Annotated in this window: 113 protein-coding genes, 1 tRNA gene, 1 pseudogene, 2 riboswitches and 2 other annotated features; of the genes and pseudogenes, 18 read left to right on the top strand and 97 right to left on the bottom strand. The window is 42.8% G+C overall.

From position 1 onward, the window contains the following. Positions 1 to 32: 32 nt before the first annotated feature. The 22 genes from hemA to QWY16_RS07620 form a co-directional block, all read right to left on the bottom strand. On the bottom strand, positions 33 to 1,403 hold the full coding sequence (gene hemA, locus QWY16_RS07720) for a glutamyl-tRNA reductase (protein ID WP_300992411.1): 1,371 nt from the start codon (positions 1,401 to 1,403) through the stop codon (positions 33 to 35). A gap of 479 nt (positions 1,404 to 1,882) precedes the next feature. After that, a complete protein-coding gene (gene yihA, locus QWY16_RS07715) occupies positions 1,883 to 2,467 on the bottom strand; it encodes a ribosome biogenesis GTP-binding protein YihA/YsxC (protein WP_300992409.1) in 585 nt (194 codons plus the stop codon). Next, positions 2,464 to 4,791: an endopeptidase La gene (gene lon / locus QWY16_RS07710; RefSeq protein WP_300992407.1), complete on the bottom strand. Its 2,328-nt coding sequence runs from the start codon at positions 4,789 to 4,791 to the stop codon at positions 2,464 to 2,466. The genes yihA and lon overlap by 4 nt, the downstream gene beginning before the upstream one ends. A gap of 205 nt (positions 4,792 to 4,996) precedes the next feature. Then, on the bottom strand, positions 4,997 to 6,268 hold the full coding sequence (gene clpX / locus QWY16_RS07705; RefSeq protein WP_300992405.1) for an ATP-dependent protease ATP-binding subunit ClpX: 1,272 nt from the start codon (positions 6,266 to 6,268) through the stop codon (positions 4,997 to 4,999). A 173-nt stretch (positions 6,269 to 6,441) separates the two neighbouring features. Next, entirely contained in the window at positions 6,442 to 7,761 is a 1,320-nt protein-coding gene (gene tig / locus QWY16_RS07700; RefSeq protein ID WP_300992404.1) for a trigger factor, read from the bottom strand. 101 nt (positions 7,762 to 7,862) lie between these two features. Further along, the gene (locus QWY16_RS07695) at positions 7,863 to 8,843 is read right to left on the bottom strand and encodes a tetratricopeptide repeat protein (RefSeq protein ID WP_300992402.1); all 981 of its coding nucleotides are present in this window, start codon (positions 8,841 to 8,843) and stop codon (positions 7,863 to 7,865) included. A gap of 195 nt (positions 8,844 to 9,038) precedes the next feature. After that, complete coding sequence (gene spx / locus QWY16_RS07690) at positions 9,039 to 9,431, bottom strand: transcriptional regulator Spx (RefSeq protein WP_300992400.1); 393 nt, start codon at positions 9,429 to 9,431, stop codon at positions 9,039 to 9,041. A gap of 4 nt (positions 9,432 to 9,435) precedes the next feature. After that, a complete protein-coding gene (locus tag QWY16_RS07685; protein ID WP_300992398.1) occupies positions 9,436 to 10,089 on the bottom strand; it encodes a TetR/AcrR family transcriptional regulator in 654 nt (217 codons plus the stop codon). Between the two features lie 150 nt (positions 10,090 to 10,239). Beyond that, positions 10,240 to 10,548: a TIGR04104 family putative zinc finger protein gene (locus QWY16_RS19370; RefSeq protein WP_367281336.1), complete on the bottom strand. Its 309-nt coding sequence runs from the start codon at positions 10,546 to 10,548 to the stop codon at positions 10,240 to 10,242. 543 nt (positions 10,549 to 11,091) lie between these two features. After that, positions 11,092 to 12,444: an MFS transporter gene (locus QWY16_RS07680; RefSeq protein WP_300992396.1), complete on the bottom strand. Its 1,353-nt coding sequence runs from the start codon at positions 12,442 to 12,444 to the stop codon at positions 11,092 to 11,094. Between the two features lie 58 nt (positions 12,445 to 12,502). Beyond that, the gene (locus tag QWY16_RS07675; protein ID WP_300992394.1) at positions 12,503 to 13,525 is read right to left on the bottom strand and encodes an amidohydrolase family protein; all 1,023 of its coding nucleotides are present in this window, start codon (positions 13,523 to 13,525) and stop codon (positions 12,503 to 12,505) included. A gap of 95 nt (positions 13,526 to 13,620) precedes the next feature. Further along, complete coding sequence (locus tag QWY16_RS07670; RefSeq protein WP_300992391.1) at positions 13,621 to 14,694, bottom strand: VOC family protein; 1,074 nt, start codon at positions 14,692 to 14,694, stop codon at positions 13,621 to 13,623. Between the two features lie 107 nt (positions 14,695 to 14,801). Then, positions 14,802 to 14,987, bottom strand: coding sequence for a 4-oxalocrotonate tautomerase (locus QWY16_RS07665; protein ID WP_300992388.1), 186 nt, complete (start codon positions 14,985 to 14,987; stop codon positions 14,802 to 14,804). Between the two features lie 27 nt (positions 14,988 to 15,014). Then, complete coding sequence (locus QWY16_RS07660; RefSeq protein ID WP_300992386.1) at positions 15,015 to 15,803, bottom strand: 2-keto-4-pentenoate hydratase; 789 nt, start codon at positions 15,801 to 15,803, stop codon at positions 15,015 to 15,017. A 13-nt stretch (positions 15,804 to 15,816) separates the two neighbouring features. Further along, positions 15,817 to 16,842, bottom strand: coding sequence for a 4-hydroxy-2-oxovalerate aldolase (gene dmpG, locus QWY16_RS07655; protein WP_300992384.1), 1,026 nt, complete (start codon positions 16,840 to 16,842; stop codon positions 15,817 to 15,819). 19 nt (positions 16,843 to 16,861) lie between these two features. Next, on the bottom strand, positions 16,862 to 17,746 hold the full coding sequence (locus QWY16_RS07650) for an acetaldehyde dehydrogenase (acetylating) (protein ID WP_300992382.1): 885 nt from the start codon (positions 17,744 to 17,746) through the stop codon (positions 16,862 to 16,864). Between the two features lie 21 nt (positions 17,747 to 17,767). Continuing rightward, a complete protein-coding gene (locus QWY16_RS07645) occupies positions 17,768 to 18,556 on the bottom strand; it encodes a 2-keto-4-pentenoate hydratase (protein ID WP_300992380.1) in 789 nt (262 codons plus the stop codon). A gap of 16 nt (positions 18,557 to 18,572) precedes the next feature. Then, positions 18,573 to 20,036 carry an aldehyde dehydrogenase gene (locus QWY16_RS07640; RefSeq protein ID WP_300992377.1) on the bottom strand — a complete coding sequence of 488 codons (1,464 nt, stop codon included), beginning with the start codon at positions 20,034 to 20,036 and terminating at the stop codon, positions 18,573 to 18,575. 71 nt (positions 20,037 to 20,107) lie between these two features. Then, positions 20,108 to 20,356: a ferredoxin gene (locus QWY16_RS07635; protein WP_300992374.1), complete on the bottom strand. Its 249-nt coding sequence runs from the start codon at positions 20,354 to 20,356 to the stop codon at positions 20,108 to 20,110. Between the two features lie 61 nt (positions 20,357 to 20,417). Further along, positions 20,418 to 21,464 (bottom strand): NAD(P)/FAD-dependent oxidoreductase, encoded by a 1,047-nt coding sequence (locus tag QWY16_RS07630; RefSeq protein ID WP_300992372.1) that lies wholly within the window; start codon positions 21,462 to 21,464, stop codon positions 20,418 to 20,420. 178 nt (positions 21,465 to 21,642) lie between these two features. Next, complete coding sequence (locus QWY16_RS07625) at positions 21,643 to 22,122, bottom strand: aromatic-ring-hydroxylating dioxygenase subunit beta (protein WP_300992369.1); 480 nt, start codon at positions 22,120 to 22,122, stop codon at positions 21,643 to 21,645. Next, a complete protein-coding gene (locus tag QWY16_RS07620; protein WP_300992366.1) occupies positions 22,119 to 23,390 on the bottom strand; it encodes an aromatic ring-hydroxylating oxygenase subunit alpha in 1,272 nt (423 codons plus the stop codon). The genes QWY16_RS07625 and QWY16_RS07620 overlap by 4 nt, the downstream gene beginning before the upstream one ends. A 925-nt stretch (positions 23,391 to 24,315) precedes the next feature. On the opposite strand from QWY16_RS07620, the gene QWY16_RS07615 reads away from it, so the two are divergent. After that, positions 24,316 to 25,272, top strand: coding sequence for a LysR family transcriptional regulator (locus tag QWY16_RS07615; RefSeq protein ID WP_300992364.1), 957 nt, complete (start codon positions 24,316 to 24,318; stop codon positions 25,270 to 25,272). 304 nt (positions 25,273 to 25,576) lie between these two features. On the opposite strand, the gene QWY16_RS07610 is transcribed toward QWY16_RS07615, so the two are convergent. Next, entirely contained in the window at positions 25,577 to 26,539 is a 963-nt protein-coding gene (locus QWY16_RS07610) for a 3-hydroxyacyl-CoA dehydrogenase family protein (protein ID WP_300992362.1), read from the bottom strand. A gap of 341 nt (positions 26,540 to 26,880) precedes the next feature. On the opposite strand from QWY16_RS07610, the gene QWY16_RS07605 reads away from it, so the two are divergent. The 3 genes from QWY16_RS07605 to QWY16_RS07595 all read left to right on the top strand — a co-directional run bounded on the left by QWY16_RS07605 (position 26,881) and on the right by QWY16_RS07595 (position 28,482). Next, on the top strand, positions 26,881 to 27,480 hold the full coding sequence (locus QWY16_RS07605; protein WP_300992360.1) for a hypothetical protein: 600 nt from the start codon (positions 26,881 to 26,883) through the stop codon (positions 27,478 to 27,480). Between the two features lie 85 nt (positions 27,481 to 27,565). Next, positions 27,566 to 27,823 (top strand): hypothetical protein, encoded by a 258-nt coding sequence (locus QWY16_RS07600; protein ID WP_300992359.1) that lies wholly within the window; start codon positions 27,566 to 27,568, stop codon positions 27,821 to 27,823. Between the two features lie 152 nt (positions 27,824 to 27,975). Next, the gene (locus tag QWY16_RS07595; RefSeq protein WP_300992358.1) at positions 27,976 to 28,482 is read left to right on the top strand and encodes a DUF6241 domain-containing protein; all 507 of its coding nucleotides are present in this window, start codon (positions 27,976 to 27,978) and stop codon (positions 28,480 to 28,482) included. Positions 28,483 to 28,509: 27 nt separating this feature from the next. On the opposite strand, the gene QWY16_RS07590 is transcribed toward QWY16_RS07595, so the two are convergent. Further along, the gene (locus QWY16_RS07590) at positions 28,510 to 29,262 is read right to left on the bottom strand and encodes a hypothetical protein (protein ID WP_300992357.1); all 753 of its coding nucleotides are present in this window, start codon (positions 29,260 to 29,262) and stop codon (positions 28,510 to 28,512) included. A 152-nt stretch (positions 29,263 to 29,414) separates the two neighbouring features. On the opposite strand from QWY16_RS07590, the gene QWY16_RS07585 reads away from it, so the two are divergent. The 6 genes from QWY16_RS07585 (at position 29,415) to QWY16_RS07560 (ending at position 32,325) form a co-directional block, all read left to right on the top strand. Next, complete coding sequence (locus tag QWY16_RS07585; RefSeq protein WP_300992356.1) at positions 29,415 to 29,699, top strand: hypothetical protein; 285 nt, start codon at positions 29,415 to 29,417, stop codon at positions 29,697 to 29,699. Further along, on the top strand, positions 29,686 to 30,105 hold the full coding sequence (locus QWY16_RS07580; protein WP_300992355.1) for a hypothetical protein: 420 nt from the start codon (positions 29,686 to 29,688) through the stop codon (positions 30,103 to 30,105). The genes QWY16_RS07585 and QWY16_RS07580 overlap by 14 nt, the downstream gene beginning before the upstream one ends. Beyond that, on the top strand, positions 30,102 to 30,839 hold the full coding sequence (locus tag QWY16_RS07575; RefSeq protein ID WP_300992354.1) for a BA5345 family protein: 738 nt from the start codon (positions 30,102 to 30,104) through the stop codon (positions 30,837 to 30,839). The genes QWY16_RS07580 and QWY16_RS07575 overlap by 4 nt, the downstream gene beginning before the upstream one ends. Before the next feature lie 159 nt (positions 30,840 to 30,998). After that, positions 30,999 to 31,526, top strand: a complete 528-nt coding sequence (locus tag QWY16_RS07570) for a hypothetical protein (RefSeq protein ID WP_300992353.1) — start codon at positions 30,999 to 31,001, stop codon at positions 31,524 to 31,526. After that, on the top strand, positions 31,523 to 31,843 hold the full coding sequence (locus QWY16_RS07565; protein ID WP_300992352.1) for a hypothetical protein: 321 nt from the start codon (positions 31,523 to 31,525) through the stop codon (positions 31,841 to 31,843). The genes QWY16_RS07570 and QWY16_RS07565 overlap by 4 nt, the downstream gene beginning before the upstream one ends. Further along, complete coding sequence (locus QWY16_RS07560) at positions 31,840 to 32,325, top strand: hypothetical protein (protein ID WP_300992351.1); 486 nt, start codon at positions 31,840 to 31,842, stop codon at positions 32,323 to 32,325. Before QWY16_RS07565 ends, QWY16_RS07560 begins: the two co-directional genes overlap by 4 nt. Positions 32,326 to 32,497: 172 nt before the next feature. On the opposite strand, the gene QWY16_RS07555 is transcribed toward QWY16_RS07560, so the two are convergent. From QWY16_RS07555 to zapA, 28 genes are all read right to left on the bottom strand, one after another. Beyond that, positions 32,498 to 33,100: a recombinase family protein gene (locus QWY16_RS07555; protein WP_300993338.1), complete on the bottom strand. Its 603-nt coding sequence runs from the start codon at positions 33,098 to 33,100 to the stop codon at positions 32,498 to 32,500. 172 nt (positions 33,101 to 33,272) lie between these two features. Further along, a complete protein-coding gene (locus QWY16_RS07550; RefSeq protein WP_300992350.1) occupies positions 33,273 to 33,953 on the bottom strand; it encodes a hypothetical protein in 681 nt (226 codons plus the stop codon). Next, the gene (locus tag QWY16_RS07545; RefSeq protein ID WP_300992349.1) at positions 33,954 to 34,853 is read right to left on the bottom strand and encodes a hypothetical protein; all 900 of its coding nucleotides are present in this window, start codon (positions 34,851 to 34,853) and stop codon (positions 33,954 to 33,956) included. It abuts the gene before it with no gap. 150 nt (positions 34,854 to 35,003) lie between these two features. Further along, positions 35,004 to 35,540, bottom strand: coding sequence for a tyrosine-type recombinase/integrase (locus tag QWY16_RS19365; protein WP_367281340.1), 537 nt, complete (start codon positions 35,538 to 35,540; stop codon positions 35,004 to 35,006). Between the two features lie 568 nt (positions 35,541 to 36,108). Continuing rightward, a tRNA-Arg gene (locus tag QWY16_RS07535) sits at positions 36,109 to 36,182 on the bottom strand. Positions 36,183 to 36,278: 96 nt separating this feature from the next. After that, positions 36,279 to 36,875: an XTP/dITP diphosphatase gene (locus QWY16_RS07530; protein WP_300992348.1), complete on the bottom strand. Its 597-nt coding sequence runs from the start codon at positions 36,873 to 36,875 to the stop codon at positions 36,279 to 36,281. Next, positions 36,872 to 37,621, bottom strand: a complete 750-nt coding sequence (gene rph, locus QWY16_RS07525) for a ribonuclease PH (RefSeq protein WP_300992347.1) — start codon at positions 37,619 to 37,621, stop codon at positions 36,872 to 36,874. The genes QWY16_RS07530 and rph overlap by 4 nt, the downstream gene beginning before the upstream one ends. 80 nt (positions 37,622 to 37,701) lie before the next feature. Then, positions 37,702 to 38,505, bottom strand: coding sequence for a glutamate racemase (racE, locus tag QWY16_RS07520; protein WP_300992346.1), 804 nt, complete (start codon positions 38,503 to 38,505; stop codon positions 37,702 to 37,704). A 16-nt stretch (positions 38,506 to 38,521) separates the two neighbouring features. Next, on the bottom strand, positions 38,522 to 38,974 hold the full coding sequence (locus QWY16_RS07515) for a MarR family winged helix-turn-helix transcriptional regulator (RefSeq protein ID WP_300992345.1): 453 nt from the start codon (positions 38,972 to 38,974) through the stop codon (positions 38,522 to 38,524). A 75-nt stretch (positions 38,975 to 39,049) separates the two neighbouring features. Continuing rightward, positions 39,050 to 39,517 carry an acyl-CoA thioesterase gene (locus QWY16_RS07510; RefSeq protein WP_300992344.1) on the bottom strand — a complete coding sequence of 156 codons (468 nt, stop codon included), beginning with the start codon at positions 39,515 to 39,517 and terminating at the stop codon, positions 39,050 to 39,052. A gap of 135 nt (positions 39,518 to 39,652) precedes the next feature. Then, entirely contained in the window at positions 39,653 to 39,796 is a 144-nt protein-coding gene (locus QWY16_RS07505) for a hypothetical protein (protein WP_300992343.1), read from the bottom strand. Positions 39,797 to 39,798: 2 nt separating this feature from the next. After that, positions 39,799 to 40,569, bottom strand: coding sequence for a succinate dehydrogenase iron-sulfur subunit (sdhB, locus tag QWY16_RS07500; protein WP_300992342.1), 771 nt, complete (start codon positions 40,567 to 40,569; stop codon positions 39,799 to 39,801). A gap of 18 nt (positions 40,570 to 40,587) precedes the next feature. After that, on the bottom strand, positions 40,588 to 42,336 hold the full coding sequence (sdhA, locus tag QWY16_RS07495) for a succinate dehydrogenase flavoprotein subunit (RefSeq protein ID WP_300992341.1): 1,749 nt from the start codon (positions 42,334 to 42,336) through the stop codon (positions 40,588 to 40,590). 45 nt (positions 42,337 to 42,381) lie between these two features. Then, a complete protein-coding gene (locus QWY16_RS07490; RefSeq protein WP_300993336.1) occupies positions 42,382 to 42,996 on the bottom strand; it encodes a succinate dehydrogenase cytochrome b558 subunit in 615 nt (204 codons plus the stop codon). A 786-nt stretch (positions 42,997 to 43,782) separates the two neighbouring features. Next, positions 43,783 to 44,994, bottom strand: coding sequence for an aspartate kinase (locus QWY16_RS07485; protein ID WP_300992340.1), 1,212 nt, complete (start codon positions 44,992 to 44,994; stop codon positions 43,783 to 43,785). 132 nt (positions 44,995 to 45,126) lie between these two features. After that, positions 45,127 to 45,302, bottom strand: a riboswitch (Lysine riboswitch). Positions 45,303 to 45,339: 37 nt separating this feature from the next. Continuing rightward, complete coding sequence (gene uvrC, locus QWY16_RS07480; RefSeq protein WP_300992339.1) at positions 45,340 to 47,136, bottom strand: excinuclease ABC subunit UvrC; 1,797 nt, start codon at positions 47,134 to 47,136, stop codon at positions 45,340 to 45,342. A gap of 50 nt (positions 47,137 to 47,186) precedes the next feature. Beyond that, on the bottom strand, positions 47,187 to 47,501 hold the full coding sequence (gene trxA / locus QWY16_RS07475; protein ID WP_036806063.1) for a thioredoxin: 315 nt from the start codon (positions 47,499 to 47,501) through the stop codon (positions 47,187 to 47,189). A 149-nt stretch (positions 47,502 to 47,650) separates the two neighbouring features. Next, complete coding sequence (locus QWY16_RS07470) at positions 47,651 to 48,616, bottom strand: electron transfer flavoprotein subunit alpha/FixB family protein (protein ID WP_300992338.1); 966 nt, start codon at positions 48,614 to 48,616, stop codon at positions 47,651 to 47,653. Positions 48,617 to 48,961: 345 nt separating this feature from the next. Further along, positions 48,962 to 49,735 carry an electron transfer flavoprotein subunit beta/FixA family protein gene (locus QWY16_RS07465; RefSeq protein WP_300992337.1) on the bottom strand — a complete coding sequence of 258 codons (774 nt, stop codon included), beginning with the start codon at positions 49,733 to 49,735 and terminating at the stop codon, positions 48,962 to 48,964. Between the two features lie 20 nt (positions 49,736 to 49,755). Further along, positions 49,756 to 50,529 carry an enoyl-CoA hydratase gene (locus QWY16_RS07460; protein WP_300992336.1) on the bottom strand — a complete coding sequence of 258 codons (774 nt, stop codon included), beginning with the start codon at positions 50,527 to 50,529 and terminating at the stop codon, positions 49,756 to 49,758. Between the two features lie 16 nt (positions 50,530 to 50,545). Then, positions 50,546 to 51,175, bottom strand: coding sequence for a fatty acid metabolism transcriptional regulator FadR (gene fadR, locus QWY16_RS07455; protein WP_300992335.1), 630 nt, complete (start codon positions 51,173 to 51,175; stop codon positions 50,546 to 50,548). Between the two features lie 118 nt (positions 51,176 to 51,293). Continuing rightward, on the bottom strand, positions 51,294 to 52,985 hold the full coding sequence (locus QWY16_RS07450) for an AMP-binding protein (RefSeq protein ID WP_300992334.1): 1,692 nt from the start codon (positions 52,983 to 52,985) through the stop codon (positions 51,294 to 51,296). Continuing rightward, positions 52,978 to 53,253 carry a hypothetical protein gene (locus tag QWY16_RS07445; protein WP_300992333.1) on the bottom strand — a complete coding sequence of 92 codons (276 nt, stop codon included), beginning with the start codon at positions 53,251 to 53,253 and terminating at the stop codon, positions 52,978 to 52,980. The genes QWY16_RS07450 and QWY16_RS07445 overlap by 8 nt, the downstream gene beginning before the upstream one ends. An 8-nt stretch (positions 53,254 to 53,261) precedes the next feature. After that, positions 53,262 to 53,672 carry a DUF350 domain-containing protein gene (locus tag QWY16_RS07440; protein ID WP_300992331.1) on the bottom strand — a complete coding sequence of 137 codons (411 nt, stop codon included), beginning with the start codon at positions 53,670 to 53,672 and terminating at the stop codon, positions 53,262 to 53,264. Positions 53,673 to 53,694: 22 nt separating this feature from the next. Then, the gene (locus QWY16_RS07435; protein ID WP_300992329.1) at positions 53,695 to 56,055 is read right to left on the bottom strand and encodes an endonuclease MutS2; all 2,361 of its coding nucleotides are present in this window, start codon (positions 56,053 to 56,055) and stop codon (positions 53,695 to 53,697) included. A gap of 12 nt (positions 56,056 to 56,067) precedes the next feature. Then, on the bottom strand, positions 56,068 to 57,771 hold the full coding sequence (polX, locus tag QWY16_RS07430) for a DNA polymerase/3'-5' exonuclease PolX (protein ID WP_300992328.1): 1,704 nt from the start codon (positions 57,769 to 57,771) through the stop codon (positions 56,068 to 56,070). A 60-nt stretch (positions 57,772 to 57,831) separates the two neighbouring features. Continuing rightward, complete coding sequence (locus tag QWY16_RS07425; RefSeq protein WP_300992327.1) at positions 57,832 to 58,368, bottom strand: CvpA family protein; 537 nt, start codon at positions 58,366 to 58,368, stop codon at positions 57,832 to 57,834. Positions 58,369 to 58,373: 5 nt separating this feature from the next. Further along, on the bottom strand, positions 58,374 to 58,634 hold the full coding sequence (gene zapA, locus QWY16_RS07420) for a cell division protein ZapA (protein ID WP_300992326.1): 261 nt from the start codon (positions 58,632 to 58,634) through the stop codon (positions 58,374 to 58,376). An 84-nt stretch (positions 58,635 to 58,718) separates the two neighbouring features. On the opposite strand from zapA, the gene rnhC reads away from it, so the two are divergent. Continuing rightward, a complete protein-coding gene (rnhC, locus tag QWY16_RS07415) occupies positions 58,719 to 59,654 on the top strand; it encodes a ribonuclease HIII (RefSeq protein ID WP_300992325.1) in 936 nt (311 codons plus the stop codon). Between the two features lie 185 nt (positions 59,655 to 59,839). On the opposite strand, the gene QWY16_RS07410 is transcribed toward rnhC, so the two are convergent. From QWY16_RS07410 to QWY16_RS07365, 10 genes are all read right to left on the bottom strand, one after another. Then, positions 59,840 to 60,964: a hypothetical protein gene (locus QWY16_RS07410; protein WP_300992324.1), complete on the bottom strand. Its 1,125-nt coding sequence runs from the start codon at positions 60,962 to 60,964 to the stop codon at positions 59,840 to 59,842. A 10-nt stretch (positions 60,965 to 60,974) separates the two neighbouring features. Beyond that, positions 60,975 to 61,436, bottom strand: coding sequence for a prepilin-type N-terminal cleavage/methylation domain-containing protein (locus QWY16_RS07405; RefSeq protein WP_300992323.1), 462 nt, complete (start codon positions 61,434 to 61,436; stop codon positions 60,975 to 60,977). A 4-nt stretch (positions 61,437 to 61,440) separates the two neighbouring features. Beyond that, positions 61,441 to 61,872: a prepilin-type N-terminal cleavage/methylation domain-containing protein gene (locus tag QWY16_RS07400; RefSeq protein WP_300992321.1), complete on the bottom strand. Its 432-nt coding sequence runs from the start codon at positions 61,870 to 61,872 to the stop codon at positions 61,441 to 61,443. A gap of 201 nt (positions 61,873 to 62,073) precedes the next feature. After that, entirely contained in the window at positions 62,074 to 64,473 is a 2,400-nt protein-coding gene (gene pheT, locus QWY16_RS07395) for a phenylalanine--tRNA ligase subunit beta (RefSeq protein ID WP_300992320.1), read from the bottom strand. Between the two features lie 14 nt (positions 64,474 to 64,487). Next, entirely contained in the window at positions 64,488 to 65,525 is a 1,038-nt protein-coding gene (gene pheS, locus QWY16_RS07390) for a phenylalanine--tRNA ligase subunit alpha (protein ID WP_300992319.1), read from the bottom strand. 39 nt (positions 65,526 to 65,564) lie between these two features. After that, positions 65,565 to 65,793, bottom strand: a binding site (T-box leader). Positions 65,794 to 65,837: 44 nt separating this feature from the next. Then, entirely contained in the window at positions 65,838 to 66,605 is a 768-nt protein-coding gene (locus tag QWY16_RS07385) for a TrmH family RNA methyltransferase (protein ID WP_300992318.1), read from the bottom strand. A gap of 135 nt (positions 66,606 to 66,740) precedes the next feature. Next, the gene (locus tag QWY16_RS07380) at positions 66,741 to 67,067 is read right to left on the bottom strand and encodes a hypothetical protein (protein ID WP_436837182.1); all 327 of its coding nucleotides are present in this window, start codon (positions 67,065 to 67,067) and stop codon (positions 66,741 to 66,743) included. A 141-nt stretch (positions 67,068 to 67,208) separates the two neighbouring features. After that, a complete protein-coding gene (locus QWY16_RS07375; protein ID WP_300992316.1) occupies positions 67,209 to 68,144 on the bottom strand; it encodes a nuclease-related domain-containing protein in 936 nt (311 codons plus the stop codon). Between the two features lie 233 nt (positions 68,145 to 68,377). Next, positions 68,378 to 69,466, bottom strand: a complete 1,089-nt coding sequence (locus QWY16_RS07370; RefSeq protein WP_300992314.1) for a M42 family metallopeptidase — start codon at positions 69,464 to 69,466, stop codon at positions 68,378 to 68,380. 67 nt (positions 69,467 to 69,533) lie between these two features. Continuing rightward, entirely contained in the window at positions 69,534 to 70,019 is a 486-nt protein-coding gene (locus QWY16_RS07365) for a dUTP diphosphatase (RefSeq protein WP_300992313.1), read from the bottom strand. A gap of 94 nt (positions 70,020 to 70,113) precedes the next feature. Between QWY16_RS07365 and QWY16_RS07360 the strand changes: the two genes are divergently transcribed. After that, positions 70,114 to 70,500, top strand: a complete 387-nt coding sequence (locus tag QWY16_RS07360) for a sigma-w pathway protein ysdB (RefSeq protein ID WP_300992312.1) — start codon at positions 70,114 to 70,116, stop codon at positions 70,498 to 70,500. Between the two features lie 10 nt (positions 70,501 to 70,510). Here QWY16_RS07360 and QWY16_RS07355 read toward each other — a convergent pair whose 3' ends face one another. From QWY16_RS07355 to QWY16_RS07220, 28 genes are all read right to left on the bottom strand, one after another. Next, entirely contained in the window at positions 70,511 to 70,783 is a 273-nt protein-coding gene (locus QWY16_RS07355) for a DUF1294 domain-containing protein (RefSeq protein ID WP_300992310.1), read from the bottom strand. Positions 70,784 to 70,842: 59 nt separating this feature from the next. Then, a complete protein-coding gene (gene rplT, locus QWY16_RS07350; protein WP_036804741.1) occupies positions 70,843 to 71,202 on the bottom strand; it encodes a 50S ribosomal protein L20 in 360 nt (119 codons plus the stop codon). A 166-nt stretch (positions 71,203 to 71,368) separates the two neighbouring features. After that, positions 71,369 to 71,569, bottom strand: a complete 201-nt coding sequence (gene rpmI / locus QWY16_RS07345) for a 50S ribosomal protein L35 (protein ID WP_033541514.1) — start codon at positions 71,567 to 71,569, stop codon at positions 71,369 to 71,371. A 28-nt stretch (positions 71,570 to 71,597) separates the two neighbouring features. Then, on the bottom strand, positions 71,598 to 72,116 hold the full coding sequence (infC, locus tag QWY16_RS07340) for a translation initiation factor IF-3 (RefSeq protein ID WP_300993334.1): 519 nt from the start codon (positions 72,114 to 72,116) through the stop codon (positions 71,598 to 71,600). 270 nt (positions 72,117 to 72,386) lie between these two features. Next, a complete protein-coding gene (gene thrS, locus QWY16_RS07335) occupies positions 72,387 to 74,315 on the bottom strand; it encodes a threonine--tRNA ligase (protein ID WP_300992309.1) in 1,929 nt (642 codons plus the stop codon). A gap of 126 nt (positions 74,316 to 74,441) precedes the next feature. After that, positions 74,442 to 74,677: a binding site (T-box leader), on the bottom strand. A gap of 103 nt (positions 74,678 to 74,780) precedes the next feature. Beyond that, on the bottom strand, positions 74,781 to 75,716 hold the full coding sequence (gene dnaI, locus QWY16_RS07330; protein ID WP_300992308.1) for a primosomal protein DnaI: 936 nt from the start codon (positions 75,714 to 75,716) through the stop codon (positions 74,781 to 74,783). Beyond that, positions 75,717 to 77,081: a replication initiation and membrane attachment family protein gene (locus QWY16_RS07325; RefSeq protein ID WP_300992307.1), complete on the bottom strand. Its 1,365-nt coding sequence runs from the start codon at positions 77,079 to 77,081 to the stop codon at positions 75,717 to 75,719. 11 nt (positions 77,082 to 77,092) lie between these two features. Continuing rightward, positions 77,093 to 77,569: a transcriptional regulator NrdR gene (gene nrdR, locus QWY16_RS07320; protein ID WP_300992306.1), complete on the bottom strand. Its 477-nt coding sequence runs from the start codon at positions 77,567 to 77,569 to the stop codon at positions 77,093 to 77,095. A gap of 114 nt (positions 77,570 to 77,683) precedes the next feature. Beyond that, positions 77,684 to 78,067, bottom strand: coding sequence for an adenosylmethionine decarboxylase (speD, locus tag QWY16_RS07315; RefSeq protein WP_300992305.1), 384 nt, complete (start codon positions 78,065 to 78,067; stop codon positions 77,684 to 77,686). A gap of 311 nt (positions 78,068 to 78,378) precedes the next feature. Next, positions 78,379 to 79,392, bottom strand: a complete 1,014-nt coding sequence (locus QWY16_RS07310; protein WP_300992304.1) for a glyceraldehyde-3-phosphate dehydrogenase — start codon at positions 79,390 to 79,392, stop codon at positions 78,379 to 78,381. Positions 79,393 to 79,492: 100 nt separating this feature from the next. Continuing rightward, positions 79,493 to 80,098, bottom strand: a complete 606-nt coding sequence (gene coaE / locus QWY16_RS07305) for a dephospho-CoA kinase (protein WP_300992303.1) — start codon at positions 80,096 to 80,098, stop codon at positions 79,493 to 79,495. Positions 80,099 to 80,107: 9 nt separating this feature from the next. Further along, positions 80,108 to 80,977 (bottom strand): bifunctional DNA-formamidopyrimidine glycosylase/DNA-(apurinic or apyrimidinic site) lyase, encoded by an 870-nt coding sequence (gene mutM, locus QWY16_RS07300; RefSeq protein WP_300992302.1) that lies wholly within the window; start codon positions 80,975 to 80,977, stop codon positions 80,108 to 80,110. Positions 80,978 to 80,992: 15 nt separating this feature from the next. Further along, complete coding sequence (polA, locus tag QWY16_RS07295; RefSeq protein WP_300993331.1) at positions 80,993 to 83,614, bottom strand: DNA polymerase I; 2,622 nt, start codon at positions 83,612 to 83,614, stop codon at positions 80,993 to 80,995. Positions 83,615 to 84,201: 587 nt separating this feature from the next. Beyond that, the gene (locus QWY16_RS07290) at positions 84,202 to 85,416 is read right to left on the bottom strand and encodes a carboxylate--amine ligase (protein WP_300992301.1); all 1,215 of its coding nucleotides are present in this window, start codon (positions 85,414 to 85,416) and stop codon (positions 84,202 to 84,204) included. A 15-nt stretch (positions 85,417 to 85,431) separates the two neighbouring features. Next, entirely contained in the window at positions 85,432 to 86,829 is a 1,398-nt protein-coding gene (pnpS, locus tag QWY16_RS07285) for a two-component system histidine kinase PnpS (protein WP_300992300.1), read from the bottom strand. Beyond that, a complete protein-coding gene (locus QWY16_RS07280) occupies positions 86,826 to 87,533 on the bottom strand; it encodes a response regulator transcription factor (RefSeq protein WP_300992299.1) in 708 nt (235 codons plus the stop codon). The genes pnpS and QWY16_RS07280 overlap by 4 nt, the downstream gene beginning before the upstream one ends. Before the next feature lie 45 nt (positions 87,534 to 87,578). Then, positions 87,579 to 88,055, bottom strand: a complete 477-nt coding sequence (locus tag QWY16_RS07275; RefSeq protein WP_300992298.1) for a MaoC/PaaZ C-terminal domain-containing protein — start codon at positions 88,053 to 88,055, stop codon at positions 87,579 to 87,581. Between the two features lie 238 nt (positions 88,056 to 88,293). Then, the gene (gene mdh, locus QWY16_RS07270; protein ID WP_300992297.1) at positions 88,294 to 89,232 is read right to left on the bottom strand and encodes a malate dehydrogenase; all 939 of its coding nucleotides are present in this window, start codon (positions 89,230 to 89,232) and stop codon (positions 88,294 to 88,296) included. 225 nt (positions 89,233 to 89,457) lie between these two features. Beyond that, a complete protein-coding gene (icd, locus tag QWY16_RS07265) occupies positions 89,458 to 90,726 on the bottom strand; it encodes an NADP-dependent isocitrate dehydrogenase (protein WP_300992296.1) in 1,269 nt (422 codons plus the stop codon). Positions 90,727 to 90,939: 213 nt separating this feature from the next. Next, positions 90,940 to 92,055, bottom strand: a complete 1,116-nt coding sequence (gene citZ, locus QWY16_RS07260; protein WP_300992295.1) for a citrate synthase — start codon at positions 92,053 to 92,055, stop codon at positions 90,940 to 90,942. A 183-nt stretch (positions 92,056 to 92,238) separates the two neighbouring features. Next, positions 92,239 to 92,622 carry an FxsA family protein gene (locus QWY16_RS07255; RefSeq protein ID WP_300992294.1) on the bottom strand — a complete coding sequence of 128 codons (384 nt, stop codon included), beginning with the start codon at positions 92,620 to 92,622 and terminating at the stop codon, positions 92,239 to 92,241. 27 nt (positions 92,623 to 92,649) lie between these two features. Continuing rightward, on the bottom strand, positions 92,650 to 94,410 hold the full coding sequence (gene pyk / locus QWY16_RS07250) for a pyruvate kinase (RefSeq protein WP_300992293.1): 1,761 nt from the start codon (positions 94,408 to 94,410) through the stop codon (positions 92,650 to 92,652). A gap of 22 nt (positions 94,411 to 94,432) precedes the next feature. Further along, a complete protein-coding gene (gene pfkA / locus QWY16_RS07245; protein WP_300992292.1) occupies positions 94,433 to 95,392 on the bottom strand; it encodes a 6-phosphofructokinase in 960 nt (319 codons plus the stop codon). 140 nt (positions 95,393 to 95,532) lie between these two features. Further along, positions 95,533 to 96,504 (bottom strand): acetyl-CoA carboxylase carboxyl transferase subunit alpha, encoded by a 972-nt coding sequence (gene accA / locus QWY16_RS07240; RefSeq protein WP_300992291.1) that lies wholly within the window; start codon positions 96,502 to 96,504, stop codon positions 95,533 to 95,535. Then, positions 96,497 to 97,369, bottom strand: a complete 873-nt coding sequence (gene accD, locus QWY16_RS07235; protein ID WP_300992290.1) for an acetyl-CoA carboxylase, carboxyltransferase subunit beta — start codon at positions 97,367 to 97,369, stop codon at positions 96,497 to 96,499. The genes accA and accD overlap by 8 nt, the downstream gene beginning before the upstream one ends. Next, entirely contained in the window at positions 97,353 to 98,006 is a 654-nt protein-coding gene (locus QWY16_RS07230) for a FadR/GntR family transcriptional regulator (protein ID WP_300992289.1), read from the bottom strand. Before QWY16_RS07230 ends, accD begins: the two co-directional genes overlap by 17 nt. 245 nt (positions 98,007 to 98,251) lie before the next feature. Beyond that, complete coding sequence (dnaE, locus tag QWY16_RS07225; protein WP_300993328.1) at positions 98,252 to 101,308, bottom strand: DNA polymerase III subunit alpha; 3,057 nt, start codon at positions 101,306 to 101,308, stop codon at positions 98,252 to 98,254. 22 nt (positions 101,309 to 101,330) lie between these two features. Next, the gene (locus QWY16_RS07220) at positions 101,331 to 102,269 is read right to left on the bottom strand and encodes a DHH family phosphoesterase (RefSeq protein WP_300992288.1); all 939 of its coding nucleotides are present in this window, start codon (positions 102,267 to 102,269) and stop codon (positions 101,331 to 101,333) included. 94 nt (positions 102,270 to 102,363) lie between these two features. On the opposite strand from QWY16_RS07220, the gene QWY16_RS07215 reads away from it, so the two are divergent. Next, positions 102,364 to 102,663 (top strand): YtpI family protein, encoded by a 300-nt coding sequence (locus tag QWY16_RS07215; protein WP_300992287.1) that lies wholly within the window; start codon positions 102,364 to 102,366, stop codon positions 102,661 to 102,663. 40 nt (positions 102,664 to 102,703) lie between these two features. Here QWY16_RS07215 and QWY16_RS07210 read toward each other — a convergent pair whose 3' ends face one another. Both QWY16_RS07210 and QWY16_RS07205 read right to left on the bottom strand, forming a co-directional pair. Beyond that, the gene (locus tag QWY16_RS07210; RefSeq protein ID WP_300992286.1) at positions 102,704 to 104,011 is read right to left on the bottom strand and encodes a DRTGG domain-containing protein; all 1,308 of its coding nucleotides are present in this window, start codon (positions 104,009 to 104,011) and stop codon (positions 102,704 to 102,706) included. A 147-nt stretch (positions 104,012 to 104,158) separates the two neighbouring features. Continuing rightward, on the bottom strand, positions 104,159 to 104,839 hold the full coding sequence (locus QWY16_RS07205) for a metal-dependent hydrolase (RefSeq protein ID WP_300992285.1): 681 nt from the start codon (positions 104,837 to 104,839) through the stop codon (positions 104,159 to 104,161). A gap of 91 nt (positions 104,840 to 104,930) precedes the next feature. Here QWY16_RS07205 and QWY16_RS07200 point away from each other — a divergent pair, with 91 nt between their 5' ends. Beyond that, positions 104,931 to 106,028: a M24 family metallopeptidase gene (locus QWY16_RS07200; RefSeq protein ID WP_300992284.1), complete on the top strand. Its 1,098-nt coding sequence runs from the start codon at positions 104,931 to 104,933 to the stop codon at positions 106,026 to 106,028. A 484-nt stretch (positions 106,029 to 106,512) separates the two neighbouring features. On the opposite strand, the gene ald is transcribed toward QWY16_RS07200, so the two are convergent. Next, positions 106,513 to 107,628: an alanine dehydrogenase gene (ald, locus tag QWY16_RS07195; protein WP_300992283.1), complete on the bottom strand. Its 1,116-nt coding sequence runs from the start codon at positions 107,626 to 107,628 to the stop codon at positions 106,513 to 106,515. A 308-nt stretch (positions 107,629 to 107,936) separates the two neighbouring features. On the opposite strand from ald, the pseudogene QWY16_RS07190 reads away from it, so the two are divergent. Continuing rightward, positions 107,937 to 108,380, top strand: a pseudogene (locus QWY16_RS07190) (universal stress protein); the annotation flags it as partial. A gap of 370 nt (positions 108,381 to 108,750) precedes the next feature. On the opposite strand, the gene QWY16_RS07185 reads toward QWY16_RS07190, so the two are convergent. The 4 genes from QWY16_RS07185 to QWY16_RS07170 all read right to left on the bottom strand — a co-directional run bounded on the left by QWY16_RS07185 (position 108,751) and on the right by QWY16_RS07170 (position 113,205). Next, positions 108,751 to 110,286, bottom strand: coding sequence for a tetratricopeptide repeat protein (locus QWY16_RS07185; RefSeq protein ID WP_300992282.1), 1,536 nt, complete (start codon positions 110,284 to 110,286; stop codon positions 108,751 to 108,753). Between the two features lie 370 nt (positions 110,287 to 110,656). Then, complete coding sequence (locus QWY16_RS07180) at positions 110,657 to 111,097, bottom strand: DUF4362 domain-containing protein (RefSeq protein ID WP_300992281.1); 441 nt, start codon at positions 111,095 to 111,097, stop codon at positions 110,657 to 110,659. Positions 111,098 to 111,160: 63 nt separating this feature from the next. Further along, positions 111,161 to 112,549: a M1 family metallopeptidase gene (locus tag QWY16_RS07175; protein ID WP_300992280.1), complete on the bottom strand. Its 1,389-nt coding sequence runs from the start codon at positions 112,547 to 112,549 to the stop codon at positions 111,161 to 111,163. After that, positions 112,546 to 113,205 (bottom strand): kinase, encoded by a 660-nt coding sequence (locus tag QWY16_RS07170; RefSeq protein ID WP_300992279.1) that lies wholly within the window; start codon positions 113,203 to 113,205, stop codon positions 112,546 to 112,548. The genes QWY16_RS07175 and QWY16_RS07170 overlap by 4 nt, the downstream gene beginning before the upstream one ends. A gap of 107 nt (positions 113,206 to 113,312) precedes the next feature. Then, a riboswitch (PreQ1 riboswitch) is annotated at positions 113,313 to 113,356 on the top strand. 7 nt (positions 113,357 to 113,363) lie between these two features. On the opposite strand from QWY16_RS07170, the gene queC reads away from it, so the two are divergent. Genes queC through queE form a run of 3 tightly spaced genes read left to right on the top strand, consistent with a single transcriptional unit; the run spans position 113,364 to position 115,155 of the window. Continuing rightward, entirely contained in the window at positions 113,364 to 114,029 is a 666-nt protein-coding gene (gene queC / locus QWY16_RS07165; RefSeq protein ID WP_300992278.1) for a 7-cyano-7-deazaguanine synthase QueC, read from the top strand. Continuing rightward, positions 114,026 to 114,451: a 6-carboxytetrahydropterin synthase QueD gene (queD, locus tag QWY16_RS07160; protein WP_300992277.1), complete on the top strand. Its 426-nt coding sequence runs from the start codon at positions 114,026 to 114,028 to the stop codon at positions 114,449 to 114,451. The genes queC and queD overlap by 4 nt, the downstream gene beginning before the upstream one ends. Further along, a complete protein-coding gene (queE, locus tag QWY16_RS07155; RefSeq protein ID WP_300992276.1) occupies positions 114,448 to 115,155 on the top strand; it encodes a 7-carboxy-7-deazaguanine synthase QueE in 708 nt (235 codons plus the stop codon). Before queD ends, queE begins: the two co-directional genes overlap by 4 nt. The last annotated feature ends 188 nt before the right edge of the window (positions 115,156 to 115,343 follow it).

The raw sequence follows: 115,343 nt of genomic DNA, 5'->3' as shown, positions 1-115,343 counted from the left end.
ATATAGATTCGAAAACGCCTCTTTCAGAAAGCTTAAAATGAATATCCGGGAGTTTCTTGTTTTTGTTGGGTCTGTTCTATGTTTTTAGCCGCTTTGACTTTCGGAGCGCTCATTTGTTTATTGACTTCCGCTTCCACGTCATCTTCAATGCCGAAAATCTGCTGGAACAGCTCAAGCTTTTCAAACGAGTTGGGTGATCCGGCCATTTCTTTGGCCTGCAGGATCGGTTCTTTCAGCAATTGATTGATGATTGATTTGGTATGTTTGTTCAATATTTTCTTTTCGCGATCTGTCAGGTCCGGCATTTTGTTTTCAATGCTCGCCATTGTTTCTGCTTGGATGTTCAATGCTTTCTGGCGCAATGCCGAAATGACTGGAACTACTCCAAGTGTCGCCAACCAGTCGTTGAACTGGTGTGTTTCCTGGCCGATCATCGTCATGATTTCCCCTGCTGCCCGTTCGCGTTCAGCCAGGTTCGCTTCAACGATCCCTTGCATATCATCGATGTCATATAAAAATACATTGGATAAGTCCGCAATACGCGGGTCTACATCGCGAGGCACAGCAATGTCCACCATGAATAATGGTTTGCCTTTGCGGAGTTTTTCCACAAACTGCATCAATTCAAAGTCGATGACATAATCTGTAGCGCCTGTTGAAGAAATCAGAATATCTGCTTCAAGAAGCGCACATTGCAATTGGCTCATCGGAAGTGCGCGCCCGTTGAATTTTTCAGCCAAAGCTTCAGCTTTATCCAATGTACGGTTAATGACCGTCACGTTGTCAGCGCCGCTGCCTTGCAAATTCTTGATAGCCAGTTCGCCCATTTTGCCCGCGCCCAAAATAACGACCCGTTTGTTTTTCAACGTGCCGAAAATTTTCTTGCCCAGTTCAACCGCTGCATAGGAAACAGACACGGCGTTTTCGCCGATAGCTGTTTCAGAATGTGCACGTTTCGCAAGAGTCACCGCTTGCTTGAACAATTGGTTGAATACTGTGCCAGTCGTGCCGTATTCCTGTCCCGCAAGAAAACTGTTTCTTACTTGGCCAAGAATCTGTGTTTCGCCAAGCACCATTGAATCGATGCCGGCAGTCACACGGAATAAATGCTCTACCGCTTCTTGCTGTTCATGGACAAATAAATACTGGGACAACGACTCTTGAGGGATTCCGAAATAATCCGCCAAAAATTGCTTCACATAGTAACGTCCTGTGTGAAGCTGGTCCACCACCGCATAAATTTCCGTCCGGTTGCAAGTCGACACGATGACATTTTCCAATATGCTTTTTTGTTCTTTTAACGCTTGCATGGCCTGCGGCAGTTCTGCTTCGATGAATGAAAGCTTTTCTCGGATTTCCACAGGTGCAGAGCGATAATTCACCCCGACTACTAATGTATGCATGGGATCAAAACACCTTTCACGTTCATATTTCAATATAAGTAAGTATACCACTTTCCTGCTGCTGTAAGCATTTTAAATTGTGAACAAGCAATGAAAGTATGTTTATTTATAATTATTATAATGTAAGTTTAACAAAGCGGCACACCACTAACAAGCAGAACGCTCTTAGTCGAAATAGTGAGAAAACTTAAGCGAGACACGGCTTTGGGATTGGTTGCAACTCAAAGCAAATTGGTTGTAATTCACAGCTGATTTGTCGGAACTCGTTCTCAATTGGTCGTAATTCAAGTCCTTTTTGTCGGAACCCCTTCATTATTGTTTCCTATATACAATAATATTTTCTTCTCTTCCTCCATAAGTCCAAAACTCGGTTTACCAGCCAGCCGTCGGATCGGCTGGCGATAAACACCTTGCTTGCAGCAAACCTTCGCGCTTTAAAAATCCAAACAAAAAAGCGCAGCCAAAGCTGCGCTTCATTCTCATTGCATTCTTTTTTCAATTTCCGCCCAAGCCATATCTTTGCCGATGCCTGTTTCGGATGAAAAGACGACCAGCGGATCGTTCTTGTCCATATCGAGAGCCTGGCGAACTATTTTCTTGTGCTTTTCCCATTTGCCTTTCGGGATCTTGTCCGCTTTGGTGGCGATGATAATGCACGGAATATCGAAATGCTTCATAAAGTCATACATCGCGATATCGTCTTTGCTCGGCGGGTGGCGAAGATCGACGATTTGAATCACGGCACGCAACTCTTCACGTCCGGTGATATACCGTTCGATCATCTTGCCCCATGCTTCGCGTTCCGACTTGGATACTTTCGCATAGCCATAGCCCGGAACATCGACGTAAAATAATTTCTCTTCAATTTTATAAAAGTTCAGCGTCTGCGTTTTCCCGGGTTTCGAGGAAGTGCGCGCCATGCTTTTGCGTCCGATCATTTTGTTGATGAACGACGATTTCCCGACGTTCGAACGCCCTGCTAAAGCAAATTCCGGTAAGCCGTCTTCCGGATATTGATCCGGGCGGACGGCACTGATGACAAGTTCTACGTTATTGACAATCATTCGTTTACTCCTTCTAATGCAATTTCAAGCGCTTCATCCGCTTGAGAAACGAGTTTGAACGTCAATTCTTCGCGGACACTTTCTGGAATGTCTTCGATATCCCGCTCATTGTCGAGCGGCAGGATAATCGTTTTCAATCCGGCACGGTGGGCGCTCAATGTTTTTTCTTTGACTCCTCCGATTGGCAATACGCGGCCGCGGAGTGTAATTTCTCCGGTCATGCCGACTTCCCGGCGGATTGGGCGTTTGGATAAGGCAGATACTAAAGCGGTGGCAATCGTAATACCCGCTGAAGGGCCATCTTTTGGAACTGCTCCTTCCGGAACGTGGATATGGATATCCTGCGATTCATGGAAATTCGGATCAATGCCAAGAGATTCTGCGCGCGCTCTGACAAATGACAAAGCGGTTTGCGCCGATTCTTTCATGACGTCGCCCAGTTTACCGGTCAGCTGCAATTTGCCGCTGCCTGGAGACAAAGATACTTCAATTTGAAGCGTGTCGCCGCCGACAGTGGTATAAGCAAGACCTGTAGCAACTCCAACTTGGTTGACGGTTTCTGCCATGCCGTAGCGGAATTTGCGTTTACCGAGATATTCTTCAACGGCTTCAGCTGTCACGACTACCTGCTCTTTATCGCCTGCAACAATCTGTTTGGTCACTTTCCGGCAAATCGATGCAATTTGCCGTTCCAAACCACGGACTCCTGCTTCACGCGTATAATAACGCACGATATTCAGCAAAGCGTCTTTTTCAAATATTAATTGCTCTTCATTCAAGCCATGTTCTTTCAATTGTTTTGGAGCCAAGTGATTTTTGGCGATGGTTTGTTTTTCCGCTTCTGTGTAGCCTGCAATCGTAATGATTTCCATACGGTCGCGAAGAGGCCCCGGAATCGTGCTCAAATCATTCGCAGTTGCAATGAAGAGCACATTTGATAAATCATACGTTTCTTCAATATAATGGTCGCTGAATGAATTATTCTGTTCAGGGTCCAATACTTCGAGCATTGCAGACGACGGGTCGCCGCGGAAATCGTTCGACATCTTATCAATTTCATCCAATAGGAAAACCGGGTTGATGGTTCCTGCCCGTTTCATCCCTTGAATAATCCGTCCAGGCATAGCCCCGACATACGTACGGCGGTGTCCACGGATTTCGGATTCATCGCGCACGCCGCCAAGCGATACGCGGACAAATTTGCGGTCCAGCGATTCGGCGATGGATTTTGCCAATGATGTTTTCCCTACCCCTGGAGGTCCGACCAAGCAAAGAATCGGTCCGCGAAGCGAATTGGTCATCTGCTGAACAGCCAAGTATTCAAGTACCCGTTCTTTGACGCTTTCGAGCCCGTCGTGGTCACGGTCAAGCACTTCTTCCGCATATTTGATATCGAGGCGGTCTTCTGTCGCTTCCGACCAAGGAATAGTCACCAGCCATTCAATATAATTGCGGATAATGCCGCTTTCCGCCGCAGCCGAAGGCAGTTTCTCGTAGCGGTCCAGCTCTTTTAACGCTGCTTTTTCAGTTGATTCCGGCATGCCAGCGTCTTCGATGCGTTTACGCAAGTCAACAATCTCGCCAGATTTGCCGTCTTTATCGCCAAGCTCGGTCTGAATCGCTTTCATTTGTTCGCGCAAATAAAACTCTTTTTGCGTTTGTTCCATCGCTTTTTTCACACGCTGCGTGATGCGTTTTTCAAGATCGATCACTTCTTGTTCATTGTGAAGGCGGGTAATCAGCATCTCTAAGCGCTTGCTGACATCAAACGTCTCTAGCACTTCCTGTTTTTCGTTCACTTTCAGCGGCAAATGAGAAGCGACCATATCTGCTAACCGGCCTGGCTCTTCTATGTCCGCTACCGTATTATACGTTTCTGTCGACACTTTTTTCGAAGCTTTTGCATATTTCTCGAAATGCTCGAGCAGCATGCGCATCAATGCATCTTGCTCAGCCGTGCGCTCTGTTTCATCAGGAAACGAAGTGACTTCAACAACCGTAAAGTTTTCATCTTCTTCGTAATTTTTCCATTGGCCGCGTTCCAATCCTTCAACTAGGACACGAATTGTGCCATTCGGCAACTTCAGCATTTGCTTCACATAAGCCAGCGTCCCGATTTTTTGAAGATCATCTTTTTCAGGCTGTTCGACGCTCATTTCTTTCTGCGTTGCTAAAAAGACGATATTGTCTTCGAGCAATGCCTGCTCCAATGCTGCCACTGAACGTTCACGGCCCACATCAATATGAAGTACCATTGTCGGGAATACGAGGAGCCCTCGTAGCGGCAATAATGGTACGCGTTTACTTACTTTTCTTTTAGCCATCTGGGAGTTGCACCTCCGATTATTTTCGTCAAAAAAACAAGCTGACCCTTAACGCGCGGATGTGCACGATCAGAGTCAGCCCGTATCATCCTTCTTTACCCACTTCAACAGCCTGCTACACTTACGTATTGCGTAAGTCTAAGCCGCAGAAGTCCGATTGGTTCAACTAACACTCAGCGGCTTCACCGCTGAGTGACGTTCCACCTTACGCGGATGTTTTTTCGTTGTCTTTTTCATCGTATTCCGAACCATCTTCTAAGATAAGTTTCGGCAATTCTTTGTTTGTTACCGTTTCTTTCGTAATGACGCATTCAACAATATCTTCTCGTGAAGGCAAGTCGAACATTACTTCGAGCATGATGTTTTCGATAATGGAACGAAGTCCGCGGGCTCCAGTTTTGCGTTCGATTGCCAGTTTGGCAATTTCCACCAAAGCATCTTCTTCGAACGTCAATTCGACATCATCAAGTTCCATCATTTTTTGATATTGTTTGATCAATGCGTTTTTCGGTTCAGTCAGAATCTGAACCAATGCATTTTCATCCAATTGCTCGAGGCTTGCCAATACAGGCAAACGGCCGATAAATTCAGGAATCAGACCAAATTTCAACAAATCTTCCGGAATCAACTGGCTAAGCAATGACTTTTCATCCAATTCTTCTTTGTTCGGATCTGCACCGAAACCGATGACTTTATTGCCCAAACGGCGTTTGATGATTTGATCAACTCCGTCAAAAGCACCACCAACGATAAACAATACGTTCGTCGTGTCGATTTGGATGAATTCCTGATGAGGATGCTTGCGTCCGCCTTGCGGTGGAACGCTGGCAGTTGTACCTTCCAGAATTTTCAATAAAGCTTGCTGAACTCCTTCGCCTGAAACATCACGCGTGATGGACGGGTTTTCGGATTTGCGCGCCACTTTATCGATTTCATCGATATAAATGATGCCTTTTTCCGCACGTTCCACATCGTAATCAGCTGCCTGGATCAGTTTCAATAAAATGTTTTCAACGTCTTCGCCGACATATCCCGCTTCTGTTAAAGAAGTAGCATCTGCGATGGCAAACGGCACATTTAGAATACGGGCCAAGGTTTGGGCAAGCAAAGTTTTACCGCTTCCCGTAGGTCCGATCAATACGATATTTGATTTCGACAACTCGACGTCATCGATCTTGCTATTTGAATTAACGCGTTTATAGTGATTGTAAACAGCAACAGCTAAAGATTTTTTAGCTTTTTCCTGGCCGATCACATAACCGTTCAGAATGTCCAGGATCTCTTTCGGTTTTGGCACTTCTTTAAACTCGACTGCTTCTTCAGTACCCAGCTCTTCTTCTACGATTTCCGTGCAGAGCTCAATACATTCGTCACAAATATATACACCTGGTCCTGCTACCAGTTTGCGAACCTGTTCCTGTGGTTTTCCACAAAATGAACATTTTAAATGGTCTTTTTCGTCATTGAATTTAAACAATGTATTCACCCCTATTCAAGCCATTATCTTACAAGATTATGTTTATTGTAGCAACTAATTAGAATTGCTACAAAGAGAAAGCATTATTTATGTAGTAATATTTTTATTCTATGTAGAGTAAAAACAAGGCACGCTGTTGTGCCTTGTTTTATCTTGATGCTTATGTGGAGCGATTATTCAGCGTCAGCGTCTGCAGCTGCTGAAGTGTTTTCAGTGAATTTAGCGTTTTCCACTAAGAATTCAACTGTGTTTTGCATGCGGATATCATTTTCAAGCATTTCAGTTCCACCCAAAGCAGTCTTGATTTGTTCGATGTCCATGTTGAACTGGCCAGCCATTTTTTCAAGTTCTTTGTCGATGTCTTCTGGAGATACTTCCATGTTTTCAGCATTAGCGATTGCTTCAAGCACCAATGATACACGTACGCGTGTTTCTGCATCACCGTGCATTTGAGCGCGCAAAGCTTCTTCGTCTTGGCCTGAGAATTGGTAGTAAAGGTCAAGGTTCATGCCTTGTTGAGTCAAACGTTGCTCGAAATCAGCCATCATGCGGTCCATTTCAGTGTGGATCATGGCATGTGGAAGGTCGATTGTTGCATTTTCAGCAGCTTTTTGAACTAATTCGTCGCGAAGTGCTGCATCAGCGTTTGCTTTTTTCTGCTCAGCCAATGTTTCTTTCATCTTCGTGCGAAGTGCTTCAAGGCTTTCTACTTCTGGATCGATTTCTTTAGCGAATTCGTCGTCTAGTTCAGGAAGCTCTTTTGATTTTACTTCGCTTACTTTCACTTTGAATGTTGCAGCTTTTCCTGCAAGTTCAGCAGCATGGTATTCTTCTGGGAAAGTGACTTCAACGTCTTTTTCTTCTCCAGTTTTTGTGCCGATCAATTGTTCTTCAAATCCAGGGATGAATGAGTTTGAACCGATTTCAAGAGAATAGTTTTCTCCTTTACCGCCTTCAAATGCTTCTCCATCAACGAAACCTTCAAAGTCGATAACTGCTGTATCGCCATCTACGATTGCTTCGTCTTCTTTTACCGCAAGCTCAGCAAAACGCTCTTGGTTTTCTTTCAATTGGTTTTCAACTTCTTCGTCCGTTACATCTGTATCCGGCTTAGAAACTTCAAGTCCTTTGTATTCGCCAAGTTGAACTTCAGGTTTTACTGTTACTTTAGCTGTAAATACAAGCGGCTTGTTTTTTTCCATCGTATCGATATCGATTTCCGGGCGGTCAACCGGGTTAAGTCCAGCTTCTTCAACAGCGTTTGCATATGCATCCGGCAAGATGAAGTCTAGAGCGTCCTGGTAAAGGGATTCTACACCGAAACGTTGTTCGAACATTTGGCGCGGCATTTTGCCTTTACGGAATCCTGGTACGTTAATTTCTTTTACAACTTTTTTGAAAGCTTTGTCCAATCCTGCGTTTACTTCTTCTACAGGTACTTCAACTGTAAGAATTCCTGTGTTACCTTCTTGCTTTTCCCATTTTGCTGACATATATAAGCCCTCCAAACATTTTCTACAAAGTCATATTACGTTTTATACGAATTTTGACAACCTCAATATTATAGCATAGTTGACGCTATGTTCAACTATTTCTACCCATTGCGCAATTCAAACCATTGCTCTGCATGAAAAATCAAGCTCATCAATGACGGATCCCCTGAAAAATCCGTTTCTCCAGTGAATAACTGCTCTAAATAACTCATATAAGCGTCCGCCACTTCTGCTTCTTCAAACTCATCCCATTGAAACGGATATAACAGATAAGTATGCCGTTCGAATAATTCCTGAACCATCTCCAAACGGGTCGGATCTTTTTCAAGGATGTCTTCCATCATTCTCTTAATCGCCTGAATCCGGGGATTGTTGATTGGGTCTGGCAATTTTGCTACTGTGAATTCACCTTCGTAATGAAATTTACTGACTTTCACTTTGGCTCTCACTTTTTCCTGGTGGATCATGAATAATATGTATGTTTTCGTTAATAAATCAGTTTCCGGATGCTCCACAATTTCAATCAGGCTGCTCTTCATCACTTCATACGAAGCAGGCGGCAATTCCACGATCAGCCTTTCCTGTTCACTTGGAGACAAAGTGATAAAGTTCTTGACCGCATATATTGCCGGATCTATTTTCGGACTGGCAGTATTGGCAACAATGCGTTCATTCAGATCACGCAATTGCTGAAACTGTTCCAGCCGCTCTTCCGGCAGGATTTTTTCTTCTATTAAAATTTCGATCATCCGTTCAGCTTCTTCAAACTCCCGGACTTGCATTAAAATACTTATGTATAATTCCATTGTCTCCAAGTAATGAACCGGGCCGACTTTCAGCAATTCCCGGCAAACATCCAATGCTTCATCGTACTCTGCCAGCTCAAATAAGCAATATGCGTACGCACCAAGTGCTCCGGCATGTTCCGGTTCATAAGACAGCACTTGGTACAACTTATCGCGCGCATCTTCATATTTTTCATCTTTCAGCAAATTCATGCCTTCTGTCAGCAGCCGGTTAATCGTGTTCGGAAACACGATGACATTGCCTCTCCGCTTCAACTCTCTATATTTTTTCCGCATTAAAACACCCCATTTGTACTATCTATAATAACATAACGGCATTTTACGGGAAAATAAAATAACAGATTTTTTAGAAATTTAAAAAAGAATGAGCATTAAAAATGAGGAAAGTCAGTTTGAACACATACTGCTCTTACCTCCATCCAGCAATGGGCCAATGCAGAACCCACCCATGGCCTGATTAAAAAAATGCCTTTACATGCTAAGTAGGCTTCGGAATTGATTCGTACGGAACCAGCGGGGAAGGAATTGGCGAATTTCGTCATCATTGTAGCCAACTTGCAGTTTTTTTCCATCATGAAGAATCGGGAGTCTCAGCACACCGGGGTTATCTTGGATGACTTGGTATAACTGGGGCATCGACAAAGTATCAAAATCAAGTTTCAGTTTTTTTATGGCATATGCCTTTTTCGAGATGATTTCTTCAGTTCCTTCATTCGTCAAAGACAGGATTTCCTGGATTTCCTCAATCGTAATCGGTGTCGTAGAAATGTTTTTTTCGACATAGGGAATATTATATTCGTTGAGCCATGCTATCGCTTTCCGGCAAGATGTGTTGCTTGTAGCGGTATATAATTTGGCTTTCATCTTCTCACGGTCCTTTCCATTCATTTATTTTTCCAGTACGCATTTTGTGGATAATCTCCGGTGGAAACAGCATCCGGCAAAACACTTTTGAAAATTCGTTATAATCAACACTCGCCCCTTCATTTTTGCGGGCTTGCAGTTTTTCCAATAAGGAGTGCAAACACCAAATCAAAGTCTCTATTTCAATATCGGGCCATATTAATCCTTTTTTATGAAGCTTTTTCAGATGGCTCAGCACTTTTTCCTGCGTGCGCATTTTAGCATTATTGACCACTTCGGCAAGCTCCGCATCTTTCAGCATGAGTTCCGGCATCAACTTCTGCAGGTTTTTCTCATTGATCTTGTGGTAATGCATTTCCAGCCGACCCGCTAAAAGTTTTTCAGGATCGCCGCTTTTCCACTCCAAATCAAGAGGGATCATGGAATCTATTTGGTCGTCAATCAATGTCATCAGCAATTGCCGTTTATCGGAAAAATAACGGTAAAACGTCCCCGTTGCCACTTTTGCATGGGCAGCAATTTCTTTAGCGGTTGTCTGTTCATACCCTTTTTCGATAAATAACAGTTTTGCACTTTCAATCAGTGCTTCTCTTTTTTGCTTGGATCTCAATTGTTTTGGGAACGTCGGAAAATTTCCGACAAGGTTTTCGTGCTGCATTTTCTCACCTCAAGAATAAGAATAACATGTCTGACCTTAAAACATGAACTCTGGTTCATGTTTTTCACCATATTTTTTGTGAAATCGCTTCACATTTTCGCCAATAAATTAAAAAAGACCCAAGTTTTTCGCTTGAGTCGGGAACCTGCTCTACCAAAGAGGTTCTTCTTTGTCCGAAAGTTTGGTGAGAAACGGTATAAACACCAAAGTGATGAAAAATAACGTGAAGATGGCAGTGATGACCAATAGTGGATTGGTGGACATATAGACATTAAAAAATAAGGGCAAAAGAATCACCAAATTGAGAGCGCCTAGCTTTTTTCGCGATTTACCGGATATGTATTGGCTTTTTCCGCAAACTGGGCAATCCAGCTTACTCTTCAAAGTGAATGTCTTTCTAATGGTTTGTTTCCAGCTCCATTGTGATTTGCAATTTGTACATTTTGGTACCTCTTGCACCCCTGTTAGTTATTATACGAATTAAACAGAGAATGGTTTCATTTTCCAGCAAAATTAGTCGCTCCCTCTTTTACTATGACCGATACAATATTCTTGCTCATTTGATAAAGGTGTTTGTCTATCAGATTAAAACAATAATATCTTCAGCAATCTTTCTTATAATAAATCTTATAAATTAACAGTCACTTTCATAACATCTTAAGCATCATTAAACTGCTCTCAGGCCGCTTCTCCTGCTCGCCATGCATTTACTTTCAAATATTCCACTTCTTTTGGATACAAAAAAATCTTCTAATCAAATTGATCAGAAGATTTTTTCAATCTGCGTAAGGCGAGGAGGTCGAAAACAGGGATATTGCTTAATGGTTCGCATCCCCGTTCTTTTTCCTCCATGCTTCAAAATTCAATCACAACCATGCATTCTCTGAAGGACGTTTTTAAGAGTGCTTAAACTCTTTTATAATGAGGTTTCTCTTAATTTAATGCGTATAAGTTTCCCGACACTCAACTATCAAAAATGATTTTACACCAGGTCAATTTTCTTTACCTATCTTCACTAGCTAATCTGCGGACTTCAGGAGCAGCTTCCTTTATTGTTACAGGATTCTTCATTTCATTTATAAAGGCAATAGCAACAGCTGCAATAACCGCCGGTATAGCCAATACCATGAAATTTTGGTTTAGCGGCAAATTAAGTGCCAGAATCATTCCCCCTAATGTCGGGCCTAAGATTCCTCCTAATCTGCCTATACCAGATGCCCATCCTAACCCCGTCGAACGAATTTCGATTGGATAATATTGAGAAGCGTAAGAATATAGAACAATTTGTGAACCTATTGTAGTAGCTCCGGCGATTGCAACAAGAATATACAATATAAACGTATTCGGCAGAGTTCCCATTAAAGTTAAAGAAACTACATTTAGGACAAAAAAGGTTATCAGCACTTTTTTAGTACTCCAACGGTCTGCTAACCAGCCACCTGTAAGTGCTCCCAAAATTCCCCCAACGTTTAATAATAAGAGAAATATTAAACTGGACCCCAGAGTATACCCTGCTTGGCCCATTAACTTTGGCAGCCAAGTACTTAATCCATAAGTGATTAATAAACATAAGAAGAAATTTGCCCAAAATAATAACGTACTGGAAGTTCGTCCATTTTTAAATAGTTTTTTTACTGGCATTCCTGTTTCACTTGTAATCACATTTTCGTAATCATCATCCTGAGGCGTAAAGGAAGGATCGATTTTAGACAATAACTGACCGATCTCTTTCTTTTTATTTTTAGCCAAAAGAAACCCAAGTGATTCAGGAAGATATTTATAAATTAAAGGCAAGGCGAGTATCGGCATAGCACCTACTAAGAACATGGATTTCCAGCCGAAATTGGGGATAAGGAAAATCGCTAATGCTGATGCCAAAATCCCCCCTATTCCATATCCGCATAACATTAAAGTAACCAATCTATTTTTCATTGATTTGGGGGAGAATTCTGTCATTAATGCTACTGTAACTGGAAATACCCCTCCTAATCCTAAACCTGAAATAAAGCGGTAAATGCCAAATTCTGCAGGGCTTTTGGAAAAAGCAATTAAACCCGTAAACACAGTGAAGAGCAGCACACAGAAAATAATAACATTTTTACGTCCAATCTTATCTGCCAATGGCGCAAAAATAAAAGCACCACACATCATGCCGATCAGCGCAAGACTGCCGATCGTACCTGCTTCCACAGCTGTCATGGACCATTCTTCCATCAACACAGACACCACAGCTCCGTAAATCACTAAATCAAATCCATCACAGACAATGATGAAAGCACACCAAAATACGACAAGGGCATGAAAGCGGTTGAATTTTGACTCCTCAACGATTCGGCTAATATTGATTGAACGCAAACTTTCTCCTCCTTTATGAATATTAATATTATTCAGGTGCTTAATGAAATATCAAAATTTATTTGGAAACTGCCATTTCGTGCAAACCTAAAAATTTCAACGCATTTTGCCCTAATATCAATTGAGCATCTTCCTTTGACAATGATTTCAATTCATCTACAACTTTGCCCGATGGAATTTCACGCAATAAGAACGGGTAATCTGATCCCGCAATGATTTGTTCCGGACCAAATCGATCGATCATATATTGAAGATTTACAGGGTCGTAAACTAGGGAATCGTAATAAAGCTTCTTTGCATAATAACTTGGTGGATTCACAGTTTTTCTGATTTCCGGCCATACTTCCCAGCCTTTATCCATTCTCGGCAATAAATAAGGCAAAGAACCGCCGCCATGCGCAAAACATATTTTCAGGTTGGGATACCTGTCCAGCATGCCGCTCATTATTAAACTGCCAGCTGCAAGCGCCGTCTCTGAAGGCATTCCGACCATATACATAAAGTTATGCCTTGGCATTCTTTCTCCACCTAACGTCGCCCATGGATGAACGAAAAGCGGGACATCCCATTTCTCTGCTGCTTCAAAAAACTTCTCCATTGAACTGTCATCCAGATTAAGACCGTTGACATTGGAACCGATTTGAATGCCTTTTAACCCTAATTGATTTACCGCTCTATCCATTTCTTCAATTGCCATATCTACATCCTGCAAAGGAACTGTTCCCAATCCGATAAACCGGTCAGGCTTCTCTTTGACCACCGAAGCGATAAAGTCATTTTGGAATTTAGACAGTTCTAAACCTGCTTCAGGATCTGACCAATAAGAAAATGTGACGGGTATTGGAGATAAAACTTGAATATCGATTCCCTCTTCATCCATATCCGCGACGCGTTTCTCCACATCCCATGCTTGATCAGTAATTTTTCGAAATGATTTGCCTTTAATCATAATTTCAGCGCCGCAATCGCATGTCCGATTCATGGTCGGCCAACGGTCATCTCCATACTTAGCTGCCATATCCGGGAAATCTTCCGGTATTATATGGGTATGAAAATCAACACGCAAATTCGTTTTCGACAATTAAAACATCCCCTTTTTTAAAAATTAATGAGGCAGACAGACAATTCCATCCACCTCATTATTTGATGCCTATTATTCATTTCCGACGTCGGGTATTACAGTAATTTTGTTCCGTACTTGAAGTAACTTTCTGGAGCAACACTTCCCCATAAATCCAGACCTAACAGTCCTACCTCTGGGCTCCATTCGATCGGTTCCCAATCTGGTGCAAAGATCAAGAAGCCGCCGGTCCAAATTTCCACCCGATTCCCGGAAGGTTCGATTACATAGATGAATTGAGCACCACTTGTACCATGTTTACCTGGGCCCCATTCGATTTTAATATCATTTTCAGCCATTAAGTTTGCTGCTCTGATAAGCTCATCCGGTGAATCCAAATAGTACGCCAAATGATGGAAAAGTGCCCCATCCTGGTTCGCATTACGCATTAAAGCAATTTCATGGGCAATATTCGTGCGGCTCAACCATGACCCGATACGGACATCTTCCTGATTTTGAACATAATAACGGTGGTGAATCCCTAGTAAATCACTCCACCATTTCTGCTCTTCCTCCACATCATTCACCATGAAGTTCACATGGTCGAAACGGCGTGGCGCTACACCTTTACCTGTATATTTACTTGGATGACTCGGCAGTTTAGAGGCAATCGAAGGATCAGTATTCACATACAAATCCTTCTCCCAATACAGCTCAACAGGTAACCCTGCCGGAGATTTGAATTGAATCGAATCCCCCTGCGCTTTTTTCTGTCCAGCTTCGATCCATTGATGTTCAATGCCCATATCCTTAAATTGTTTTTCGAAAGCTTTCAAGGCTTTTTCTGAACTTACGCGCCAACCGACCTGTTTAACGCCGGAGGTATCTGACTTCTTAAGGATGAGTGTATGATGATCAAAATCTTGCCAAGCTCTTAAGTATACTCTTTCGCCTTCATCGGCCGATACATAAAGCCCCATCACTTCTGTAAAAAACCACAACGATTTTTCTAAGTCAGTCACACCGATTTCTACATGTCCCAGATGCGCAATACTTCTCGTGTGCTTTTCTAGTTCTTTCAAAAGTAATTGTTCCTCGATAGTTTTGTCAGTTGAAATATTCATGGTTTCATTTCCCCTATCCATAGTTTTTTTGATATTTGGTAAAGACATAAAGCCCATCATCGTCATAAATCACCTTGTTTATCACTACAACACGGCAGCAAGCTTAATCATGCCACCAATCATAATTCGCAACACTTATACTCTTTTATTTCCACATAACTTCCATTAGCCACTCAGCTTTTTGCTATTGGCTTTCCAGCTTTTCCCCAATGGGTTTTAGGTATCTCCGTGACGAGCACTCTGACATTCTCTGCTGGAGCATCTAATGTTTCTGAAACCGTTTCAGTAATCTTCTGGATAACTTCAGCGATCTTTTCTTTCGATCTTCCTTCTATAATACTCACCTGGATAAACGGCATACCTGATCACCTTCCTTACATTAGAATTTAGTCGGTTACTGTAAATGAAACTTCGCCAAGACCATCGAATTTGCCGTTGACCACATCGCCTTTTTCAAGAAGCACAGCGCCTGTGATCGCACCTGATAGAATGACGTCGCCTTTTCGTACTTTTTCGCCTTTTTTCGCAAGCATATTGGCAAGCATTGCAATGGCATTCGCAGGATGACCAAGAACAGCGGCTCCTGCTCCCAACTCCTTCAACTCCCCATTAATCAATAATGAAGCGCCAACTAAATCGAGTTCGAATTGTTCCGGACTTTTCAATGTTGTCCCAAAGACCACTCTTGAAGTGGAAGCATTGTCTGCTACTACATCGGGTAGCGTGAAATTAAAGTTTTCATACCGGCTATCAATGATTTCCAGCGCTGGAAGAACCGATTCGGTTTTCGCCAGCACTTGGGCACCTGTTACACCAGGCCCTACAATGTCTTCCCCGATAACAAAGGCGATTTCTGCTTCCACTTTTGGATGAATCAAATCGCTCAGGGAAACTTCCCCTCCGTTGTCAATCAACATATAATCGAATACATATCCGTAGATCGGTTCATTGACATTCATTTGCTGCATTTTAGCCTGACTCGTCAATCCCATTTTGGGACCAATGATTTTCCGGCCTTCAGCAAGTTTCATCGAAACAAGTTCTTGTTGGACAAGATAGCCTTCTTCGACCGTTAAATCCGGCTTTAATCGGGCGGTCACTTTTTCAACTTCCCGTTTCTCTACTTCTCCTGCAACTAAATAATTCGCAATCTCTTTCACTTTTACTGCTTCCATGAAATTTCCCCCTCTATACACCGAGTCCTATCTTTTGCTTTGCAAGCTCAGCCGCCACATCCATGATCATATCCTCCTGGCCGCCTACCACTTGTCGCTTGCCCAATTCCACTAAAATGGACCGCGAATCAATACCGAACTTTTGCTCCGCCTTTTGTGCATGTAACAAGAAACTGGAATAGACGCCCGCATACCCAAGTACAAGGCTGTCCCGCGTAATTTCTTGCGGTTTTTCCAAGATGGGCGCAACCAGCTCTTCTGCGATATCCATCATCTTGTATACATCAATCCCGGTTTTGATATTCAGCTTCTCAAGGACAGCTACCGCGACTTCTGTTTGCGTATTCCCTGCACCTGCTCCCAGACAGCGGATACTGCCATCGATTCGCGTTGCACCTTCTTCAATGGCGACAAGTGTATTAGCCATGGCCAACGACAAATTATTATGGGCATGAAAACCGATATCCACAGATAAACTGCCTTTTAATGCACGAATTCTCTCTCTGACTTGATGAGGCAAGAGAGTACCCGCCGAATCAACGACGTAGACTGAATCCGCTCCATAACTTTCCATCAGTTTTGCCTGTTCCACGATTTTTTCAGGTGGCGCCATATGCGACATCATCAAAAATCCAACGGCTTCCAATCCCAGCTCTTTCGCCAGCGCTATATGCTGATGCGACACATCGGCTTCCGTTACATGAGTAGCAATTCGCGCCATTTTCGCACCGAGCCGGGCAGCTTCCTTCAACTGGGGCATTGTACCGATTCCCGGTATGAGAAGAACTGCAATTTTTGCTTGATCAACAACGGAGGCCGCCGCCTCAATTAGTTCCATTTCATCGGTTAAAGACAAGCCGTATTGCAAAGAAGAGCCACCAAGACCGTCTCCATGCGAAACTTCGATATACGGCACATTCGCCCCATCCAAAGCTTTTGCAACATCCCTTACTTGTTCCACCGAAAATTGATGGCGGATGGCATGACTACCATCCCTTAACGCCACTTCTGTAATCAATACATCCCGCGTTTTTGTCATTCTTTCCTTCATCTCCTTTTCACCCGACTATGTTTGCCACTCTATGTTTGGCCCATTCTTCAGCTACTTTCACAGATGCAGCCGTCATGATATCGAGATTTCCAGAGTAGACCGGTAAGTAATCGCCAGCTCCTTCAACTTCAATGAAGACTGTGACAGATGACCCGTCAAAAATCGGCTCTTGTCTAAGCCTATAACCCGGCACATAAGCTTGAACTTTTGTTTCCATTGCCCGAATAGAGGCAATAATCTCTTCCTGCTTCGCTTGCTTGCCTTCCACCATTACATGAACCGTATCCCGCATTAAAATTGGCGGTTCTGCAGGGTTTAAAATGATGATCGCTTTCCCTTTTTTTGCACCGCCAACTTCTTCAATGCCGCGGGAAGTTGTTTGCGTAAACTCATCAATATTCGCTCTGGTTCCTGGACCTGCACTCTTACTGGAAATCGTCGCTACAATTTCTGCGTAATCGACAGGCTGGACTTGGTGAATCGCATGGACGATTGGAATCGTAGCCTGCCCCCCACACGTGATCAAATTGATATTTTCAGCATTCAGATGGTCATGGAGATTGACTGGCGGAACAACGATTGGGCCGATTGCGGCAGGCGTTAAATCGATCACTTTCTTACCGGCTTTTTTCAGCAATTTCGCATGGCGGATATGGGCTTTCGCAGAAGTTGCATCAAAGATAATATCCGCAAGTTCCGGCCTTTCCAAAAATCCATCTATTCCATTATCAATTGCGACATAGCCCAATTCCCGAGCTTTTTTCAATCCATCCGACTGGGGATCAATGCCTATTACTGCCGTTAATTCAAGAACTGGAGACCTGCCCAATTTCAACATCAAGTCAGTTCCGATATTGCCCGAGCCCAATACGGCCACTTTCACTTTATTCATCGTAGCTCTCCTTTCCAACTTTTAAAAACGAACACTTACTTCTCCCAAATGTGCAAATCTGACCGTGAACGAGTCTCCTTCTTTCGCTTCCACCGCAGCTGAAAGAGCACCTGAAAGAATGACTTCTCCAGCAAGAAGAGGGATGTCGAAATCCGCCAATCGATTGGCCAGCCATGCCACACATTTTGCCGGATTCCCGAGTGCGGCTGCGCCTACACCCGTGTTGACGATTTCGCCATTTTTTGTCAATGCCATCCCGATTAATTCAAGATCAACATCTTCCAGCTTTGTCGGCTTCCCGCCAAGGACATAGAAGGCGGATGAAGCATTGTCGGCAATAGTATCCGGCAGCTTAATCTTCCAGTCTTGAATTCTGCTGTCGACAATTTCAATAGCCGGCAATAGATAATCCGTTGCTTGCAGGACATCAAGCGTAGTCACATTCGGTCCTTTTAAATCTTTCTTTAAAACGAAGGCAATTTCACCTTCCACTTTCGCTTGAAGCACTTTTTGTTTCGGTACAGCAGCTCCATTTTCAATGACCATACGATCCAACAAGTGTCCATAATCCGGTTCATCGACCCCGAGCAGCGTTTGCATTGCTTTTGATGTAAGCCCGATTTTCTTGCCTACAATTCTTTGGCCTTGCGCCACTTTTCTCCCGATATTTTCAAGTTGGATCAAGTAGGCTTCTTCAACAGTAAGTTTCGGCTCTGCAGAAGTAAGTGCCGGCATGCCGATCAGACTTTCTTCAGCTTCCATTAATTGATTTGCAAACTGTTTTCGTTTAGATACAACTTCTGTTGCCATCCCTATTCACTCGCTCTCATAACTTGATCGTAATATTCGATAATTCCGAAAAGAATTCAAGGCTATGCGCCCCGCCAGTTCTACCGATTCCGCTATGCTTCATACCGCCAAAAGGTGTTCTCAAGTCGCGTAGGAACCATGTATTCACCCAGACAATTCCGGCTTCGATTTGATGGGCAACACGATGGCCCCGCTTCAGATTAGACGTCCAAATTGTTGCGCTCAAACCATAATGCGTATCATTTGCCTGCATGATTACTTCTTCTTCCGTATCAAACGGAACGACCGTTACAACAGGTCCGAAGATTTCTTCATTAATACAACGGGAAGTGTAGTCCAAATCGGCAATGATTGTCGGTTCTAAGTAATATCCTTTTTCCAATCCTTCAGGCCGCTTACCACCAGTCAGAATCGTTCCGCCATCTTCTCGTGCAATGTCGATATAGCTATTCACTCGTTCGTAATGTTCTTGGCCAACTAATGCACCCACATTTGTATCCGCATCAAATGGTTTACCGACTTTTAACTCTTTTGTCTTTTCTACGAATTTTTCCAAAAATTGTTCGTATACAGGTCGTTCCACATAGATTCGGGAACCACATAAACACACTTGCCCTTGATTTATGAAACTGGATTTAATTGTCGTTGCAATCACTTCATCCATATCTGCATCTGCAAAAATGATATTCGGGTTTTTCCCGCCCAGTTCAAAGGACAGTTTCTTAAGGGAGTTTGCCCCTGCCTTCATAATGGAAGAACCTGTACTCGGCTCGCCGATGAAAGAAATAGCATCTACGTCTGGATGTTCCGAAATGGCACCTCCGGCAGAATTCGGACCAAATCCATGGACAAGATTCACAACCCCGTCCGGGACACCCGCCTCTTTAATGATTTCCATCAGCACAGTCGCAGTCATGGGTGTCCATTCGGCTGGCTTGATTACAGCGGTATTGCCCATGGCCAAGCATGGAGCTAATTTCCAAGTCAATAGTAATAGCGGCAGATTCCATGGTTTAATAATTCCGACGACACCTACAGGTCTCCGGATCGAGTAGTGAAGAGCTTCTTGGTTTTGTTGATAGGCATCCGTTCCGAGAGAAATAACATAATCAGCAAAAAAGTGAAAATTGTAAGCTGCCCGTGGAATATCCACCGAATTCGCTAATGAAAAAGGCTTGCCGGTATCTAAGCTCTCTAAACGCGCCAATTCTTCCTGTCTCTCAAGAATCAAATCACCGATTCTGCGTAGTATTTTGGAGCGTTCCTCCAATGTGGTCATTTTCCAAGGGCCTTGCAGGGCACTTCTAGCTGCAGCGACCGCAATGTCCACTTCTTCCTTTCCGCCTTCTGCCACATGTCCAAGCACTTCTTCTGTAGCCGGGTTTATATTTTCAAAACTCTTTTGATTTTGTGATTCAACAAATTGTCCGTTAATAAAATGTTTGCAATTGATTGCCTCTACCTTCGTTTCTGTAGTCATAGATTATTTCATCCCCATCATTTCTATTTTGTTCAAAAGATTAGTTTTTCAATCGATTGATATTCCATCCTTTAACTTGCAACGTCCTTTTTACTATCAAAAGGCTCGTCTGCCATCTTGATTGAATTTGATGGACAACTTTCATATGCATCTTCCAAATCTTCTTCCAATTCCTCCGCTACCGGTGTTATCCCTTTGTTGTCGTCAAGGAGCGCAAAAGAAATTCCTTCAGCGTTATAATCAAACAAGTCAGGTGCTGCTACCCCGCATGCGCTGCAGGCGATACATGTATTCTGGTCGACTAGCGTATATTTGGCCATCCCGACACCCCTTTCCACTTTTCGGCTTGGTTTTCATGTTTGCCAAACTATTACATAGTTATCAAGTTGTACCAATCGTTTCTTTCACACTTTCTACTTTTGCGCCATTATCCTTGTCAGCCATCAGGGTGGTACTGTGAAGCGCTTGTATTTTTGCCGTAGGATCTATATAAACTTTTGCGTTGCTCACAGCTGTAGGCGCTTCACCAAATCCAGTCGCTATCAACTTCACTTTTCCTTCGTATGTGCAAATGTCTCCTACTGCATAGACACCTTCGATATTAGTTTCCATTTTGGAATTAACAACGATGGAATTCTTTCTGATTTCAAGTCCCCAATTATTGATCGGTCCAAGGGAAGAAACAAATCCATAATTAACAAGAACATCGTCTACTTCCAACTCAAGTGATGCATCACTTTTAGTTTCTTTGACAACAACTTTTTCAATCTCTTCGTTTCCAACCAGCTTTTCTGCTACATAAGGTGTTAAAATTTCCACTTTTGATTGCTTTAACATCTCAACACTGTGCTCATGCGCCCGGAACTCATTTCTTCTGTGGATGAGCGAAACTTTTTCCGCAATTGGTTCCAGCATTAATGCCCAATCCACTGCTGAATCTCCACCACCGAACAGCACAACTTTTTTACCAGCAAAATCAGCTAAGTTTGTAACGAAATAATGAAGGTTTTTATCAGCAAACTTTTCCTCATCCTCACAATTCATTTTTTTAGGCTGAAATGCTCCGTTACCTGCAGTAATAATGATTGTTTTTGTATAATGCGTTTCTTTATTTGTAGTGATTTCAAAAATACCATCTTCTCTTTTATTAATAGTTTCCACCGATTGCCCAAGACTGGCAGCTACTTCAAACTGCTGCATTTGTTCCAGTAGATTATCAACAAGATCCTGTGCTTTAATTTTGGGAAAACCAGCAATATCATATATATACTTTTCAGGATACAAGGCCGTTAACTGTCCACCTAATTGCGGCAGGCTTTCAATGATCTTTACCGAAGCTTTCCGCATACCAGCATAAAAAGCAGTAAATAATCCAACCGGCCCCCCGCCTACAATCGTTATGTCAAATACTTCAGATTTACCATTCAAATCCATCCCCCCCTAAATATCCTGTGAATGTTAGTCTTCAAAAAACCTGTCTGCTACTAATCAAGAGTTGTGGCTGCATTGATCTTAGCGAATCGCTATTTTCACCTCTAGCAGGAAATGCGGGATATTATATGGTATACCGCAATCATTTTCTTTAACCGAGGTGTATCTTCTCCCCCTATAAAATCAGGCTTATTTTTCCATGAGGTCGCAAACTATCAAGTTTTAACGTTGCTTTCTTTTCTTGAATGACGATTTTATTGTCTGTCACAAGCAATTTATAATCTAAAACACCAACAAAACAGTCAAGAACTTCTCGTTTCGTTCTATAAGCAGAGAAATTGCATCTAACACTTATGGAATTACCTTCTCTATTTTTGACCCTTACGTTGTGTATGTTTCGGAGCGTTGTTGAATGAGGATATTCAACATGCGCCTCTTTTTTCAACAATCTTTTTGCCCTTTCTTCTAATCGGGCTCGGTTGTCGTCGATATAAAAAATAGATTGGGCTGGATCTGCATCCGGGTTTCCAATCGGTGGGATAAGGTATTTACCATCGTCCGTAAACAATGCCGCCCACTCTTCTAGTTTCCATTCATCAAGAAGTTCCGCCTCATGATATAAAAAATCCACAATTTCCTGATGTGTTACGGTCATATTTTAACCTCCTCTTTCGCTTTTGCTTTTGTTATGATGTCATTCCATTTTCTCCAAAAACTGCGCATTTGTTCTTCATCAGTTGCATGGGGCTGTTCTCTGTTCATTCCTTTGGATATATCATTCCATTCAACTTCAAAATTGTTTAAGTAGCCTTCTTGACATAGTTCAAGCGCCTCATTATCATCCGGAGTTGCAAAGCCGCCCGGCCCTAAAAACTCTAAGAAATTATCATTTCTTCTTAATCTGAATTTTTTACTCTCGTCTTTAGGAGCTAAGGCATATCCGGTAACCTCCATATAATCCGGCCGAACAGGGTAATAGGTCCGCACTGTCACTGCCATAATGTCGTTGATAATCAAGTTAGGGAATATCAAAATGTTGCGATTATAACTTGCAATTCTTTCCGCTCTTTCCTCGCCAAATCTATCGATCAGTCTATTTTTAATCTCATCTATTTCTTGCCGGTCATCTTCTGCCCAAGCAGGCGTCCAATGTGCTACCGGTCTTCCCCAAGGTGCCTTATATTCAATAACGGCATGACCGTTCCCTAGATCTGTGCCTTTTCCTTCAAGGACTACCTTTGTTATTCCTGGATCCTGTTTCGCTTTAATATCAAAGTAAGTCTTGTGCGTCGGCATCCCATGATAAAGATCGACACTGTTTTCCGAAATCAGCTTCCAATTTGCACGGACGCTATATTCCTGTGGATCGTTTAACAATTCCATTCCTGCTTCTGATTGATCCGCGACTAAATCGATGTATTCCTTGGCGTTTCCAAGGTATTCTTCTAGCGATACAGCATGTTCAGCAAAATTTACGAACATGAAGCCCCGGTAACTTTCCAAGTGTGTAACCTCCGTCAAGTTTTTAGAGCCATCACAATTAAACGCATCTGGAAAACCATCTTTACCTGGCATCCCTACTAATTCCCCATCATTCTTAAAGGTCCAAGCATGGTAGAAACAACGGAATACTTTCGTATTTCCTTCATCCTCACGACAAACCAAAGCTCCGCGATGTGGACAAGAATTGTATAAGGCTCTTATAATTTCATCGTTTCCACGTGTGAATATTAAGTTTCGACCACCGACTTTTTTCCTTTTAAAATCACCTTTTTTCGGCAATTCCGATTCATGCCCAATGAAAAGCCAACACTTGCTAAAAATCTCTTTCCATTCTTCTTCCAAAATTTGTTCATTTGTAAAAACGCTGCGGTGAACCGAAAATTCACATTTCTCTTTATCTTCACGAACGTAACTTTCCATTAACCTTCCTCCTCCAAATATCTATTTTTGCAATTCCATTTTCAAAAGTATTACAACAAAGAGATTAACTTAAAATATTGACCAACTTTACAAAGGTATTTTAAAAAAGCCATGAATCTCTAACTCTGCACTAGAACATTTTCTACGCTGATTCAATATTGACACCACGGCGATGTCCTTCCGTACATTCTTTAGTCGTTCCTGCAACTAATGCATTGCCCAGGTTTTACTCGATCTGCTGCCATTGCTTTCTCAATTCCTTGAGAAGATCCAGCCACAAACACTGCTTTTCCTTTAAAGGAAAAATTTTGCGCTCAGCCTTGCGTTGTCAGAAGCATTTCTTTTTTGAAGCATTATATCTTGGCAGTATTTAGATAGCTGTCGAGAGAGCGCTTACAATTCTCCCTGTTTAGCAATCCTGGGACTTGACTAATGCATCAAAAGTGCAGTATCTCATTAGCCACTATCATAATAATGATTTATGATCCCATTAACGCCCCCATTCTTAGAGCTTTCTTACATGGAGAATAACTCCAAGTTTGTATTGTCAAAGATTAATATATTATTCTCTTCATTCTTCGCCTAGTGTAAACGCATACAAAAACATTATTGCTTCTCAAGCAGGCAACTCTAGCTGCACCGTTTACCAGTTTCATTTAAATGCCCTTTAGCGTAAAAAGAACACCATCACGGATACAAAAGTTTGAAAAGAATATTTTATTAATTTGACTTATTCTAAGTTTATAGACTATTCTGAATAAAAACCAATTGAAAATATCTTGAATTTATGGTTAAATTTAATATTTTTTCTATGCACCATGTTCCAACATGAATGTGATTTATAACTTAACGCAAATTACATACGCCCGTTCAAGAATCGTCATCAAATTGGTAATAGCCAAAAAACTTATTAGGAGTGATACAAGTGGACCAAACTCAACTGGAGACATTTATGACCATTGTTGAACATAAAAGTTATTCAAAAGCGGCTAACATACTGAATGTCACCCAACCTACAGTCACAGCAAGAATAAAAAACCTAGAAAACGAACTAGTCTGTCATTTATTCAAAAGAGTTGGAAGAGATATTATTTTGTCAAAAGAAGGAGAAACCTTTGTGGAATATGCCACAAGCATATTGACTTATATGAACCATTCAAAGGAAGTAACCAGATCCTCTCAATATCCAAATATTAGAGTCGGTTTTTCTCCAGGTTATTCATATTCTTTCATCATAGAGCTTTTAACTTCCATCATTTCTATTGATAGTTTGGGCATTACCATCATTGAAGGATATGATTCAGTAAGTTTAAATGAACAAATTCTTGCCGGTGAATTCGATCTTGTTTTTACCAGAAATGTTTTGTCTCATAAACCTGAAATTATTTCTGAATATCTTTTTGATAACAAAATAATCCTAGTATTTGGAGAAAACCACCCATTGGCAAAACAAAAAGTGATTGCACTTGATGATTTGAAAGGTGAGACAATTATTAGTTACCACCGAAACACCTCTCTTTGGACAGAAATAGAACAGCAACTTATCGGTATTCCAGATATCAAACGGGTTGAAGTTGGAAATAATGAAATGTTGAAAAAAGTAGTTGAAAGCGGTTTAGGAATTGGAATTACTCCATTTCTTGGCATAGACAAAAAAATTGATAGCAGATTAATAGTTAAAGACATTAAAGAAATTGGAAACATTCCAAACAAAGTTTATGTCCAGTATAGAAAAAATTCATTAATTGCAGAACCAGTCAAGAAAATAATATACTCCATCATTAATCATGAATTGGATAGTAATCACAACATAGTTCCCACCCATCTTACAGGTGCGGATATAAGTAAACTTAATATCGGGACGAATACCGTGCAGAGTTAATAATTACTGAAGCCACTGCTCTCCAGCGCTGATGAATCTATAAAAAAAGAAAGTGCAGATGCAGATTCAGCTCAAAGACATGAAATGATCATTATTATGTTAAAAAAAGAAACGCTCACTATTATTGTGAACGTTTCTTTTTATTCTCCCCTGCTATACCAGTCAGATTAGCTGCATCGCAAATTCAAATAAACAAATTCATTTCCCCTGAAACACAGGTTGGCTTTTAATCGATTCTGATCATTTTTTCATCTCTATTGAAATCAAGGAACTAGAAAAATCCGAAAATCAATTGTCACACTTTTCATTTTGAAGATGAAATGATTTTACTTTTGTTCTCCTTGCTATTTTGTAACTTTAGGAGATCTAAGAAATGATCGTCTCTTGTATGGATGGCTTGTTCACCGTGATCATCGTAATTATAAAAGCCTTGATTCGTCCGAATGCCCAGTTGATCATTTTCCACCATTTCTTTTAAGAAAGAGGGAACTTCTCTTGTATTCGATAAATCTTCCATAATCTTCTCAACCATGGATTTTGTTGTTTGAAGGCCGGCTAAATCCTGACTTTCCATCGGACCGCAAAAAGCCCATTTAAAGCCCATGCTTCCTTTCATAGCAATATCGATGTCTTCTGCAGTAGCTACTCCCATTTCAATTAAGTGGAACGCCTCTCGAAGCATAGCTACTTGAACACGGTTGACAATAAAGCCTGGAATTTCTTTTTTTAGAACGACTGGAGATTTCCTGATTTTCTTCATCAAATCATAAGTTTTGTTTACGATGTTTTCATCTGTCTTATCGAATTTAACTATTTCCACAATTGGTACAAGTTGTGGCGGGTTAAAGAAGTGAGTAATAATAAATCTCTCGGGATGCTTTGTTCTTTGAGTTAATTCTTTCAATGGAAAAGTAGAAGTATTAGACGAAATAATCGTTTTGTCAGATATAACACTTTCAATAATCTCGTAAATATTTTGCTTTTGTTCGAGAACTTCCGGTATGGATTCAAGAATGAAATCAGCATTTTGAACAGCTTCTAGCAGATTAGTTGTATATGTCACCCGGGCTAACGCCTGTTCCATATCACTAGTAGACAACATTTCTTTTTCGACCATAACTTTTAAATTGTTTGTCATAAGTTCTCGCGCTTTTTCCAAAGATGACTCGCGCCGAGCTTGAATATGCACATTAATTCCTGCAGTGGCAAATAATTGTGCAACTCCATGCCCCATAACTCCCGCTCCAAGTACTGTAATATTTTCCATTATAATTCCCCATTTCTCTATTGAATTTCAAAAAGCTTTCAAGTTGAACTGATTTAATTGGCAGCGCTTACAATTCGTTCATGTATAACTGCTTCCAGAACTTTTTGGTTTACTGGAAGTAGATTGAAATACGTAAATATTCACTTAATACGGCATAATCCCATTATGTGTATTTTTCTGATCATAGTCCAATCGGATTTTTTTTATATTTATCACTATAGTAAAGATTTTTTCTATACATATAACAATGATTTTGAGTTCCGTTATTTGCTGAAAATTTGAACTCAACTTTATTTACTTGTTAAAGAGCACGGTGTTTTAACAGGTGTCTTGTTATTGTTTTGAAGACTTCCCGAGGAGAAAAAACTGTTGAAGTGGTCAAATATCCTGTTGGAGCGGTAAAAGTATTTAATCCTGTAGTTGGGGAATTTACTAATGAACCGACTGTGGACAAAGAAAATAATCCCAATGGTCATGTAGAGTACCGCTTCATCAACTTAACCAATGAACAGTCAAATCAGTTGGCAGATATTGAACGTAATTTAAGAGAAGTACATGATGTTTCCTCTTTTCAAATTGTTACTTATCCATACTCTGAAAAAGTTCAGAGTTACCAAAAGGATTTAAGTTTGGCCTTTGAAAGAAAAGGTATCAATTATTATTTCGATTGTTTTTCAATAAGACTTGTCGCTACAGAATCCGATGTGGACGAAAGACTAAAAGAAAATGAATGGATGATTGAAAGGAATTATATGAGAAAGTACTTGAGCTACACTGTAGAAAAAGCGGAAAAAAGACAAGACAAATATAATCAAGAAACATGGGGCGAATTGGAAGAAATTAATCCAGTCAAACAATTACTTGCCAACAAGACTTATGTTAATGAATATGAAAATACTTTAAAACACTCGGTCTTGCCGAACAGACAAACTGTCCTTTAAGGACGGTTTTTTATTTTTAGATTGAGAAGGTCTTATTATTCATTCATAATGTAACTATCTACCCATAGTGATAGGAGCTGATTAAGTGGATAAACATCAAATGAGGACCTTGGTCGAAACTTTAGGAGAGCAATTGAAATTGAAGGACGGAGTCGGAGAATTCTTCTACTTAAAATACATTGAACAATCCTGCGACAGATCAAACGAAGAATTATTTATGCTGGAAGATTTGAATCTACTTGCTGAAGTTCTAAAAGAAATGGATATGTCTTATTTGATTGAAACGATTAAAGTACATGATTTACATTCTGCTCAAATACTTCAGAATTTGATTGCGGAATAAAAAGGTCTGCTGAGGATTGCACTTTGAAGCGATTAATTGTGTAGTAATGTGTCTTACTCAAGTTAAATGCTTCTCCTAACTTGGATATTAATATTCAAAACCTTTACACCAACTAGATTACTAAAACTAAAAATTTCAGAGGAGCGGGTTCATTGAGAACATTAAAATATACTTTAATCACTTTAGCTCTATTGGTAGTTTTCTCAATAGGCGGATATTCCATATTCAAAAAAGAGTTTACCGACAGCGGACAGATCACGAAAGCAGCTAATGAAATAAGCAAAGTTGAAACGCAGGAAAAAGTAAACGACACGGAAGTAAGCGGTAAAAATGTTGACCAAGGTATGAGCGAAAGAGAACTTCAGCAATATCTCCACAAAATGTCTCATGGTAAAGTCGTTGCAGATAAAAAATGGGGTGCAACACCAATCACTACGGAAAACGTCAACAATTTAATTGCCATTGTTGAGGCCAATGACTTTGAGCACAAAGATTTCTACTTAAAGCACCTTAATGAATGGAAAAACGGTAATTTTAACGGAGCGGTAGAAGTGCATAATCGTATTTGGACATGGCATGGTGGAACAGTTGGAAGAGCAACTGGATTAATGAGTGAACATGAAGAAGAAAAATTCATTAGTGAAAACTTTAGAGATTAAAATAAGGCTTGCCAAATGGCAGGCCTTTTATTTTTGCTCTTGTGGACGAAGCCATACATCAATGAGACTATCCCCTTTTTTCACTTTTCCATAGTCATAAGCAATGTCTCGAATATCTCCAATCTGAAGCATAAAATCTTCTTCCTTTAATAAGCGAATAGCATATCGAAATTCTTTTTGATATTCAAAAAACTTCCGTTTGAAGAAAAGCGTTGCTCCAGGATTATCCTCGTATTCTATTTCACTTAAAGGATGCTCTTCTTTTTCATCATCATAATATTTAACTATTGCTCTCATTTTGCCAACATCTAATTCTTCGCACTTTGTATCCATTCGTTTTAAAAGAGCGCTATGGTCATTAAAGAAGATCATGTCCCGTCCTTCAAATTGATTAATTAATGCCTCATTTACTGCATACTTAATAGTTGCTGTACCATTGTCCATATCTATATCGAAATCACGATTAATGTCTAATATTACGAAACAGCAGATTGGAATATTTCTAAGACTGGTATATGTCTTACGGTGTACTGCGCTTATGTAATTTAATGGGTGCATATTTCCTTGTTCATCTTCAATAAACATTTGCTTAGTTTCAGGATTTAACAGCCTTGACCATATGCCCTCTCTTTCATCGCCTATACCTTTGTCCATTTCTACTTTTTCTTGGTCAATAAAATAACCGTTCCTCTTAAAAAATATATTTCCATCCAAAGTGCTTTCGGTAAATTGAGGTTCCACAAATTTTAATAAAAATAAGCCACTTCTTGTAGTAGGCAAAATTATTCCTCCCAATTTTTCACTTTACTTAATTGTATCAGATGCGTCTGTCCGTATATAAAATAACTATTTTACCAAGTATTTCAACTATTATATTGCCACATTTCCCAGCATCTTTATAATTGAGCAAAAAGAACTATTAGGAGGATAATATGCTTACAGAACTAAAACAACGGCAGATCGCAGAATCCTTAAATCGTAAAGGCGCTACTCAACCATGCGAACGCTGTGGACAAAATGTATTTGAAATCATAGCAGACGGATTTTTACGCCATGACTTCGAGCAAGATGAAAATGGATCGTTTGCTGAAAGACCGAGAATCCCTACAGCAGCCATCGGTTGTCAAAACTGCGGTAATATCAGTTTTTTTGCTTTGAAAGCATTGTTGCCGAATGATTTAGAAACTGCTAAGGAGCGAGCGCATGGAAAAGCCTAAGTCCTTCAAGGAAACTATGTCGGATATTAAAACTCAATACAAAAAAGATATGCAACATGCTAACAGTACATTTAAGGCAAATCGTGAGCAGGACAAAATAAAAAGCACTGAAATGAAACAAAAAATGAAAGAAAAGCCGAAAACAAAAAGAAAAAGTTCACTTGATACTTCTGGTGGGAAAAATGATGTGTTCAACCTCTTCGCTCAAATGATACTTGGTTTTATATTATCCATACCGATATTTTTAATTGGCCTGTTCGCTATTTTATGTTGGTTATGTTGGTTTGGTCATTCATTTTCTAACACTCTTTCGAGGGTGTTTTTTATTTATACAATTCCCATTGCTAGCATTTTCTCCCAAAGGTATAATCAATTAAACAGCAAAGATCAAGGAGATGGAAAATGAGTTTTGAATCGAAATATTTAATACGTTGGGGTATCCCTGGTTGGGTATTTATTTTTTGGGTTTTTATTGGTATGGTTTTTATTAATGGGTATAATCCATTAAAATTAAATGTTACTGACACTACTGAAGCGTTGACTTTGATAATCTCGTTCGCTGCAATTGGGATTCCTGTAGGATATATATTTCATCAACTATCTTTCGGATTATTATGGGTTTTTCAATTATCTACAGATTCGGTGAAAATGATACCAAATGTCGGTGAAAATTATCCAAAAGATAATTTTAAATATGAATTTGACGAAAAATGGCTGGAAAAATTATTCAGTTGGATAAATAAAGTGATTATTACTAAGAAACACAAATCATATTTTCATTTGGAATCTGTTTGGCATATTATGTTGATGGAACAAAATGAAGAAGTCCGTACATATTTAGAAGGTCGTTATCGCCATATATTAGGTACTATTTATGGTTTAGGTGCTTTAACCATGAGCACTTTCTGCTCTTTCTTCTTATCGGTATATATTATTAGCGTTCTTTTAGTAGAAAACTCCATTATTTATTTTATTTTAGTTATCATTCAGTTTTTTATTTTTATTGCTTCGGCAATCAACTATATGTATTTTTCCTTTAATTTGCGAGCATTCCAAGCAAAGATGTTACAAAAATATTTGCCTCCTATACCAGCGAACGAACAAACAACAACAGAAATTAGTCCATCGAGTGGATCATAATCGAGCATCAGCCTTCGGGTTGGTGTTCTTTTTTTGTTTATATAATGAAAATAAAATTCTTTTTAATAAAATTTCATGGGCTACCTTACAAATTTTCAGACCTCAATATAATAGGAGTGTAATCAACAACAACAACAACACACTCAGGAGGAAATAAAAATGAAAAAAGTAGAATTTATCAATGAAGCAGTAAAAATCGGAGCAACGTATCAAGAAGCATTTTGGTTGGAAGATGTCTACACCAAAGCGCCCAAAAATGTAACTGTCAAGGACAACCACATGTTAATTGACTACTTCGCTAATTCGGAATTTGACGAAGACGCAATGCTCAATTTATGTGAAAGATACGAGATGCTTGCGGAAGAAAGAGAAGTCGTGACCAACGAGGAAATTAAAAGAATGTCCGATTTGACGGAAAACGAATTAATCAATTCGGCTCATTCACCTGCAAAAGAAGTTGAAATGTATAACATGGACAAATTTGTTCAACGCTATCAAATTTACAGCCGTGGATCAAAGGCAGATTGCTTCCGATTAATCAATGAATATCGGTTAGAAAAAGGATATAAACGTTGGAGAAGTATCAACTCATTGACTCGCCTTTGGGATTTGTGGAAAAACAATTGGGACAAATCGTTATTCATTGGCGTAGATTACCCTCCATCAGAAAAAGGAGAAACAGTATGAGCAAACAATATGAAAACTTTACTGCTGAAATTGTTTTCTCCCATCACAAAACAGGATATTACTATGAAACGTTTTTGAAATGCACGACCACTGGAATTATTTATTACTACCGTGGCAACAGCTTTCATTACAATTCTAAAATGGGTGATGTGGTCACATTTGACGCCAAAGTCAAAAAGAAAAGAAGAAAGTCAATCAAATTTAAACAAACTGAGTGGAACTATAGAGATAAGATTTTAGAAACTCACGAGTTTGAGTATTTACACGACCTGTGGTATCCGAAAAACATTAAAAAAAATGGAGGAAAACTAAAATGACAATAGGAGAAAAGATTTTAAAAATCAAAAGAGAAATTGAAGAATGTAAAGGATTATCTGAAGAAGATCGAGACGCTACTTTTCGTAAAAAAGAATTAATTCATTACATCCAGCGCAGCAATGATGAAAATGATACTACTCATTTCATTGAATTATATGAAGCGATTGAAAATAGAATGGAAAATGGAAACTTTCAATATAATCGTGATGAAGCAAATGGCTATATAAGAATCGAGTGCGTATACACTCCTCTAAATTATACTAGTGAACACTGGTTTAATTTTGCTGCTGGTATTTGGTTCATTGATAATTTTGCCAATCAATGTAGTTCTGCAGATGAAGCGTTGAGACTTATCGAGATCGAATTACTTCTTCGTTATCATCAAGAAGCGCATCTCTCTGATTTAAAAGATTTTAATATTAAATACAGATTTCCTAAAACCCCTCTGTTTGGAACTGTGTATTATGGATTAAATAATTAAATGGATTTTGTCCAGGAAATCCCATTAGGTACCTCTGGTGTAAGCAGTCCTTCACCTGGTCCTTTCTCCTACGGTGTTTTAGAAAACACCTAGGGGCTGGGGGCTAGTTAACTGAATTACATAATAAAAAGGAGATTCCATATCGGAACTCCTCTTTTTTGAATATTAATATTCAATTCGCTTCATATTCTTTTACTTTATTATAAAAAGTTCCTTTCTTCATACCCATTTCATTCATAAAAGCAACGGCAGTTACCTTCCCCGCTTTCCACTCCGTATATAACTTACCCCAACCTTCAGGCAATTGAAGAGATGGTCGACCAAGATGTTTGCCTTTTGCTTTTGCAACTGCAATTCCTTCTGCTTGACGCTGCTTTATATTATTCCGCTCCTGCTCAGCCATCGAGGTATATACTTCAATGATAATGTTATTAATCATATCAATCACCCAGTCTTGGCCTTCAGGAACATCTTGCATTGTTGTAGGCAGATCAATAATCTTCACTCGTATGCCTTCCGCTTTAAACCACTCGAGGTGCTTCTTAATCAACTCTTTATTACGTCCTAATCGGTCAATTGATTTAATGAACAGTGTATCTCCGCTCCGTATTGCCTTGAGCATGTTCTGAAAGCCTTCACGTTCCATATCCTTACCGCTCACCTTATCACTGTATATGTATTTATCGTCAGTAACATACTGTTTCAACGCTTCCAGTTGTCGGTCTAGATTTTGTTCCTTAGATGACACACGTACATAACCAAAGTTTATACCCATCATTATCCGCTCCCTCTTTAATATGATAGTCATATCGTAAGAGAAGCGTTCAAGAAGAACAAGAAATTTTTGAACGTCCAAAAAGATTAATTATCACCTGTAAATGGACGTTTCTAAACGATGATTATGACTGTCCATTAAGGTGTACGTTTTTGAACATAAGTAGCTCAACTTAAAACCTATTTCTTTCCCATTCTTGTTGATCTCTTAAAAATTCATCATAACTTTCCTCGATAGCCTCTTGCATTTCTATCCATTCTTCATTAGTTATTTCGAACTTTTCAGCATGTATAGTTGCCATTCTACCAGGAATATGCTCTTCAAAAAAATTGATTACATTATTGAAGAGTGTTTTTAAAACTGAAATAAGATGATCTTCTTCTTCATCTGTTAAATTAATTGAATGATGAGTAAGACTATTTCTATATTTATTAATTAGATTAATTGAACTTTTAACTTCTGGTTTAATATCAACGTCACAAACATATTCCACTCTATCTAATGCCTCTAATAAAGTAATCGTAAAAAGATTTTTACCATTAAGTTTCTTCTTTGGAACATCAAAAATCGTTTTTTCTTTTTCTAGGCGAAATCCAAATTCACCTTTAGATTTCGGTAATTCTTTCAATGCTTTTTTAGCTGCTAAATATAATTCAACATCTGAAAATATTAAAAATTCATTTCTATTTGTCAATATATATTTCAGTAACATTTCGATTCCATGATTTAAAAAAATAATTGAATCTTTTAAATAAGGATAACTATGTTCTCTTACAAGCTCCTCGTATTTCTCAATGTTGTATTTTGCTTTTTTCAGTGAATCTTGGCCATTGTCTAATAAAGTGAATTCCATTTATATAGCCTCCAATAATTTACTTCTTAATATATATTTGAATGTTGCTTCGCTTCTTGATTCATCTATATCTATTGTAACGAAATCCCAATTTAGCTCAAAAAGATTAGTAATTAATATAGATTCAGTAGTAGTATATTCAACTTTTAAATGAAATTTGAACAATTCGTCATTCTTATTATCAAGTACACTACCTAAATTATTTAATATAGTCTGAATCCAACTTGTTATAGAAACATCCATGACGTATTCAACTTTAGCTGTTGAATCAAACTTGAGCGGCATACAATGTCCGATAAATTTCGGATAATACTCCTTAGATATGTATTTTTCATCTATATACTCTTTTGTATTCTTGTCTGTTTCTTCTAACCTCCATCTATCATTATATTCAATTCCAAATCCTACCTTTTGGAAACTTAAAATATTCCCATAATTATCAGGATGCATAACCATCTCGTCATTTTCGACAGCATAGTTATTTATTTTTACTATTTCTGAAAGTAATTCTATTGTTTTATCAATCTCAGGAAGAAATAATGTACATTCAATATTTTTTGCTAAAGAACCACCAATGTTTGTTAATTCAATTCCAATTTTGTTTAATTCATGGTCAATAGAGTTTAGTTTGAAACTAATATTTTTATGCAAAATATCTAATTGCGGAGCAGTTTCTTTTTCTTTAGATTGTTTGTCATGTCGTAATGTTAGTAATACTGCTAAGTACGTAAAGAAACCACCTGTTAATCCTCCGAAAACATTTCCATATAGAGTGAACCAATCACTTTCCGCACCTTTAGACCAACCACTTTCCCACATAAATAAATAATTAAATGAAACCGGTACAAGTATTAATGCAACAATTAATGTAATAATTATAAACTTCCAATCAAATTTCAAAAATCATCCCTACTTCTTCTTTTTGTAACATTATACCAAATACCCTAAGATATAAGCACAAAAAAAGAGCTACATATGTAGCCCACATCATTGTTTAAATTTAATTTTTCTAGTTTGATTTTCTCGTTGCTAATTCCTTCATTTTTACTTTCAGAGAAACTCTCTCAAATGTTGTGCCACTTCATTTACTTCAAGATCTAAATATTGTGTGGTTACAGCCAAATCTGAATGCCCCAAAGCTTTGCTAATTAAAGCAACATTTGCTCCTCTTTCGTATAAATTCTTTGCATACGTCCTTCTAATTGCATGAGCATTTATATTTGGTAAATCGTATCGTCGAGCGTATTTGTGTAGCTGCTTTGAAATGGCATTGTTGGTAGACTTGCCGTTAATGGACTTGCCTTTCATTGTGATAAACAAAAAGTCATTTTCCTGCTTGTAATATGTACGTATCTTGTTGTTTTGCTCAATCAGAACTTTATACAATTCGATTAACTGGTCGTCTAATGGCAACTTTAAATAATTATGATTTTTCATGATGGAACCTTCTAAATTTAGAACTTTATTTTGAAAGTCAACGTTGTTTTCTTTCAAGTCACCCAGCGTTTTAATCCGTATACCAGTTTTAAATAACGTCAGTATAGCAAGCGCATCTCGTAGGCCAATAAATGTAGATGTGTCCAGCAATGACAACAATATGTTTAAATCATTTTGTTTAGCACCTTTCTTAACCTTCTTGTCGAGCTTTATTTGGACTGTTGATCAAAATCGAGTCAGGGAGCCAGCCATTGTTATAAAACTTGCTTAAAACGGCTTTTAGGCACTTTAAACGGGTACTTTTAGTAGACTGTGAAACATTCATGTTGTTTAACCATGTGTAGATGGTATTAACAGTTATTTCCTCTAAATATTCCACACCAGTTGTTTCAACAAATTTTCTAAAAATCACATTATAATCTTTTAAAGTGCGTTCACGATATCCATTCAATCTCATTTGCTCGTGAATGATAGACAAACTTTTTTCAACCGACATACCTTTTTTAACTGGTGCTTCTGTTTTTATTGTTGCTGTTTTGATTGATACATCGAATACACCGCTTCTTTAAGACATAAAAAAACCTCCCAAATATGATTTGGGAAGTTGATTTACTGGTGATGATTATTCGGAGATATTTATAAAAGGTTAGAACACCTTTAGAAATACCCGTTATCATCAACCCGTTGAACTGATTAAGTTCTATGTACATTTCTATAACGTCCCAGGAGAGATTCGAACTCCCGACCGACGCCTTAGAAGGGCGTTGCTCTATCCAGCTGAGCTACTGGGACATGCTTTCTTAACTGAAAGACAATTTTAATTATAGAAATGATTTGAAGAAAAGTCAATGCTATTTTGAAAAAATAATTGAAAGAATGTTATTCAGACTATAGTAACCATTCCGGCATAGCCAGTTTCAATTTTTGGAGAGCATTGCCTCGATGTGAAATGGCTGCCTTTTCTTCCGGCTTGAATTCCGCCATCGCACGCCCTTCGCTCGGTACCCAAAAAATCGGATCATAGCCGAAGCCGTTTTCGCCGCGGCGCTCGGTCAAGATCTCCCCTTCACATGAACCTGAGAAAGTTTCGGTTTTCCGGTTTGGTGCAGCGACTGCTAAGACGCAGCGGAAACGGGCAGTGCGTTCGTTTTCCGGAACGCCGGCCATTTTCTCGAGCACTTTGTCGATATTGGCATCGTCGCTTTTTTCTCCGCCGGCATAGCGCGCGGAATAGACGCCTGGCTCGCCGTTTAAGGCATCTATTTCAAGCCCAGAATCATCTGCAATAACAGGAATCTGCAGCGCCTCTGCTACAGCTTCAGCCTTCAATATGGCGTTTTCTTCAAAGGTGGTGCCCGTTTCTTCAACGTCCATGTCTTGTGCGACGTCTTTCAACGTCAGTACTTCATATCCAAAAGGACGCAGCAAGGCTTCGAAATCTCTCGCTTTCCCTAAGTTCTGAGTAGCAATAATCACTTTTTTCATAAGTTTGAATTCACCTCTTCACCGACGCGGTTGGCAACTTCGCCCAGCGCCTCTTTTTGCATCGAAATCAATTGGCGGATGCCCGATTCACCAAGATCCATCATTTCATTGAGCTGAGCGCGTGTAAACGTCGCTTCTTCGCCTGTGCCCTGCAATTCCACGAAATGGCCTGCCCCAGTCATCACCAAGTTCATATCCACTTCCGCAGAAGAATCTTCCACATAGTTCAAATCCAGAATCGGTCCGTTTTCAGCGTCTATGCCAACACTTGTCGCTGCCAAAAAATCCGTGACCGGAAATGCAGCCAATTCCAATTTCCCGATAGCCATGACCATGGCGACGAATGCTCCAGTGATCGAAGCCGTCCGTGTGCCGCCGTCGGCTTGGATGACGTCGCAATCGATCCATAAAGTGCGTTCTCCCAGCTTATCAAGGTCGACAACTGCGCGCAGCGCACGGCCGATCAAACGCTGGATTTCCATTGTCCGTCCGCCTACTTTGCCTTGTGAAGATTCACGGCGGTTACGGCTGTTTGTCGCTCTTGGCAGCATCGAATATTCAGCCGTCACCCACCCTTTGCCTTGTCCTCTTAAAAATGGCGGCACCTTTTCTTCGATTGTCGCTGTACAAATTACTTTTGTCTGTCCCACCGTGATTAAAACCGAACCTTCCGGATGGATCAAGTAATCGACTTCCATGTGCACCGGACGAAGTTCGTCCGTTTTTCTTTCATCTATTCGTGTCATTGTATATTTCCTCCTTGTATCTGCTCGTCTAGCGTATCATATTTGCGCTTCCACAGCCAAAAACCTGACAGCGTCAGCCATCAGGTTTTCGGAAATCGAATGGAATGGATAACAGGTTCTTCGATGTCCAGCCATTTCTCGATAATCGTTTTGAAAATTGGAATAGATCCCGATGTATAAAAATGATGCACTGGCAGCTTTGTACGGCCAGCGAACTGCTTCTTGAACCGCAAATGCCGCTCCACGTCTTTCGCTGTTTCTTTAGCAGAAGAAAGCACCTGAACTCCATCACCCAGCACTTCTTCAATAAACCCCTGCAGCAAAGGATAATGGGTACAGCCAAGAATAGCTGTATCAAAAGTCTCTCCTTCAAGCTGAGAAAGCGTTTCTTGAACCATTCTCCGTGCAAATCCCCCTTCGTACTCGTCACTTTCCACTAATGGGACAAACCGCGGACAAGCAAGCTGGACGACATGGGCGGAAGACACCAGCGATTTGATCGCTTTTTCGTAGGCTCCGCTTTGCACGGTGCCGAGCGTTCCAAGAACAGCGATATCCTTGGATGAAGACGTTTTTACAGCTGCGCGGGCCCCGGGAAAGATAACGCCGATCACCGGAATGGGCAGTTTTTTTTGAAGAGAATTCAACGCTGCAGCAGTCGCGGTGTTACAGGCGATCACCAGCATTTTTATTTTTTTCTTCATCAAGGCTTGTGCCATCTGCCACGTGTACTTTTTGACTTCTTGAAGAGACCTGGGGCCATACGGGCATCTGGCGTTGTCTCCTATGTAAAAAATTTGTTCATTCGGCAGTAGCTTCATGATCTCTTTTGCAACTGTCAGTCCGCCTACCCCTGAATCGATTACTCCAATTGGCGCATTCACATTCATCGCCTCAATTCTATTTCATGTTGTTGTGAAGTTTCTCAAGCAACAAGGATAATTGCTGAACTTCTTCTTCGTTGAAATCGGCGAGAACACTTTTCAGATAGTCCTGTCGTTTCTCGATCACTTCTTCAATAATGCGTTCGCCTTCTTTTAATAACTTGATGCGGACCACTCTTCGGTCCTGTTCTTCACGGATTCGTACAACCAATTCGTTTTTTTCCATTCGGTCAACCAGGTCTGTGGTGGTGCTAAAAGCTAAGTACATTTTATTGGAAAGGTCACCAATTGTCATATCCCCATGTTCAAAAAGCCATTGCAAGGCGATAAACTGAGGTGGTGTAATTGTATAAGCATTTAAGATTTCCCGGCCCTTTTGCTTAATGATGCCGGAAATATACCGAAGTTCCTTTTCCATAAACGCGATGCGTTCCGAATCATGGAGATTGTGTTTGCTGTTATCATTCATTGAAATCACCACTCCTTGGCTACAAATCTACTCTATCTATAGTGACGGTTTTTTATTAATATGGCAAGAACTCACTTAATTTTTTGCAGAAATTAAATGGTTTTTTGTGAACAATTGTTTTTCCTGCTCGGTCCAGTGGTGGCCTTTCCCGGTTTTTTTCGAAATCTGAACCATCGCCCCTCTGCCCGTAAAGCAAGTTTCGCCTTTTTCATTGGTAATCCAGTAATGGACGTCGATAGAAGAATTACCGATCGAATCCACTTTCACATGGACATCCAACTTTTCATCAAAATACACCTGCTGCGTATAATCAACTTGAATGTCAGCAACCACCGGAAATAATTCACTGCCGCCTTCCAGCCATCTTTGCATCAAACCGATTTCTTTCATGTATTCAATCCGTGCAAACTCAAAATAAATGATTGGTACCGTGTTATTGACATGGCCGAACATGTCGGTTTCTGAAAAACGGACTTGAACAGGCACCGAAAAATTAAACTCTTTTTTCCATTCTTCAAAACCCTTGATGTAGTTGGCTTTCATAATCAAACCTCCAGATAGACATTTATTTTATCAGTATAGCAAAGAATTTTAATTCTAGCTTTCAGCATTTACGCTAAAACCAAATAAAAACCCTGCCGAAGCAGGGTTTTAAATAGTGATCAAGTTGAAGTGCCTTTAGCGGGCGCTTCCGCTTTTCTTGTCTAGCTGCAGCGCCCAGCCCCTCGAGTCGCTTCGGCCTTGCTGCGAATGGCAAAGGACGCCATTCACTACAAGCCCTTCAGCGCTTGTCGGGGCTTTACGGACGCTTCCGCTTTTCAAGACTAGTCTACCATTCTGTCGCTTCCGAAGAAGTTGCGGAACATTTGGACTGTCGTGTCGCGGTTCAAAGCTGCGATTGATGTTGTCAAAGGAATTCCTTTTGGACAAGATTCTACACAGTTTTGAGAGTTACCGCAGCTCGCCAATCCGCCTTCACCCATAATGGAGTTTAAGCGGACGTCTTTGTTCATGGCGCCTGTTGGGTGCGCATTCATAAGACGTACTTGAGAAAGTGGAGCTGGTCCGATGAAATCGGATTTGTCGTTAACGTTCGGGCATGCTTCTAAGCATACACCGCAAGTCATGCATTTAGACAATTCGTAAGCCCACTGGCGTTTGCGTTCAGGCATACGTGGTCCTTCACCAAGATCGTGGGTTCCGTCAATCGGAATCCACGCTTTGACTTTTTTCAGTGAATCGAACATGCGGCTGCGGTCAACGATCAAGTCGCGGACTACAGGGAATGTTTTCATCGGCTGAAGGCGGATTGGCTGTTCCAGTTGATCAACGAGCGCCGTACAAGACTGGCGCGCTTTGCCGTTGATAACCATTGAACAAGCGCCGCAAACTTCTTCGAGGCAGTTCATGTCCCATGTTACTGGAGAGGTTTTTTTCCCTTCCATGTTCACCGGGTTACGACGGATCTCCATCAATGCCGAAATGACATTCATGTTCATGCGATATGGCAATTCGAACTTTTCCCAATACGACTCTTCGTTCGTAGAGTTTCTGCGTTCGATTTCAAATATAACCGTTTTTGCTGCTTCACCCATGGTAAATTAGCTCCCTTCTTAATGTTTCGCTGAGTAATCGCGTTTACGCGGCACGATCAAGGATGTATCAACCTCTTCATAATGGAAGATCGGCTCATCGTATCCGTTGAATTTCGCCATTGTTGTTTTCAAGAATTCCTCATCGTTGCGCTCTGGGAAATCAGGTTTGTAATGCGCTCCACGGCTTTCGTTGCGAAGCAACGCCCCAATGGTGATTACTCGTGCTAAATGTAGCATATTTTTCAACTGACGTGTGAACATTGCGCCTTGGTTGCTCCAAAGCTGTGTATCCGTAATGTTGATGTGGTTGAAACGTTCAAGCAGCTCCTGGATTTTTTCATCCGTTGCTTTCAATCTATCGTTGTAGCGAACCACTGTTACGTTGTCAGTCATCCATTCGCCAAGCTCTTTGTGTAGAATATAGGCGTTTTCTGTACCATCCAAGGCCAGGATCTCTTCCCATTTGCGCTGCTCTTCAGCAACCGCCCGGTCAAAGATATCTGAAGGAAGGTCTTCTGCAAGAACTTCCAGCCCTTGAATATATTCAATCGCATTTGGACCCGCAACCATACCGCCATAAACGGCAGACAGCAGTGAGTTCGCGCCTAAGCGGTTCGCGCCGTGCTGTGAATAATCACATTCACCGGCAGCAAGCACGCCTGGGATGCTTGTGAATTGATGGTCGTCAACCCATAATCCGCCCATTGAATAGTGGACAGCCGGGAAGATTTTCATCGGTACTTTGCGTGGGTCATCACCTGTGAATTTCTCATAGATCTCAATGATGCCGCCCAATTTTATGTCCAGTTCTTTCGGATCTTTGTGCGAAAGATCCAAATAGACCATGTTTTCGCCGTTGATTCCAAGTTTCTGGTTAACACAGACATCGAAGATTTCGCGAGTCGCGATATCCCGAGGCACCAAGTTACCATATGCCGGGTATTTTTCTTCCAGGAAGTACCAAGGCTTGCCGTCTTTATAAGTCCAGATACGTCCGCCTTCCCCACGTGCAGATTCAGACATTAGACGAAGTTTATCGTCTCCCGGAATCGCTGTCGGGTGGATTTGAATAAATTCGCCGTTCGCATAATATGCACCTTGCTGATAAACGATCGAAGCTGCAGATCCTGTGTTGATAACGGAGTTCGTCGATTTGCCGAAGATGATCCCCGGTCCGCCAGTGGCCATAATAACTGCGTCTGCACGGAACGCTCTGATTTCCATAGTCGTCATGTTCTGGGCAGTGATGCCTCGGCTGACGCCTTGGTCATCCAGAACCAGGCCAAGGAATTCCCAGCCTTCGTACTTCGTTACAAGACCGCTCACTTCGTGGCGTCGAACTTGCTCATCTAGAGAGTAAAGCAATTGCTGGCCAGTTGTGGCACCGGCAAATGCCGTTCTGTGGTGCATAGTTCCGCCAAAGCGACGGAAATCAAGCAATCCTTCCGGAGTCCGGTTAAACATAACACCCATGCGGTCAAATAAGCGGATGATTGCTGGTGCTGCGTCCGCCATTGCTTTGACCGGGCGTTGGTTTGCCAGGAAGTCTCCACCATAAACGGTGTCATCAAAGTGAATATCTGGTGAATCTCCTTCACCTTTTGTATTTACAGCCCCATTTATCCCGCCTTGAGCACAAACCGAGTGGGATCTTTTTACTGGGACGATAGAAAATAAATCAACGGGTGAGCCTGCTTCGGCTGCTTTAACAGCTGCCATCAATCCAGCTAGGCCGCCCCCGACAATAGTAAGTTTGCCTTTCGCCATTTCGGTATTCACTCCTCTTTTAGTTCACCAATAATCCAGACGTTCTTAGACGAACGCTAACAAAGCTCTGATACCAATGATTGAAAGTACAACAAACACGACAAGTGTGAAGTAAGTTGCACCTCTTTGAGCTTTTTCCGATTGAGTAATTCCCCAAGTAACAAGGAAAGACCATAGGCCGTTTGCCAAGTGGAAAGTCGCAGCTAAAACTCCGACAATATAAAACGCTAACATTAATGGGTTGTCCAGGATATTAGCCATCATATTGAAGTCTGCATCTGCTGCATTGCCAATTGCTACTTGGAAACGGGTTTCGAACACATGCCATGCGATGAAAATCACTAGGAAAACCCCAGTATAGCGTTGTGCCGTGAATAATGTGTTGCGCAAATAACTATATTTGCCCACATTATGCTTTGAAGTAAACGCTATGTATAAACCGTAGAATGCATGAAACAGCAACGGTAAATAAATAACGAAAATCTCCAAGAAGATAACGAATGGAAGATTCGCCATGAAGTGAGATGCATTATTAAATGCCGATTCACCCTGTGTTGCAAAATGGTTGACGATTAAGTGCTGCGTCAAGAACAAACCGATCGGAATGATACCGAGCAAGGAATGTAACCTGCGCATTAAAAATTCTCGATTTTCCAAAATTTTACCTCCCTCAAACATTGTTGCGCAGCAAAAAAAAAGACATTCGAACTTTTGCACGAAAGCTTCCATTGACTGCCACTTGCATCATGATACAATAATATGACATATTTATTGTACTCTCCGAAAATGGGAGCGTCAAGGTAACGCGATGCATTTCCGTATGAATTTTAATAGCAATTTATTATATTGAAAGTAGAATTAGGATGACTTTGAACCAACCTGAAATCCCCCGGGACTTTGGCTATGAAATTATTCGAGACCATATATTTCCAGAAACTTTAGGCAAACATGAAGAAGATATTCTTTACTGACCCGGAAAATTTCCGTCCATTCCTTTGAAGAAGCGCAACACTTTTTTCGACAAGCTAATTACGGCTGACTGATGCTCAAAAAAAGCATGGAAATGCTTGATGGTGCACCATTATCTACTTCTGAGTCGAGCAGCGCTGCTTTAAATTAGAAGCTGGATTCCGGGCTCAGCAAAAACAAGCAATCGACGGTTATTTAACCGAAGCCTATGTCGAAACTCAGTATAAAAGAAATCAAGTCCGCATTACCTTAAAAACCGACCTCCATGAAAAAGCATGAATTTTAAAACCCACTCCGCAAAAGCGCAGTGGGTTTTATTGTTCTTATATTTGAATAATAATTTCATTTTACCTTTATAAACATTTGCCGAATTGTCATTTTCCTGACATATCTACTTAAAAGAAAGCAGCTTCCTGTTTATCAGCCTTAAATCTGCATGTTTTTTCCATCGCCTAGTGAAGTGCTCACTTCTTTTTATCAGGATAAACCGAATGCGTCATGCAAAGCGATCGCTGATTTTTTCATATCCACTTCCGGCACTACGACAGAAATTTTAATCTCTGAAGTGCTGACCATCTTCACTGGAATTTCCTGCAAGCGAAGAATATCGAACATTTGTGCAGCTACCCCGGGATTGGAGACCATGCCGGATCCGACAATTGACACTTTCGATAAACCGACTTCAAAATTAGCACTTGAAAATTTAATGTCTGACTGGAATTCATTCAATACCCGCTTTGTTTCTTCCAGGCTGTCTTGTTTAATGGAAAATGAGACAGACGGCGGGAATTCATCCGTGATGCTTTGGACAATGATGTCAACATCGATATGGTTTTCCGCCAGTTTCGTAAATATATTCGCCAATGAACCGTTGAATGGTTTTTCATACGAGACGGTCACCCGGGCAATTCCAGGTTCAAACGCTACGCCTCTGACTATTAAGTTTTTCTCCACAGTGATCACCTCTTGTATGATTGTGCCCGGTTCATCCGAATAACTTGCTCTGACCGACAACGGGACTTTATTGTTTTTCGCAAATTCGACAGCACGAGGATGCAGGACGCCTGCACCGAGATTGGCAAGTTCCAGCATTTCATCATATGAAATCTGCTCGAGTTTGCGGGCTCCTGTGACATGACGCGGATCCGATGTATAAACACCATCGACATCGGTGTAGATCTCACATTTATCGGCCCCTAACGCAGCTGCCAATGCCACTGCAGTCGTATCCGAGCCGCCGCGGCCAAGTGTCGTGATATTGCCAATCTTATCAACGCCCTGGAACCCGGCAACCACGCAGAAATAGCCATTTTCCAGAACCCGTTCCAAACGCTCTGTACGGACGGTTTCGATGCGGGCGTTGCGTGGAACGGATTCCGTTTCAATGCCCGCTTGCCATCCGGTGAACGATAAAGCTTCATGCCCTAATGATTTAAAAGCCATGGCAAGCAGAGAAATTGTTACTTGCTCTCCCGTCGCCAACAGCATATCCATTTCCCGTTTCGGCGGTTCGACAGAAATTTCCCCTGCCAGTTTGAGCAGTGTATCTGTCGTTTTGCCCATCGCCGATACGACGATTACTACACGATAGCCTTTTTCTTTTTCAAGGATTGCCCGCTTGGCCACTTCGATGATTTTTTCGGGTGTTGCAACGGACGTCCCGCCAAACTTCATTACGATCGTCTTCATTTCATCCACTCCCACATTTTAAGATGTGGCTCTCAACATGTCGGGCACTGGGTGCCAGGCAATAAAAAAAGGCAGCTCACCGGTTCTACGGCAAGCTACCTCTTTTATCATGTACGAATACGAAAAACGTCCATGTGAGATAGCCCTCCAGAGATTTACTCTGACAGCCCGGCACTTCTTAAATGCCGGACCAGCATATGGGTTTGCAAAAACCCTCTACACTTCGGCGACCGCCCCTTTCCCCACTCTTCACAGATTCTGCAAATCTCCGAATGGCTACTATTGACGTTCGCGCCTCTATCATCACTTTTCCAAGTGATTCAATTATGTTTTTACGATAGCACGTTATTGCTCACTTGGCAATGCCTGCTGAGCAAAATGCTGCTGAATGGATTTGGCCAGATTCTCGGGCATGCCCGCCTGGCGCAATTCTTCTATCGTCGCTTCTTTTATCTTTTTGACAGAACCGAAATGCTTTAACAATTGCTTCTTGCGTTTTGGCCCTACGCCTTCCAAGTCATCGAGCGCGGACTGGATGGAATTTTTCCCGCGCAGCTGACGATGGAATGTGATGACAAATCGGTGCACTTCATCCTGGATGCGCTGCAGCAGATAAAACGCTTCACTTGTGCGTTTTAACGGCACAACTTCGATTGGATCCCCGTATAGAAGCTGAGAAGTCTGGTGCTTTGCGTCTTTAGCCAGGCCGGCAATCGGAATCGATAAGCCAAGTTCGTCTTCCAAAATCTCGCGCGCCGACTCCATCTGCCCTTTTCCTCCATCAATGACGATCAAGTCCGGGAGTGGAAGCCCATCTTTCAAAACACGTGAATAGCGGCGCCGGATTACTTCCCGCATAGCAGCGTAATCATCCGGTTTCGAGGCATTGCGGGTTTTATACTTGCGATAATCTTTTTTCGACGGTTTGCCGTCGATAAATGTGATCATTGCAGAAACTGCGTCAGCTCCCTGGATATGCGAGTTGTCAAACGCTTCGATGCGGAGCGGCGTTTCAATATTCATCGCTTCTCCCAATTCAATGCAGGCGCCAACCGTCCGTTCTTCCTGGCGCTCAAGCAGCTGAAATTTTTCTTTTATGGCAATCTCCGCATTTTTCTTCGCCAGATCCAGCAAATCCTTTTTCTTGCCGCGCTGAGGCACCAGCACGCGGAGGTCGAGCCATTCCCTGACCAAATCCGCATCTATGCCTTCCGGAACCAGGATTTCGTTTGGCTTCATATGGTGTGACTGCTCGTAAAACTGGCCGAGATACGTCATAAATTCTTCCTGGGGGTCGCGGTATAACGGAAACAGTGAGACATCGCGCTCAATGAGCTTGCCTTGGCGCACGAAAAACACCTGCACGCACATCCAGCCCTTGTCGATGGCATAGGCAAAAATGTCGCGGTTGGTAAAATCGTTCATGGCCATTTTCTGCTTTTCCATGACCGTTTCAATATGGATAATCTGATCCCGGTATTCCTTGGCCCGCTCAAATTCCAAATTCTCAGCGGCTTCCGACATCTTTTCAACCAGCTGCTCTTTCACTTCACGGAAACCGCCGTTCAGGAATTTCGTGATGCCTTCGATCATATTTTGATACGTTTCCTGTTCGACCGGTTTGATGCACGGTGCCAAACACTGCCCCATATGGTAATACAGGCAGGCACGGTCAGGCATGGTATGGCATTTCCGGAGCGGATACAGACGATCGAGCAATTTCTTCGTTTCACTTGCCGCGTAAGCATTGGGATAAGGACCGAAATACTTGCCTTTATCCCGCTTCACTTGCCGTGTGATGATAAGCTTTGGATGGCGCTCGCCTGTAATTTTCAAATATGGATAGGTCTTATCATCTTTCAGCATGATATTGTATTTTGGATCATGCTTTTTGATCAAGTTCAGCTCCAGAATCAGCGCTTCTTTTTCCGAACTTGTTACGATATATTCAAAATCCTCTATTTCACCTACCAGCCGCTGTGTTTTGGCGTCATGGCTTCCCGTAAAATATGATCGCACGCGGTTTTTCAGCACTTTCGCTTTGCCGACATAGATGATCGTGTTTTGACGGTCTTTCATCAAATAACAGCCAGGCTGGTCTGGAAGTATCGCTAATTTATGTTGAATTAATTCATTTGCCATAATCTCACCCTATTAAAAAACCGGGCACCATTACTGGACCCGGTTTAGAATTATGCGTGTTGGTTAACCAATTCTGCTAAAGCTTCTTTTGGTCTGAAACCAACCACTTTGTCAACTGTTTCTCCATCTTTCATCAACAATAGAGTCGGAATTGACATAATGCCGTATTTGCCGGCTGTTTCTTGGTTTTCGTCAACATCTACTTTTACGATTTTTACTTTATCGCTCATTTCAGCGTCTAACTCTTCTAGAACTGGAGCGATCATTTTACAAGGTCCGCACCAAGTAGCCCAAAAATCTACTAATACTAAACCTTCTGAGATTTCTTGTGAAAAGTTCTGATCTGTACCGTGTACTATTGCCATGAATAATTCCTCCTTAGTAGTATAACCAAACTCTGAATTGATTATAGCATGCACTATTTTCACTAGCTATTTATTTGCCTAACTTTACTTTACCCTAAATATAGGAAATCAAACGAAAAGCGGCCCGAGTGTTTAGGGCCGCTTTTTGATTACATTACTTTTTTAAATTCTTCTGTCAGCATTGGGATAACTTCGAATAAGTCGCCCACGATGCCGTAGTCTGCCACTTTGAAAATATTCGCTTCAGGATCTTTGTTGATCGCAACAATTACTTTCGAGTTGGACATTCCTGCTAAATGCTGGATCGCACCAGAAATACCGGCAGCGATATAAAGATCCGGTGTGACCACTTTCCCGGTTTGGCCGATTTGAAGCGAGTAATCGCAATAATCAGCGTCACACGCTCCGCGGGAAGCGCCGACTGCGCCGCCTAAAAGATTCGCTAATTCCTGCAATGGCGCAAAGCCATCCGCACTCTTTACTCCACGTCCCCCTGCAACGATCACTTTCGCTTCTGAAAGGTCGACGCCTTCAGCAGATTTGCGGACTACATTTTTAATGATGGTGCGCAAGTTTGTAATGTCTACTGAAAGGGCGCTTACTTCTCCAGAACGTTCTTCCCGTGGAAGAGGTGCAATATTGTTCGGGCGAACAGTGAAGAATAGAATTCCTTCTTTGTTTTTCACTTTTTCAAATGCCTTACCTGAGAAGATCGGGCGGACAAATACAGCGTCATCGCCTTCCCCTTCGATATCCGTAACATCTGAAATCAAACCGGCTTGCAGTTTAGAAGCGATTTTCGGAGAAAGATCTTTTCCGACTGCTGTGTGGCCGAATATTAAAGCTTCCGGGCTTTCCTGTTCGATGACTGCCATGAACGCCTGGCCGTATCCATCAGATGTATAATGCTTCAAATGCGGATGCTCCACCGTAATGACACGGTCAGCTCCATAATTGATCAATTCCTGTCCGAAATCGCTGACAGCATCGCCAAGCAATACTGCCACCACTTCTCCTCCGCCCGAAACTTTTTTCGCAGCGGCAATTGCTTCAAATGAAACATTTCGCAAAGCGCCTTCACGCGTCTCTGCCAATACTAATACTTTTTTCGCCATAATCCGTTTACCCCCTAAGTAGATGTGAAAAATCATTGGAACGAATGTATATAGGTTAAATTTCAGCGGCCTTCTGAACCAGGCGCTTTCGCTTTTCTTGTCTAGCTGCAATGGCCAGGTCCTCGGGTCATAAGCCGTTCCGGCTGTGTGGCACAGATCGCCACTTCGCCGATCCGTCTTATGCCCGTCGGACCTTGACGGCCATTTCCGCTTTTCTCGTTGTCTAGCTGCTGCGTCTAGCTCTTCGGGTCATAAGCCACTTTGGCTGTGCGGCTGAAAACATGCCGCTTCGCCAAATCGTCTTACGCCTTTCAGAGCTGGACAGGCGCTTCCGCTTTTCTTCGTTTAAATAACTTTCGCTTCGTTGCGCAGCAGGCCGACCAATTCAGATACTTGCGTAGAAAGGTCGCCTTCCAGGACGCGTCCTGCAGCTTTTTTCGGCGGCAAGTATACTTCAATTGTTTCTGTCTTCGCTTCTACGTCATCTTCTTCGATATCCAAGTCATCCAGTTCAACTTCTTCAAGCGGCTTTTTCTTCGCTTTCATGATGCCTGGAAGTGATGGATAACGAGGCTCGTTCAAGCCTTGCTGTGCTGTTACAAGCAATGGCAATGAAGTTTCAAGTTCTTCCGCATCCCCTTCGATGTCACGGACAATCGTTACTGTAGAACCATCAATTTTCAGATCTGTGATGGTCGTCACGTAGTTGATGCCTAAAAGATCAGCAACACGAGGGCCGACTTGTCCAGATCCGCCGTCGATTGCAACGTTTCCTGCTAAAATTAAATCCGGGTTTTTGTCTTTTAAATATTCAGCCAGTATGTACGCAGATGTAAACTGGTCCAATTCTTCAACATCATCTTCGGTATTGATCAAAACCGCTTTATCAGCGCCCATAGCCAAAGCTGTGCGCAGCTGCTTTTCAGCTTCTTCTCCGCCCATCGTGATTACGGTTACTTCTCCACCGTGTTCATCACGGACAGTAATTGCTTCTTCAATTGCATACTCATCGTATGGATTGATGATGAATTCCGCACCGTCTTCCTGGATTTTCCCACCTGAAACGACGATTTTTTCTTCTGTGTCAAACGTGCGTTTTACCAATACATAAATGTTCATGAACGTAAACCTCCCAAGTATTATTTCCCTTTAAATTGTGCTTCTCGTTTTTCCAGGAATGCCTGGATGCCTTCTTTTGCGTCTTCAGAAACGAAAACTGTGCCAAATGATTCGGCTTCTGCGTTAACTCCTTCATAGAATGAAGCATGTTTCGCATATTGCAGCATCTGGATCGCCGCTTTCACCGACACCGGGCTCTTTTTCGCAATCTTCTTCGCAATTGAAAGCGTTTCCGAAAATAAGTCTTCTTCTGGATACGCCCGGTTAGCTAGCCCCAGCTGTGCAGCTTCTTTGCCTGAAATCGGTTCACTTGTCAACAGCATTTCAGCCGCTTTTGCCACCCCAACGAATCTTGGCAAACGCTGTGTGCCTGCAAACCCGGGAATTAGTCCCAGTTGAAGTTCCGGCAATCCCAGTTTAGCATTTTCAGAGACAAATCGCATATGGCAACCCATCGCCAGTTCCAGCCCTCCACCGAGCGCCGCTCCGTGAATCGCTGCAATGACTGGCTTGTGGAATGTTTCTACGCGTTCAAAAACTTTTTGCCCGCTCGCTGATAATTGCGAAAATTCTTGACCTGAAGAAACTTCAGTAAATTCCTTGATGTCTGCTCCAGCGGAAAAGAACCGGCCTTCTCCGTGCAGTAAGACAACCCGGACTTCGTCGTCATTTTCCACTTCATCAAGGAGCTGGTCCACTTCGAGAATAAGTGAACGCGATAAAGCGTTTGCCGGTGGACGATTAATAGTAGCAACCGCCACACCGTCTTCGTTTTTCCAACTGATAAATTCCATTCGATGAGCCCCTTTCTTATGCGCGCATCCCTTTCATCAGCAATCGATGAACTTTCGGCGCCAAGTCGACTAAATCATATTTATGATCGTTCATTACCCAAGTGGTAATCGTCTCATCCATTGTACCAAAAACCATTTGTCTGGCTAGTCTGATATCCATCTCTTTATCAAATTCTCCATCTTCCATGCCTTTGACCAAAATTTTATCCAGCAGCAATAGATACTCTCTCAACACGCCATTTATTTTCAATCGGATGTCATGATTCGACTGCCTAAGTTCCAGCTGCGTCACGATGGCAAGATGCAAATCGCTTGCTAACAGGCCAAAATGGCTTTCAATCATCAATCGCAGTTTTTCTGACGCCGAAATTTCCCTGATCAGGATCTGTTCCAGCTTTTCAACGAATACACCCATTTTTTCCTGAAAAACTGAAATCAGAATATCCTCTTTGTTTTTGAAGTATAAATAAATCGTACCGTCCGCAACGCCGGCTTGCTTGGCGATTTTTGAAACTTGCGCTTGATGGTAGCCGTTTTCCGCTATTACGATTACTGCTGCATCAACGATTTGCTTATATTTCGGTTTGTCCTTCTTAACCAACTCATCACCACCCAAAAAAATATGAAAATATGAATGGCTGTTCATTCATATTTTCATATTATAGTTAATCCATTATTGTGTCAAGCTTTTACGGGTAGCATCGGGATCTGCTGGCCCTTCTTTATTCTTTATATAGAAAGAGTTTGAAAAGGATGCTCTTTTCTTAAGAAGGCACCGCTTCGTTTTGTTTGGCAATTTCTTCATTAACCAATGAACGGCGCAAAATTTTTCCAACCGCAGTCTTCGGAAGCTCTTTGCGGAATTCATATACACGCGGTACTTTGAACGACGCCAAATGCTTGCGGCAATATGCATCAAATTGTTCTTCTGAAATATTATAGCCGTCTTTTTGGACAATATAAGCTTTGACCGTTTCGCCGCGGTACGGATCCGGCACACCCGCTACGACACATTCTTGGACAGCTTCATGCTCATACAGAATTTCTTCGATTTCACGCGGGTATATGTTAAAGCCACCGGCAATGATCATGTCTTTCTTCCGGTCAACGACGAAGAAATACCCTTCATCATCCATATAGCCCAAGTCTCCTGTCAACAGCCAGCCGTCTACAATCGTAGCAGCGGTATCGTCCGGGCGGTTCCAATAACCTTTCATCACTTGTGGACCTTTGATGGCAATTTCGCCGATTTGGCCGTTAGGAACAGGTTCTATTGTGCCTGGAAGGAAAATCTTGCAGTCGGTATCGGGATACGGCAAACCGATTGAGCCTTTTTTGCGTTCACCCCATAGCAAGTTAGAGTGCGTAACTGGAGAAGTTTCAGTCAATCCATAGCCTTCCACCAATTTTCCGCCGGTGATTTTCTCGAATTTTTCCTGAACATCCGCCGGCAGCGGCGCAGAGCCGCTCAAGCAAGCTTCAATCGATGACAAATCGTATTTCGCGATGTCCGGATGATTCATCAAGCCGATATAAAGTGTCGGAGCTCCAGGGAATAAAGTCGGTTTTTGCTTACTGATGGTTTTCAGCGCAGTTTCTGGATCAAATTTAGGCAGCAGCACCATGCGGTTGCCTTGCATGACCGAAAGAATCAGCACGGTGGTCAAACCGTAAACATGGAATAAGGGAATGATTCCCATCATCGTTTCTTCACCTTTTTTGCTCTTGTACAACCAGTTGTCGCACATGGTCGCATTGGAAATGATGTTTTTATGCGTCAGCATAACGCCTTTAGGGGAACCGGTGGTACCGCCGGTATACTGCAGCAGCGCCAGATCTTCATCAAAATCAAATGGGGTTCTGGCCACTTCGGTCGAAGCAATTTTCATCACTTCTGAAAATAGATGGTTGATGCCGCGGTGTTCAACTTTTACCGACATGCCTGTCTGCTTTTTTTGCACCAGCGGATAAACGATATTTTTTGGGAACGGCAAATAATCTTTGATTCCGGTGATGATGACGTTTTCCAGTTTTGTGTCTTTGATCGTTTTGGAAATCCGTGGGAATAAAATATCCAGCGACACTATTACACGGGCGCCCGAATCATTCATTTGATAAGCAATTTCTCTTTCTGTATACAAAGGGTTGGTCATGACGACTACGCCGCCGGCATACAGGACGCCATAAAAGCTGATAACCGCTTGCGGGCAGTTCGGCAGCATAATGGCTACGCGGTCGCCTTTTCGTATGCCGAGCGTCTGCAAATAATTTGCAAACCGTTTTGATAAATCGTAAAGTTCCCGGTAGGAAACGTCTTTCCCAAGAAAATGGATGGCCACTTTGTCAGGGAATTTTTCGTATGCCTGGGTTAAATACTCTTGCACCGGCATATTTGGATAAGTTAAGGTATGAGGAATTTCGGGCGGATAATGAGCGAGCCACGGCTTTTCAGTCATTCTTTTTTCCTCCTTTAGGGCTATAGAATAGTGCGAATATTCCTATTTTTATTATAACTGTAATTGAGAACGCTTTCAATAGCGAATCAGCCTGCTGCATTGGATATCCCGCCTGCAGCAATTTCTTTCGATTTTCTGTAACAAAAAAGAACGGCACAGTCATATACTGGCCGTTCTCTTCTAAATCATGAACAGAAAAACAATCCCTACAATGATGAATAATACGCAAAAAACAAACAGAATTTTTATCAGGTTTTCCATTGTTCACAACTCCTATTAAATACTCGCGCCAATGACGTAAGACAGGCCGACTGAAATGGTCAATGAAATAAAGCCGACAGAACGGTTGTCTTTTTCAATTTCTTCGTCCACATTAAATTTCGGTGTCAGAAATTCAAACAGAATATAGGCAAAGATCAGCAGCGTAAACCCGTATAAGCCCCAGCCAATCATTTGAGGCAATGAATTGTGCTCTTCAATCGAAAAACGGAAAATATTTGTAATCCCAAAAATCTTACCGCCTGTTGCCATCGCTACCGCCAAATTCCCTTTCTTGATTTCTTCCCAATTTTTATACTTGGTGACAATTTCAAAAATCACCATGGAAACAATCAAACATAAAACGACAACGCTGAAGTATCCAGCTGTTTCTACCAGCGGATGAGTCCAAAATCCAGTCTCTGACATGCTTCAATCTCCCTTTGCAAAATCACTTTAGTTCAGCTACTGTAACTCCGGAGCCGCCTTCTCCCGCTTCGCCGAAACGGTAGCTTTTTACCCTTGGATGCTTTTTTAAGTATTGCTGGACGCCTTGGCGCAGCGCACCTGTGCCTTTCCCATGAATGATCGATACTTGATGATAATTTGATAGTAACGCATCATCAATGTATTTTTCAACACGGACAATCGCATCTTCATAGCGTTCCCCGCGGAGATCAAGTTCCAGTTTAACATGGCTGTCACGGTTTTTCAGCGTCGCCATGGTTCTTGTTTCTTTTTGTTTTTCGGGTTTTGTATATTGCAGATCCGACTCAGGCAGCTTCATTTTCAAAATACCGATTTGCACAGTCCACTCTTTATCGGATACTTTTTCAACAAGCGTCCCTTTTTGACCGAATGAAATGACTTTTACTTCGTCGTTCACTTTCAGTTCTCTTGTCTGATTTGCTTTTGCAGCTTTCTTTAACACACGGTTTTCCGGCATGGCAGCTTCCAAACGCTTTTTGGCATCAATCAATTGATGTTCTTTGATGCTCGACGCTTGGTTCATCTGCATTTTACGCAGCTCCGACATAACGCCTTCTGCTTCTCTTGTTGCTTGTTCTACTATTCTGCGTGCTTTTTCTTTGGCCTTTTCTTCTAATTTTTCTTTTTGATTTTCGTATTGCTTTAATTGATCTGCCAAATCTTTTTTCAAGCGGTCCGCTTCTTCCAAAAATTCTTTTGACAGTTCCGCATCACGTTCAGATTCTCTGCGGCTCTTCTCGAGAGACTCGATCATCGAATCGACTTCACGTCGGTCCGTACCGGTAAAGCTCTGCGCGTGCTTGATAATGTGATCCGGCAAACCAAGGCGTTTGGAAATTTCAAAAGCATTGCTTCGTCCCGGAACGCCGATCAATAAGCGATACGTCGGACTGAGCGTTTCCACGTCAAACTCAACGCTTGCGTTTGCAACGCCCGGCCGGTTATAGCCATAGGCTTTCAGTTCCGGGTAATGGGTGGTCGCCATGACCCTTGCGCCGCGTCCATGGACTTCATCTAGCAGCGAAATGGCAAGCGCCGCTCCTTCTTGCGGATCTGTCCCGGCACCCAGTTCGTCAAAAATGACCAAAGAATTTTCATCAAATTTCGTTAAGATATCGACGATGTTGACCATATGCGAAGAAAATGTACTCAAGCTTTGCTCGATTGACTGCTCGTCTCCGATATCGGCGAATATTTGGTCAAAAACCGCCAGTTCCGAGCCGTCAAGCGCCGGAATCGGCAAACCTGCCTGCGCCATCAACGTAAACAAGCCGACCGTTTTCAAGGTCACCGTTTTCCCGCCCGTATTCGGTCCAGTGATGACAATCGCTGTTATGTCACGGCCGAATTCAATATCGTTCGCCACCACTTCATCAACAGGAATTAAGGGATGGCGGGCTTTCCGTAAATTGATATAGCCTTCGGTATTCATTTCCGGTTTGGAGCATTTATTGGCTGTTCCGTATTTCGCTTTCGCGAAAATCAAGTCGATTTCTCCAAGCACTTCAACCAACTCAAAAAGTTCGTGCGCCACTTCCTGCACTTGTGCGGAAAGCATTTGCAGAATGCGGTCAATCTCTTCTTTTTCTTTCATTTTCAACCGGCGCACTTCATTATTGGCTTGGACTACTGCATCCGGTTCAATAAATAAAGTCTGCCCGGATGATGACTGGTCATGCACAATGCCGCCGTAATGGCTGCGGTATTCCTGCTTGACCGGTATAACAAACCGGTCATTCCGAATCGTGACGATGGAATCCGACAGCATTTTCGAAGCATTCTTGCCGCGCACCAGGCTCTCTAAGCGTTCACGCACCCGGCTTTCCTGGGAGCGCAATTGCTGGCGAATGGACCGCAGAGTTGAACTTGCACTATCCAGTACGCCGCCATTGGCGTCGATGCACATATTGATATCATGCTCGAGCGACGTCAAGATCGGCATTGATTCTTTTTTCTCCAGGAAATGAGGGATTTGGATAGCCCCTTCTTCCCGGATGCTCTCGAAAAATTGGCGAAGGATGCGGCTCGCGCGGATGGTCGACGAAACTTCCATCAATTCCATCGGGCTTAAACTGCCGCCAATCTGCGCACGTTTGGCATGCATGCGGATATCAAAAATGCCGCCCATCGGCACATTCCCTTTGACCCGCAGCACCCCAGCACCTTCGTCCATTTCTTCGAGCAGACGGTTCACTTCATTTATATCAGTCGATGGCAATAATCCATCGATTTTGGATTTCCCCAGAGATGATGTGCAATATCGTGCCACTTCATCGCGGATTTTATAAAATTCGAGTGTTCTCATTGCGCGTTCAGCGATCAAGCGAGACACCTCCTATTTTTTCAGGTATTCTTTCAATTTCTCCAATGTCCAAGTATTGACGACATTGTCTTTTTTCAGCCATGCTTTTTGGGCATGGCGGACGCCAATTGCCATTACATCGAGTTGTTCAATCGCATGAGCATCCGTATTAATGGCGACAGGCACCCCTTTTTCCTGAGCCATTTCCAGATGTTCAACTGCCAAGTCCAAACGGTATGGACTGGCATTCAATTCCACAATTTTGCCGTATTCTTTTGCCCAGTCGAGCAGCTGCTCGATATCCGGGTCATAGCCGCTACGCTGGCCGACAATGCGGCCCGTCGGATGAGCAATCATATCCACATGGGGATTTTTCATCGCCGTCAAGATCCGTTCCATGATCTGTTCCCGTGGCTGCTGGAAACTGGAATGGATGCTGGCAATCACAAAATCAAGCTGTTCCAGCACTTCATCCTCAAAATCGAGTGAACCGTCCGGCAAAATATCCATTTCTGTTCCGGAAAGCACTTCGATATCGTCGTATTTCTGATTTAATTCACGGATTTCTGCATTTTGTTTTAATAAACGTTCCGGCGTTAAGCCGTTTGCGACTTTCAGATACTCTGAATGGTCCGTAATCACCATATAGCTATAATTACGGCTGCGGCACGCATCAATCATTTCCGTCAGCGAATGAGCGCCGTCCGACCACGTCGTATGCATATGCAAATCGCCTTTGATATCCGGCAAATCGACGATCAGCGGGATATCGTCGAGAAGATCCAATTCGCGCCCGTCTTCCCGTACGGTCGGCGGAATGAACGGCAAGCCAAAATGAGCATAGAAATCGGTTTCGGATGCAAACGTTGCCACCGTCCCGTCTTCTTGCTCAACCCCGTATTCACTGATTTTCTTGTTCTGCGATTTCGCGAGCTGCCGCATTTTCACGTTATGGTCTTTTGAACCTGTGAAATGATGTAACGCTGTGACAAATTCTTCTGGTGCCACCAAGCGGAAATCAATGTCAATCGGATCCTGGAATTCCACTGTCACCGAAACTTTCGTGTCGCCGGAGGCAATGGTCTCCTGAATAGGAAGAGCAGCCAGCAATTGTTCTTTTACAGCAGCAGGATTGGCAGTTGCAACGATAAAGTCGAGGTCTTTGCTTGTCTCTTTCGTACGCCGGTAACTTCCAGCTACCGAAAACTCACTGATGCCTTCGATATTAGACAGTATATCCTCAACAAACTCCACGGCTTCTTCCGTTTTCCAGATGGGATGGCGTCCTGGTTTGGAGTCGAATTCAGTCAATTCCTTTAAAATCTTCTCTTCGGATTTCGGACCGAAGCCAGGCAATTTCTGAATCTCATGGTCAAGGCACGCCTGTTTCAGCGCTTCGGCAGAATCGATTCCCAGTTCTTTATAGAGCTTGGCAATTTTTTTGCCGCCCATGCCTTGCAGTTTCATCAATGGTACGAGCCCTTTTGGCACTTCGGCTTGAAGTTCTTCCAATACCGTAGATTTACCCGTAGCGACCAATTCCAGAATGACATCACCGGTTCCTTTGCCGATGCCTTTCAGTTTGGTCACGTCTTCCAGTTCATCTAAACTGCGCTGATCCAGTTCAAGCGCTTGTGCCGCTTTTCGGAAAGCCGATACTTTAAACGGGTTTTCCCCTTTTAACTCCATATACAATGCAATTTTTTCAAGTGTTCTGATGATAATTTTTTTATTCATCCAGAGCCCTCCAGTATTTAGACTTAAAAAAACTTCCCCCGGTAAGAGAGAAGTTCTTACTTACGTATAAATATACCACCATTCTTTTACTTTCTCTGAGAAATACGGTGTCCGTTCAAGCATGAACTGGGCAATCCCTGAATTCTCGAGCTGGCTTTGAACGGCATCCATCGGAAGCAGCGCAAATACGTAAATGACGATGAACAGCAGTATGTACACTTCGACAAAACCTAATACCGCCCCTAGAATTTTGCTGAAGAAACCAAGAACCGGCAAATATTTCAGGAAATCAAACATGGATGCAATCAACTGCAATCCGAATTTAACCACAAAGAAAATTAATGCGAAGGCGAGTAACTGGTAAAATGTTTGATCCAGGTCCAGCTGCTCAATGGCAATCGTAAACCGGGAATCTTCGCCGACAACCGGATACGGCACCCATAGCACGAAGTAGTCGGCTAAAGGTTTATAATAGAGATAAGCAACGACGAGTGCGACAATAAAGCCTACCATATGAATCAGCTGGAGCACGAGTCCCCGTTTGGCGCCAACAATAATGCCGCCAAGCAACAAAATCAGTAAAATAATATCTAGCATGTTCGTCAACCCTTCAACTTTCTCAATTCATTTTCTAATTGTTCTACGTGCTCTTTCAGTTTAAGATTATCATGTACCATATTAACAGCGGTTAATACAGCGAGCTTCGAACTGTCAAGTGATGGGTTCATCGCATGGATTTCACGCATCTTCTCATCCACCATCGATGCGACTAATTGCATATGCGCGGATGTTTCTGTGCCAACCAGTTTATAAGTATAGCCATATATCTTTACTGAAGTGCGAATTCTGTGATCCTCTGCCAATGCTCCATCCCTCCTTAGAAATCCTATACATAATCATAACATGAACTAATCCAGAAAGTGAATTATAAGAAAGGAGACTTACCCATGTCAAACACAGTGCTTCAACTTCCCGAGGAAAGTCTCCTCCAGATCATCAATCATTATAACAATAAAAAAGTGGCAGCCAAAGCTCCGTATATCCGCTTTACCGCTAAACTGTCCGACGCGGTCGTGACCGTTTATAATTCCGGCAAAGTCATGTTCCAAGGAGCAGGAGCTGAACGCGAAGCTGCCAGATGGGGTTCCACCTCCCCTGCCGCTGTTAAAACGGTCTCTACTAAAGGCGATGTTTTGCCGCCCGATTTCGCATATAAGTCCGTTCTCGGATCCGATGAAACTGGAACCGGCGATTTTTTCGGTCCGATTACAGTTGCCGCTTGTTTTGTACCGGCTGATAAAGTCGCGCTTGCCCATGAACTCGGAGTAAAAGACTCCAAACAATTGACTGATGATTATATGCGCATCATTGCACCGGACTTAAAAGCGGCCTTTCTTCATAGTGTATTGACCTTAAAAAATGATAAATACAATGCTGTTCAAAGCAAAGACTGGTCACAAGGAAAAATCAAAGCGTTGCTGCATAATCAAGCATTAAAACATGTTTTGCGCAAAATTGCCCCTGAGAAACCGGAAGCGATTTTAATTGACCAATTTGCTGAGCGCGGCATCTATTACAACCATATTAAAAACGAAGCGGAAATCATCCGCGAAAACGTGCTGTTTTCCACTAAAGCGGAAGGTTTGCATGTATCGGTAGCTTGCGCCTCCATCATCGCGCGCGTGGCATTTTTGGAAGAAATGGATGCACTCAGCCAAAAAGCTGGCGTCACATTGCCAAAAGGTGCAGGGAAAATCGTCGACGAAGCAGCAGCGAAGATTCTGCTGAAGCATGGTGAGGCGTTTTTGCAGTCCATAACGAAAGTCCATTTTGCCAATACGAAAAAAGCGAAAGACTTGGCGTTTAAAAAGAGGTCTCATTGATATCCGAGTTATTTGAAAAGCTTGAGGAAAATCCTTGAGCTTTTTTCATTACCCCTTTAAATTTTTAGAACATTCTTATTTTACCATATCTCTGGAAGAAACCGAAGATATTTAAGTATTACGTACTAAATAATTTATTCGATGATACTTAAGAATCACTAAGTCTGCGGATTTCTCAAACGATGCTATTGGTAACTTATGTCTATATTATCTTGGAGCATCCAGTTAGGAATATCTCCATTTTCCTCTAACATTTCTGGAATTGTGCAACTTAGGGAATATGCTTGTCTCATTTGAGTTGTTTTTAGACTATGAAACGGATTAACAATTTCTGTATATTTTTTCAGATTATTTTCTTGGTAAACTTTACCTCCTATATATATATGCACATCACTTTTTTCAGCAACTTTTTTGTTATGCGTTATATATTTATAGTTCTGTGGCAAATATAAGTTTCCAAAAACAAAAACTTTAGTCTTATCATCTTTCCAATTAATTATATCCGATGGTAAGTAAGCATCTTTCCTGACAAGCAATTCAATAGAACTTTGCCCACCCCAGTCAATTTGAGTTAATGCTGTAAAATTTCCCCCAACTCCAATACACGTGTGATTATTCAAGTTCATACTTTGACCAGCTACATTTCCAGGCATTATGATTCCATTTATAAATAAATGCTTCTTTGCTTTTAGCACTGTTTCAAAACCTGTTCCTGTAGATAGAACCGATTTGATAGTTAAATTGTCAGAGAAAGTGGAAGCTTCAGTTCCTGAGTGTTTAGTAAGAGAGAGCGAATCAACTTTTTTTCCGCTACCTGGTTCTTCTAAAGGTGGCTGAATTGTATTCGTAGATTCTTCAGCTTGTTCTAAATCTCCCCCAATATTATTCGCATAAAATTTTGCTATTACTTCCTTTTGAGTATCAACATTTACGGTTCCTAAACTCTTAATACTAATTTCCAAAGTTTTACCTGCTTCAATTTCCTTGCAAGAGGCACCGGATGCTTCTACTCCAACCACATTGTACATACCTTTTTCTAACTTTTTGTTTGATCCTAATAAAGCCTCAACGTCATTACAGGTAAGAACGTTAGAAGTAGAGCTTGCAATTTTGTCTTTTAAAACTGCCTCATAGTGGATAACCCCCATTTCCGCTTGGTGCCTCGCTTGAACTTGTTCTTCTTTTTTATTAAATTGTTTCGCAGCGTTCATATTCATCGCAAGCAAACCCATTCCTAGAACAGTAAATAGGAGAACTAGCATTAAAACCATTAATAATGCGTATCCCTTTTCGCTTCTAACCGCTTTCATATCTTTCCTCCTAATTCAATTTGCTAAACGACGTATTTACATTAAACTTTGGATCATTAGAATCTGCACCTTTTGCTCGTATCAATAAATTAAAAAAAGAACTCTCTGTTCTTTTGATTGTTACTGTTTTTTTAGTAAGTGAAGAGCTTAATGCAGCAGGATCTAAATCATATTCGAAGCCTTCGGAAAGTTGGATTTCTACTCCTGTATCATCAGTAATAAACAATTTGTTTCCATCTACCTTAATAGAGAATTCTTCCGGAATTGCTGCATCTTTTTCATTTAGCAAGTAATGTGCTCGTATTTTCTCAACGATAACATTAGCTTCTTGTTGTAATTGCTGTTTAGTTCCTGTCCGTTGCGAGGCGTTTGTCCCATTTGTTAAAACAGAAGCTATCAACACAGTAACAATTCCTGCTAGAGCTAGAGCTGCTAAAAGTTCTACTAATGTCATACCTTTTTCACTTCTCATAGCTTCACCTCTTCAAATACATTTCAGTTTTAAATTCAGGCTCGTTGATTCCATAGCCCGACCTTGACTTTACAGATATAATTGCTTTTTTAAGCACTAACTTTTTTGTTGGGTCATCTTGACGAGGAACCTCAATAATTTCTTCTGTCAAAGTGATAATATATTGTTCATGTGTAGTTCGATCTTCAATATAGTTGCTTACTAACTTATAATCTTTTTGGTCCTTTAACGATCTAATTTCACTCAAGTCACGAACGTCTGCCACCACTTCTTCAGCCACTTGAACCGCTGTTAAAGTTTCATGGTTATGCGCAGTAAAATTAGCCGATTGCGTAAAGAATGACATGAATGCCACAAGAATTATCCCTAAAAGGACAAGGGCTGCCAATAACTCTACCAAAGTCATGCCGCCTTCATTTTGATACTTGCCTTTCATTTAATTTTTCTCCTCCATTCAACTATGTCCTTTTAACCAATTTAAAATTAATTACTTCCATTTTAACATAATAAAAAAATATAAATAGTTCTTTTTATCAATATAAATGTAATAAAAAACCCATAAATTATATTTTCTTATACAAAAAAAAGCGGAATCATAAAGATTCCGCTTTTCCCTTAAATCAAATTACCTATTTCATTAGCTGCGCAGTTCCGCGCCAACTTCAGTTAAAGCTGATAGAACTTTCTCATGGACGTTCGTTACTTCTTCATCCGTCAACGTTTTCTCCGGATCGAAGTACGTCAGTGAGAATGCCACTGATTTTTTGCCTTCTTCCAGGTTGTCTCCTTCGTACAAGTCGAAGACACGGACATCTTTCAGCAGTTTGCCGCCTGCATTGCGGATCACTGTTTCAATCGTTCCTGCTTCAACGATTTTCGAAAGGACCAAAGCAACGTCACGTGAAATCGATGGATAACGCGGCACTGGCGTGTAGACAAGTGCTTCCGATTCAACATTCAATAACGCCGCCATGTTCAATTCCATGACAATCGTATTTTTCAAGTCGCGCGCTTTTTGTTCAGTCGGGTGAAGCTGGCCGATGACACCTACTCGGTTGCCATTCAGCATGATAAATGCTGTGCGCCCTGGATGCAAATCGTCCATCTGGCCGCGTTCAAATGCCAGCTCAACTCCAAGTTTAGCAGCCAGCCCTTCTACAATGCCTTTCAATACGAAGAAATCGACGGCTTTCTTTTCGCCTTGCCAGCTATTGTCCAGCCACAGGCCAGTCATGGCGACGGCTAAATGTTCTTCTTCGTTCAGCAATTCGCCTTCCGTTTTCAAGAACACTGCACCGGTTTCATACATAGCGACAGAATCCATTCTTCTAGCCGTGTTATACGTTACCGATTCCAATAAATGCGGCAATAAGCTCTGGCGAAGAGTGCTGCGTTCTTCACTCATCGGCATCAACAGCTGTGTTGTTTCCGTTTCAGTCAACGCAAATTGAGTTGCTGATTTCTCAGACGTCAGTGAATAAGTCGTTGCTTGCAGAAGTCCAGCGCCTTCCAAATACCTGCGGACGGTGCGGCGTTTTTCCTGGTACGGCGTCAAGCCGCCCGGAGTCGCTTCTGTTTCCGGCAAAGTAGCCGGAATTTCATCATAGCCATACAAGCGTGCAATTTCTTCTACAATATCTTCTTCTATTTGAATGTCCTGACGGCGAGTCGGCACTGAGATGACCAGCTGGCCATTGACGGCGTCTGTATTGAATTTCAAACGCTCGAGAATTTCCATCATGTCTTCAAACGGGATTTTCATGCCAAGGCGTGCATTAATGAAGTCCGGGGAAACTGTGACAATTTTTTCTTCCCGGTCAAGGACATCGAAAATAACCGATCCTGAAAGCACTTCCCCGCCGGCAAGTTCAGCGATCAAGCTCGCTGCACGTTCCGCTGCTGGAATGACGCGGTTCGGGTCAACCCCTTTTTCATAGCGTGAACTTGCATCGCTGCGCAAACCGTGGTCTTTTGACGTCTGGCGGATTGAGCCTGATGCAAAATATGCGGATTCGATAACGATGGTCGTTGTCGAATCGCTGACTTCCGAGTTGGCGCCGCCCATGACGCCAGCTAGCGCTACAGGCTCTTCGCCGTTTGTGATCACCAGGTTATGTGCAGATAATACGCGTTCCGTGTCATCCAAAGTCGTAATTTTTTCGCCTTCTTTGGCGTTTCTTACGGTGATATTGCCGGTTTTCAATGAATCGTAGTCGAATGCGTGAAGCGGCTGGCCGTACTCCATCAACACATAGTTCGTAACATCCACTACGTTGTTTAAAGGACGTACTCCGGCAGCCATCAAGCGCTGCTGCAGCCACATTGGTGATTCCTTCACTTCGATGTTGCGGATCACTTTAGCAACATATAACGGGTTGGCATCCGGTGCATCAACGTTCAATGTCAGCATCGATTCCGCTGTATCCGCTGATTCTGTATAAGTTGCTTCCGGCAGTTTTACTTCTTCCGATAAAATAGCGCCGACTTCATACGCAACACCGAGCATGCTCATGGCATCTGCACGGTTTGGCGTCAAATCAAGTTCTAATACGGTATCGTTCAAATCAAAATTCATAATGACATCAGAACCAACTTCGGCATCTTCCGACAAGACATAAATGCCTTCTGCATATGCTTTTGGCACAAGTTTCCCTTCAATTCCCAGTTCTTGAAGAGAGCAGATCATACCGTTCGAATCTTCTCCGCGAAGCTTCGCTTTTTTAATTTTCATGCCGTCTGGCAGTACAGCTCCAGGGCGTGCCACAATCACTTTTTGCCCGGCTGCAATATTCGGTGCGCCGCAGATGATCTGCGTTGTTTCTTCGCCGACATCTACTTGGCAGATCGATAATTTATCCGCTTCCGGGTGTTTGATGCATGATTCAACATAGCCGACCACGACATTTGTGATGCCATGTGAACGGTCGATTACCGCATCGACTTCGATGCCGGAACGCGTTATTTTTTCGCCAAGGTCAGCAGGTGCCAAGTCTTGTGTATCTACATAGTCTTTCAGCCATTTAATGGATACTAACATGTTTTATTTCCTCCTTAAACTTCAGTGCGTTGGAATTGGGATAAAAAGCGGACGTCGTTCGTATAGAAATGGCGGATATCTTCCACGCCGTATTTCAGCATCGCGATCCGTTCAGGTCCCATGCCGAATGCAAATCCAGTCAGGCGTTTTGAATCATAGCCTGCCATTTCAAGTACGTTCGGGTGAACCATGCCGGCACCTAGAATTTCAAGCCAGCCGGTTTTCTTGCAGACGTTGCAGCCGCTTCCGCCGCATTTGAAGCAAGAAATGTCCATTTCAACAGATGGCTCCGTGAACGGGAAAAAGCTTGGGCGCAGACGGATTTCCCGGTCATCGCCAAACATTTTTTTTGCGAATACTTGCAAAGTCCCTTTCAAATCGCTCATGCGGATATCTTCGCCGATGACCAGCCCTTCAATTTGCGTGAACTGGTGGGAATGTGTTGCATCGTCGCTGTCGCGGCGGTACACTTTCCCCGGACAGATGATTTTGAACGGTTCCCCTTTTTTGATTTCCATTGTGCGTGCCTGTACAGGCGAAGTATGCGTACGCAGCAAAACTTCATCTGTTATATAGAAGGTATCCTGCATATCGCGTGCCGGATGTCCTTTTGGCAAGTTGAGGGCTTCGAAGTTGTAATAGTCTTTTTCCACTTCCGGACCTTCTGAGACTTCATAGCCCATGGAAATGAATAAATCTTCAATTTCCTCAACTACGCGAGTCAGCGGATGCGGATTGCCAGTTTTTACAGGGCGTCCCGGCAACGTGATATCGATGGTTTCACTTTGCAGTTTTTCATTGATCGCTTGTTCTTCAAGAATCGCCATGCGCTCTTCAAGAGAAGCAGTCACTTCTTCGCGGATCACATTGACCAAAGCTCCCATTTTCGGGCGCTCTTCCGCCGGCAATTTCCCCATACCTTTCAATAAATCCGTAATCGGCCCTTTTTTGCCTAAATAGGCAACACGGACATCGTTCAATTCTTTCACATTCGTTGCCGCTGAAATTTTCTCCAGCGCAGCTGTTTTTAGTTCCTGCAATTGTGCTTCCATTTTTTCTCCTCCTCTAAACATAAAAAAGCCCCGTCCCAAAAAAGGGACGAGGCATTATTCGCGGTACCACCCTAGTTATTGCGCTATAGCAATCACTCATTTACATAACGGCTCTTCACCGGCCTGTCTTTACAGCATTGTCTGCTGGTCCCGTCAGGCAGCTCGCGGGGTGAACTTCCGAGGCGTTTTGCATATCCGCACTTCCAGTCAAGGCGCAGACTCCCTTTTTGCAACTTCGCAACGTACTTTTCCCGGTCACAGCTTTTGTTATTTACTTCTCAATTATACGAAATTCCGCAACTTTAATCAAACTTAGTTTTTCGGCACCAGGCTGTACAGCAGGATTCCGGTAGCTACAGCCACATTCAGTGATTCTGCTTCGCCGTATAAAGGGACCACCAAGTTCTGGTCCGTCTTATTCAATAAAACCGGATCGACGCCGCTGCCTTCATTGCCGACAATCAAAGCGAAATCTTCCTGGCTCGTTACTTCATGAGCAGGCGTCGCGTTGACTAACGCAGTCCCGAATATGGGAATGCTGCGGTTTTTGAGTGCAGTCGTCCACTCGGTCAATTCACCTTTTATGACAGGAATCTGGAAATGGGAACCTTGCGCGGAACGGACCGTTTTCGGATTGAACGGATCAGCGCAGCCTTTTCCAAGAACAACCGCATCGATGCCGCTCGCTGAAGCAGTGCGAATCATGGTGCCGATATTACCCGGGTCCTGGACAGCATCGATGAGCAATAATCTGCTCCAGGATTGCTGCTCGTCTTCTGTGAATTCGGGCTGTGCGCAATGGGCGAAAATTCCCTGCGAATGCTCTGTTTCAGAAATCTCTTTCGCCACCGCTGCGGTTACCGAGTAGTGCGGGACATCCGACACGTCCCAGTCATCCGGTATGTCAACGCCTTCCCGGACGATCAATGACTTGATCAAATTCTTGTTTTTCAACGCCTCTTCTGTCAAATGGAAGCCTTCAACCAGAAACTCCGCAAATTTATCGCGCTCTTTTCTGGTAGTGACAAGTTTTTTCCAATGCTTGACTAGTGAGTTTTGAATGGATTCAATTCTTTTCATTATGTGGTTCACGCCTTTATTTCAGAATAGCTCAAGTATAGCATATAGAAAAGCGCAGGTGCCCGTGCAGAGTCGACGGGAATAAGATAAAACCTTATCTCCCTTACCATCTGGCAGCTCAATTCTTGGCAAAGCTTACAAGTTTTTCGTAAAAAAGTCGAAGCCGAATGCCGTGGCGAGTCCAAAAAAGAGTGTCCACATGGCAATGCTGATCGTCAGCCAAAGTGTCGTATTCTTTTTTGTCGCGCCAAGCGTCATTCCGATGAAAGCCGCAATATGGGTGCCGATGAGAATCGGACCCAGCAACGCAAGTCCCGGTAAGCCGTATTTATTCCAAATCCGTTTTGCCCGTTCGTTTTTCTTGGAATGGGCTTTCCCTTTCTCCTCTTGCCGCTTTAGATAGATAAGGGCGTTAAATGGATGCTTTTCGCGGGCGAAAAGCGTGAAAAATGGCTTCCGGATTTTTCTATGATCACTTTTGGAGAGTCTATGAGCGCTCAAGACAGTTCTATGATCACTTTTTTCACTTCTATGATCACTCTAGGTGATTCTATGATCACTCAGCGGCTTTCTATGGTCATTCGCTCAATTTGAAGCGCTTATTTACTTCAGAGAATATCTGCTATGCCTTTTTTGTCCGGTTTTTTCAAAATCATTTAAAGTAAGCAACCGTTTGACAGCATGCCGATCTTTTATTCCAGTAAAGTCTCTGATATTTTGATTTGAAATTGGTCCGCCAAATAATGAAAAATATTCGAGAACGGCTCTCACGGGACTGTGATTATCGACAAGCCCGCATTGCAAACATCGCCAGCTGCGTAGATGTTTTACTACAGTCGGCGTATCGCAGTGTTCACAAAAAATTCCGCGAGCCAGCAGTTCAGGTTTTATAGAATATTGAACTAAGATCGGTTTTTGCACAAAAGGCGTCTGATTGCTTTCAATTAAATTCTTCGTGTATTCAAGGGAAGGTCGTAAGTTGGTTGGAGGTTTGTATTCTTTGATGATTTTAAAAAGCAGTTCAATCATGTGGTGATGTCTGCATGTACGGATATTTTTGGGGAGGGTTTTGAGTTCGGATTGCTTGGAAGTAAAAACCAGTAGTCCATCGACAGGCAGCTGTATAGAATGTGCAGCGAACCACGCTTTCATGAAGCGTATGTGTTTCTCTACTTGTATTGCCGGATTGTCCATGACTGTTTTAAGACCAGTCGTATCGACACGATAGAATTCTCTTGTGTCGTTATCGAAATATAATTCGCCACTGATATTTTTAGATTCGATAATAATTGCTACTTTTTCCGTCAATAACAGTCCATCAATCTGAATAGGCCATTGATTTAAAGAGAGACAATTATTCCAGATAATTTCGTATCCTTCCGGAAAATAAAATTCAATAAATTTTTTACGCAACCGCTGCTCACCTCTTATTCCTGCTTCTGTGTTAAATAGCTCTTTTTCGAGAAAGAGATGATCGGGAGAGCCTACTTTTAGCCTTCGAATTGCGCCTTGCAATGCTTCTACTCTTGATGATTTCATATCTTCCTCCTTTCTTGGATAGATGAATTATATCATTTCCGATAATCTTTCGGTTTTTATTTTTTATGATCACTCAGAGGTGTTCTATGGTCACTCCGGGTAGTTCTATGATCACTCTTGCCGCTCTATGATCGCTCCGGGTAGTTCTATGATCACTCAAGACTGTTCTATGGTCACTCGCCCCAACAGAAACAAAAAAACCTCCGCCAAAGGCGAAGGTCTCATCTCAATCATCACTCAAACGTAATGCGAGCAACTGTGTCTTTATCCAATTTCTTAATCACTTCGATGATCAGCTTGACTGCATTCTCGTAGTCATCGCGGTGGAGGATGCCTGCGTGCGAGTGGATATAGCGTGTCGCTACTCCGATTGAAAGTGATGGCACACCATTTGCTGTCAAATGGATGGAACCTGCATCCGTTCCTCCGCCAGCCATTGTTTCAAATTGATACGGAATGCCGGCTTCTTCAGCAGTATCGAGCACCAGCTCACGCAAGCCCCGGTGGGAAACCATTGAAGCATCATATAGCAGAATCTGCGGACCGGCTCCCATTTTGCTGTTGGATTCCTGGGAAGAGATTCCCGGTGTATCGCCTGCAATACCGACATCAACCGCAAAACCGATATCCGGCTGAATCTTAGCTGCTGCTGTTTTCGCACCACGAAGACCTACTTCTTCCTGAGCAGCTCCAACGCCGTAAACAATGTTCGGATGATCAACGCCTTTTAATCCTTTTAATACATCAATTGCAATGGCGCAGCCAATACGGTTGTCCCAAGCTTTTGCCATGAGCATTTTGTCGTTGTTCATGACGTGGAATTCGAAATACGGTGTAACCATATCACCTGGTGTGACGCCCCACTCTTTCGCTTCTTCACGTGTGGAAGCGCCGATATCAATGAACATATCTTTGATTTCAACCGGCTTTTTACGCGCTTCCGGCGTTAAAATATGCGGCGGTTTTGAACCGATGACGCCAATGATTTCTTTGCCGCTGCGTGTTGTAATCGTCACGCGCTGTGCCAGCATGACTTGCGACCACCAGCCGCCGACTGTCTGGAACTTCAAAAATCCTCGATCATCAATCTGAGAGATCATAAAGCCAATCTCATCCAAATGTCCAGCTATCATGATTTTTGGGCCGTCTGCTGCTCCTTCTTTCCGAGCAATCAAGCTTCCTAAACCGTCTGTCTCCACCGAATCTGCAAATGGTGCTATGTATTTTTTCATGACTTCGCGCGGCTGCCGTTCGTTGCCAGCAATACCATTCGCATCTGTCAGTTCTTTTAACATCGTTAATGTTTCGTCCATATTCGCCATTAGTTCGCCTCCCTAAATGTTTACTTGTTTATTATAAATGAAAACCTTTGCATTATCAAAAATTCTACTAATACCCTTCATTTTGGCGGTCGTAATTGGTTTGGTTTTTGGCGATATAAGCTTTTAATACTTCGTCATATGTAAATCCGAGCTCCACTGCAATGGCTCCATACCAGCTCCAGATTTCCTGATAATTTTCCATCGAATAATCTTCAATGAATTTATGTATAGCCGATTGGGTGCTTAAAAATAGTTCGGTCAAATCTTTTTCAGATACCGGCTTTGGCCAAGTTTTCAAATGCGTTAATTCTTTTTCAATGCCGACGGACAGCAGAAAATGAATCGAATCCACGTATTCTTCCAAAATCACTGCTCGGTCTGATGGGCCTTTCGTGCTCCAAAACTTAAAGCAGCGTGTTTCATTGGCGAGTTCCGCAAGTTCCACCAGCAAAGCCAAGCCTTTCTTCCGGAAAACATCCTCACAGATTCCTTGATTGGTTTGGATAAAACGGTCTAATTCTTCCTGCATTTTAAACAATTCTTTCAGTTCCATAAAAACACTCCTTAATATAAATAAAATCTTGAAACTATAATACTTGTCATCCGTATATTATACATTAGAACAATTGGAGACAGGGGGACTTCATGTGGCTTTTTTAATTCGCCTCATTGTTATTGCCATTATACTTTACTTAATCTACCACTTGTTCCGCTATCTTTTAGATCCAACGCGGAAGTTCGATGCAGCTGTTAAAAACGGCGCCTATTATTTTTATGATGATGTGAATAATGTCCGCAAGAATTTTTTCATTACGATGCGCGGGGTTGTCTTTGAAGGAGAAAAGTATATCGGAGCCACAGAAGAGGCATTTGAAGTAGCATCCATATTTGTATGGGCTGAGAATCCCGAAAAACTGCATGGATTTACAAAAGAAGATTTTTATTTTCTGGAAAAAGAAATCAGGATGCATTATCCAAAAGCACAAATCAATTGGAAAAATCCGATTGAACAATTAATGAAACACCAAGGGTGAGCGTTCACCCTCAGTTAATCGTTTGGTAACTCCATACAAGAATCGCTGCATCAATCACAGCAAGCATCAGGAAACCCACTCGGAAATTGGTATGGCGCGTTTTGTGGCGGAAAAACATCATGCCAAGGTAAGCGCCAATGCCGCCGCCAAAAATGGCTGCAGTCCATAAATTCTTTTCTGGTATGCGCCGGCCACGCCGCTGCGCCTGCTTTTTGTCCATGTACATCATGGCAAACGCCAGAACAGACAGTAACACAAAATATCCAAGGATAATCAAAAACATGTGAATGCCTCCAAAGAAAAAGACTGGCGAGTTTTCGCCAGTCTTTTCATTATGATTTTTTATTTGTTCATTGCATTTTTAGCTTGGTCAGCTAGTGCAGTGAAAGCAGCTGCATCAGATACAGCGATTTCAGCTAGCATTTTGCGGTTGATGTCGATTCCAGCAACTTTCAAACCGTGCATTAGACGGCTGTAAGAGATGTCGTTCAAACGAGCTGCTGCGTTGATACGAGTGATCCACAATCTGCGGAAGTCACGTTTTTTGTTGCGACGGTCACGGTAAGCATAGTTACCAGATTTCATCACTTGTTGGTTAGCTACTTTATATTGAATGTGCTTAGCACCGTAATAACCTTTTGCTAATTTAATTACCTTTTTACGACGCTGGCGCGTCACTGTTCCACCTTTTACGCGTGGCATAATCCATTACCTCCTGCTTGAATATAAAAAATTCGATTTTTTATTTTGTCTAGACTGCAGCGCCCAGATTCTCGGGGTCATAAGCCAAAGTGCCTGTGCGGCAAAAAGCGCCGCTTCGCCCCTTCGTCTTATGCCCGTCGAATCTATACGGGCGCTTGCGCTTTTCTTACTTCATGTTGTAGATCAAAGATTTGATGCGTTTCAAATCGCCTGCAGAAACAAGTTTCCCTTTGCGAAGGTGACGCTTTTGCTTAGTCGATTTGTTTGCAAATAAGTGGCTTGTGTGTGAACGGTTGCGTTTTACTTTACCAGTTCCAGTTTTCTTGAAACGTTTCATCGCACCGCGGTGGCTTTTCATTTTCGGCATTTCGAGTTCCTCCTAAACAATTGTACTATTATTCTTTTTCGTGTAGTGGCGCAAGCATCAAGAACATGCTGCGGCCATCCATTTTAGGGCGCTGTTCAACCGTCGCCACTTCTTTGCATGCTTCTGCGAAGCGCTCAAGAACGCGTTGTCCGATTTCTTTGTGCGTAATTGCACGGCCTTTAAAACGGATTGAAGCTTTTACTTTGTCGCCTTTTTCAAGGAACTTGATCGCATTGCGAAGTTTCGTATCGAAATCGTGATCGTCAATCGAAGGGCTCAAACGAACCTCTTTGACGATGATGACTTTTTGATTCTTGCGGATTTCACGATCTTTCTTTTGCTGTTCGAACTTGAACTTACCATGGTCCATGATGCGTGCAACCGGTGGCTTAGCTTGTGGAGCCACTAGTACAAGATCCAAGTTGACACGGCCAGCAATTTCAAGTGCTTCGGTACGTGTTTTGATGCCGAGTTGTTCACCGTTCTGATCAATAACCCGTAGCTCACGTGCGCGAATACCTTCGTTTACATTAATGTCTTTGCTAATATTAATCCACCTCCGGATAGTGTCGCGAATAGCTTAAATGTTCAAACCGACGATTGCCGGTTGACAGGTTCCGATCCAAAACAAAAACGGATGGACCACAGAGGTCCACCCGCAAATTATGACAGCACGCGAAAGCGTGAAAAAGTCAATATCGTGTATACCTGCCAACAATCGGTCGATCAGGTGAGAAGCGGGTGCTCCTGCTTTGCACATATAAGTATTCTATAACCTTATTTATAATATCACGCTACTATATGCATGTCAACCTTCTTAGCGAAGTTCGCTTTGAATCAATTTCAAAAAGTCGTCAAAAGACATGCTTTCGGATTTTTGTTCTCCGTATTTGCGGACATTGACCGATCCGTTTTCCAGCTCCTGGTCCCCGATGACCAGCATATAAGGAACTTTCTGCATTTGGGCTTCGCGGATTTTATACCCTAATTTTTCATCGCGCTCATCAATATCGACGCGCAAGCGCTGATTTTGCAGTTTTTCCTGCACTTCTTTTGCATAATTGCTGTGGGCGTCCAGTGAAACCGGAATTACTTCCACTTGCACCGGAGCCAGCCAAGTCGGGAAGGCTCCTTTATATTCTTCGATCAGGAAGGCTACAAAACGTTCCATTGTTGAAACGACGCCACGGTGGATAACGACCGGCCGGTGCTGCTTGCCGTCTTCTCCGATATAAGAAAGGTCAAAGCGCTCAGGCAAAAGGAAATCAAGCTGGACAGTCGACAAAGTTTCTTCTTTTCCAAGGGCAGTTTTCACTTGGACATCCACTTTCGGCCCGTAGAATGCCGCTTCGCCTTCCACTTCAGTATAAGGAAGTCCTAAATCATCCATGGCTTCTTTCAGCATTGCCTGTGCACGTTCCCACATTGCATCATCGTCGAAGTATTTCTCTTTGTCTGCTGGATCCCGGTAAGACAAACGGAATGAATAATCTTTGATATCGAAGTCTTTATATACTTCAATCACTAAATTGACTACACGTTTGAACTCATCCTTAATTTGGTCTGGGCGCACAAAGATATGCGCATCGTTCAATGTCATGCCGCGCACCCTCTGCAAGCCAGATAAAGCGCCAGACATTTCGTAGCGATGCATCAAGCCAAGCTCTGCGATTCGGATCGGCAAGTTGCGGTATGAATGGATACCTTGTTTATAAATCATCATATGGTGCGGGCAGTTCATCGGGCGCAATACCAGTTCTTCATTGTCCATCTGCATAACCGGGAACATGTCTTCCTGGTAATGATCCCAGTGTCCGCTAGTCTTGTACAAATCGACGCTTCCCATTATCGGAGTATAAACGTGGTCATAGCCCAGGCGCTCTTCTTTGTCGACAATATAGCGCTCGATGATCCGGCGGATAGTTGCACCTTTTGGCAGCCACATCGGCAAACCTTGGCCAACTTTTTGGGAGTTCATGAATAAATTCAGTTCTTTCCCGATTTTGCGATGGTCGCGTTCTTTTGCTTCTTCCAGGAAAGCCAAATGCTCTTTCAAGTCTTCTTTTTTGAAGAAAGCAGTACCGTAGATGCGCTGCAGCATTTTATTGTCGCTATCGCCTCTCCAATAAGCTCCCGCGACACTCAGCAATTTAAATTCTTTTAATTTTCCAGTTGATGGCACGTGGATGCCGCGGCAAAGGTCGAAAAATTCGCCTTGCTCGTAAATCGACACTTGCTCATCTTCCGGAATCGCTTCAAGAAGTTCCAGTTTATACGGATCTTCGATAGCCGCGAAACGTTCTTGCGCTTCTGCCCGGGAAACGTCCAGACGCACAATTTCCAAGTTTTCATTGATGATTTTTTTCATTTCTTTTTCAATTGCTGACAGATTTTCAGCTGTGATCGGTTGTTCAGAATCAATATCGTAGTAAAATCCATTTTCAATTACCGGACCGACACCAAATTTAGCATCTGGATACAAGCGTCTAACCGCTTGAGCTAATAAGTGGGCAGTTGAATGACGAAGAATTTCAATGGCTTCGTCAGACTCAGGAGTGATGATGGCAATGCTGCCGTCTTCATTGATCGGTGATTTCAAGTCGATTAACTGCTCTCCCACTTTACCAGCCAATGCTTTCTTGCGAAGCCCTGGTGAGATGGATTGAGCAATTTCTTCTGTAGTTGTGCCTTTTGGAAACTCCTTTGCTGCACCATCAGGGAATGTTAGTTGGATCATGTCTGACATATTTACTCTCTCCTTTTGTAAGATGCGTCGATTTCAATGCTGTTTTACTTCCTCATAATTAATTCAGCATTGAAATGCCACGCTTTCTTCTGTAGTTTTTTTGAACAAATAAAAAAAGCCTCATCCCAAAGGGACGAAGCTCTGTTCGTGGTTCCACCCTTCTTCTATTCCGGATAGAAAAAACTATCCAAAATGAAGCTCTGCATCGGCTAACGGGCCGGTACCGTCAGCTGCTACTAAAAAAGTTCACAGCTGCTGCTCGAAGGTGGTAAGCGTTTTGCCGGTACTTAAGAAGCTTGCAGCCTAGGCTTCTCTCTCTGAAAGTCGTACAATTCCGCTATTGTCCTTGTCAAAGCATTTTAAATCATAGTTCGATTATTTTTACTATACTGCTAAAAAATCAAAAACGCAACCACCTGTTCAAAGAAAAGCACTTACTTGAACGGCCATTTCCGCTTTTCTTTATTAATTTCTTCTATTTGGACCATCCAATTTTACTGGAATCGTCAAGGCACGGATGCGTTCCATGACACGCGCCGCTTTTAAATCTTCTTTTTCGCCGCGCTGCGAGTAAGTCAGATGATGCTGAAGTTCGGAGTAGCTGAAATTGGACGTCATGAAAGTCGGCAGCCTTTCTGCCATGCGGTAATGCAGGATGGTTCCGAGCACTTCATCTCGCGTCCAGCTCGACATCGCTTCCGCGCCGATATCATCAAGCATCAGGACGTCCGCTTTTTTTACATAATCCACTTTTTCCTGCAATGTCTGATCGCCGATCGCCTGCTTCATCTCGCGCATAAATTCCGGCACAAATACCAGCACGGTTTTGACGCCCATTTCGGCAAGTTCATTTGCCATAGCACTTAGTAAATACGATTTGCCGACACCGAATTTGCCGTAGAGAAATAGCCCTTTTTCAGGAAGGTTATCTGGACCGGTTGCTTTTTCCAAAAAGTCGCCTGCCGCAAGAAACGCTTCCATTCTTCTCGCATCCGGTTCAAAATCTGAAAAAGTCGCCTGCAGCACTTCTTTTGGCATATACATGCTGTGTATCATTGAAGAAGCACGGCGTTTATTGTCATGCTCATTTTTTAATCGACAAGGCGTATAGGCAATGCCGATATTGCCGCGTTCCAGAACCAGATTCGGTTCAAAGCCTTTTAGCGTATTGATGCAGTTTCCTAGACTGGGGCATTTATTGCAATCATGCGATTGATTGATATACTCGTATAGCTTTCCAAGTCCTTTATCAACAATGCTTTTGTCGATATCCGCCGAATGGTCTTCCAGGAACTTTTGAACACCTGGATGTTCCAGCACTTCTTTCCGCATATCATTATAGCGTTCTGAAAAAGCAGGGGCATTCACTACCCGTTTCAGCGTTTCGCGAATCGGCTCCATTTAATCACCTTTACCTTTCTTCAGCGCAAGTTTTGCGAGAAGTTTTTGTTTTTCCACTTCCAATTTATCATTTTTCGGTTCACCTTTACCTGCAGGAGCCTCATCTTTTTGATAAAACCATTCAGGCAATTTTTCTTCCCTCACTGGTTTCCTGCTTGATTTAGCTGTACTTCTCGATGCCGCAGTTGGAGAACCTTCCGATTTCCATTTAACGTACTGCTCGTGTTCAGTACGCGCTAGTTCCATCGCATCTTTCGCTGTCGTAACGTTTTTGCGCAGCCAATGGGATGCAATTTTTTCAACATAGGCTTTGGTCAGTTTCATATCGGTCCGAAGCAGAACGTATTGCAGCAGCACATTGACCACTGCCGGCTCCATTCCATATTGCAGCACAAGCTGATTGGCCAATTGGACATCTGCCGGCAGCGGTTCTTTGCCGTTTGCAATATCACGAAGCACTTCTACAGGTGATGCAGATTCCAAATACAAGATCAGCTCATCTTGTCTCGTTTTCGGCTTTTCCACAATCTTCGGTTCAGTTTTGTGGGCCTGGACTAATTGCGGCGCTGTTGTCGCCACTGTCAATTTATAATATTCAGATGCCGCCTTTTTTATTCCATCGGTGGTCAGCTTATAATCATCATCAATCGCCAATAAAATCACTTTTTGCATATCAAGCGGTCCCCAGCTGTATAGAAACGCCAGTTTTGCAATGGTGTCTTTTATCGTAGCCGTCAATACCCTTTTTGGCACCAGCTGTTCTGACAACCCTTGCCGCAGCAAGCCGAAATCAAAGTCTGAATCGGTTTGGTAGCTGCCGTTTTTGCGCTCTTGCAAATCCGGCTGTTCCGTAGGATATCCGGCTTTTGCATGGACGGGCTGATAAATATCCGTGAATGTGCGGGAAACTTCTTCGTAGCCTTCGCCTATTTCCGTATGTATCATAAAACGGTCTCTCACTTTCCGGTAAGCAGACTCCCCTATTTTGCTGAATAGAAACATCGACAGCAAGGGATCCATGAAAAAGCTTTTTGGATCAAGCGGAGGGCATAGATCATAGATGAAAGTACGGTTTTCAGTGTCTTTGCGATAAGTTCTCAGCAAACCGATCGCCTCCAATTGAATGCGCGCTTCAAAGATTTTGGCAATCGGAATGCCGAGAATATTCATCAATGTATAATGAGTCGCTTCTTCTTTTGCTTCTTCCCCTTCAGCCCACAGCGTCATATAAAAAGAGACAGCTTCCGCACCGATCAGCGGCTGATACAGCAAGGTCAATAATTGGCGGTCATAATTGGAAAATGGATACGGCAACCGAATTTTAAACGAATCCGCAGCTTGAAGTTCTTTATATAGTGCAGACATGGTCCACCGCCTTACTCAGATTTCTTGTCTTCTGGATTCTTTTTCAGTAAATCCTTCAATTCGTCAATAAACACCGTAATGTCTTTGAACTGGCGGTAAACGGAAGCAAAACGGACATAGGCAACTTCATCGATGCCCGCCAAGCGGTCCATCACCAGTTCCCCGACATCTTCGGATTTAACTTCAGCATTTCCAGTGCGCCGAAGCGTTTTTTCAATATCGAAAACTACTTGTTCTAACACTTCCAGCGGAACAGGCCGTTTTTCGCATGCCCGGATCAATCCTCTTAATACTTTCTCGCGGCTGAACTCTTCACGGGAACCATCTTTTTTGACAACAATCAAAGGCATTTCTTCCACTTTTTCAAAAGTGGTATAGCGGTAACCGCAGGATTCACATTCCCGGCGCCTTCTTATGGACTTATTATCATCGACTGGCCGCGAGTCAACTACGCGTGTACCATTATGCTGGCAAGCTGGACATTTCATTTTGACATCTCCCTAAACTTTGTATCTGCTCTATCTAGTATAACAAAATTTCTTCTGTAAAATAGAAAAAGCAGAGGATTTTATCCTCTGCTCGTTGTTTTCATGTTAAATGGATTATGCATTTACTGAAACTTTGGCTTTTCCAACACTGACCGGACCCATTCCGCGAGGCACTTCTACAAATTCCCGTGTACCGGAATTAAGTGCTTCTGCGATATAATTCGCTGCAATTGTCGGATCAAGGTCTCCACAAGTATATACATCGATACTTGCGTATCCGTGTTCCGGGAAGCTGTGGATCGTTAAGTGAGATTCAGAAATGATGACCACACCGCTTACGCCTTGAGGTGCAAATTTATGAAAAGCTACTTCTCTGACTTCCGCTCCGGATTTCAGTGCTGCATCAACAAAAGTCTGCTCGATAAAATCCATATCGTTTAATTTGTCAAAATCACACTGCCAAAGTTCTGCAATTACGTGACGTCCCATTGTTTCCATGGTTCGTTTCCCCCTTTGATATCATTTTGTTTTGTGCGCAAAATATTCAAAGTTGACTACCACGGGGGAAAGTTAGTCCAAAGAGGTCCTAACCCTTTAAGCAGTCATGTGAATAAAGATTGCTCCATCCGTTGCCATATAAGCATTGGTAACGAAGAAGTTCGCAGCCGTTTTTGGCTACGAATGTTAGTATATGATGTATTGAATTGAAATGCAATAAATATTACTTAAAATTTATTATTTTTTTCAGGAAATTTTTTCATAAAAAAGCCGCATCCCTGTTATATACGGGATGCGGCTTCTATTAATTATCAAACATAAACGATTGATTTTGCTACTTTTTTCGCTAAGTCAACCACTCGTGCCGAATAACCCCACTCATTATCGTACCAAGCCAAAACTTTTACTTTGCGGTCTCCGATCACCATCGTGGATAATCCATCAATGATGGCAGATTGAGTTGTTGTATTAAAATCAACCGAAACAAGCGGCTCCATCGTCAAGCTGAGAATTCCTTTCAGATTTCCTTCAGAGGCTCTGATAAACGCTTCGTTAACTTCTTCAATTGTTACATCTTGTTCAAGATCAACCACTAAATCGACAAGAGATACGTTCGGTGTTGGCACGCGAAGCGACATGCCATGCAGTTTGCCATCAAGTTCAGGAAGAACTAAAGAGAGCGCTTTCGCAGCACCCGTCGAAGTCGGAATAATCGACTGTCCACAAGCACGGGCACGGCGTAAATCTTTATGCGGATTGTCTAAATTTCTCTGGTCATTCGTGAATGAATGAATAGTTGTCATTAAGCCATTTTCAATGCCGAATGCATCATGCAACACTTTAGCTACTGGTGCCAAGCAATTCGTCGTGCAGCTGGCATTGGAAATGACATCGTGTTTCTCAATTTCCAATTTATCATCATTTACTCCCATGACAATCGTGATATCGACATTTTTGCCTGGAGCAGACAAGATAACTTTTTTTGCACCTGCGTCCAAATGAAGGCCAGCTTGCTCCCGGGAATTGAATTTCCCTGTCGCTTCAATAACGATATCAATGCCCATTGCTTTCCATGGCAGTTTTAAAGGATCTCGTTCATTGACGAGTTGAACCCGTTTACCGTTGACGATTAATGCATCTCCTTCTGCAGAGACGTCGCCATCGAAGGTTCCGTGATTTGTGTCATACTTAATCAAATGCGCTAAAGTTTCAGCAGGGTAGCTGGCATTAACAGCTGCAATCGTGATGTCATCCATTAGAATAGCCTGTCTGAAAACCATGCGGCCAATACGGCCAAATCCGTTAATCGCAATAGAAACTGTCATGTACGAGTCCTCCAATTAAATAAGTTATACTTAAATTTTTAATTCGTTATATAGTATAACACATTTTACGGAATCTGGAACCTTAAAGTAGTATGAATTATCATTCTTCTGTACTTTTTTCTCTCCACTGTTCCAAAATGCGATTTAACTGCCATTTGGTCTCTTCAATTGCGCCATTATTGTAGATGACGGCATCCGCACCTTCTTCTTTTACCGACATCGGCAACTGTGAAGAAATGCGGGCTTTCGCCTCTTTTTCGGTTAAACCATTGCGTTCCATCAGGCGTTTCAACTGATTTTCTTCCGTCACGCTGACTACGAGAACTTTATCGACCATATGCTGCAGCCGGCTTTCAAAAAGGAGCGGTATATCCATGATGACAATTTCATGGCCGTTGTTGAGTAATTCGGATCGCTGCCTGATCATTTCCACCCGTATTGCAGGATGAATCACATCGTTCAATTTTTTTCGGCTTGCCGGATCGTTGAAAATCAATTCGCCAACTTTTTTCCGGTCCATGCTGCCATCCGGAAGAATGATTTCTTTGCCGAATAATGCTTCAATTTCCTGCAGTGTTTCGCTTCCCGGCTCTACGACGAGACGGGCCACTTTATCAGCATCTACAATGGGATACCCCAATTCTTTCAGCATTTCAGATACGGTGCTTTTTCCGCTGGCAATACTTCCGGTTAAACCGATTATCATCTCATGACCTCACTTTTGGCAGGTTGGGCAATACACAGAAGTCCTTCCACCGATTTTCAGTGATTTCGTCGTGCTGCCGCATACCATGCATTGTTTTTTTCCATACATTCCGAAACGATTCTGCATACTGCCGGATTCCCCGTTTATATTCCGGTAATCCGATATCGTACTGCCGCCAGCTTCGATGCTTTCCAGCAAAATGGCGACAATCGCTTCAAATAATTGCACTTTCCGGATCCGGCTTATTCTGCCAGCTGCCCGGTTCGGGTGAATCTTCATTTTGTAAAGCGCTTCTGTGGCATAAATATTGCCGCAGCCGGAAATAACCTGGCCATCCATAATCACTTCTTTAATCGCTTTGTTTTTATATTTCGGACTGTCTGCCAGCTGCAGGAAATGTTCCAATGCCCCTTCTGCAAATGGTTCCGGCGCCATTAAAAGAAGCGGAGGATAATCCGCTTCTTCCTTCAATACTCTCATTTCCCCGAAACGCCGTATATCCGAGTAGGCAAGTAAATTGCCATCACTCAGAGTCAGCACAACATGGACATGGCGCCTGAATTTCTCTTCATTGATCGCCATTAGGCTATCGACATAAAACCATGCCCCTGACATTCCCAAATGGTTGACCAGTAAAAATTCTTCTTCTGTTTTCAACGTAAAATAAATATATTTGCTGCGACGTTCAACGCTGATAATCTGTGCTCCGATCAAGCTGTCGATAAACGAATCAGCTTCCATCTTTTTAATAATGGCTTCTTTTCCATTCGTTTTGGACACGCGGATGGTATCTGAAACAAATACTTCGCGAATCTTTTTCCCAATGGCGGCCGGGCGAATCAGGCGAACGACGCCTTCCACTTCTGGAAGTTCAGGCATCTGCAAGCCCTCCTATCATTTCGTATCGTACCAAGTATCTCCGAATGCAAAATCCGCTTTTAGCGGCACATTCAGTTGTACAGTATTTTCCATAATCTGTGGCACCAGAACCTTCAATTTTTCAAGTTCTTCAGGAGGCGCCTCGAATATCAATTCATCGTGTACTTGAAGCAGCATGCGGGTCTGCAAGCCTTCACGTTCGAGCGCTTCTGCCATATCGATCATCGCTTTTTTGATGATGTCGGCTGCACTTCCCTGTATCGGGGTGTTCATTGCAGTACGCTCCGCAAAACTGCGCAAGTTAAAGTTGGAACTATTGATATCCGTCAAATACCGGCGCCGGTTCATGAGCGTCGTAACAAACCCATTTTTCTTCGCTGATTGGATGCTGGAGTCCATATAGTTTTTAACTCCCGGGAAACTCTTTAAATAAGTATCGATAAATTCCGCTGCTGCTTTCCGGGTAATGTTCAAGCTCTGTGATAAACCATAATCACTGATGCCATAAACAATGCCGAAGTTAACAGCTTTCGCGGCACGGCGCATATCCGACGTCACTTGCTCAATCGGCACATGGAAAACATCGCTTGCTGTCTTCGTATGGATGTCCATATCATGCTTAAAAGCATCAATCAGGCTCTCGTCTTTCGACATATCTGCCAAGACACGCAATTCGATCTGTGAATAATCCGCTGCGACCATCAGCCAGCCTGGTTCCGACGGTACAAACGCTTTACGGATTTTACGCCCTTCTTCCAAGCGAACGGGAATGTTCTGCAGATTGGGATTGATGGAACTGAGGCGCCCGGTAGTGGTCAATGCCTGCTGGAAACGGGTGTGCACTTTACCGTCTTCATGGATTTCCTTTAATAAACCTTCTATATAAGTAGACAGGATTTTGCCGAGCTGGCGGTACATCAGAATCTGCGAAATGATTTCATGCTGCCCTTCCAGTTTTTCGAGCACATCTGCCGCTGTTGAATAACCGGTCTTCGTTTTCTTTAAAGCAGGCAACCCCAGTTTCTCAAACAATATTACTCCCAATTGTTTTGGAGAATTGATGTTAAACTTTTCGCCGGCACTCCAGTGGATGTTTTTTTCAATTTCGGCTAATTTCAGGCTCAGTTCTTCTCCCATAGCCGTAAGTTGCTCTTTGTCCACTTTGACTCCCAGTGATTCCATCGCTCCTAATATTGTTGCAAGTGGCAATTCCAAATTATAGTACAATTCGAATTGCTCGTTTTCCTCGAGTTTTTTCAGCACGAGTGGGCGGACTTCCCAAATGGTGCGCGCTTTTCTGGCAATGTGTTCATTCAAAATCGAATCTTCCGGAACGGCTTTTTTAGCTCCTTTGCCATAAATCTGTTCGTTCTGGGCAACATCCGTATAGCCATATTCCTGTACGATATTTGCCATATCTGTATATGTCAGTGATGGGTTGACAATATAAGCGCCTAACATCAAATCAAAATCGACACCGCCGACTTCAATGCCGCAGCGATAGAAAGCTGCTGTCGCCGCTTTGGAATCCGACATGTATTTTTTCTTGGTATCGTCACGGAACCATGTTTTGAAAGCTTCGGAATGCTTGATCACGTCCATCGGAACGACATAGGTCTTCGCTGCTGTAGCCAGTGAAACTCCGAGCAAGTCGCAAGTATGGTATTGCTCGTCGTATAACTCCAAGTGAACTGCCATTTCATCTTCCAAAATAGCCGCATCTATTTCCTGCAGCACTTCGAATTCCAGCTCTTCTTTAACCGTTTCTTCGGCTGTATATTCCATCTTTTCCAATAAGGATTTAAATGCCAGCTCATTCCAGACTTGGACCAATTCATCGTGGTCTGGTCCAGAATACACAAGTTCATCAATTTTAATATCGATCGGTGCATTGCGTTCAATCGTTGCCAGCTTTTTGCTGATCAAAGCAAGTTCTTCGTTTTCAACCAGCTTTTCCTTCAATTTTCCTTTTTGCTGTTCAATTGCTTCATATACCCCTTCAACTGAACCATGGGCTGCCAGCAACTTAAGGGCTGTCTTTTCCCCGACTCCCGGCACTCCTGGTATATTATCGGAAGCATCGCCCATTAAGCCTTTCATATCGATGATTTGCTGAGGTGTTAAGCCATACTTTTCCTGAATGTGGTCAACCGTGTATTTTTCAATATCGGTGATTCCTTTACGGGTAATATAGACCGTCGTTGAAGGAGAAGCAAGCTGCGTTAAATCTTTATCTCCGGAAATGACAATCACTTCGTCACCAGCTTCTTCCGCTTCCAAACTCAACGTACCGATAATGTCATCCGCTTCATAATTGGGCAATTCGTAACGCTTTATCCGGTAGGCATCAATCAATTTCCGCAAATAAGGGAATTGTTCCGATAACTCGGGTGGTGTTTTTTGGCGCCCGCCCTTATATTCACTGAACGTCTCATGCCGGAAAGTTGTTTTCCCGGCATCAAATGCCACAACTATATGCGTCGGTTTTTCTTCCTCCAATATTTTTTGGAGCATCATTGTAAAACCGTATACTGCGTTCGTATGGACTCCGTGTTCGTTTGTTAATAGCGGCAAGGCAAAAAATGCACGATACGCCAAACTATTTCCATCCAATAAAAGTATTTTCTTCGCCACAATATTACCCCTTTCAATAGGAAAAGCGCAGACGTCCGTTTAGCTCCTGCAGACTTAAAGTCTCGAGAACGTTGATACCGGCATCTAAACTACATACGCTTACTTCCAAAATCTTAGAGCTTATTTTATAAATGCAGATAAGCCTTCATTCCTTATATTTTACCACGCAGGCAAATAGAAAAGAAATGAAGGCTCAGGCTAATTCCAAATTCACTTACAGAATTTAGGGATATTGAAAATCTAAGCGTAGTATGATTGAATGTTATCTCTCTTCTACAACGTTTCACACACTCACTATAATAAGCCGACTCGCTTTCCCGCAGGCAAGATACTGGCCGACGCTTGCGAGGCCAAGTTTTTGCCATAAAGCAGCGCAGCGATGCAGGTATAATGCAGAAATATAAGTTTTTGCCTTACCCAAAGCGGCATTTAAAAGGATTATTTATTTATTCACTTCAGATAGCAACTCATTTTTAGCCAAAAAGAAAAAGAGCCCCGGGGAGGGCTCCTTTCCCTTCATGCGGTTGAAGGGGGTTCTATTAAACCTTAACATCCGAATATGAAGCTAGTGTTAATATTCTGTAAATATCTCACCATTGGTTGTTTTTATATTTCTTATAATAATTAACTTGGCGGGCGAATAAATACAATTTGCGTTTAAAATGTGTATCTTTCTTATAAAACAACGGGTTGACGTATTTGCCTTTTTTCAATAAATGATTGATGTCCCGCTGCACGGCTTTATTGTCGACAAATTTGCGCAGCACAATTTTCGGCACAACTGTAAACAAAAATTCTTCATTTAAATACGTGACCGGTTTTTCCACTCCATAAATCAAGTCATCGACAAGAGAAGAAGCCATATTATGGCCTAAAGCAGTCACGTAATAACTGGAGCGCCCTTGGCGGATATTCACTTCAAAAACCTTGAATTTGCCGTCCCGTTCATCGTATTTCAAATCAAAGTTGGCAAAGCCGGTGTAACCGACCGCTTCTAGGAAATGCTGCAGCTTGACCATCATGTCTTTATTGAAACGCGTGATCAACGCAGTGTAATTCCCGATAGCTGTAACCGTGTGCTCCTGCAATACCACTTGAGCGAATGTCACCAATTGCGTTTTGCCTTTTGAACTTGCATAGATGACGGAATCCCACATATATGTATCGTCTCCAGGAATAAAATCCTGGATAATCAATTCATCTTGGTATCCGCTGGCAATAATCGTTTGGATCACTTCTTGAAGTTCTCTCGGGTTCTCAACTTTATAAACTTTCTGCTGGCCATCGAATTTGTTCTGATTATATTCAATGCCATTGCTCGGTTTAATAATGACAGGATACATCATCTGCTCATCAAACGGCTGCTTGGAACGGCAATCATAGAAAAACGTAGTTGGCGTATCGATGCCATATGCCTTGCACAATCTATAGAAACTCGACTTCATCTGCAGCTGATTCATCAAATCTTCCGTAATGTAATTGAAGACAAAATGCTCTTTTAATGTCGCTGCATTTTCAATGATTAAACGGACGTATAAATCATTGGTGCCGACAAGCAGCAAAGTTTTTCCTGGCGTTCTATACTTGTGTGCGATTTCACAAAGGATTTCCGAAAACTGTGCAGGATCTGCCAATCCTGAGCGAAGTTCAATGTTCGTTGTTATGGTGCTCATCGCTGTAAAAGACAATGGCTCTTTTCCTATTAGAACAGGGTTGATATTATATGCTTCATGAAATGAAATTGCCATATTGTAGGCGTTCATATCTGTTCCTACAATAATCGGCAAAAAAGGTAAATTATCCATACGTTCCTCCTAAAATTAACTAGCTAAAGGCAAATGAATGGTAAAAGTGGTTCCCACTCCTACTTCACTTTCTACTTTCACATTTCCATGATGGGCCTCTATTAAATGTTTCACTATTGATAATCCCAGACCGGTGCCGCCTGAATTTCGGCTTCGCGCACGGTCGACCCGGTAAAAACGCTCAAATAGCCGGCCGATTTCAGACGCTTCAATGCCAATTCCCTGATCTTCAACTTCTATAACGGCTTCGCCGTCTTGCTGGTAAAGGCGTACGGTAATGGCTGTCCGGGAAGTTGAATACGAAATGGCATTGACCAGCAAATTCATCATCACTTGAACAAGGCGGTTAGGGTCTCCTTGTACAATAACTGGTTCAAGCTGAAGTTTCAACTGAATATTTTTTTCTTCAAGCCTTCTTTCGACTATTTCTCCAACCCGTTCAATGAGGTTCTTCATATTAGTGGGGACTGCATCTACTCGGAAGCCGGCTTGCTCGACTTTCGATAACTCAAGCAAATCTTTAATGAGCATTTCCAGCCGGTTGCTTTCCTTTTCGATGATTTCTAAAAATGAAAATGCCGTTGCTGGATCTTTGTAAGCCCCCTCAAGAAGCGTCTCTGTGAATCCTTTAATGGAAGTGACTGGCGTTCTAAGTTCATGGGAGACGTTTGCCACAAAATCTTTCCGAATTTGTTCGAGCCGCTTCAATTCAGTTATATCATGGGAAACAATGACAATCCCCAGCCATTGTTCATGTTCACCAAGAACCGGTGCCCCATAAACATCAATATGTTTGCTATGGATGCCTTGTTTGAATTCAAGCTGGTTCCGGGCTGCAGTTTCTGTCATAAATACTTGTTCAATAAAACGCTCCAATTCATATGGAATCCGGATTTCTTTATAAAATTTCCCATCAATATCTTCAGCCGCCAACTGAAACTCCTGCATAAAGGACCGGTTTACGAGTGTTATACCGCCTTGCCGGTCAATCATAATTAAAGCGCTGCCCATATTCTCAATCAAAGTTTTAAGGCGTTCTTGCTCCATTTCACGGATAGCGGTAATTTCCTGCAAGTTTCGAGCTAAAATATTGATTGTGGAGCTTAATTCCACCGTTCCGACATTGCTGTATTCAAATGCCCGGGCACGGTAATTTCCTTTTGCCAGTTCCAACGCTGTTTGAGTAACATTTTCAACCGGCAATGCCTGCACTTGTATGATGCGATAGCCGATAATTGCTGAAAAAATCATCGCCACCACAAATACAAAAAACAGCATTAGCCAAACCTCCGCTGTATTATGGGTTTCCGCATATATTGGAAAAAGCTGGCCAATTACAATCAAAAGGCCAGCTAACAGCACACCGATCCAAATCAGAATTGTCGTCAGCAATCGATGCCTAAATGATTTCATCCTGCTTTCGGCTCCTCGAATTTATAACCAAGCCCTCTAATCGTTTTAATGAAGACCGGTTTCCGGCTGTTTTCTTCTATTTTTTCTCTCAAGTGGCTGATATGTACATCTACTATGCGAGTATCGCCAGCAAAATCGTATTTCCACACAGCGCTAAGCAGCTGATCCCGTGTCAAAACACGATTTTTATTTTCCATCAAATACACAAGAAGTTCAAATTCTTTCGGAGTGAATTCAATTTGCTCTTCATTCAAATAAACTTCAAATTGTTCAGGAAACACTTTTAAACCACCGAATGCTAGTGCAGCTGATGGATTGCCGGACTGTGCAGCAGACTGATCTGCACGTCTAAGGACCGCTTTGACACGCGCTACTACTTCACGCGGACTAAACGGTTTCGTCATATAGTCGTCCGCCCCTAATTCAAGGCCTAATACTTTATCAAACTCATCATCTTTTGCTGTCAGCATGATGATCGGTGTATTGACTTTTTGTTGCCGCAAAGATTTGCACACTTCGACTCCATCCATTGAAGGCAGCATTAAATCAAGCAGAATCAGCGCTGGATTTTCATTCATCGCCAATTCAAACCCTTCTTTTCCGTCGTTGGCAACCATGGTTTCATAGCCTGCCTGGACCAGATTATACGATAACAAAGTAGCAATTGAGTGTTCATCTTCAATGATTAATATTTTCTTCAGCATTTAACATCCTCCACATTCAGTTTGAAACCCCCATTTCAAACCGCTTTAGAAATTATCCATCGCTTGAGTGGTCAGCTGGTTGATGATTTGCGGCGGATTGACCAAAACGGTGCCTTCCACTACAAGATTTCCTTCTTCATTGGTTGCTTCGATGCGAATGGTGACTTCGTTGTCTTTCACATCCACATCAGTAACTTCCAACAAAAACTCAATTGTTGAGTAATGAAAAACAGGCTGCTTGAACTTCAAGCGTTGTTCATTAATGTAAGACCCAGGACCAGGCAAATATTTGGAAATGGCAGAAGTGATAATGCCGGTCAACATAATATTAGGCACAACAGGCTTTTCAAAAACGGTTTGTGAAGCGAAGTCGTGCTGAATATACAGCGGGTTTCCGTCATTTGTCAAACCCAGATAAAGCAGAAGATCTTTGTCTTCAATTTTCTCTGTCAGCTTCAACTTTTCACCGACATTCATAGCTTCGACTTTCCGGCCTAGTTTACGCTTCTTTCCAAGCAACAATAAGTTTCCCTCCTAAATCTTGATACTCTTATAGTATCAATTAATGTCATAAAAGTGCAAGCACCCGCTCAATTGCAATAAGTGCTAAAAAGCTTTGCTGCAACAGTTGTTTAGCCTTTTGCGATTAGTCCCGCTGAAACTGCCCATAATAAAAATGCAAGTGCATGGAAACTTTCCATGGAACTGTACTTGAAAACAAAAAATCGAGCAGAATTACTCCTGCTCGATTGTCCTGTCATTAAGTTAGCACTTTCATAACGGCCTTAACAGATTCGGCTGATTTATCCAATAACGCTTTCTCTTCGCCATTCAAATCAATCTCGATGATTTTTTCAATTCCACCGGCTCCAAGAATCGTCGGGACGCCCAGGTAAATGCCTTCCATGCCGTATTCACCTTCCAAATAGGCAATGGCGGGTAATATACGGCGCTGGTCTTTAATAATGGCTTCTGCCATTTCCACCAATGAAGCGGCTGGTGCGTAATAAGCTGAGCCAGTGCCTAGCAAGTTGACGATTTCCGCTCCGCCTTTGCGCGTGCGAGCAACGATTTCTTCCAGCCGTTCTTTTGGCAGAAGGGTCTCTAAAGGAATACCGCCTGCATAAGAATAACGCACCAAAGGCACCATATCGTCTCCATGTCCACCCAGAACAAATCCAGTGACATCTTTTACCGAAACATTCAGCTCCTCCGCCACAAATGTACGGAAGCGTGCAGAATCCAGGACCCCTGACTGGCCGATGACGCGCTCTTTTGGCAAGCCGGATTCCTGGAATACAGTATAAGTCATGGCATCAACCGGATTGGTCAAAACGATGATTGTGGTGTTTGGTGAATGTTTTACAATTTCAGCAGTAACAGATTTCATGATTTTCTGGTTGGTTTGGACAAGGTCATCACGGCTCATTCCGGGTTTTCTGGCGATGCCCGCAGTAATGATGACCAAATCAGATTCTTTTGTATCCTCATAACTGGCAGTTCCTGAAATATGGGCATCGAATCCCTGGACAGGACCTGCTTCCGCCATATCAAGCGCCTTGCCTTTAGCCGGATTCTCCATTTGCGGGATATCGACCAGCACCACATCGCCTAGTTCTTTTTGAGCCAATAAGAATGCAGCGGTCGCACCAGTAAAACCCGAACCGATTACAGAAATCTTTTTACGTTTGAATGTCATAAAAACTCTCCTCTGGATTCGATTTTGAATAAGAAAAGCGCAAGCGCCTGTCAAGCCCCGACAAGCTGCTTTCAAGCTTGAAAGCCATGGCGCTTTTCAGCCATGGATTCAAGACTGAAGCGACCTCGAGGGGCTAGGCGCTGGAGTATAGACATTGAAAAATAAGCTGAATAGTTAAAATTTTAATTTATATGAAAAAAAAGAGGGGTTGCCCCCTCTCTTATCTTACAAGTTTTTAATTAATTCGTCAGCGAACTCAGAGCATTTCACTTCTTTAGCGCCGTCCATTAGACGTGCAAAGTCGTAAGTCACAACTTTAGAAGCAATTGTTTTCTCCATTGAATTCGTGATCAATTTAGCAGCTTCGCCCCATCCAAGGTGTTCAAGCATTAATACGCCTGAAAGAATAACAGAAGAAGGGTTTACTTTATCTTGGCCAGCGTATTTAGGTGCTGTACCATGAGTTGCTTCAAAAATCGCATGTCCAGTATCGTAGTTGATGTTCGCACCAGGTGCGATACCAATTCCGCCTACTTGAGCAGCCAAAGCGTCAGAGATGTAATCTCCGTTCAAGTTCATTGTTGCAACAACATCGAACTCGCTTGGGCGTGTAAGGATTTGCTGAAGGAAGATATCAGCGATTGAATCTTTAACAAGAATTTTTCCTGAAGCAAGAGCTTCTTCCTGTGCTTTGTTTGCAGCATCAGTTCCTTGCTCTTCTTTAATCGCATCGTATTGGTTCCAAGTAAATACTTTATCGCCGAATTCTTGCTCAGCCACTTCGTAGCCCCAGTTTTTGAAAGCTCCTTCAGTGAATTTCATGATGTTCCCTTTGTGGACCAAAGTCAATGACTCGCGGCCTTCAGAAATTGCGTAGTTGATCGCAGAGCGCACAAGGCGTTTTGTTCCTTCTTCTGAGATCGGCTTGATGCCGATGCCTGATGATTCAGGGAAACGGATGTTTTTAACGCCCATTTCGTCAGTAAGGAAAGCAATCAATTTTTTCACTTCGTCTGAACCGTTTGCATATTCGATGCCTGCATAGATATCTTCAGTGTTTTCACGGAAAATCACCATGTCAGTGTCTTCTGGGCGTTTAACCGGTGAAGGTACGCCTTCGAAGTAACGGACAGGACGCAAGCAAGTGTAAAGGTCAAGCTCTTGGCGAAGTGCTACGTTCAATGAACGGATACCGCCGCCGATTGGAGTAGTAAGAGGCCCTTTGATAGCGATCAAGTATTCGTTGATAACATCAAGAGTTTCCTGTGGAAGCCATTCTCCTGTTTCGTCGAATGCTTTTTGCCCTGCAAGAACTTCTTTCCAAACGATTGCTTTTTCACCGTTATAAGCTTTGTTGACAGCTTCTTCAAGAACGCGTGATGCCGCATTCCAGATATCAGGACCAGTTCCGTCACCGATAATGAAAGGAATTACTGCTTGGTTTGGGACGTTTAATACGCCATTTTCAACTGAGATTTTTTCACCGTTAGTCATTTGTAATAGCCTCCTGTGGTCAAATTCATAGGGCTGCACAATGTGCTAGCCCTATGGTGTTTATTTGATTGATGCGTGCAGCGCCTAATCCCTCGAGGTTTAAAGCCTTCAGGGACTAAACAGGCGCTTCCACTTTTCTTGTCTAGACTTCAGCGGCCAACTCCTCGGGTCTTAAGCCTGTCGGAGCTTAACGGCCGCTTCCGCTTTTCTTAATTATCTTTCTTCAATTGATACGTATGTTTGCATACCAGGTCCGATGTATTCAGCACGTGGGCGGATTAAACGGTTGTCTGCATATTGCTCAAGAATGTGCGCCAACCAGCCGGATGTGCGTGAAACAGCGAAGATCGGCGTAAACAAATCATGTTCGATATTTAAAGAATGGTAAACAGAAGCAGAATAGAAATCCACGTTTGGTGGAAGATTTTTTTGTCCTGTCACGATTTCTTCAATGCGTATCGACATTTCGTACCATTTTTCTTCGTTGCGGATTTTCGTTAATTTTTGGGACATTTCGCGCAAGTGTTTTGCACGCGGATCGCCTTTGCGGTAAACGCGGTGTCCAAAGCCCATGATTTTTTCTTTATTCGCCAATTTTTCATTGATATAAGAATCAACGTTATCGACAGAACCGATTTCAGTTAGCATTTTCATAACCTGTTCGTTTGCTCCACCGTGCAATGGACCTTTTAATGCGCCGATTGCCGCAGTTACGCCTGAGTAAACATCAGACAATGTAGCTACTGCAACGCGAGCAGTAAATGTTGATGCGTTCAATTCGTGGTCTGCATGAAGCACTAACGCTTTGTTGAATGCTTCCACTTCAATATCTTCCGGCATAGTGCCTGAAAGCATATAAAGGAAGTTTGCAGCATAGCTTAAATCGCTCTTAGGTGCGACTGGTTCTTCACCTTTACGGATACGGCCGAAAGCAGTAACAAGTGTAGAAATTTTCGCTTGGATGCGAATCGCTTTACGGTAATTCGCTTCAGTGCTCATATCTTCTGCTTCTTCATCAAACAGTCCAAGCATTGAAACTGCAGTGCGAAGAGCCGCCATTGGGTGAACTTTAGTAATTGGGTATGTTTTAAAATGATCCAGCACTTCCTGCGGCACTGACATATCATCCGCTAATTGCTGTTTTAATTCTGCTAGTTCATCTGCTTTTGGCAAACGCTGATGCCAAAGAAGATAAACTACTTCTTCAAAACTAGCATTGTCTGCCAAATCATCGATATCGTAGCCAACGTATGTAAGTGTGTCATCAATAATGGAACTGATGGCTGACTGAGTTGCTACTACGCCTTCTAAACCTTTTGCCGATGTCATATTAATCGCTCCTTCTCCAGTATAATTCACCATTCCAAAAAAAAAGCCCGAATGATGGGTTTTCTTGCTTTTGAATCTGAATCAAATCCCTTACCTAGCCATTATAATCAATTTCGAAGGCTTTGTGAATGAAAACGCTTGTTTTTATAATTTTTTCCTAAAAAGAGATAAAAACACTCGGAATTACCGAACGATAACCCGAGTGTTTTTCATGTTTTTCTGAATCAGTTTATATACCAGCGGTTTATATAATAGTTGTGTAGGTTTAAACAACAGAGTCAAACCTATCGCATCTGAAATAAAACCTGGAGTCAGTAATAAGACGCCTCCAACTAAAACAAAGGCGGCGTTCATCAAATGATCACCAGGAGGCTGGAGCCGGCTGAAGCTCTCCTGGATATCCCGGATTGCCTTCAAACCTTGCTTTTTCGCCAAATAAGCACCGAGCAATCCAGTTCCAAGAATAATGGCAAGTGTTACAAAAAAGCCGATTTTCCCTCCAGCCCAGATAAGAAGGGCCAATTCAAGAGTCGGAACAAGAATCAGGGCTAAAAATAGCCATTTCATAGTTCAACAAGACCTCCCAATCTGATGTTACAAAACACTAGCGTGGCCGTGGTATATAATGCCGGTTTCAGCATCAATTGTAATATCGTAGTTATTTTGGATGAACGACGTCGCATTTGTCACGCCGACAATTACCGGAATGCCAAGGCTTAAGCCCACTACAGCTGCATGGCTTGTTAAGCCGCCTTCTTCTGTAATGATCCCGGCGCAATTCTGGATAGCTGGCATCATGTCCCGGTCAGTGCCGATTGTCACAATGATTTTGCCTTCCGTATCAATACCGGCAGCTTCTTCGGCATTTCTGATAACGAGCGTGTTTCCGTACGCAACTGATTTACCAATTCCTTGGCCTTTGGCAATACTGTCGCCAATTATATGGACTTTCATAAGATTGGTTGTTCCTGCTTGTCCGACTGGAACACCTGCAGTAATGACAACTAAATCACCATGTTTTACATAATGATGCTTCAAGCTTTCATCAACCGCATTTTCAAGCAATTCATCCGTAGATTCCACTTTTGTTCCAACAATCGGCTGGACTCCCCATACTAGCGTCAAGTTTCTCGATGGAATATCAGAAGAAGTAACTGCAATAATCATGGCGCCTGGACGATATTTGGAAATCATTCTTGCTGTATGTCCGCTTTCGGTAGGAGCAATAATCGCTTTCACTTTCAAATTCAAAGCTGTGTAAGCGACAGCTTGGCCAATTGCTTCTGTCATATTCGACTCTTTTTCTTTTCTGCGCGTCGATACAATTTGCTTATAATTCAATGCATCTTCAGTGGTCATCGCAATGCGGTGCATCGTTTCGACCGACTCTACTGGGTAAAGACCGGCTGCCGTTTCTCCGGACAACATAATGGCATCCGTGCCATCAAAGATCGCATTGGCAACGTCGCTTGCTTCGGCGCGAGTCGGGCGTGGATTGCGCTGCATGGAGTCCAGCATTTGGGTAGCGGTAATAACCGGTTTGCCGGCACTATTGCATTTTTCGATCAAAGATTTTTGGACAATAGGCACTACTTCCGCTGGGATTTCCACCCCTAAGTCACCGCGCGCTACCATTAAACCATCTGAAACCATAAGGATTTCGTCAATATTATCGACACCTTCCTGGTTCTCGATTTTTGGAATGATGTGGATGTGGGAGCCATTATTATTCTCCAGCAACTCACGGATTTCCATAACGTCAGAAGATCTTCTGACAAAAGAAGCGGCGATAAAGTCAACACCCTGTTCAATACCAAATAGAATATCCTGTGCATCTTTTTCTGTGATGCCTGGCAATTGCACTGAAACGCCTGGCACGTTCACGCCTTTTTTGCTCTTCAGCGTTCCTGCATTTTCAACGGTTGTGTGAATTAAGCCATTCTCTTTATCAATGCTGGTGACACGCAATTCAATCAAACCATCGTCGAGCAAAATGATAGAACCTTCACTTACATCTTCAATCAAATGGTCATAAGTAATTGAAAACTTTTCATTTGTTCCCAATACTTCAGTCATTGAAATCGCAATCGATTGTCCAGTAGCCAATTCAATACCACTATTCTCCATATTATGTGTCCGAATTTCAGGGCCTTTTGTATCCAGAAGAATCCCGATAATCTTACCGGTTTTTTCAGACGCTTCGCGGATGCGCTGAATGCGCGCCGCATGCTCTTCATGGTTGCCGTGCGAAAAATTCAAACGGGCAACGTTCATGCCGGCTTCGATTAAAGACTCTAAAAGTTCTGGTGTTTCACTTGCTGGTCCAATAGTACAGACGATTTTTGTTTTTCTCAATATACTCACTCCATTTGGCATTTTAAATTGATAGTTCTTTGGACAAGGTGTATAAACTCATATCCGTGTCATGCTTCTCAGTAAACGCTTTGGTCATATCATAGTCTACCACTTGATGATTTCTCATGCCAATAGCGCGGCCGCCTAATCCTTCAAGCAGCACTTCTACAGCACGTGCCCCGAAGAGACTTCCTAAAACCCGGTCACGCGCCGTTGGTGAGCCCCCACGTTGAATATGGCCCAACACGGAAACCCGTGTTTCGATTTTCGCGCGTTCTTCTATCAACGCAGCCAGTTCGTTGCCGTTCATGACTCCCTCAGCCACAATGATGATGCTGTGCTTCTTGCCGCGCTTCCTCCCTTTTTCCAGACGGTCAATCATATCATCCAGGTCAAACGTATCCTCCGGAATCAATATGGTTTCCGCTCCGCCTGCAAGTCCGGCCCAAAGTGCCAAGTCTCCAGCATCCCGGCCCATTACTTCTATTATAAACGTGCGCTCATGGCTTGTCGCCGTGTCACGGATTTTATCAATCGCTTCAATCACTGTGTTTAATGCCGTATCAAAACCGATTGTATAATCTGTTCCTGGAATGTCATTGTCAATTGTTCCCGGAACACCGACACAAGGAAAGCCTCTTTTGGTCAATGCCATTGCTCCTCGGTAAGAACCGTCCCCTCCGATAACTACCAGACCATCCAAACCATTCTTTTTCAACTGTTCAATCGCTTTTAGCTGGCCTGCTTCAGTTTTGAACTCTTCGCATCGTGCGGAGAAAAGTTTTGTTCCGCCGCGCTGGATAATGTCGCCCACATCTCCGGCTTCCATGTTTTTAATTCTGCCTTCAATCAATCCTTGATAACCAGAATACACACCGGATACTTCAATTCCGTGAAAAATCCCTTTTCGCACAACCGCCCGGATAGCCGCATTCATGCCCGGGGAATCTCCACCGCTTGTTAATACTCCGATTCGTTTCATAACTATCGCCTCCTGCAATTCCATTTACTCTTTTCACCATACCATGTGGATTCCCACCTGTCAGTCTTGAACATAATTCTTTCATCAAGATTTTGTAACGGCAGAATCGAACAAAAAAAGAAACCGCCTGGGCGGTTTCTTTATTCGCTGAAAATCCCAATAGATTTGAATTTATCATAACGCTGATCAATTAATTGCTGTTCGGATAACTCATTTAGTTCATCCAAAGACTGTTTGATCGCTTCGCCGATAAAGCGGGCTTGTTTATCATAGTCGTGATGGGCGCCTCCCCGGACTTCTGGAATCATTCGCTCGATGATTTTCATCTCCAGCAGATCCGGCGCTGTAATTTTCATCGCTTCTGCTGCTGTTTGGGCAAGCGCAGAATCTTTCCATAAAATCGACGCAGCACCTTCCGGAGAAATAACAGAGAACGTTGAATTCTCAAGCATCAAAATATGGTTGCCGACGCCAAGGGCCAGTGCACCACCGCTCCCGCCTTCACCAATGACGATTGACACAACGGGGACCTCAAGCCCCGCCATTTCAACCAGATTGCGGGCAATCGCTTCGCTTTGGCCGCGTTCTTCGGCAGCTTTCCCTGGATACGCACCTTTTGTATCAATCAAGCAAATAATCGGGCGTTTGAACTTTTCTGCCTGTTTCATCAAGCGCAGCGCTTTTCTATAGCCTTCTGGATGAGGCATTCCGAAATTGCGGCGTATATTTTCTTTTGTGCTTTTTCCCCGCTGGTGGCCGATAACAGTGACCGGCTGGCCGTTGAAAGAAGCAATTCCACCGACGATTGCTTCGTCATCGCCATAAAGCCGATCGCCATGCAGTTCAATAAAATCTTCAAACAAGATCGGAATATAATCGAGCGTTGTCGGGCGCTCAGGGTGGCGTGCCACTTGAACACGGTCCCATGGTTTCATATTTTCATAGATATCATTTTCGAGCTTGGATAATCGCTCTTCCAAGCTTTGGATTTCTGAACTTAAATCGACTTCTGCAGTCTTTGTATATTCTTTCAGTTCATCAATTTTTTGGCGCAACTGAATCAATGGTTCTTCAAAAGCCAATGTTTTCGGTGCCGCAGTATTTTTAGGCATTTTTTTCTGCCCCCTTATTGTGCAATCGCACGAGTGTCGCTAATGTATCTTGCATGTTCTCACGATGAACTACGGCATCCAGCTGGCCATGTTCCAGCAAAAACTCTGCTGTCTGAAAATTCTCAGGCAGCTTTTCCCGGACAGTCTGCTCGATTACCCGGCGTCCCGCGAACCCGATCAGCGCTTTTGGTTCGGCAATATTGATATCCCCGACAGAAGCGAAACTTGCTGAAACTCCGCCTGTCGTCGGATGCGTCAGAACCGAAATGAACAGCAAGCCTTCATTGCTGTGGCGTTTCAAGGCAACGCTCGTTTTGGCCATTTGCATCAATGACAATACGCCTTCCTGCATGCGTGCCCCTCCGCTTGCTGTAAAAATGATAAATGGCAAACGCTGTTTAGTTGCCGCTTCAATCGCCCGTGTAATTTTTTCCCCTACGACAGAGCCCATCGAGCCCATCCGGAAATGAGAATCCATAATTGCCACGACCACTTTCTGGCCTTTAAGCAACCCGGAACCTGTAAGCACCGCTTCATTTAATCCGGTTTTCTCACTGTCAGACTGGATTTTTTCAGAATACCCTGGAAATCCTAAAGGATTCTCGGATTTCAAATGGTCGTCCATGGATGTAAATGTTTCTTCATCCAGCAAGCTTTCAATCCGCTCGTAGGCGGTCATTTTAAAGTGATGATCGCATTTCGGACATACTTTATGAAGTTTGATGAGCTCTTTAGTCAGCGTAATATGTTTACAAGAAGGACATTTGGTCATTAATCCTTCAGGAACATCTTTGGATTTTTTTGTTGGAATTGTAGTTTCTCTTTTGTCTTTGTTTCGTTTGAAAATCTCACGAATCATCGCCATTTTGCATTCTCCTCTTTTGTATCCATCCACTCCATATTTTGAAGGACTGGACGGCTGACTCTGTGTCACGCTGTTCGAGCGCATTCAGTATCGGCAGTATGAGTTCTTTTTCCGGTTCACTGACAGTTTCTGCATAAGGATTGCCGCTATATTGCTGCAATAAAAACCAAATTTTTAAAGATAAACGATTTCCGGACAGTACCATTACTTCACGGACGAAATCTTCCCGCAGAAAACCTTCATCTCCGTCCAGCCTTTTTTTGAAGCTATCCCATACAAGCAGCCCGCTCAGCGAATCATTTTGGCAAATCAGACGAATTGCCGCAGCCTCATGCATAAGCCTTGTTTCCCAAACATCTTTTTGTGATTGGTTGTCCTGCAATATGAACGTGGATAAAACTTCTACTAGCTGATGATTTCTGTGGTCTGCCAGAAACGTGCCTTCTCCTCTCCGGGTTTCAATCAGGCCCAGCAGCTCCAGGCTGCGAAGTGCTTCCCGAAGAGTCGACCTTCCGACTTGCATTGTTTCAGCCAATTCTCTTTCAGATGGAATACGGTCGCCCGGCCGGATTTTTTCCCGCCGAATCATGTCACGAATATCTCTCACTACATCTAAATATCGCTTTGGTTGTTTCATGATTGCTCCTCGGTTTCCATTAATTTGAAAGTGGTCTGGCCACTCATAATGTTTAGGATACAAAATTTTTCACTTGCCGTAAAGAAAAAACTGCTTTTCTTGACAGAAAAGCAGTGATTGGAGCTTTTAAGCGGATTTCGCCGAATCTTCAGTAATATCCCCGCCCAAATAGCCATAAAAAAAGACTGTCACCAGCCGGAAAATTCCAAGATGGTTTACAGTCTTTTTTTCTCTGCCAACTGCCATTATGTTTCAATCGATTTACAAATAACTGAAACTTTATGATTGCGGTTTTCAATGGCTCCTTGTATTTCCAGGACGGCATGCTGTTCTAACAGCACATTGTATTTCGCATATTCTTTCGGAAACAACGTGACAGAAGCCAGGCCGGTATCATCCTGCAGACTGACAAATGCCATGGCATCTCCTTTTTTTGTACGAATCCGTTTGATTTCCTCCACCATGCCAAGAACAGCTACTTGCTCCCGGTCCCGCTTGTTTTTCAAATCTTTCAATTCCGCAAAATTTTTCGCCCGTTTTTCTTTTTCTCTGGCGATTGGATGCGTTGATAAATAAAAGCCGAGAACTTCTTTTTCAAAATCCAGTTTCATATTCTCTGGGATTGGATTGGCTTTTGCATATTTGGGTTTCATAAAACTCGTGCCCATATCGTCAAATAATCCCGGTTCTTCGTTCGGTTTCACCAGTTCTGCATGTTTTATGGCGCTGTCCAGAGAGGCAAGCAATACTGCCCGGTCCAGCCCAAAATCATCCAATGCCCCTGCTTTAATCAACGGTTCGAATGCTTTGCGGGTAAAATGGATGGCAGAAATGCGCTCCGCGATATCGAACATGCTGGTAAACGGACCTTCTTTCCGGGCTTCCATCAACGCCTTGACGGCACTTCCCGGCACTCCTTTGACCGTGTTCAATCCTATTCGAATCTGGCCTTCTTCGACCGAAAACGAATAAAAGCTTTTTTGGACGGAAGGCGGCAACAGGCCAATTTTCTTTTCTTTTATTTCCTGCAGCAATTGCTGCGTTTTTTCAGCGTTCCCTGCACTATTCGCTAAGATAGCCGCGTAAAAATAAACGGCATAATGGGTTTTCATGAAAGCCAGCTGATAAGAAATCATGCTGTAAGCAACGGCATGGCTTTTCGGAAAACCATAGTCAGCGAAACGGACGATCAAGTTATAGACTTCTGTAGCGGCCGCTTCCGTAAAGCCTTTCGCCATCGCTCCGCGGGTGAAGTGCAGCCGTTCCTCGTGGAGAATTTCACGCTTTTTTTTGCTGACTGCCCGTCTCAGCAAATCTGCTTCTCCTAGTGAAAAGCCTGCCATTTTGGCGGCAATCTGCATGATTTGCTCCTGATAAACTATGACTCCGTAAGTCTCACTTAAAATCGGTTCAAGTATGGGATGGACATAATCGACTTGTTCTTGTTTATGTTTTCGTTTTGCATAAAGCGGGATAAATTCCATCGGCCCCGGCCGGAACAGCGCATTGACTGCTACGATATCGCCGAATGCTGTCGGACGGATTTGCTGAAGCGCCCGGCGCATGCCGTCAGATTCCAGCTGGAAGATTCCCGTAGTATCTGAAGCTGCCAGCAATGCATAGGTCGCATTGTCCTTTAAAGAGATGCTGCTGTAATCGACCCATTTTTTCGTATCCATATGCACAAGCCGGCGAATTTGTTCAAGTATCGTTAAATTCCGCAATCCTAAAAAGTCCATTTTTAATAAACCTACCGCTTCAAGCTCTCCCATCGGCCATTGTGTGATGTAGATGTCTTCACTGCCTTTTTCAATCGGCACATGGTCGACTAGCGGGGTTGGGCTCAAAATCACGCCAGCTGCATGAGTCGAGGCGTGGCGCGGCAAACCTTCAAGTTTCAATGCCGTCTTGAACCATAGTTTGCGCTCTTCTTTTTCAATAATCCAGTCATTTAAAGCCGGAGATTCTTTTAGCGCCGACCTTAAAGTTGTACCGATTCGATTCGGGATCATCTTCGATATGGCATCCAGTTCTTCTGCTTCAAAACCGAAAACGCGGGCAGTATCCCGTGCGACTGCTTTTGCTGACAGCGTCCCGAATGTAATGATTTGAGCAGTGCGGGCGTCGCCGTATTTCTTCGCTACGTATTCGACCACTTCATGCCGGCGATGATCGGCAAAATCGATGTCGATGTCCGGGAGCGTAACCCGTTCAGGATTTAAAAAACGTTCAAATAGCAGTCCATGTTCCAGCGGATCGACATCGGTGATTCGAAGCGAAAATGCCACCAGTGAACTTGCCGATGAACCCCGACCCGGTCCTGTCAAAATGCCATTGTCCCGTGCAAATTTCATGAAATCCGAAACAATCAGGAAATAATCGATATATCCCATGTTGCCGATCACGGATAATTCATACTGCAAGCGTTCCGTATAAGAATCGGAGTAACCTGGAACCCGATCCGCCAGGCCATTCTGGCAAAGCTCTAAAATATACGCACGCCGGTCAATTCCCTCCGCTAAAGGAAATACCGGCAGCAATTGCTGATTCATCGGAATGGCCACTTGGCAGCTTGCCAGCATTTTCTTTGTTTCATCCAACCACTCCGGATTAGATGAAAACCAGGCAGCGAATTCTTCGGCTGCAGGAACATACGCTTTTGTGTGTTCAGGGCGTTTCCGTTCTGCATCACTCATTTTAAGCCCTTGGCCAATGGCAGAAGCAACTTCAAATGCAAAAGCATCAGCTTCCTGCAAATAACGGGTTTCCTGCGTCGCCATAATCGGTATTTCCAATTGACCGCAACTAGCTGAGAAGCTGTCTTCTTCTGCCATTTTTTCTCCGCCGGGCCGTTCAATGCTGCCATAGCAGCGTTCACTGAAAACGGATTTCAAATAACCCAAAGCTTCCATTGCGTTTGCCATTGTCCATTCGGTTTTATTCGGAATCGCACATATTAAACCCTCGCGGTAAGCTTTTAACCAGGATTCCGGAAGTGCCGTTTTATCCCGGGTCGATAAAGCGCTAGTTATTTTTAATAAGTTTTTATAGCCGGTGTTCGTCTGCGCATAAAGCACAACCGGATACTGCTGGCCTTCAAATTCGATGAACGTGGAAAGGCCGACCACCCCGTGGATGCCGGCCTTGTGGCATGCTTCCCAAAAAGGAAGGACGCCGTATAGTTTTGTATTGACGATGGCAGCAGATGCTGTCCCTTGTTCCATGAGAAAAGGGAAAAGTTCGTCAAGGCGCACCGTGCTTTTCAGCAAATCAGCCGATGTGCTTATATGCGGATAAACCATTGACAAGACAATCCCTCCTTTTTTATGACGCGCAAATTTCAATCAGCCGATCAATGACACGTTCTGCCTCTTCCCAGGAGTATGCCGTGGCACCGGATGCCATCGGATGGCCTCCGCCCCCGAATTCCTTGGCTAATCCATTAATGACCGGCCCTTTTGACCGAAGGCGTACACGGATTTCCGTTTCTTCTTCGATAAAGATCACCCACGCTTTCAATCCTTTGACGTTTCCGAGTGAACCAACCAGTAACGAGGTCTCAGTTGCGGTTACGCCAAATTCCTTTAACACATCCAATGTGATTTTGACATAAGCGGCTCCACTATCGTCCATCACAAAGTTTTGATAGATGTACCCTTGCAAATGGAGCAGATTGCGGTCCATTTCGTACATGCCATTATGCAGTTCGTTGCGGTCGAAATCGTACTTGATCAATTCGCCGGCAACTTCGAAAGTTTTTTGTGTCGTACTTGGAAACAGGAAGCGGCCAGTGTCTCCGATAATTCCGGCGTATAATAGCCGAGCCGCCGAATCAGGCATTTGCCAGTTTTCAACTTGCTGTCCATATGTATACAATTCATACACCAATTCCGATGCAGAACTGGCATTGGTATCCACTAATAAAATATCACCGTAGGCATCGTCATTTGGATGATGGTCAATTTTTATGATTTTGGAACCTAATGAATAGCGCTGATCGTCCACACGTTCGGTATTCGCCGTATCTGTAACAATCACAAGCGCACCTTCAAAATCACTGTCTTGAACTGTATCGGGAAAATCCATGAAATCCAGTGTATAGTCATGCTCCCCTGCTGCCAAAATCTTTTTCTCCGGGTAATTATGCTGAAGCAAGTATTTTAAGCCAAGCTGTGAACCGTATGCATCTGGGTCCGGCCGTACATGGCGATGGATGACGATTGTTTCGTACTGTTTAATTGTGTCGATGATTTGACTGTTCATTTCCAAGTTCCTCCGTTATCTAAGGAAATCCATTCGCATTTTTATCCATTTCTCAGTACAATAGAATTGAGTTCTGGAATACAGGAGGTCCCTAATGTTAGTATTTGTCGGTTTAATCATTGTATCATTTGTTTTTTATTTTTATTATAAAACAAAACAGTTCCGCGCAACGCTTCCAATTCGCAAGAAATGGTATGCGGCGGTTGCTTCTTTTTCACTGGGCAGTTTCATTTTCTTCTTTGGAGTCAATGTCCTTTTCGTCAACCAGTCGGCTGTAACGTATATTGTTTCTGCCATTTTTATCATTCTTGGCATTGCTATGATGATTACCAATTATAAAGCAGCTAAACATTACCATAAGTTCGTAGCAGAAGAAACACGGCTGAATCAGTAAAAGTCTCTCCTAATGGGGAGATTTTTTTTTGCCTCTTCAGTCATCGATCCAATAATTGGAACGTCAATAACGCTTTTCCGACTATCTTATTGTCAAATACCACTTCTACATCCACTTTGGCGGATTTTCGGCTGATATGCAAAATCACTGGTTTCACAAGCAAGGTTGAGTCCAGTTGAACTGGATGCAAATAATAAACGGACATATTTTCTAATGCGCTGTCTCTTCTGTTTTTCGTTTTAAGCGCTGCCGTCGCCGCTTCCACTAAAATCGTGGTATAGGCGCCATATGAAACAGAACCATAGGAGTTCGTCATTTGAGGGGAGACCCGGAATTCCAATACTAATTTCTCTGATTGCTGCAGACGCAGCTGGCTCTTGATGATGTCGTCAATCGTCTCTCCTTGCTGCGGTTGGCGCTGGGCCGTCTGAATGGCTTTTAAGACATCTTGGCGGCTGATGACCCCTTTCAGTTTTCCATGGTCATCGGTAACCGGCATTAAATCTATGCCTTCCCAGATCATCCGATGGCCAGCTGACGCGACACTTGTTTGAAGCGAAACAGTGATTGGATCCCGCGTCATCACTTTCTCAACAGTCTCTTCATCGGTATGGCCGATTACATCTCGGGATGTAATAATGCCAACCAATTTGCCACTTTGATCAATTACCGGGAAACCGCCATGCGTCGTTTCTTTGTTCAGCTCACGGTAACGGCTGATCGGGTCTTTTTCAAACAGCAAATGGGTGTTTTCCAACGGGATTAAAATATCCTCAATCAACAGGATTTCTTTCTTGATCAGCTGATCGTAGATAGCGCGGTTGATCATTGTAGCGACCGTAAATGTATCATAGCTGGTTGAGATGACGGGCAATTCATATTCATCTGCCAATCGCTTGACAGCGTCTGTGGCATCAAAACCACCCGTCACCAGTACAGCAGCTCCCGCTCTCAATGCATATTCATGGGCTTTAAGGCGATTGCCGACAATCAGCAGATTGCCCGCTTCCGTATAGCGCATCATGTCTTCAAGCTGCATTGCGCCAATAACAAATTTCGTCAACGATTTATGAAGCCCGGCTCGTCCGCCCAACACTTGGCCATCGACGATATTGACGATTTCTGCGTATGTCAGGCGTTCAATATTCTCTTTCTTCTTGCGCTCAATTCGAATCGTACCTACCCGCTCAATTGTCGAAACAAGCCGCTGCGTTTCTGCTTCTTTAATCGCCCGATACGCCGTTCCTTCACTGACCTGCAGTTCTTTCGCAATCCGCCTTACCGAAATTTTCTCTCCAACCGGCAGCGTCTCGATATACTCCAGAATCTGTTCGTGTTTCGTTGCCATAAACTCACCTTTTCTTTCTGCTTCCTCTTCCCTTTAGTGTACCATATTCCTTAGTGAAACGAAGAGGTCTGTGTGGCTGGAAAGTCTCAGCAAAATGAAATTTTCGCCTCAAAAAAATCCGGAGAAACGAGTTCTCCGGAAATCCGTTCACAGGTCGATTATTCCTCCAACCTGCATGATATTCACTTCTGCATTTTTCACCATCGCTTTGAACTGTTCCGGATCCTGTTTGATCGGCGGGAACGTATTATAATGGATCGGCACCACGGTTTTAGGCTTCAATAACTCTGCCGCGTATGCGGCATCTTCCGGCCCCATCGTGAAAAAGTCGCCAATCGGCAAAAATGCCACATCAATGTTGTTGCGTTCCCCGATAATCGCCATATCCCCGAACACTTCCGTGTCCCCTGCATGGTAAATCGTTTTTCCTTCCGCTTTGAAGAGAATTCCTGCCGGCATCCCGCCATAGATGACTTCGCCGTCATTGGTGGTGTATGAAGAACTATGGAACGCTTTTGTATACTTGACCGTTCCAAATTCGAATTTGTGAGAGCCTCCGAGGTTCATCCCCACCGCATTGACTCCAAGGCCTGCCAGGTAATTTGCCAGTTCAACCGGTGCGACAACTTGCGCTTCATTGCTTTTCGCCAGTTCAACCGTGTCGCCTACATGGTCGTTATGCGCATGCGTCAATAAAATAACATTCGGTTTTTCTTCCTCTACACTCAAATCCGTCAAGCTGTTGCCGTTGATAAACGGATCGATCAGAATAGTGGTGCCTCCTGTTTTGATTTTCACAACAGAATGTCCGTGATAAGAAATTTGCATGAAATCCCTCCTGAGTTTATTGGCAATCATTTCAAGCAGTATTATACCCTGATTTTTGATATGCTACACATATAAAGAAGGAGGAATACATATGAATAAAATTAAGCAACTGCAAGATTATTTAAACGAATTCGAAATCGACGCTGCGTTTGTCACAAATCCAGACAACGTTTTTTACACCAGCGGATTCAAGAGCGACCCGCACGAACGCCTCCTTGGAGTCATGGTTTTGAAAGATGCAGAGCCGTTTTTGATCTGTCCGCAGATGGAAATTCCAGATGCCCAAAACGCCGGCTGGAGCGGCGATATTGTCGGTCATGTCGATACCGAAGATGCGATGGCAGTTTTGCATCGCGCCGCTTCAGAACGCTCAAAAAATATCCGCAGAGTTGCGATTGAAAAATCGCATATGACGGTAGACCGCTACGATGCACTGAATCGCTTATTCGACACTCCGGAATTTATCGCATTGGATGATAAAATCAATGCGATGCGGGTCATCAAAGACGAAGCCGAACTTCAAATTTTAAGAGAAGCCGCTGAATTGGCTGACTATGCAATCGAAATCGGAGCCAAAACCTTGCGCGAAGGCATCACGGAAATCGAAGTGATGACCGAAATCGAATTGGCGCTGAAAAAACGCGGTGTCACCCATATGTCATTTGATACAACTGTTCTCAGTGGACCTAAAGCGGCATCGCCGCACGGCAAAACAGGTGACCGCAAAATTCAGAAAGGCGATTTGGTTTTATTCGATCTTGGCGTTGTCCATAAAGGCTATTGCTCAGACATTACACGGACTTTGGCATTCGGTGAACCGAATGAAGAACAAAAGAACGTTTACGATGTTGTGCTGCGCGCTGAACTGGCGGCGGTAAATGCGGTCAAACCAGGAATCACTGCAGCTGAACTGGACCAGGCTTCCCGCCAGGTCATTGAAGACGCCGGCTATGGGGAATACTTCACTCACCGGTTAGGCCATGGGCTTGGCATTTCGGTCCACGAATTCCCATCTCTTCATGGTTCCAATAATATGGCCATGGAAGCTGGAATGGTCTTTACGATTGAACCAGGCGTTTATGTGCCAGGAAAAGTCGGCGTCCGCATTGAAGATGACGTCGCTGTAACTGAAAACGGCGTCGAAGTATTGACGAAATATCCAAAAGAACTTCAAATCATAAGCAACTAAGAAAAGGCAGTTCCGCCGAAAACGGAACTGCCTTTTTTAATATTGTTTTGAAATCACAATTTTATGACATCATGATATTTCGCAAAAAAGTTTCAAAGACACCACACCAGGTTTGTGAGGACAAATCTTTGTCTTTGCGACGAAGCGTGCAGCACAGCGATACAGAGACAGTAGCAATACGGTTTTCTCCACTGTTAAACTTCTAACTTCATATCTTGAGAGTAGAACCAATCAATAGAAAGCTTTCTTAAACAGTCCTTATTTTAGAAAACAACTAAAAGAAACCTAAAAGAAGCTGAATGCAGCGAAAGGCGGCGACTTCTGCGGGAATAGCGCGAGCTGAAGACCCTGGACTGAGCAAAGCGAAGGAAGCGGCTGAAGCCGTGCCCGCGAAAAGCGTCCGCCCTGGAGCGAAATGCTTCCTAACAAGTTCTTAACATACAAAAAAGCAGTTCCGCAAAAAACGGAACTGCTTTGGTATTTCTTATGCCAATAATTCGTCGACTGATTTGTATTCGACGCCTTGGTCTTTTGCAACAGCTTCATACGTTACATAACCTTGGAAAGTGTTGACGCCTTTTTTCAATGCTTCGTTTTCAAGCACAGCTTTTTCAAAACCTTTGTTAGCAATTTGCACTGCATACGGAACCGTTACGTTTGTCAGACCCATTGTTGAAGTCCGCGGAACTGCTCCTGGCATATTTGCGACAGCGTAATGGACAACATTATGTTTTACATAAGTCGGGTTGTCGTGAGTTGTGATGCGGTCGCTTGTTTCGAATATTCCGCCTTGATCGATTGCGATATCCACCACGACAGATCCTGGTTTCATGGATTTAATCATATCTTCAGACACAAGTTTTGGAGCTTTTGCGCCTGGAATTAATACAGCACCTACAACTAAATCTGCTTCTTTTACAGAATCAGCAATGTTCAATGGATTCGAAATCAATGTTTGAACATCTCCACCAAACAAGTCGTCAAGCTGGCGAAGGCGATCCGGGTTCAAATCAAGAATAGTGACGCTTGCTCCCATGCCTACTGCGACTTTTGCTGCATTCGTTCCAGCAACACCGCCGCCGACAATCGTTACTTTACCGCGTGAAACGCCTGGGATGCCCCCAAGCAGAATTCCACCGCCACCGTGAATTTTTTCGAGGAATTGGGCGCCGATTTGAGTTGACATTTTGCCTGCTACTTCGCTCATCGGTGTAAGCAATGGCAATGATTTGTTTGGAAGCTGAACTGTTTCATAAGCAATTCCGATTACTTTAGAATCAAGCATCGCTTGTGTCAATTCTGGCTCAGGAGCCAAATGAAGATATGTAAAGAGAATCATGCCTTCTCGGAAATAACCGTATTCTGATGCAACCGGTTCTTTTACTTTCATAATCATTTCCTGAGCCCATGCTTCTTCAGCAGTTTCTACGATTTGAGCTCCAGCCGTTTTGTAATCTTCGTCTGTAAAACCTGAGCCAAGACCTGCCCCAGATTGGATAACCACTTCATGGCCAAAAAGCGCTAAATTGACAACGCCGGCTGGCGTCATTGCTACTCGATTTTCATTGTTCTTAACTTCTGTCGGTACCCCAATACGCATTACAAAACCCTCCATTTGTGTTCTTTAGAATAGTAATTTAAGAAAAATTTGAAATATGTAAAGCAACTCTATTCTATCAGATATTTCAGGATTTGACTTATTTTTTTGTAATTAGTCTCTTTTTTCATTTAATTGTTAATTTTCTACTTATAGTTATTCGGATTTTAGTATATAGATTTACTACCTTCTGTTATATAGATATAATAGTCTTCCGTATAAAAGACAGATAGTTGCAAAAGTTCAGGATAAAAGAAGGAACTTACAGTAATTTATCGAAATGTATAACTATAGACAAGGAGGAATGCAAAATGACGTTAAAGTATTCACAAATTCTAGTAGCAGTTGATGGTTCTAAAGAAGCGGAATGGGCTTTCAAAAAATCGGTTGGCATCGCCAAACGGAACCATGCCACATTGAATTTAGTAAATATCATTGATACTCGATCTTTTGCCGCTATTGAAGCTTACGATCGCTCAATTGCAGACCGTGCCCAGAAATTTGCTGAAGATTTACTCGGAGGCTATAAAAAAGAGGCCCATGCAGCAGGCGTCGAAAGCGTCAATATTCTCGTGGATTATGGTTCGCCAAAATCAATGATTTCCCGGGAACTGGCTAAAAAAGTAAGTGCTGATCTGATTATTTGTGGAGCGACTGGATTGAATACAGTTGAACGTTTCCTCATCGGCAGTGTCTCCGAGCATATTGTGCGCTCGGCAAAATGTGACGTACTGGTCGTACGCACTGAAGAAGTAGACGATGATATTAACGATGCCAATTCCTACAGAACAAGTGACGAAGCCGGCTCTGACCAGAATGCAGAGCATATTGTAGGCGACAAAACATTGATTCAAAGGGGTTCAGATTCAGAAGTAGGAAAAGATATCGGCAGACGATAATATTCCGTAAAACAAAGTAAAAGACTCTGTTTGCCGGCCATTGCAAACTGAGTCTTTTTTTACTTCTATATAGCTGGTATTCACCAAATTCTTATTTCGTTTTTATTAGAATTCAGCGATTTGTTGACGAAATCATATTCACTTGTTCACCTCCTTCCTTTTACAATTTAAAAACAAAAAGACAGAAAGCTCTTAGCTCTTTGTCTTTTTGTTTTTATCCTCTTTATTAAAATTCACCAGCATACTGTTTCTTTAACCTATTATTCAACTCTTCTACTACCAAAGGATTCCACACCAATTCTTGGTCCATAAGCATTTTATAGCCTCCCACAGGATTGGAGTCATTGACTTTTTGATAAGCCTCTATTAAAAGTTCAAGTTCTGCGGGATCATAATAATCCCCTTGTGAATCATTGAGCACCTGCGCTTCCTTCGCATGTACCAAAGACTTTTGCGGGTTGACCAGCAATTGAATTTCTGCTAATAACAAGTCATCTATTTTAAACTCCTCATTATCATTCTTGATTTTCTTTTCAAGAGAAACAATGGCTTTTCCATAAAAGCCTTGTTCTAAGTACAAATCCGTTCTAACCCAATGAGCTTCATCGGCATCATAAATATCGTAGCTTTCCATAAGTTCGTTTAGAGTTTCTTCAGCTTCCGCATATCGCTTCGACTCAATTGCAACAGAGGCCCGTTCGAACTTAGCATTTCTAGCTTGCTGCTCTTTTTCCAAGCCTCTCAAGAAAGTATTTTGAAATTCCTCTATCTCCATGCCGGTCAACTCTTGAAGATTTTCATAAAATTCATTTGTCGTCTTAGATTCTAACATCTCCGGGATGAATTCCGTGCCATGATCTCCGACTAATGACTGAATGGCTAAATAGCTCTGGGCATACGGATTAAAATTTCTCGAAGCCGCTCTTTCAAACTCCATAGCTGAATCCAAATTATGAAAATCAATGACTTTTACATTTTCAAGCTCATACCAGTAACTGCTGTCTTCCGCTAAAAAGTCTGCCAGTCCTTCTTCAAACCATACCGGTATCCGGTTAATAGACAAGTGATTTTCTTCGGAAAACAAATGGCTTTGGTAATGGGTGTATTCATGCAAAAGAATGACTTCCCACATAATATCTTCGGGAACTAAATGGATGGTCCGGTTGTATGTGCTGTAATAGCCCGCTATTCCCTCCATGCCTGAATTGGCTTCCAGCGATTTGTAGTTTTCATGGAATTCTATGGTCAATCCTTCATCGTTCTCAATAGCAAAATAGGAATCGAATAAATCTTCTTTTTCCTGCAGCAGCTCATCGATTTTTTCAACATGCTGTTCACTTTCCTGTGAATAAAAATAAGTAACGCCATTTTTTTCGGTCTTACTTAATTCTTTTTGAGATGGCACTTGAAAAACTGTGCTGGCAAAAAGCCGTGCTTTTTCTTCATATGCTAAGTTGTTATCTTTCACCGTATATTCCACGTATGAATTAGCAAATGTGATTAATCCGACGACGATAGACAATGAAACGGCAAAAATCATCAGAACAGTGTATTCGCCGGTGCTGCGGAGACTCATAAATTCCAGTCTTTGTGTCAAAATCCCGTAGACACTCATAATAAACAAGACCATGCATATTAGAAGAAACACGGCGGCTATCATCAGCCCGCCAAGCAGCCCTTGATTGAAAATCAGCAAATAACTCCCGAATGACATGGCAATCAAAATTAAAAATAATATAAAGTATTTCATTATTTTTTTCATTTCGGGCCTCCGTTATTTTTCATCGCTTAAGGGGTACAGGATTGAAAGTCCATCTACAATAAACGCCATATTCATTTCAATCAATTTCTCTATATTTCATCAGCAGCTTGTTTAGAAAAGTCTTCCCTATACTATTCCCGTGATAAGTTGCAATTACGCCAAAACCTGACACGAAAGATTGAAGAACTGATATAAATTTCACCAAGGCGCAAGCCGCCTTTATTTAGAGAATAGACTGGCAGCCAATTAGTTGAAACCTTTTACCTAATCCTAATAACCTTGTTCTTTCCTATATTTTAATAACAAATATAGACTGCTGTAATGCAAAATAAAACAGTGCTTCCAATATAGAGGCACTGTTGAGCCTAATTTATTTTCCGATGCTTAATATTATCGGATTCATATCTGAATCGCATTCAGCCAATACATAATCAGTAAAGTCTGCCTGTTCTACTTTTTCTATTGAAGTACAAGTCAGTTCCATGACTTCTCCAGAGCCATAGTTGTCTTTGCTGGAATCGTATACATATTGAATCATTTCCCCATTGAAGGTAAGGTCTTGGTATATCGGGTCGCCTTCAATGGTGTAATTGACAATGCGGATGGCATCTTCTTGCCCTTGGTCAACGTATGACAAGAACCTCTCAAACCTGTCCAAGTTTTCAATTTCTCCATGCCGGTTAAAAATTCGATCTCTTCCAGATGAATCATCGTCATTTGCATCAGGATTTCCTGGATCTTCAGCAGAGCTTTGGCAGCCGGCAGCCAATAACGCAAATCCGATCAGTAAAACCTTTTTCAAGTTTCCCATTATTCACACCTTCTTTTTCAATTAGACGAAAGTGTCCATTGAAAATTACATGTTCCTGCTAATTTATTTCAGCCAGCTATCCAAAAATTTTCTCTGCTCTTCCCCATAATAGTCTATAAAAAACTCTTTGAACTCAGGCGTATTGACATTCTTGAATTGAAATTCCTGATAATATGCGGAAAGAAATTCAAGCGCTTCTTCCTGGCCGCCTCTTTCATTGAAAAAATCCCGCAATAATAGCGGCGCTTCCCCGTATACAGTGGAAGCATATGACCCTTCATTGAACTTTTCCAGCGGTAAATTCACATAGTTTGCAGTTGGGTAGGAAGCAGCGAAGTCTTGGGCTGAACTAAAGCCGTACTGTTCATCATTATAGTAATCCGCTAAAAAAATGGATGCCGCAAATTCCGTCAGGCTTTCATCCGCCCAAGCGTCTTCGTACGGGTCATTGCCGACAATATAATAAAACCATTGATGGGCAATTTCGTGGACTAATACTTCGTCAAGGGCATCGCGAGTTTTAGCCACTTCTATGACGTTCGGATATTCCATATAACCGTCATTTGCAATGATATCAAGTTCCGGAAACGGGTTGTCCCCGATATTTTCTTCGAAGAAAGTATAAGCTGCTTTCGCCATGACTATATTTTCGTCAAGAAAGTCTTGGTCAATCGGCGTAAACAGCCGCAATACCGTGCCGTTTGCTTGTACGGATTCATGCAGCCATTCTTCCGTATTCAAAAAAGCCACATAGAAATCCTTGATGCGCTCTCCTTTTACGGTTCCCGAGGAACTTGGCTCAATGTTTCCTTCGATGGCCGAACTGGCTACGAAATACTCTTTAGGCAAACTATAGCTCACTTCAAAATTGCCGAAGCCGGTATGGTAAGATTCTCCGAGCATATCAAAGTCCTCAATATCCCATCCATTGTCATATTGAGCCAGCATCGGATACCATTGCGCTAGAAAGTAATTATCACCGACTTGGGACAAGCGCATGCCGTCCCTTGGAATCTGCAATGTATAATCAATCACCACTTGTTGGCGGTTTTCAGGTTCCAAAGCATTTTCCAACTCAATCAGCAGCTCATTATTCTCTAGGTTATAAGCCAATTCTCTATCGCCCTGCTTGACTGAATTGACGGCTATTTCTGCTGCTTCCTGCGCCAGTTCTGAAAGTTCTTGTGAGTTAATGGCATTGGGCACAAGATAAAAACCGAGGTCTTCAAAAGCTTCTTCTGATTCATTTAACACTTCGATTTCTGTGCTGATGTGAAACCGGTTCTGCTCATCCAGTTCAAGGTCTATGTTGTAGTCCGCGCTCGCGCCCATTTCGGTTGAACCTTTTTCATTGCTGTCACGCGACAAGAAAACAAGAAGCACTCCGACCACAACCGCAGCCACCGCCACTAAAATCCAAATCATTCGTTTGTTTTTCACCATGCTGGTCATTTGAAATCTCCTATCTTTCTGACGGCATTCTCAAACAGCCAATCAGCCTGTTCTGCGGGTTTTACTGTTTCTTCATAATAGGCTTCCGCTTTCCAATAGCGCCGCTTTAACAAATCGGTTTTGTTTCGCATGTCTTGAGGTTCCCTGAAAAAGCGGTCTTCTGCCGAACATTCCAAGTACACCACTTGATCAAAAAAGTTCCTCCATTCTTTGCGCTGCAGAAATACGCCTTCGATCAAAACGACTCCTTCATCTGGAAGGTCAATGGTTTTTAAACTATGGCTGTCTTTTTCAGTATCGTAATACCACAGCTCCAGAAAATTAGCGCTTTTCAATTTGCCAAAGAAAAACTCGGCCAGATGTTCAGCTTCCCATTGCAAAAAATAATACTCCTGCCATTCTTCCAACCCTGTGCCATAGCGCCGCTTGCGTTCCACAATAAAGTCATCGGTGTGGAATACCTGAACAGAAATACCGGCGCCTATTAAATACTTCTCTAATTCGCCGGCAAAAGTGGTTTTGCCTGACCGGCTTAATCCATCAATTCCAATAATCGTTTTACTTGGAAAATTATGCAGAGGGATATTCCTGAAAAAATCTTCGTATTCTATTTTCAACTTCCAATCAAACCTTTCCTTGATTCTTCTTTTTATCATTCGACAATTGGCTGTTTTTTCCTTCCGAAACTTTTTAAAATGGCACTATTCAAATTTGCTTTCATTACTATTGCCCTTGCCGTTCTATGTTATTATTAACAGTGGTCGAAAAAGAGGTTCGCAAACTCCCTCTCTAAAAAACTAAGGAGATGTTTTAATTGAAAAAAGAAAAAGCGGTTGTCGTTTTCAGCGGCGGCCAAGACAGTACCACTTGCCTGTTCTGGGCATTGAAAAATTTTAGCGAAGTTGCCACGGTGACATTCGATTACGGCCAGCGCCACTCAGCTGAGATTGAATGTGCACGAAAAATTGCAGAAGAACTCGGCGTTTCTTTCAAAGTGCTCGACATGACGTTGATCAATCAGCTGTCAGCTAATGCGCTGACCCGTGATGACATTGAAGTGACGGCAAAAGAAGGAGAACTGCCATCAACTTTCGTGCCAGGCAGAAATCATTTATTCTTTTCATTTGCAGCTGTTTATGCAGATGCCATCGGCGCACGGCATTTAGTCACAGGAGTCAGCCAAACAGATTTCAGCGGCTACCCGGATTGCCGCGATACATTTATCAGATCGCTGAATGTGACATTGAACCTCGCGATGGACAAACAATTCATCATTCATACGCCATTAATGTGGCTTGATAAGTCGGAAGTGTGGGAACTCGCAGATGAATTGGATGCCCTCGACTTTGTGCAAGACAAAACCTTGACGTGCTATAACGGAGTTCCAAGTACAGGCTGCGGCGAGTGTCCGGCATGCGTCTTACGCAACGAAGGACTTGCGGTATACAAAGCGCGGAAGTCAGCAGGTGAACCTGTATGATGCAGCAATTCTATCCAGCAGTTCCACATGAATTCCGTTTTGAACTGAACAAAGACTTGAATTTCTCGGCAGCGCATTTTATCCCGAGCGAAGACGCCGGGCAATGTAAGGAAATGCACGGGCATACCTACTTCGTCAATGTCACAGTCGGCGGAGATGAACTGGATGCTATTGGTTTTCTGATTGATTTTAAATCCATAAAAAAAGCCATCCATAAAAAATACGATCACTCGGTTTTGAATAATCATCCTGAATTCGAAAACAAGTTTCCTACAACAGAACTTTTGGCTCAGCAAATTTGGCAATCCATCCAGGATATTCTCCAGGCTACTGCCAATAAACCAACTTGCCTGCAAGTCATCGTGCGCGAGACTCCGACAAGCTATGTCGTTTACCGCCCGCGCAAGGAGGACTTGCTATGAAAATACCGGTAATGGAAGTTTTCGGTCCGACGATCCAAGGAGAAGGAATGGTCATTGGACAAAAAACGATGTTTGTCCGGACAGCAGGATGTGATTATTCCTGTTCTTGGTGCGACTCCAAATTCACTTGGGACGGCACAGGCCGCAGCGTTTCTAAGCAGCCAATCGACATTATTGAAGAGCTGAAGAGTATCGGTGGCGAAGCATTTTCGCATGTAACGATTTCCGGTGGCAACCCGGCCCTTCATAAAGGAATAGGAGAACTTGTCGACTTATGCCATGAAAACGGCTGGAAAGTCGGAGTAGAAACACAAGGCTCGATTTGGCAGGACTGGATGCCGAAAATTGACGACATCACAATTTCACCAAAGCCGCCAAGTTCTGGCATGGTCAGCGATTTTGAGAAATTGGATGGCTTTTTGCAGAAGTTGAACGACTCAAATGCCAGCTTGAAAGTCGTCATTTTCGACGAAGAAGATTTTAAGTATGCAGAAGATGTCCACTTGCGCTATCCAGGCGTCCCGTTCTTTTTACAGACAGGCAACAGCGACACAGCAACAACCGATGATGCACATTTGACGGCTACTCTTTTAGAGCGCTATGAATGGCTGATTGGCCAGTCGATCCGTTCTGCGATTATGAACGACGCCAAAGTCTTGCCGCAGCTCCACGCACTTGTATGGGGCAATAAACGCGGAGTATAAATATAAGAAAAAGCGTGGAATCATTATTGATTCCACGCTTTTTACAGGCTGTCGAGAAACTTTCGACAGCCTTTTCCATTTCGCTCCAGGACGGACGCTTTTCGCGGGGGACTGCCTGAGCCTCCTCGCTCGCTGGCGAAAACCGTGTGCTCCTGCATCACTGCGCTAGCTTCGTCGCAAATGAAAGG

Origin of the sequence: Planococcus shenhongbingii, assembly GCF_030413635.1 — a bacterium.
In the GTDB taxonomy this organism is placed as follows: domain Bacteria; phylum Bacillota; class Bacilli; order Bacillales_A; family Planococcaceae; genus Planococcus; species Planococcus shenhongbingii.
Note: the sequence above shows the minus strand (reverse complement) of the source record. Positions and strands in the feature narration are given on the sequence as shown.

Coding starts and splice junctions, on each gene's coding strand:
- QWY16_RS07695 (WP_300992402.1), bottom strand. CDS start 8,843: ATGCGGAAAAAATATAGAGAGTTGAAGCGGAGAGGCAATGTCATCGTG.
- QWY16_RS07650 (WP_300992382.1), bottom strand. CDS start 17,746: ATGAATAAAGTGAAAGTGGCCGTATTGGGCTCGGGCAATATCGGAACT.
- QWY16_RS07180 (WP_300992281.1), bottom strand. CDS start 111,097: ATGGGAAACTTGAAAAAGGTTTTACTGATCGGATTTGCGTTATTGGCT.
- QWY16_RS07355 (WP_300992310.1), bottom strand. CDS start 70,783: ATGTTTTTGATTATCCTTGGATATTTTGTGTTACTGTCTGTTCTGGCG.
- QWY16_RS07460 (WP_300992336.1), bottom strand. CDS start 50,529: ATGGAATTTATCAGTTGGAAAAACGAAGACGGTGTGGCGGTTGCTACT.
- QWY16_RS07665 (WP_300992388.1), bottom strand. CDS start 14,987: ATGCCGTTTATCCAGGTGAGTATTATAGAAGGAAGATCGAAAGAAAAG.
- QWY16_RS07170 (WP_300992279.1), bottom strand. CDS start 113,205: ATGATAAAAAGAAGAATCAAGGAAAGGTTTGATTGGAAGTTGAAAATA.
- QWY16_RS07230 (WP_300992289.1), bottom strand. CDS start 98,006: ATGAAACAACCAAAGCGATATTTAGATGTAGTGAGAGATATTCGTGAC.
- QWY16_RS07565 (WP_300992352.1), top strand. CDS start 31,523: ATGAGCAAACAATATGAAAACTTTACTGCTGAAATTGTTTTCTCCCAT.
- pnpS (WP_300992300.1), bottom strand. CDS start 86,829: ATGAAATCATTTAGGCATCGATTGCTGACGACAATTCTGATTTGGATC.
- QWY16_RS07220 (WP_300992288.1), bottom strand. CDS start 102,269: ATGAACAGTCAAATCATCGACACAATTAAACAGTACGAAACAATCGTC.
- QWY16_RS07580 (WP_300992355.1), top strand. CDS start 29,686: ATGGAAAAGCCTAAGTCCTTCAAGGAAACTATGTCGGATATTAAAACT.
- dnaI (WP_300992308.1), bottom strand. CDS start 75,716: ATGGAGCCGATTCGCGAAACGCTGAAACGGGTAGTGAATGCCCCTGCT.
- dmpG (WP_300992384.1), bottom strand. CDS start 16,842: ATGACAAAAACGCGGGATGTATTGATTACAGAAGTGGCGTTAAGGGAT.
- ald (WP_300992283.1), bottom strand. CDS start 107,628: ATGCGTATTGGGGTACCGACAGAAGTTAAGAACAATGAAAATCGAGTA.
- QWY16_RS07400 (WP_300992321.1), bottom strand. CDS start 61,872: ATGAAAGGCAAGTATCAAAATGAAGGCGGCATGACTTTGGTAGAGTTA.
- QWY16_RS07560 (WP_300992351.1), top strand. CDS start 31,840: ATGACAATAGGAGAAAAGATTTTAAAAATCAAAAGAGAAATTGAAGAA.
- QWY16_RS07585 (WP_300992356.1), top strand. CDS start 29,415: ATGCTTACAGAACTAAAACAACGGCAGATCGCAGAATCCTTAAATCGT.
- trxA (WP_036806063.1), bottom strand. CDS start 47,501: ATGGCAATAGTACACGGTACAGATCAGAACTTTTCACAAGAAATCTCA.
- QWY16_RS07385 (WP_300992318.1), bottom strand. CDS start 66,605: ATGAAAAGAATTGAATCCATTCAAAACTCACTAGTCAAGCATTGGAAA.
- QWY16_RS07310 (WP_300992304.1), bottom strand. CDS start 79,392: ATGACAGTTTCTATTGCGATTAACGGATTTGGCCGTATTGGCCGCATG.
- QWY16_RS07465 (WP_300992337.1), bottom strand. CDS start 49,735: ATGAACATTTATGTATTGGTAAAACGCACGTTTGACACAGAAGAAAAA.
- QWY16_RS07325 (WP_300992307.1), bottom strand. CDS start 77,081: ATGTCTGCACTATATAAAGAACTTCAAGCTGCGGATTCGTTTAAAATT.
- QWY16_RS07365 (WP_300992313.1), bottom strand. CDS start 70,019: ATGGAACTGAAAGAATTGTTTAAAATGCAGGAAGAATTAGACCGTTTT.
- QWY16_RS07685 (WP_300992398.1), bottom strand. CDS start 10,089: ATGCAGCACGAAAACCTTGTCGGAAATTTTCCGACGTTCCCAAAACAA.
- QWY16_RS07625 (WP_300992369.1), bottom strand. CDS start 22,122: ATGACCGTAACACATCAGGAAATTGTGGATTTTTTATATCATGAGGCG.
- QWY16_RS07670 (WP_300992391.1), bottom strand. CDS start 14,694: ATGACGATGATGGGCTTTATGTCTTTACCAAATATCAAAAAAACTATG.
- QWY16_RS07280 (WP_300992299.1), bottom strand. CDS start 87,533: ATGCTGAAGAAAATATTAATCATTGAAGATGAACACTCAATTGCTACT.
- tig (WP_300992404.1), bottom strand. CDS start 7,761: ATGTCAGCAAAATGGGAAAAGCAAGAAGGTAACACAGGAATTCTTACA.
- QWY16_RS07370 (WP_300992314.1), bottom strand. CDS start 69,466: ATGGCGAATATGGACGAAACATTAACGATGTTAAAAGAACTGACAGAT.
- pheS (WP_300992319.1), bottom strand. CDS start 65,525: ATGGAAGCACAATTGCAGGAACTAAAAACAGCTGCGCTGGAGAAAATT.
- QWY16_RS07205 (WP_300992285.1), bottom strand. CDS start 104,839: ATGCAAATTTCTTATCACGGACATTCTGTTGTGAAAATCAAAACAGGA.
- QWY16_RS07530 (WP_300992348.1), bottom strand. CDS start 36,875: ATGAAAAAAGTGATTATTGCTACTCAGAACTTAGGGAAAGCGAGAGAT.
- rplT (WP_036804741.1), bottom strand. CDS start 71,202: ATGCCACGCGTAAAAGGTGGAACAGTGACGCGCCAGCGTCGTAAAAAG.
- QWY16_RS07645 (WP_300992380.1), bottom strand. CDS start 18,556: ATGGCAACAGAAGTTGTATCTAAACGAAAACAGTTTGCAAATCAATTA.
- queE (WP_300992276.1), top strand. CDS start 114,448: ATGAAAATACCGGTAATGGAAGTTTTCGGTCCGACGATCCAAGGAGAA.
- accA (WP_300992291.1), bottom strand. CDS start 96,504: ATGCCTAAAAATACTGCGGCACCGAAAACATTGGCTTTTGAAGAACCA.
- sdhA (WP_300992341.1), bottom strand. CDS start 42,336: ATGGCGAAAGGCAAACTTACTATTGTCGGGGGCGGCCTAGCTGGATTG.
- dnaE (WP_300993328.1), bottom strand. CDS start 101,308: ATGGTTTATCCGCATATAAGCACATCGGCTGATTTGCTGAAAAGCACG.
- QWY16_RS07440 (WP_300992331.1), bottom strand. CDS start 53,672: ATGTCAGAGACTGGATTTTGGACTCATCCGCTGGTAGAAACAGCTGGA.
- QWY16_RS07290 (WP_300992301.1), bottom strand. CDS start 85,416: ATGGATAATTTACCTTTTTTGCCGATTATTGTAGGAACAGATATGAAC.
- QWY16_RS07175 (WP_300992280.1), bottom strand. CDS start 112,549: ATGACCAGCATGGTGAAAAACAAACGAATGATTTGGATTTTAGTGGCG.
- QWY16_RS07510 (WP_300992344.1), bottom strand. CDS start 39,517: ATGAAAGCCAACTACATCAAGGGTTTTGAAGAATGGAAAAAAGAGTTT.
- QWY16_RS07375 (WP_300992316.1), bottom strand. CDS start 68,144: ATGAAATCATCAAGAGTAGAAGCATTGCAAGGCGCAATTCGAAGGCTA.
- pfkA (WP_300992292.1), bottom strand. CDS start 95,392: ATGAAACGAATCGGAGTATTAACAAGCGGTGGAGATTCCCCGGGCATG.
- QWY16_RS07405 (WP_300992323.1), bottom strand. CDS start 61,436: ATGAGAAGTGAAAAAGGTATGACATTAGTAGAACTTTTAGCAGCTCTA.
- QWY16_RS07620 (WP_300992366.1), bottom strand. CDS start 23,390: ATGGAAAGTTACGTTCGTGAAGATAAAGAGAAATGTGAATTTTCGGTT.
- polX (WP_300992328.1), bottom strand. CDS start 57,771: ATGAATAAAAAAATTATCATCAGAACACTTGAAAAAATTGCATTGTAT.
- QWY16_RS07410 (WP_300992324.1), bottom strand. CDS start 60,964: ATGAAAGCGGTTAGAAGCGAAAAGGGATACGCATTATTAATGGTTTTA.
- QWY16_RS07470 (WP_300992338.1), bottom strand. CDS start 48,616: ATGGCGAAAAAAGTATTAGTATTGGCAGAGACGCGTGAAGGCGCTTTG.
- QWY16_RS07425 (WP_300992327.1), bottom strand. CDS start 58,368: ATGCTAGATATTATTTTACTGATTTTGTTGCTTGGCGGCATTATTGTT.
- QWY16_RS07450 (WP_300992334.1), bottom strand. CDS start 52,985: ATGACTGAAAAGCCGTGGCTCGCTCATTATCCGCCCGAAATTCCTCAT.
- fadR (WP_300992335.1), bottom strand. CDS start 51,175: ATGAACAGCCATTCATATTTTCATATTTTTTTGGGTGGTGATGAGTTG.
- lon (WP_300992407.1), bottom strand. CDS start 4,791: ATGGCTAAAAGAAAAGTAAGTAAACGCGTACCATTATTGCCGCTACGA.
- thrS (WP_300992309.1), bottom strand. CDS start 74,315: ATGTCAGACATGATCCAACTAACATTCCCTGATGGTGCAGCAAAGGAG.
- mdh (WP_300992297.1), bottom strand. CDS start 89,232: ATGACATTCAAACGTAAAAAGATTTCTGTAATCGGTTCGGGTTTTACT.
- citZ (WP_300992295.1), bottom strand. CDS start 92,055: ATGACATCGGCAAAAGGTTTAGAAGGCGTAGTAGCAACTCAGTCAGCC.
- QWY16_RS07200 (WP_300992284.1), top strand. CDS start 104,931: ATGAATAAAATTAAGCAACTGCAAGATTATTTAAACGAATTCGAAATC.
- QWY16_RS07575 (WP_300992354.1), top strand. CDS start 30,102: ATGAGTTTTGAATCGAAATATTTAATACGTTGGGGTATCCCTGGTTGG.
- nrdR (WP_300992306.1), bottom strand. CDS start 77,569: ATGAAATGTCCAGCTTGCCAGCATAATGGTACACGCGTAGTTGACTCG.
- uvrC (WP_300992339.1), bottom strand. CDS start 47,136: ATGGCAAATGAATTAATTCAACATAAATTAGCGATACTTCCAGACCAG.
- QWY16_RS07660 (WP_300992386.1), bottom strand. CDS start 15,803: ATGGAAGCAGTAAAAGTGAAAGAGATTGCGAATTATTTAGTTGCAGGA.
- QWY16_RS07550 (WP_300992350.1), bottom strand. CDS start 33,953: ATGGAATTCACTTTATTAGACAATGGCCAAGATTCACTGAAAAAAGCA.
- icd (WP_300992296.1), bottom strand. CDS start 90,726: ATGACTAACGGTGAAAAAATCTCAGTTGAAAATGGCGTATTAAACGTC.
- mutM (WP_300992302.1), bottom strand. CDS start 80,977: ATGCCTGAACTTCCAGAAGTGGAAGGCGTCGTTCGCCTGATTCGCCCG.
- queD (WP_300992277.1), top strand. CDS start 114,026: ATGATGCAGCAATTCTATCCAGCAGTTCCACATGAATTCCGTTTTGAA.
- QWY16_RS07555 (WP_300993338.1), bottom strand. CDS start 33,100: ATGGGTATAAACTTTGGTTATGTACGTGTGTCATCTAAGGAACAAAAT.
- QWY16_RS07210 (WP_300992286.1), bottom strand. CDS start 104,011: ATGGCAACGAAACACGAACAGATTCTGGAGTATATCGAGACGCTGCCG.
- hemA (WP_300992411.1), bottom strand. CDS start 1,403: ATGCATACATTAGTAGTCGGGGTGAATTATCGCTCTGCACCTGTGGAA.
- QWY16_RS07515 (WP_300992345.1), bottom strand. CDS start 38,974: ATGAATGATAACAGCAAACACAATCTCCATGATTCGGAACGCATCGCG.
- QWY16_RS07255 (WP_300992294.1), bottom strand. CDS start 92,622: ATGAAATGGCTATTTTTAGCCCTGATTCTTGTTCCGACTCTTGAATTG.
- QWY16_RS07610 (WP_300992362.1), bottom strand. CDS start 26,539: ATGGAAAATATTACAGTACTTGGAGCGGGAGTTATGGGGCATGGAGTT.
- sdhB (WP_300992342.1), bottom strand. CDS start 40,569: ATGGGTGAAGCAGCAAAAACGGTTATATTTGAAATCGAACGCAGAAAC.
- rpmI (WP_033541514.1), bottom strand. CDS start 71,569: ATGCCGAAAATGAAAAGCCACCGCGGTGCGATGAAACGTTTCAAGAAA.
- QWY16_RS07215 (WP_300992287.1), top strand. CDS start 102,364: ATGTTAGTATTTGTCGGTTTAATCATTGTATCATTTGTTTTTTATTTT.
- QWY16_RS07635 (WP_300992374.1), bottom strand. CDS start 20,356: ATGGCCAAATATACGCTAGTCGACCAGAATACATGTATCGCCTGCAGC.
- rph (WP_300992347.1), bottom strand. CDS start 37,621: ATGACACGAATAGATGAAAGAAAAACGGACGAACTTCGTCCGGTGCAC.
- yihA (WP_300992409.1), bottom strand. CDS start 2,467: ATGATTGTCAATAACGTAGAACTTGTCATCAGTGCCGTCCGCCCGGAT.
- spx (WP_300992400.1), bottom strand. CDS start 9,431: ATGAAAGCCAAATTATATACCGCTACAAGCAACACATCTTGCCGGAAA.
- accD (WP_300992290.1), bottom strand. CDS start 97,369: ATGGCGATGATTCGTGAGATTTTCAAACGAAACAAAGACAAAAGAGAA.
- QWY16_RS07185 (WP_300992282.1), bottom strand. CDS start 110,286: ATGAAAAAAATAATGAAATACTTTATATTATTTTTAATTTTGATTGCC.
- speD (WP_300992305.1), bottom strand. CDS start 78,067: ATGGAAACAATGGGACGTCACGTAATTGCAGAACTTTGGCAGTGTGAT.
- QWY16_RS07570 (WP_300992353.1), top strand. CDS start 30,999: ATGAAAAAAGTAGAATTTATCAATGAAGCAGTAAAAATCGGAGCAACG.
- QWY16_RS07485 (WP_300992340.1), bottom strand. CDS start 44,994: ATGAAGACGATCGTAATGAAGTTTGGCGGGACGTCCGTTGCAACACCC.
- rnhC (WP_300992325.1), top strand. CDS start 58,719: ATGTCAAACACAGTGCTTCAACTTCCCGAGGAAAGTCTCCTCCAGATC.
- coaE (WP_300992303.1), bottom strand. CDS start 80,098: ATGATAATCGGTTTAACCGGAAGTATTGCCAGCGGAAAAAGCACCGTA.
- QWY16_RS07640 (WP_300992377.1), bottom strand. CDS start 20,036: ATGACTACAGAAACGAAGGTAGAGGCAATCAATTGCAAACATTTTATT.
- pheT (WP_300992320.1), bottom strand. CDS start 64,473: ATGTTAGTATCCATTAAATGGCTGAAAGACTATGTAGATACACAAGAC.